We start from the raw sequence: 115,343 nt of genomic DNA, 5'->3' as shown, positions 1-115,343 counted from the left end.
TCCCGCCATCGCCAAGGAGGCCGGCGCAAGCGACTGGGGCCGGGGCGCGCGCTACGTGCAGGAGACGCTTGGCCCCTACTGGCTCTGGCCCGCACTCGCGGTGCTCGTGGTGGCCGCGGTCCATCTGCTGCTGGGCGCGCGGCACGAGCGGCCGGCGGCGGGCGGCTGGACGGCGCCCGGCTGGCGTGCGCGGGCGATGGCCGGGGAACGGGCCGCGGGCGACCGCGGCGCCCGGAACCGTGGCCGGAGGCGGGGGCGGGGGCGGGGACCCGCGGACACGGACAGGGACAGGGACGAGGCCAGGGACGGGATCGAAGACAGGGACAGGGACAGGGACAGGGACAGGGACAGAGACAGAGACGACGAGGACGAGGACGAGAGGGACGCGAACGGGAAGGGGAACGCGAACGGGAACGGGGACGAGGACGGAGACACCGGCGAGTGGCGCGTGCACGCCGCGATCGAGAGCGGGGCCGTACCGGGCCGGCGGGCGTGGGTGGTGGCCGGGCGTGAGGCCGGGGACGGGCCGGGCGCGCGGCCCGGCGGCGTCCGGCGCTCGTGGTTCCCGTGGGGCGGCCGGGCCCCGGAGCACCCGTGGGCCGGAGCCGCCGGCGTCCGCCCCAAGGCGCCGGTGGGTGCCACCCCTCTCGCCGTCTTCCTCACTCCGCCCGTCGCCGCGCTGCTCCTCGCGCTGTACGTGGTGCGGGTGGGCGGCGACTACATGCACGCCCGGATGATCCTGCCCGCGCTGCTGCTCCTGCTGCTGCCGGTGCTGGTGGTGCCCGCCACCCGCGGGACCGCCGCGGCGGGCGGGCTGCTGCTGGTGTGGGCGGCGGCCGCGATGAGCCCGCTGCGGCAGCCGTACGACCTGAACTCGTCCCCGGGGACGTTCAACGTGCGCAGCTCGGACGTGCGCTACACGCACGACCACAACCCCGTGCGCACCGCCACCTGGGTACGGCACTGGCCCCGGCTGCCGCACGCGAACGCGATGCTGGCCGCGGCGGTGCACGGCAAGCCGCCGGCCCTGCTCTACTTCGACGACCGCCGGCAGCTGCACACCGCCCCGATGCGCTCCGACGCGCCGTACCACGTGGTCATGGTGGGCCGTCACCTCGGCGTCACCGGCGCGGCCGTGCCGCTCGACGCGTACGTGAACGATGCCTGGGGCCTGGCCAGCCCGATCGGTGCGCACCTGGCGCTGGAGCGGTGGGCCTGGCCGGGCCACGAGAAGTTCCTCCGCAACGAGTGGATCTTCGCGGACTGGGCGGTGGACTCGCCGCCGGACGCGGACCTGCGGTACGCGGGCGTGGCGCCGGTCCGGCTGGAGGCGGCCCGGAAGGCGCTGGGCTGCGGGCCGCTGGCGGAGCTGGCCGACTCGGTCCGCGCCCCGCTGACGAGACAGCGGTTCTGGCAGAACCTGACCGGCGCCTGGGACCGCACCCGCTTCCGCTTCGCCCGCGCCCCGCAGCAGGCGGCGGCGCACCTGTGCGGAAGGGGGGCCTGACCGGAAGGGGTGCGTGAGCGGAAGGGGTGCGTGAGCGGAAGGGTGCCTGGGCGGAAGGGGTGCCTGAGCCGGCGCGGGACGGGGCACGACTGACTCCCCGCCGGATGCGGGGAACCACGCCGTGAGCCACCCGGAAAATCACCCCTGCGAGTGAATCAAGGCAAAGAAAGTGACGTTATTGGGCAAAGGGGACAAGTGCGTTCCCGTTGCCGCCGGCAGCCGTCGGTCGGCCTACGAAAGGTCGTGCCGTGCAGCCGCGTCTCAGCGTCGTCGTGTCGATCCACAACGCAGCGGAGTACCTGACGGAGTGCCTGGAGTCGATCGCCGGGCAGACCCTGTCGTGCTTCGAGGCGGTGCTCGTCGACGACGGTTCCACCGACGACAGCGCGCGGGTCGCGGAGGAGTTCGCCGCCCGTGACCCGCGCTTCCGCCTGGTGCGCAAGAAGCACACCGGAGTGAGCGCCGCGCGCAACCGCGGCGTGCGCGAGACCCCCCGCACCGTCGACTTCCTGGCCTTCGCCGACGGGAACGACGTCATCCCCCACGACGCCTACGACCGCCTGATCGCCAGCCTGGACACCACCGGCTCGGCCTTCGCGGTCGGCAACGTCTGGCAGCTCGGCAAGCACGGCCGCCGCCAGGAGCCCGGGTACCACTGGCTCACCGAGAGCCGGGCACGTACCCACATCACCCGCACCCCCCGGCTGCTCGCGGACCGCACCGCCCGGAACAAGGTGTTCCGCCGCGCGTTCTGGGACCGGCACGCGCTCTCGTTCCCCGAGGGCAGGCAGTACGCGTCGACCCGGGTGACGATCCCGGCGCACTTCCTCGCCGGGTCCGTCGACCTGCTCCGGGAGCACGTCTCGTACCAGCGGGCGGGGCAGGGCGCGGGCGCCGCGCGGCACGCCGACGCGAAGGCGGTACGGGACCGGATCGCGGCGTGCGAGCACATCAGCCGCTTCCTCGCCGTGCAGCAGCCCGCGCACCGGGAGGCGTACGACGCGTCCTGCCTGCGGGGCGACCTCGTGCCGTTCCTGGAGGCGCTGCCGTCGGCCGGGCGCGCGTACCGGGAGGCGTTCCTCGCGGCGGCGCCGGAGTTCGTGGCCCGCGCGGCGCCCGCGGCGCTCGACAGCCTGCCCGCCGGGCTGCGCGTGAAGTGGTACCTGGTGCGCGAGCGGCGGCTGTCCGAGCTGCTGGAGCTGCTCACGTCGGGCCCCGGCGACGACACCGCGTTCCAGATCCGCGGCCGGCTCCTGCGGCACGCGTCCTTCCCGCTGGCCGGCGCGGGGGGCGGGCGCGCGGCGAGCGGGACGAGCGGGGCGGGGACGGCGTCCGGTTCGGGGCAGGTCCAGGGACAACCGGGCAGCGTGGCCCACGGGTCCGAGGAGGCCGGCGAGACGGTGACCCGGCTGGCACGGGCCGAACTGGACGGGGTCGCGCGGGCCCGCGAGATCACCTGGGACGGCGACGGGCGCATCGTCATCAGGGGCTACGCCTACATCCGCAACCTCGAAGCCGCCAAGCCCAACCGGTCCGTCAGGACGGGCGTCCTCGTCTCGGTACGGGACCAGGGTCTGCCGGGGATCCGGAGCGTGCCGGGCGGGCAGGGGCTGCGGGGCGTGCCGCGGGTCCGGCTGGTGCCCACAAGAACCGTTCCCGACCCGGCCGCCACGGCCGAGTCCGGGCAGCGGCTGCACTGCTACGACCAGGCCGGCTTCGAGATGTCCGTGGACCCGTCGAAGCTCAGGGCCGCGGGCCGCTGGCGGCCCGGCGTCTGGTCGCTGGGCGTGCTGATCGCCGCGCACGGGACCGTGCGCCACGCCCCCGTCCGCCCCGCGGGCGCCGCGGCCGCGCAGTGGATCGTGCGCGATCTGGACGACATCCCCAGCGCCGGGCCGGTCAGCAGGCGCGACGCCGGGCGGCTCCGTCTCGAACTGGGCTGGGACGCGGGCGGCCTGACGCTGAGCATCGTCGCCCACCCGGTCCGCGTCGAGGCCCACCACCGCGAGGGAGATGACGTGGTGTTCGCCGGGCGGGTCTTCGACGATGGCGTCCAGGCGCTCCGGCTGTCCCGCCCCGAGGGCCCGGACGGAACCGGAAGCGGAATGCTGATCGAGGCACCGCTCACCCCTGAGGACGGCCGTTTCCGCCTACGGGTCCCGCTCGCCCAGCTGGCGACCGTGCCGGCGCCGGTGCACCGCGCCCCCAAGGAGGTGCCGCCGCCGTGCGCGGAGGTCTGGCGGGCCGACCTGGTCATGGCGGACGGCGGCCTGGCCGCTCCGGCCGCCGTGCCCGGCCTCCCGCCCGGACGGTACGCCCTGGGCGACGGCCGCGAGCTGGTCGCCACGGCGGACGACCGCGGGCTGCTCCGGATCGAGCTGACCCGCCGCCCGATCGCCGACACGGTCCTCTGGGCGGACGACGGCACGCTGACGATCAGCGGGACGGCGTCGGCGGGGGCCGGCACGGGCGGCGGGCCGGGCGGCGGGCCGGGTGCGGAGGCCGGTCGGGATGCCGCCTCCGCGTCCGGCACCCCGTCCGGGGTCCCGGACGCGGAGCTGGTGCTCCGGCACGCCGTGCTCGACGAGGAGGTGACGGTGCCTCTGGTGAGGGTGCCGCAGGGCGCGGCCCCCGACGTGCTCCCTGGGGCAGTCGATTCGGGGAGCGCCCCCAGGGAGACCGTTCCGGACGGTACGGAGGCCGAGGCGCAATCGGAAACGGAACCAGATCCGGAACCCAAGGCCAGCGCCGATCCCGAACCCCCCACAGCCGGCCCGCCCGCGCCCGGACCGCGCGAACTGCTCACGACCGGAGCACAGGCACCGTCGACCCCGCCCACACCCACACCCCCGGCCCACGGCGAGCGCTTCTCGGCAACGCTGGACCCCGGCGGGGACCTGCTGGGCGAGGGCCACTGGTACGCGTACGTACGCGAGCGGGCGCCGAAGCAGACACCGGCTCCGGGGCCGGAACCGGACCCGGAGTCGGCACCGGAGCAGGCGCCGGAACCGGGCACGGCCCCCGACGCACCCCCGGCCACCGGACCCGCCGAGTACCCCCTGCGCGTCCTCGCCCCGCTGGCCGCGGCACTCCCGGCCCACCGCACCTGCCGGAACCGGCCGTGCGCGGTGTACCGCGCGCAGGGCGACCACCTCGTCGTGGAGGCGGGTCCGGTGCTGCCCGCGGCCGAACGGGGCCCGTACGCCCGGCACCGGCTGCGTACCGCGCACTACCCGCGGCAGCGCGAGGAACCGCTGCGGGAGGCGGTGCTCTACACCGCGGGCCGCGCCGACGACTCGCTGCGCGCGGTGCACGAGGAGCTGGTGCGGCGCGGGACCGATGTCGAGCACCTGTGGGTCACCCGGGACCCGCGGGAGCAGGTGCCGCCCGCGGCGCGCGCCGTGCCGGAGCACGGCTCCGACTGGTACGAGGCGCTGGCGCGGTGCCGCCGGATCATCGCCTCGGAGCACCTGCCGGAGTGGTTCGAGCGCCGGGACGGCCAGACGGTCGTCCAGACCTGGCACGGCGTCCCGCTCAAGCGGATCGGTGCCGACCTCGCGGGCAGCCGGTACGCGGACCACGCGCACATCGAGGCGCTGCCGCGCCTGGCGGCGCAGTGGAGCGTGCTGGTCGCCCCCAACCGGTTCGCGATCAGCCGGCTCTGCGGCGCGCTCGGCTACGACGGCGAGCTGCTCCAGGCGGGTTCACCGCGCAACGACGTCCTCTTCTCGCCGGACCGGGAGAAGACCGCCGAGCGGGTGCGGACGGCGCTGGGCATCGAGCCGGGACGGCGGGTGGTGCTGTACGCGCCGACGTACCGGGACCACTACGGGTGGCTGGACACCGGCGGACCGGACGGTTCCGCCGGCCCCGCGGACAGCGCGTACGCGCAAGACTCGTACAGGCAAGGCCCGTCCACGCAAAGCCCGTCCACGCAAAGCCCCTACACGCAAAGCCCGTACACGCAAGGCCCCTACACGCAAAGCCCGTACACGCAAGGCCCCTACACGAAAGGCGCGTACGCGGAGGGCGTGCACGGCCCGGAGCACGGCGCCCGGACCGGCGGTGAGGCGGTGTTCCGTTACGGCTACGAGCCGGCCTTCGACTTCCACGCCGCGGAGCGCGCGCTCGGCGAGGACCACGTGCTGCTGGTGCGCAGGCACCCGCTGGCGTCGGGCCGGCTGCCCGGGGCGCGCGCCCCGTTCGTCCACGACGTCACCCGCCACCCGCACGCCGGGGAGCTGCTGCTGATCGCGGACGTCCTGGTCACGGACTACTCGTCGCTGATGTTCGACTTCGCGCACACGGGCCGTCCGATGCTGTTCCACACCTACGACCTGGAGCACTACCGGGACACGGTGCGCGGCTTCACGCTGGACTTCGAGACCCGCGCGCCCGGCCCCCTGCTCACCTCCACGGACGAGGTCCTGACGGCACTGCGCGACCTGGACGCCCTCACCGAACGCCACGCCGACGCGTACGCCGCGTTCCGTGACGCCTACTGCGACCTGGACGACGGCCAAGCGGCGGCCCGGGTCGCGGACCGGCTGATGCGCTGAGGGCAGCCACGAGGTGCGACACAGGTGCCCTACGGCTCGACACAGGTGCCCTACGGCTCGGCGGAGGTGTCCTGCGGCTCCAGGACGCGCAGCGGATCCAGGGGAACCTCGCTGAGTACGAGGCGGCTGTTGGCGTCCCGGACGCCTGCCTCCTCCTTCAGCCTGCCCACCACGAACTCCAGCTCGCTGGGATCGACGCAGTCGATGGTGAGCTCGTAGTCGTACTGCCCGGTGGTGTGGAAGGCGGCGACGACCTGGGGAACGGCGGCGAGGCGGGCTTCGAACTCCACGCGCCTGATGTCGTCGCGGAGCTTGACGCTGGTCATCGCGCGCAGGTTCTGGCCGAGCGCGGCAGGCTCGATCTCCAGGGTGTAGGCCCGGATGACACCGCCGCGGCGCAGCCTGCGGACCCGTTCGGCCGTGGCGTTGGCGCTGAGCCGCACCGCCTTGCCCAGCTCCTGGTAGGAGGCACGGCTGTCCTGTGCGAGCAGCCGCAGCAGAGCCCGGTCGATCCGGTCCAGTGCGTCGTATCCAGGGGCGTGTCCGGGGGCGTGGCCCGGTGCGCGTCCGGGAACCGCGCGGCGGGGAGCGGGAGCGCCCTGGGCCTGTCCAGGAACCGTCCGTCGAGAAATCATCGGCATCATTCGCCTTCCACTGCGTTTTCCACCGCCGAATCAGGCATACGAGGCGGAGATCAGTGCCCATCGCAGTGTAATCCGTGCCAATGTCATGGCACGTGGACATAGCCCTCATCACGCTGCGTATCTGTCTCTCTCCCGTACTCGTGCTGCTCATGTCCGCCGTGCAGCGGCACTGGGGACCCGTCGTCGGTGGCCGGCTGGCCGGGCTTCCACTGACGTCCGGCCCCGTCGTCGTACTGCTGCTCGCCGCGCACGGCCCGGTGGTTGCGGCGCAGGCGGCCGCGGGGACGCTCCAAGGACTGCTCTCCAGTTGGGGCCTCTCCCTGGCGTACGCCGTCGCCGCCCGCCACGGCCGCGGGCGGCCGGCCTCGCTCCTCGCCGCCCTCACGGTCTTCGCCGCGTCGACCGTGCTGCTGTGGCTGGCCAGGCCCGCGCTGCCCGTCACCCTCGCCCTGATCGCCGTGGCGCTGACCGGGACGCTGCTGTGGCGGCCACCGGGCACCGCCGTTGCCGCGGCTCCCGGCGCATGGTGGGACCTTCCGCTGCGGATGGCCTGCGCCGGTGCCACCGTGCTCGTCCTGACCAGCGTCTCCGGGGTCCTCGGCCCGCGCCTGTCCGGCCTGCTGACGCCGATTCAGGCGATCGCCCTCATCCTCGCCCTGTTCACCCACCGGGCCCAGGGCGGCCTGGCCGCCGCGCACTTCTTCCTCGGTGTCCTCCAGGGCTTCTTCGCCTGCGCCGCCTTCTTCCTCGTTCTCGCCCTCGCCCTCCCCCGCTGGCCCTCCGCCGCCGCCGTGCTCCTCGCCTGCGGCACCGCCGCCGCCGTCCAGACACTGCTGCCGATGCTGCTGGCACGGCTGCCGCTACGGCACGGCCGGCCGCGTCGCACCCGCGTGGTCGCACGTTCCCGGGAACTCCCCGCGGTGGGCACCGCGGACGGCAGGGGAACGCCGGAGGCCGGTCGGGGAGACCGGAACGCGAGGCCGGGAAACGAGCCCAGGCCCAGGGGGAGGGAATCGGCATGCGGTCGGGCCAAGGACGTGCCAGCCTTCCCGAATGGCCTCGAACGGGACGACTCCCCTGCGTACCGCCGCCCGTAACAACGCCGTCTGGTGCGCCGCGGTCTGCCGCTCCCACGGCATACCGAGCACCTTCGGCGAGACGGCCTGGATGAGTGCGCGCCGGACGCCGGAGTACCACCCCGACGCCGTCACCCTGCGCCCGGACGCCGCGGCCGCGGACGTCCTGTCCGGGATCGACACCGCGTCACCCGGGTGTTCGGTCAAGGACAGTTTCGCCACGCTCGACCTCACCGCGGCCGGCTTCGTCGAACTGTTCACCGCCCAGTGGATCCACCGCCCCGCGGGACCCTCCGCAGGAGCGGCACCGGCCCTGCGCGCCGAGCCGGTCTCCACGGCCGCCGCCCTCCGCGCCTGGGTGGCCGCCTGGCACGGCGGTGCCAGGGCCCCGGACGTCTTCCGGCCGGCCCTGCTCGACGACCCGTCGGTGCTGGTGCTCGCCCTCCGCAAGGACGACGACCTCTACGGGGGTGCCGTCCTGAACAGCGGTGCCGGGGTCGTCGGCGCCTCCAACGTCTTCACGGCCGACGGCTGCGACACGGCCGGCACCTGGTCGTCGGCGATCACCGCCGCGGCCGAACACTTCCCCGGCCTCGCCCTGGTCGGCTACGAGCACGGGGACGGCCTCGCGGATGCACTCGGGGCCGGTTTCGCGGTGCTCGGTCCGCTCCGGATCTGGGTGCACGGGTCCTGACCGCCGTCCGCCCGATTGCCGAGGGACATCGCCCGCTCACCACCGCACGGCCGTGAAGTCGACCGGCCGGGGCCGCAGCAACCGGGTGCGTTCCGTCAGGGCCGCGAGCCGCCGGGACATCTCGTCGGCGGGCAGCCGGTGGCGGTCGCCGTGGCCCGGCAGGATTGGCTTTGTCCACGAGAACGCGTGGACAAAGCCACATTGGTCCACGGCGGGCTCCTTCGGTCGTAGGTGGACTGTTCCCCGGACGCCGGCTCTGACGCGGCGCTAGCGGCAGCCCCTCGGCGTCGCCGTCGTACACGGTGATCCGGAGTGCGACGGGACCCCGGGGGTCGACGACCAGCCGTAAGACGGCACACGGGCTGTTGCGTGCGTGACGGCAGGCGTTCGCCATCAACTCCGAGGTACAGAGAGGGCCGCGTCGTCGGCGAGCGCGGCGAGGCGCCGGGAGGCGAGTACGGCGGTGACACAGTCGCGGGCGGTCTTCGGGGCGGTGGGGGTGAGGGGGGATGTGGGGCAGTGGAGGGCGTAGCGGTACGGGAGAGGGGTTCGCGGGGTGGGTGGTGTGGTTTTGGGCATGGCGAATCAACTCCTGGCAGAGCGGGGTTCGCGGGTACCGGTCGGTGGCGTTGCCCCGGTGGGGTGCTCTTCCAACTGGCGTTTGGCATGACCTGGTTGCCATAGTTGCCGCGACGGTGCGTGCGGCAACCTTCACCGAACGTAGCGGACAAATTTGATACGTAGCAAGCCTGTCCGCCATGCTTCACCCGGACGTGCACGCTCAACAGCCAGACAAGGAAAAGCCGATGCCGCCCAGACCAAACCCCACGGCACGCCAGATGCGCCTCGGCACCGAGCTGCGCAAGATGCGGGAGGCGGCGGGCGCCACCGCCCGCGAGGCGGCACAGATCCTCGGCTCCGGCTCGGCCCAGCTCAGCCACCTGGAAGCGGGCCGCTTCGGCGTCAGCGAGCAGCGGATCCGCCGCTTGGCGGCGCATTATGCGTGCGACGACGCTGCTTACGTGGATGCGTTGGTGGCCATGGCCGCGGAGAGGGGTAAGGGGTGGTGGGAGGAGTATCGGGGGATCATGGCCCCATCAGGGCCGGACCTTGCCGAACTTGAGCATCACGCCCTCAGCATCCGCACCTTCGAGATGGCCCACATCCCGGGACTCCTCCAGACAGAGGATCACATGCGGGCAGCTTTTCGCTTCGTCTCGCCCGGCTGGCCGCCAGAGGAGCTGGACAGCTTCATCGAGTTCCGTCTGGAACGACAGAAGATCATCACAGGAGAGCACGGAAAGCCGTTCGATGCAGTGGTTCACGAGGCCGCCCTGCGGATCCGCGTCGGAGGCTGCAAGGTTGCCCAGGCCCAATTGGCCCGCATTCTCACGCTGTCGGAAGCAGTTCACGTGACGTTGCGCGTCGTTCCTTTCGACAGCGAGGCATTTGCAGGAGCTGGCCACTCCATGCTGTACGCATGCGGACCCGTGCCCCAGTTGGACACCGTGCAGATCGACACTGGACACGGCGCGTTCTTCGTCGATGCAGAGGCGCGCCTCAACCAATATCGACAGCGCTACACGAGGATCGAATCCACGGCTTTGGATCCGCGGGCATCAAGGGACCTGATCATGCGGATCTCCCACGAACCATGAGAGGCGGCAGCCCATGGAAACCACTCCGCAGTGGCAGAAGTCGACGTATTCCGACGGCAACCCAGGGGGCAACTGCCTCGAACTCGCGGCCACCTGGCAGAAGTCATCGTTCTCCGACGGCAACTCAGACGGCGACTGCGTGGAACTCAGTGCACCAACAAACAGCCCTGCCCACATACATCTCCGCGAGAGCGAGATGCCCGGCACGATCCTCACCACCGCCCCCGTGGCCCTAGGGGCACTGATAACCGCCCTCAAGGGCAAAACCCTCGACGCACCGGACCTCAGCCCTGCACCGTAGGCCGGATGACGATCTCCCCGATCTCGACGTCGTCCGGCTGCTCGATCGCGAACGCGATGGTGCGGGCCACCGCCTCCGGGTCGATGCCGAATTCGTCCATCCTGCGGCGGGCCTCCTCCCGGACCTCCGGGTGGTCGATGGAGTCGACGAGTTCCGTGCGGACGAAGCCGGGCGACACCGCCGTGGTCCGCAGCACCCCGTCGGTCGACTCCTGCCGCAATGCTTCCAGGAGGGTGCGGACCGCGTTCTTCGTCGCCGCGTACACCGCCTGCGTGGGGACGATCTTCAGGCCGGACGTGGAGACCGTCGTCACCAGGTGCCCGCGCCCCTGCCGCCGGAACACCGGGAGCGCCGCGGCGATGCCGTTCAGGACGCCGCGGAGGTTGACGTCGATCATCGAGGACCAGCCGTCAACGTCGAGGTCGGCGACCGGCCCGATCCTGCTGATGCCGGCGTTGCCCACGAGCACGTCGAGCCGGCCGAACTCGGAGACGGCAAGCTCGACGAGGCGTTCGAGGTCCGCGGCCCGCGTGACGTCGGCGGCGAGGACGGCCGCACGGCCGCCGCGCTCGCGGATGGCGCCTGCCAGCTTCTCCAGCCGCTCCGCACGCCGGGCGCCCAGGACGACCGCCGCCCCGCGCTCGGCGAGCAGCCGTGCCGTGGCCTCGCCGATGCCGCTGCTCGCTCCGGTGATGGCGACGACCTTGCCGTTGACCCCCGTGACCTCTGCGATTCCTGTGATCTCCGACATGAACAGCTCCGTTCTCGGTGATGCCGCAGTAATCTGGACACGTGTCCGATTAGCTTCCAGACTACCGGACACGTGTCCACTTATCCACTTCGCACCGTCAGAGGAGAGATGAACGCACCCCGCCGCCGTGCCGATGCCGAGGAGAACCGGGCGCGGATCATCGAGGCCGCGCGCGCCGCCGTGGCCGGCTCCGAGGAGTTCAAGCTGAACGCGATCGCCAAGCAGGCGGGCGTCGGACAGGGCACCCTCTACCGCCACTTCCCGACCCGCGAGGACCTGCTCGCCGAGGTCTACCGCCAGGACGTCGAAGAACTCGTCGCGGCGGCGCCGCGGCTGCTGGCCGAGCACGCGCCGCTGGAGGCGCTGCGCCGGTGGTTCGACCGGGTGGCCGGCTACGCGCAGGTGAAGCAGGGGGTGTTCGCGGCGGTCGAGGTGGGGGTGTGGCAGGACCTCACGGCGCGCAGCCTCGGTCCGATCGGCGACGCGGTGACCACGCTCCTGGACGCCGGGAAGGCCGACGGGACCGTTCGCGCGGACGTCGACGCGCGCGATGTCATCCTCCTGCTGAGTTGCCTGTCCCGGCTGGACGCGTGGGACTGGGAGCCCCGCGCACGGCACCTGCTGGACATCATCCTGAACGGCCTGCGCGCGGTGCCCGCAGAGTCACGGCCTGTCTGAGAACCGCCTCGGAACCCGCCTCGCCCCGGTCCCGTGCGGCGACACGCACGGCGGTCACCTGGTCTTCCCGAGCGGAGTCTTCCGGGCGCGTTTCCAGCGGGAGGGTGAGAGGCGGCTCGGTACGGTGCACGCCGACGGCCTCAGCCGTGGCGCCGGCCGCTTCCCCGGCCCGCGCCGTGCAGGATCTCAGGAACGGGCCCCCGGCCACGCCCCATTGCCCCCACGCCCCCGCCACGGCAGCATGCGACCGTGCGCTTCTCGATCAATATTCCGAACTTCGGTGACTTCTCCGACCCCAGGACCGTGGCCCGCGTCGCCGCCGCGGCGGAAGAGGCCGGGTGGGACGGGCTGTTCGTGTGGGACCACGTGCTGCACCGGCGCCACGCGCGGCCCTTCGGCGACCCCTGGATGCTGCTGACCGCGGCGGCGCTGGCCACCTCGCGGATCCGGCTCGGCACCCTCGTCACCCCGGTGGCGCGGCGCCGGCCGCACCAGCTCGCCCGGCAGGTCGCCACCCTCGACCACCTCACCGGCGGCCGGGTCACCCTCGGTACGGGGCTCGGCGGGCCGATCGAGGACGAGTACGAGAGCTTCGGCGACGCCACCGACCCGAAGGTGCTGGCCGAGCGCCTGGACGAGGGCCTGGATCTGTTGCAGAAGTACTGGACGGGCGAGCCGGTGACGCACGAGGGCCGGCACTACGTGGCCAAGGACGTGATCCTGCGCCCCGGCACCGTGCAGCGGCCCCGCCCGCCCATCTGGGTGGCCGGTTTCTGGCCGAGCCGTCCGCCGATGCGGCGCGCCGCCCGCTTCGACGGCGCCGTCCCGCTGTTCGCCTCCGCCCGCCACGGCCACCTGCCGCCCCTCGACGAGGTCCGCGAGCTGGCCGCGTACATCCGGCAGCACCGCGCGGACCCCGGCGCCCCCTTCGAACTGGTCCTCGGCGGCGTCAGCCCCACCGATCCCGCCCGCGCCCGCGACGCGCTCGGCCCGCTGGTCGACGCGGGCGCGACCTGGTGGGACGAGCGCCAGCTCCAGGAGGGCGACGACCTGGACCGCCTCGAACCCGTCCTCCGCCGCATCGAGCAGGGACCGCCCGCCCTGTAGGGGCTGGCAGGGCCCAGAGCCCGGCGGGTCTACCTGCGGGGTCCTGGTGGCACGGCGGAGTCCCGCGGGTGAACCCGCCGGGAAACCGCCAGGAGACCCACGGCCCAGGGCGGCCGTCGGGGCCTACGGCCGCCCGGGACCGCCCCCGCGGCGGGCCACCAGCGCCCAGATGCGGTGCGGGACCGTGAACGGGTCCTCCGGGAAGCGTTCCGCCAGGACACGCGCCAGCTCCGCGTCGTACGCCGCGACCCCGGCGTCGGAGAGGGTCGCCCCGACGCCGTTGCAGCTCCGCATCCGCCCTCGCCACTCCTCGTGCGTGAACGGCACCTCGATGTCGAAGCTGAACGTCTCCAGGTCCCGGAAGCCCGCGGCGGCGACATCGACCGTCCACGCCGCGTGGATCCCGGTCCCCCCGGCCATCCGCCATGCGGGATTGTGCGCGAGCACCAGGTCCTCGCTGGCCTCGGCGACGTTGCCCGGCAGTACCAGGTAGTCGCGGTGGCAGATCACCACCGCGCCGCCCGCCGCCAGCAGCCGGTGGGCCTCCGCGGCGGCCCGGCCTCGGTCGAACCAGTGCCAGCACTGCCCCGCCGAGACGACGTCGAAGGCCCCGCCCGGCAGGCCGGTGTCCTCCGCCGGGGCCAGGCGGTAGTCCACCTCCAGGCCGGCCGCGGCGTCCTGGCGGCGGGCCTGGTCCAGCAGCGCCCGGGAGATGTCGACGCCGGTCACCGCGCATCCCGCGGCGGCCAGGTCACGGGCCAGCACGCCGGTTCCGGTGCCGAGGTCCGCGACCCGCTGCCCGGGCAGGCCCACGCCCATCCCGGCCAGCCGGGCGAACAGCTCCGGCGGGAACGCGGTCCGGTACCGGGCGTAGTCGTGCGATGTCCTTCCGAAGTCCACGGTCATCGCATCAGCATGCAGCAGCGGCGCGGGGCGACGAGGGGCGGGTGGGGATGGTCCAGGTCACGTCCGCCTGTCGCGGGTGTCCGGGGAACCGCTCAGCCGGGCGGCCGGGGCTGCCGGACGGCCGGGCGCGTCTACGGACCCCCGTCCGACTACCGCGTACTACCGCGCCCCACCGCGTCAGCGGTCAGAGCGTCCGCAGCCCCGCCGCCGTGGCCGCCGCCAGCCGCGCGAGGTACCCCTTGGGCTGCTTCGCCCTGACGACCACCGCGCGCCAGTACAGCGGCCCCGAGATGAGGTCGAGGGCCAGGTTCTCGTCCAGGTCGGCGGAGAGCTCGCCGCGGTTCACGGCCGCGCGGACGATGCCGCTGGCCACGCCCTCCTGCCCCTCCCGCAGGGCCTTCTGAAGGGCCTCCGCCATGTCGTCGTTGCGCGCGGCCTCCGCCTGGAGGTCGGGGATGACCTGGGACGCGACGGGGTGCCGCAGCGCGCGCGCCGTCAGCTCGTACAGCAGCCTGAGGTCGCCCTCCAGCGAGCCGGTGTCCGGCGTCGGCAGCCCCTGCACCGCGAGCGCCGAGACCAGGTCGAGCACCAGGTGCAGCTTGGAGCGCCAGCGGCGGTAGACCGCGGTCTTGCCGACCCCCGCGCGGCGTGCGATGCCCTCGATCGACATCCGGGCGTAGCCGACGGCCGCCAGCTCCTCGAAGACGGCGACCCGGATCGCCTCCGTCTTGTCCGCCCGCAGCACGGCCGCGCCCGCCGGTGCCCGCCGCCTCGGGCGGGGTGCGGCGCCCGCAGGTGCCCCGCTCGCCGGCGTCGGTGCCCCGCTCGCCGGTGCGTCGTCCGCCGGTGCGGAGCCGGGCCCTGGGGCCCCCTCGGGGGCCGCGGCGCCCGCCGAGCCGGCCGCGCCCGCCGAGCCGGCCGCGCCCGCCGGAGATCGCGCGGGCTCCACAGGTTCCGCCCGGTCGGCGGGATCCGTGGAGTTGGTCGGCGACGTCGTCATGAGGGACAGCATAGATTCGACGTTACAACGAAACGGTTGCGTTCCGACGGCAACACGCTCTACTCTCGACGCTGCGACGATACGGAACCGTCCCAACGCATATATCAAGACACTGTGAGCGGATCCGCAACATCGTTCACCCCTCCCCGAGCGAAAGCAAACGGATGTGAGCCAGGTACTCCACACGCCGTCCTCACCGGCGGAGCCCTCCCCCGGGGGCTCCGGCGCGGCGAGCGCCACCCAGGCCGCCCTCTCGCCCACCGAGCTCGCCGCCCGGTACGGCCTCACGGTCAGCGGCTCACGGCCGAGCCTGCCCGAATACGTGCGCCGGCTCTGGCAGCGGCGGCACTTCATCACCGCGTTCGCCACCGCCAAGCTGACCTCGCAGTACAGCCAGGCCAAGCTCGGCCAGGTCTGGCAGATCATGACCCCGCTGCTGAACGCCGCGGTCTACTACCTCATCTTCGGCCTGCTGCTCAACTCCAAGCGGGGCGTGCCGGACTACATCCCGTTCCTGGTCACGGGCGTGTTCGTGTACACGTTCACCCAGCAGTCGGTGATGGCGGGCACCCGCGCCATCTCCGGCAGCCTGGGGCTGGTGCGCGCCCTGCACTTCCCCCGGGCGTCGCTGCCGATCTCGTTCTGCCTCCAGCAGCTCCAGCAGCTGCTGTTCTCGATGTGCGCCCTGATCGTGATCTGCGTCTGCTTCGGGGTGCCGCCGGCCTTCTCCTGGCTGCTGGCGATCCCCGCGCTCACCCTCCAGTTCACGTTCAACGCCGGGCTCGCCATGATCATGGCGCGTCTCGGCAGCAACACGCCGGACCTCTCGCAGCTCATGCCGTTCGTGCTGCGCACCTGGATGTACATGTCCGGCGTGATGTGGAGCATCAACAAGCTGCTCGACGGCCGCAGCGTCCCGGGGTTCGTCAAGCTGCTGCTCCAGGCCAACCCGGCCGCCGTCTACATCGACCTGATGCGCTTCTCGCTCATCGACAGCTTCCACGCCGACCAGCTGCCGCCCCACGTCTGGGCGCTGGCCGTGGGCTGGGCGCTGGTCGCCGGAGTCGGCGGGTTCATCTTTTTCTGGCAGGCGGAGGAGACGTACGGCCGTGGCTGACACGATGACCCACACCGGCAGCGAGGGGCAGGGCGGCGCGCCCGGCGACGGCCCCGCCCCCACAGTGATCGTCGACGACGTCGACATCGTCTACCGCGTCAACGGCACCAAGGGCGGCCGGGGCGGCGCCCCCGCCGCGCTCCGCCGGATCCTGCGGCCGGGCTCCACGGCGAAGGCGTCGGGCGTGCGGACCGTGCACGCGGTCAAGAAGGTCTCGTTCACCGCCTACAAGGGCGAGGCGATCGGCCTCATCGGAACCAACGGCTCCGGCAAGTCGACCCTGCTCAAGGCCATCGCCGGGCTGCTGCCCGTGGAGAACGGCCAGATCTTCACCAACGGCCAGCCCTCGCTGCTCGGCGTGAACGCGGCCCTGATGAACGACCTGACGGGCGAGCGGAACGTCTACCTCGGCGGTCTCGCCATGGGCATGTCCCGTGCGCAGATCAAGGAGCGGTACCAGGGGATAGTCGACTTCTCCGGGATCAACGAGAAGGGCGACTTCATCACCCTCCCGATGCGGACCTACTCGTCCGGTATGGCGGCCCGGCTGCGGTTCTCGATCGCCGCGGCCAAGGACCACGACGTCCTCCTCATCGACGAGGCCCTCGCCACCGGCGACCGCTCGTTCCAGCGCCGCTCGGAGGCCCGCATCCGCGAACTGCGCGCCGAGGCCGGCACGGTCTTCCTCGTCAGCCACAACAACAACTCCATCCGCGACACCTGCGAACGGGTGCTGTGGCTGGAGCGCGGCGAGCTGAGGATGGACGGGCCGACGGCGGACGTCATCAAGGAGTACGAGGCGTTCACGAAGAAGTAGGGCCCCGGCGGAGAGCCGAAAAAAGCGCCGGGCGCCGGTCACCCACCGGAGGTGGGCGCCCGGCGCCCGGCCCGGGCACGACAGAGACAGCCCCTTTCGGACGGTGGCGTCCTGACTCGTCTCGTCGTGGTTGCTCGCGCAGTTCCCCGCGCCCCTTGCGGGGCGCGGGGAACTGCGCGAGCACCACCTACGGACTGATGGTCCGGACACGACCGAAACCGCCCCGCCGGAACGGGTACGGGGCGCAGCCCCGACCTGAAAGGGGCGCGGGGAACTGCGCGGGCAAGCCCCACCGGCCGATGGTCCGGACACGGCCGAAACCACCACTTCCGGCCGGTGACGACCTGCAAGGTCGCCTTCCCCGCGCCCCTAACGGAACCGGCCCGACGCCCCCGAAGGGGCGCCGTACGCGTAGTACCGGTCAGTGGTGCGTCCGCAGCAGCGTCCGCATCGTCCGCATCGCCACCGACAGGTTCGCCAGGTCGAACGAGTCCGACCCCTGGATCTCCTCCAGCGTGGCCCGGGCCCGCCCGAGGATCGCCGCGTTCTTCTGCTCCCACGCCTTGAAGCGCTGCTCGGGCGTCGCAAGGCCGTCCCCGACCGCGAGCACATCCGCCGTGAGGGCGGCGTGCGCCGCGTTCAGGTCCTCGCGGATGGAGGCACGCGCCATGGACTGCCAGCGGTCGGTGCGCGGCAGCTCGGTGACGCGGTCCATCAACCGGGCGATGTTCAGCCGGTCCCCGAGGTCGTAGTAGATCTCGGCGACCTCCAGCGGGTCCTTGTGCATCCGGTCGGCGATGGCGACGATGTCCAGCGTCGGGAACGCCGACGAGAACCCGGCCACCCGCTCGGCCAGCTCCCCGGGGACGCCCGCCCCGGCCAGCTCGTCGTTGAGCGACTGGAACCACTCGGCGTCGCTGCCGCGCAGCAGCTTCGGCAGCTCGCCCCAGACGCGGCTGACACCCTCGCCGAAGAACTCGACCGTCTCGGTGAGCTGCAACGGCTGCGGCCTGTTGTTGAGCAGCCAGCGGGTGCCGCGCTCGACGAGGCGCCGCGAGTGCAGCCTGATCCGGGTCTGCACGCCGGCGGCGACCACGTTGTCGAGGTCCTCCACCGCGTCCCAGACGGTGGCCAGGTTGAAGATCTCCCGGGCCGTGAGCTGCGCCCGGATGATCTCCTCCATGCTCGCCCCGGTCTCCTCGCGCAGCCGGTGCAGGAACGAGGTGCCACCGGTGTTCACGGTGTCGTTGATCAGCAGCGTCGTGATGATCTCGCGGCGCAGCGCGTGGGCGTCGATCTGCTCCTCGTACCGTTCGCGCACGGCCTGCGGGAAGTACGCGTGCAGCAGGCGCTGGAGGTGCGGGTCGTCCGGCAGGCTGGTGCCGATGATCTCGTCGGCGGCCGTGATCTTCGTGTAGGCGAGGAGCACGGCCAGCTCGGGCTGGCTCAGGCCGCGGCCGGCGTTCAGCCGCTCCTTGATCTGGCGGTCGCTGGGCAGGAACTCCAGGGCGCGGTCCAGGTGGCCCTCGCGGGCCAGGCGGCGCATGAAGCGCTGCTGGGCGTGGAGGAGCGAGGGCGCCTGGGCGACGGAGTTGGCCAGCGCGATGTTCTGCGCGTAGTTGTTCCGCAGCACCAGGGAGCCGACCTCGTCGGTCATCTCGGCGAGCAGCTTGTTGCGCTGCTTCACGGTCAGGTCGCCGTTGGCCACCACCGCGTTGAGCAGGATCTTGATGTTCACCTCGTGGTCGGAGGTGTCCACGCCGGCGCTGTTGTCGATCGCGTCGGTGTTGACCCGGCCGCCGCGGTCGGCGAACTCGATCCGGCCGAGCTGGGTGAGGCCGAGGTTGCCGCCCTCGCCGACGACCCGGACGCGCAGATCGGCGCCGTCCACCCGGATCGCGTCGTTCGCCTTGTCGCCGACGTCCGCGTGGGACTCGCTGCCGGCCTTGACGTAGGTGCCGATGCCGCCGTTCCACAGGAGGTCGACCGGGGCCTTGAGGATGGTGCGCATCAGGTCGGCCGGGGTCATCTTGACGGCGTTGCCCTCGATGCCGAGCGCCTCGCGGATGTGGGCGTTGAGCTGGATGGACTTGGCGGTGCGCGGGAAGATCCCGCCGCCGGCCGACAGCAGCTCCTTGTCGTAGTCGGCCCAGGAGCTGCGGGGCAGCTCGAAGAGCCGGCGCCGCTCCGCGTACGAGGTGGCCGCGTCGGGGACCGGGTCGATGAAGATGTGCCGGTGGTCGAAGGCCGCGACGAGGCGGACGTGCTCGCTGAGCAGCATGCCGTTGCCGAAGACGTCACCGGACATGTCGCCGACGCCGACGACGGTGAACTCCTCCGTCTGCGTGTCGTGGCCCAGCTCACGGAAGTGCCGCTTCACGGACTCCCAGGCGCCCCGGGCGGTGATGCCCATGCCCTTGTGGTCGTACCCGGCGGAGCCGCCGGAGGCGAACGCGTCGCCCAGCCAGAAGTTGTACTCCTGCGCGACCTCGTTGGCGATGTCGGAGAACGTGGCGGTGCCCTTGTCGGCGGCGACGACCAGGTAGGTGTCGTCCTCGTCGTGCCGGACGACGTCGTCCGGCGGCACCACGTCGCCGGCCACGAGGTTGTCGGTGATGTCGAGCAGCGCGGAGATGAAGGTCCGGTAGCAGGCGATGCCCTCGGCGAGCCAGGCCTCGCGGTCCACCGACGGGTCCGGGAGCTGCTTGGCGACGAAGCCGCCCTTGGCGCCCACCGGCACGATCACGGTGTTCTTCACCATCTGCGCCTTGACCAGGCCGAGGATCTCCGTACGGAAGTCCTCCTTCCGGTCCGACCAGCGCAGGCCGCCGCGCGCGACCTTCCCGAACCTGAGGTGGACTCCCTCGACCCGGGGCGAGTACACCCAGATCTCGTACGCCGGCCGGGGCGCCGGCAGGTCGGGGATGGCCTGCGGGTCGAACTTCATGGAGACGTAGCCGTGCGGCCGGCCCGCGGCTCCGCCTTCCTCGCCGTCCTTCTCACCCCCGCCGTCCGCGCTCTGGAAGAAGTTGGTGCGCAGGGTGGCCTTGATGACGGTGAGGAAGGACCGCAGGATCCGGTCCTCGTCGAGGCTGGCCACCTGGTCGAGGGCGCCCTGCACCTCCTCCAGCAGGCCGTCGATCAGCTCGGTCCCGGCGCGCTGCCGCTCGGGCGCCATCCGCGCCTCGAAGAGGGAGACGAGCAGCCGGGTGGTGTGCACGTTGGTGCGGAGGGTGTCCTCCATGTAGTCCTGGCTGAACGTGGAGCCGGCCTGGCGCAGGTACTTGGCGTAGGCGCGCAGCACCATCGCCTCGCGCCAGTTCAGGCCCGCGCCGAGCACCAGGGCGTTGAAGCCGTCGTTCTCCGCCTGCCCGGTCCACACGGCCGCGAAGGCCTCCTGGAACCGCTCGCGCGCGTCGTCACCCAGGTAGTCGCCCGCGGTGCCGGTCGGCTTGGGCATCCTCAGGCCGAAGTCGTAGATCCACGCGGCCTCGCGGTCGGTGCACCGCAGCTCGTAGGGGCGCTCGTCGGTGACCTCCACGCCCAGCCGGCTGAGCACCGGCAGCACCGAGGAGAGCGAGACCTGGCCGCCGGTCCGGTAGATCTTGAAGCGGCGCTCGTCGGGAGCGGCGCCCACCGGCTCGTAGAGGGAGAGCGCGAAGTCCTGCACGCGCCCACGGCGCTTGCCGCCGGCGCCCTTCTGGCCGTTCAGCTTCTCCAGGTGGACGAGGTCGGCGACCGCCGCGCGGGGAGTGTGGTCGGCCTTGTAGCCCTCGGGGAACGCGCCCTGGTAGCGGCGGAGCAGCTCGGCGGCCCGCTCCTCGCCGCACTCGGCGTTCAGCGCCTCGCTGAACCCGTCGTCCCAGCTCCGCGCGGCCTCCACGAGACGGGCCTCGATGCGGTCCCGGTCGCCGTCGCTGAGCTGCGGCAGCTCGGTGCCGGACGCGACGCGGACGACGAAGTGCAGCCGGGAGAGGATCGACTCGGTGTTCCAGGCGGTGAAGTCGACGCTGTCGCCGCGCAGCTCGTCCTTGAGGATGTCCACGATGCGCAGCCGGACGCCGGTGGTGTACCGGTCGCGGGGCAGGTAGACCAGGGCCGAGTAGTAGCGGCCGTACTCGTCCTTGCGGAGGTAGAGCCGCAGGCGGCGCCGCTCCTGGAGGTAGAGCACGCTGGTGACGATGGCCTGGAGCTCGTCGGCCGGGGTCTGGAAGAGCTCGTCCCTGGGGTACGTCTCCAGGATCTGCAACAGGTCGCGGCCGTCGTGGCTGCTGGGCGAGAACCCGGCGCCGCGCAGCACGGCCTGCACCTTGCGCCGGACCACCGGCACCCGGCGCACGGACTCGGTGTACGCCGCGGAGGAGAACAGGCCGAGGAAGCGCCGCTCCCCGATGACGTTGCCGTCCGAGTCGAACTTCTTGACGCCCACGTAGTCCAGGTACGAGCGGCGGTGCACCGTGGCGCGGCTGTTGGCCTTGGTGAGGATGAGCAGCCTGTGCTCGCGGGCCTTGGCGCGGGCGTCGGCGGGCAGCCGGCTGAAGGACGGGCTGACCGGATGGTCCTCGTCCGTGTCGTGCTGCGGGTCGGAGCGGAGGATTCCGAGGCCCGTGCCGGGGACGGCGGCCAGCGCGTCGTCGCCGCGCAGGTCGTACTCGCGGTAGCCGAGGAACGTGAAGTGGTCCGAGGAGAGCCACCGGAGCAGCTCGCGGGCCTCCTCGATCTCCTCGTCGGGGAGGTCGGTCGGGGTGGGCTCGGTGGCGAGGCCGTCGGCGATCCGCAGCGCCGCGTCGCGCATCTTCTCCCAGTCCTCGACGGCCTCGCGGGCGTCGGAGAGCACGCGCAGCAGATCCTCGGTGATCTGCTTCAGGTCACCGCGGTCGGTCTCGCGATCGATCTCCACATGGATCCAGCTCTCCGTGAGAGCGTCGTGCGGCAGATCGGGCTTGCCCGACGGCTGGGGCTCCTCGGCGGGCAGGACGTCCAGGAGCTTGCCGGTGATGTCGCGGCGCACCACCACCTGGGGGTGGATCACCAGGTGGATACCGCGGCTCTGGCGGGACAGCTCGTTGGTGACGGAATCGACCAGGAAGGGCATGTCGTCCGTGACCACCTCGACCACCGAGTGGCTGCACGTCCAGCCGTTCTCCTCGACGGTCGGCGTGTGAACCCGGACATTTGCCGTACCTTGCGGACGGTTTTCAGCCAATCGGTAGTGGGAGAAGGCGGCACCGAAGACGTCGACCGGATCGCGGTCCGCCAGGTCCTCGGCGGCGGTGTGCAGGTAGTAGCGCTGGAGGAACGCGAGCACAGCGTCCTGGTCCGGAGCGCCCGGTCCACCCGTCGTCCCGGTCCCGGTCGGAAGGTGCCCCCCTGCCGGGCTGTTCTCAGCTACCCGAGCGGCTCGCGCGAGCAACTCGGCTTTTGCTTCGTCCAGCTTGGTCTGCATTGTCCTCTAGCTCCTGTCGCGCACCGTTGCGTGACGTAAAGTGATGAAAGGTAACGCCGCGCCGCGGGGTTTCCGCTCCCATTCGACGTTAGGCGGCGATGAGAGGTGAGCGGGGCTTTTCCTGCGTTTTCCACGGCCGGGCCCCATACGAGTCGACCAGCGAGGGCCCGGCGACGGTGTGTTCCCGTACTCTCCGGGCGCGGAGCAGGGGCGACGCCCCCGCGACATATCGCGCTGATCACAGGACCACGCTACCCCTCTCCGCGGCGAGGGTGTCATCGGCCAGGGCTACACAAAACGGTGGCCGGAACTTGGCACTATGCGCGAGTGCGGTCCCCCTGGCCACTGTGCAATGGATCCAGCAGCACGAGCCGCCCCACCACCCTCACAGGCGGAACGCCCCGGGTTACTCCGTCCAGGGGACCTTAGGTTGGCCGAAATCGATCGCTCAACCCCGAACACGGGGCGTCGGGCGCCGGATGGGCCGCGGGCCCGAAGGGGGCGCGGGCCCAAGTGGGCCGCAGGCCCATAAGGGGGCGCGGGGAACTGCGCGACCAGCCACGGCGAAACCGCCAGACCGCCACACACCCGAGGGGGCCACCCCCATGCCGGCTCGTCCCACCGCGTGCGGCGGGGGCCGCAGGCCCGAAAAGGGCCGCAGGCCCAAAAGGGGCGCGGGGAACTGCGCGACCAGCCACGACGAAACCGCCAGACCGCCACACACCCGAGGGGCACCCTCGACCGCTCCCGGCCACCGGACAGACGACTGCTGACGAGGCCGCCCGGGGGCTGGATGGCCGCAGGCCCAAGGGGGCGCAGGCCCAAGGGGGCGCAGGGGGCACCGACCCCGCCCCCTCCCCGAAAGAGTGATTCCCGCACACGAAAAAGCGGGCCGCCGGAGGCCTACCGCACGAGACCCCCCGCCACCTCCACCGCCTCCGCAAGCGTGTCGACCACAGGCGCACCCCCCGACTCCGCCTCCAGCGCGGCCCGACTGTGCGACCCCCCGGTGTAGAGCACCGCATGCGCCCCCACATGCTGCGCGGCGACCGCGTCGTCAAGGGCGTCCCCGATCACCACGGCACGACCCGGATCGACCCCGGCACCCGCCATCGCGGCAAGGTGCCGGACCATGTGCTCCGCCTTCGTCCCGCCCGAGGGCCCCGTGCGCCCGTCGACGCGTATGAAGTGCGCCTCGATGCCGAAGTCGCGCACCAGCGGCACCAGCTCCTCGTGCATGTACAGGCTCAGGATCGACTGGCTGTGCCCCGCCGACTGCCACTGGGCGAGCAGCGCCTGCGCCCCCTCCGCGAGGCCGCAGCGCACCCGGTGCAGCCGGTAGTGGCGGTGGAAGGCGGCGTCCATGACCAGCCACTCCGCGTCGCTGGGCAGCCGCCCTATCAACCGCTCGTAGAACTTCGGCACGGGCACGCAGTACAGCTCGCGGTAGGTCTCCAGCGTGATGGGCGCGAGCCCGATCTCGGCGAACGCGGCGTTCGTGGCCCCCATCACCGCGTCGATGTCGTGGAACAGCGTGCCGTTCCAGTCCCAGACGATGTGCGCAGCATCCGATCCCATGCCGGAAAAGCTACCCCGCACCACTGACAGTCCCCCGGGACCGCGCTGTCCCGGGGCACCCGACGCCCCGGGCGAGGCCCCACCGCCTTCTCCCGAGGCGAGCCCTCTAGTCCGACTCCACCGCGATCAGATTGGGGATCTCCTGGGTCGCGTACCACAGCAGATCGTGGTCCTCGGCCCCGTCGACGGTGAACTGCGCGTCGTCGTCCCCCAGATCGGCCGCCCCCAGCGCCTCGGCCGCCGCGGTGACGTCGTGCTCGGCCTCGTCGCCGTCCACGTGCACCGCCGCCGCCCGGTCCATCCCCACCGGCTTCGCGATCCGCACCTCGCCCAGCGCCCCGGGGTCGAGCCCGCGGTCGGGATCGGCCACGGCGTCCCCGTCCGGCACGTCCGCGGCCACCACCACACGGCGCCTGGGCGTGCCCGGATGCGTGGCCAGCAGGCGCAGGGAGGCGACGGCAGCACGGTTCAGGGCCGCGTACTCCAGCTCCTCGATGTCGTCGGAGAGGTACCACTCGCGCAGCGCGGGCGTCACCGCGTACGCGGTCAGCGGCCCGGGCCCCAGCTCGCCCGTCCTGTGCGCCGCTGCCAGGCCGGGGAGGGTCAGGGGGACGTAGACACGCATGCTGGCCGCTTTCGTCGTCATCGGTCATCGGTCGTCGCTGCCGAGCCCGCCCACCAGGAGCCCGCCGGCGCTGCAAGGGACCGGCAGGGGCCCGCAGGACCCCGCCTCGGGGCACCTGCAAGAGAACCGGCCGGGGCCTGTCGGAACGGGCCGTGGGACCTGCTGGAGCGGGCCACAGGATACGTGGGCGAGCCGCCGGCCGGTGAGCCGCATCCCGAAGCCCGTGCCGCCCGCGGATGGCGCACCATCCCACCACGCCCCCCGCGGCCCTCACCGCCGTTACCCCCGGATAGGTGAATCTTTCCGGGCCCGACACTCGCCCCCGCTCCGGTTGCGGCACCCGCCCGGCTCCTCGTACAAGATCCCCAAGACAAGCTACTGCCCGGTAGACCCGGGTGGCGGAGCGGGGGAGCGCCCATGGACCCGATGATCAAGGTGATGACACGACTGCCGGCCCACCGCCGCGCCGGAGCCGGCGCCCGTCCCGCCGCCGCGCTCACCGGCCCGGGCCGCCGCGGCAGCACCCGCCCGCCCGGCCGCCACGACACGCGCCGCCCGGGTGGTACGCCCGTCCGCACGACCACCCGGACCGGCCCCCAGACCACTCCAGGATCGCCCGCGCCCGGGGGACCGCCCCCTGCCCCAGCGGGCACCCGCCGGACCACGGACGCGCCCGGTGCCGGGCGCCCCACGGACGTCTTCGCCGACAAGCTGCTCGCCGTCCTGAGCGGCCAGCGCCCCGTGCACTGGATGCTGCGGCACACCGCGGGCCAGGCCTACGACGACCTGGCCTGGCTGGCCGAACGCTCGCCCCTGCGCGCCCGGGGGAGCCGCCCGGTCGTCCTCGACATCGGCTTCTTCGTGCCCCGGGAGGGCGCCGTGGAGGCCTTCGCGCGCATCGGCGCGGGCGAGCGTCTGAGCGCCCTGGCGTTCCGCCTGGAACTCGGCCGCGACCAGCGCTGGCGCTGCACCGCCGTCGAACTGGGCGGCCCCGCCCTACGCCGCCCACCGGAGTCAGTCGGCTAAGGGGGCCACCCAAACGTGTGAATTCCGGCACCAATACGCGGCCCCCCGGCCTCCGGCCGGAACGACCCGACAACCACCGAAGACGACGCAACGGCAGCGCGATGGCTGCCCGCCCAGTTCCCCGCGCCCAAAAGACCCGGCCTCCGGCCGGACCCGAGTCAGCCACCACCGCCACTAATCCAACGGCATCGTCGTGGTTGCTTGCGCAGTTCCCCGCGCCCCTCAAAAACCCGGCCTCCGGCCGGACCGCGCCCCGAAAGGGGCGCGGGGAACCGCGCGAGCAACCCCCACCCACCGCAGCTCAGACAGAACCGAACCACCCGCCCCCAGGGGCGCGGGGAACTGCGCAAAACCATCCACCGGCGGACAGCCGGGCCAACACCGGCGGGAGGCTCCAACCGACCCCGACCAGGGGCGCGGGGAACTGCGCAAAAAAACCACCGACGGTCAGCCGGCCCAGAGACAGAAGCCCACCCCCACCGGCAAAGCCGAAAAGCCAAAGACAAGGGCAAAGGGCCAGAGCCCAAAGAAAAAGGCCGGGCACCCCCAAAACGAGGTACCCGGCCACCCGGCCCGTCAGGGCCTACTTGCGGCGCCGCCGCCCACCCTTCTGCTGCTTACGCCGCTCCGCCCGGGTCAACCCATCCGCCGCGGACCGCACAGGCCCACCGTCCCCGTTCTGGAAGTCGCCCTCGACGACCCCGCCCTCGCCGTCCACCGTCGGCGCGGAGAAGTGCAGGCGGTCGGGCCGCTGGGGAGCGTCGAGGCCCTTGGCGCGGATCTCCGGGCGAGCGCCCGCACCGGCCGGGACCGTGTCCTGGACGGCCTTGCTGAGGTCCACCGGCTCGGCATCCTCCACCGGAACTTCCTCGAACTGCTGCTCGACCTGGACCTCCAGGTTGAACAGGTAGCCGACGGACTCCTCCTTGATGCCGTCCATCATGGCGGTGAACATGTCGAAGCCCTCACGCTGGTACTCCACCAGCGGGTCCTTCTGGGCCATCGCGCGCAGGCCGATGCCCTCCTGGAGGTAGTCCATCTCGTAGAGGTGCTCACGCCACTTGCGGTCCAGCACCGAGAGGACCACGCGCCGCTCCAGCTCGCGCACGATGTCGACGCCGAGCTGGTCCTCGCGCGCCGTGTACTGCTCGTGGATGTCGTCCTTGATCGCCTCGGAGATGAACTCGGCGGTGAGCCCGGCACGGTCGCCCGCCTCGTCCTCCAGCTCCTCGATGGTGATCTTCACGGGGTAGAGCTGCTTGAAGGCGCTCCAGAGCCTGTCGAGGTCCCACTCCTCCGCGAAGCCCTCGGAGGTCTCCGCCTGGATGTAGGCGTCGATGGTGTCGTCCATGAAGTGCTGGATCTGGTCCTTGAGGTCCTCGCCCTCCAGGACGCGCCGGCGCTCGCCGTAGATGACCTCGCGCTGGCGGTTGAGGACCTCGTCGTACTTGAGGACGTTCTTCCGGGTCTCGAAGTTCTGCTGCTCGACCTGGGACTGCGCGGAGGCGATGGCCCGGGTGACCATCTTGTTCTCGATGGGGACGTCGTCGGGGACGTTCGCCATGGACATCACGCGCTCGACCATCTGGGCCTTGAACAGCCGCATCAGGTCGTCACCGAGGGAGAGGTAGAAGCGGGACTCGCCGGGGTCGCCCTGGCGGCCGGAACGACCGCGGAGCTGGTTGTCGATACGGCGCGACTCGTGGCGCTCGGTGCCGAGCACGTAGAGGCCGCCGAGCTCCGTGACCTCCTCGAACTCCGCCTTGACCGCATGCTCGGCGCGCTCCAGGGCGGCGGGCAGCGCGGCGGCCCACTCCTCGACGTGCTCGACCGGGTCGAGGCCCTGCTGGCGCAGCTCCGCCTCGGCGAGGTCGTCGGGGTTGCCGCCGAGCTTGATGTCCGTACCGCGGCCGGCCATGTTGGTGGCGACGGTGACGGCGCCCTTGCGGCCCGCCTGGGCGACGATCGCGGCCTCACGCTCGTGCTGCTTGGCGTTGAGCACCTCGTGCTGGACGCCGCGCTTGGAGAGCTGCTGGGAGAGGTACTCCGACTTCTCCACCGAGGTCGTGCCGACCAGGATCGGCTGGCCCTTCTCGTGCTTCTCGGCGATGTCGTCGACGACGGCGTCGAACTTGGCGACCTCGGTCCGGTAGATCAGGTCCGCGCGGTCCAGCCGGACCATGGGCCGGTTCGTCGGGATCGGGACGACACCCAGCTTGTAGATCTGGTGGAACTCGGCGGCCTCGGTCATGGCCGTACCGGTCATGCCGGAGAGCTTGTCGTAGAGCCGGAAGAAGTTCTGGAGGGTGATCGTGGCGAGAGTCTGGTTCTCGTCCTTGATCTCCACGTTCTCCTTGGCCTCGATGGCCTGGTGCATGCCCTCGTTGTACCGGCGGCCCGCGAGGATTCGGCCCGTGTGCTCGTCGACGATCATGACCTCGCCGTCGATGACGACGTAGTCCTTGTCGCGCTTGAAGAGCTCCTTGGCCTTGATGGCGTTGTTCAGGTAGCCGACCAGCGGGGTGTTCACCGACTCGTAGAGGTTGTCGATGCCCAGCCAGTCCTCGACCTTGGTCACGCCCGGGTCGTGGATGCCCACGGTGCGCTTCTTCTCGTCGACCTCGTAGTCGCCGGTCTCCTCGACGCCCCTCATCGGGTTGCCCGCCTCGCCGCGCTTGAGGCGCGTCACGAGCTTGGCGAAGTCGCCGTACCACTTGGTGGCCTGGTCGGCGGGGCCGGAGATGATCAGCGGGGTACGGGCCTCGTCCACCAGGATGGAGTCGACCTCGTCGACGATCGCGTAATTGTGCCCGCGCTGGACCAGCTCCTCCTTGGACCACGCCATGTTGTCGCGGAGGTAGTCGAAGCCGAACTCGTTGTTCGTGCCGTAGGTGATGTCGCAGCCGTACTGCTCGCGGCGCTGCTCCGGGTTCATGTTGGCGAGGATGCAGCCGACGGTCAGGCCCAGGAACTTGTGGACGCGGCCCATCATCTCGGAGTCGCGCTCGGCCAGGTAGTCATTGACCGTGATCAGGTGGACACCGTCGCCGGTCAGCGCGTTGAGGTACGCGGGCATGGTGCTGACGAGTGTCTTGCCCTCACCGGTCTTCATCTCGGCGACGTAGCCCCAGTGCAGCGCGGCACCGCCCATGACCTGGACGTCGTAGTGCCGCTGGCCGAGCACGCGGCGTGCGGCCTCGCGCACCGTGGCGAACGCCTCCGGCATCAGGTCGTCGAGGCTTTCGCCATCGGCGTAGCGCTGCTTGAATTCGTCCGTAAGGGCGCGCAGCTCGGCGTCGGAGAGGCTTTCGAAGTCCTCTTCGATGGAGTTGACCTGGTCCGCGATGCGGTGCAGCTTGCGCAGGATCTTGCCTTCGCCTGCACGCATGATCTTCTGGAGGACGGACACGGGGCTGGGTCTCCTTGCCGGTCGGGCTGACGCGGTCGGGTCGAGCAACGGCCATGGTATGCGAGGACCCCGCCGCGCCGGGAGGTCTGCCGTAACTGGAGGCACAAACACAACGCCGCGCGGGGCCGGAAAGTGCCCGTGCGACGACAGCGATAAATCATGGCACCCGCAACTGTGTCATGCGCAGAATCGCCCCATGGAACCCGCGACGCTGACCACCGCCCGGCTTCTGCTGCGCACTCCGGGTATCGACGACATCAAGGAAGTCCACGCCGCGTGCCAGGACCCGGCCGTCCAGCGCTGGACCACGATTCCCTCTCCGTATCTGACCGAGCACGCGGAGAGCTTCCTCGGCCAGCAGGTCCCGGACGGCTGGCGCAACGGCACGGCCTTCACGTTCGCCGCCTTCCTGCGCGACGACGGCGCGCCGGGCGGCCACACCGCCCTGGTGGCGATGGTGGGCCTGTCCATGCACAGGATGTGCATCGGGGAGATCGGCTTCTGGGCCGCGCCGGGACACCGGGGCCGCGGCTACGTGACCGAGGCGGCACTCGCGGTGATCCGCTGGGCGTTCACCTCCGCGGGTGTCGAGCGCCTGGAGTGGCGTGCGGAGGTCGGCAACGCCGCCTCGCGCGCGGTGGCCGAGAAGGCGGGCTTCACCATGGAGGGCGTGCTGCGCTCCGCCATCGTCCACCAGGGCACCCGGCGCGACAGCTGGGTGGCCGCCCTGCTCCCGTCGGACCTGGGCCTGCCGACCGCCAACGCCTACATCCCGGCACCGGCCGGCCCCCGGGACTGAGGGACGCGACCGCCCCGCCCGCCGGACCGGAACGGGCACGGGACCCGATTGTCAGTGGGCCCGCCTATCGTTTCGGGCATGACGAGTGACCCGCCGCCCGCCCACGACCTCTCCGCCGAGGAGGCCCGCCGGATAGCGCTGCGCGCGCAGGGTTTGCTGGGCGCGCCGGACCGCAGGGCGGGGGTGCGCGGCGTGCTGCGGCACCTCGGCGCGGTCCAGCTCGACACGATCTCCGTGCTCGCCCGCAGCCATGAGCTGGTGCCGTACGCCCGCCTCGGCGCGGTCGGCCGGCGCGCGGTGGAGGAGGCACTCTGGACGCCCGACCCGGCCCGCGCCCCGCACGCCTTCGAGTACTGGTCGCACGCGGCCTGCGTGCTGCCCATCGAGGAGTGGCCGCACTTCGCCTTCCGCCGCCGGGCATACCTCGCCCGGCCGCACTGGAACCACGACCTGCCCGACGGCGCCTACGACCGGGTGATCAAGCAGTTGCGCGACGAAGGGCCCCTGACGGCCACCGAGTTGGGCGGCGCGAAGAACGGCGGCCCGTGGTGGGACTGGTCGGCCGCCAAGGTCGCCGTCGAGCGGGCGCTGATGTACGGCGAGGTGGTGTGCACCCGGCGGCGCAGCTGGAAGCGGGTGTACGACCTCGCGGAGCGCGCGATCCCCGATGAGCTGCGCCATGACGACCTGGGCGACGAGGAGTGCGTGCGCCGCCTGGTCGCCCAGGCGGGCCGGGCGCTCGGCGTGGGCACCCGCTCGGACATAGCCGACTACCACCGCCTCAAGGCCGAGCAGTTCGACGCGGTGGTCGCGGACTCCGGCCTCGTCCCCGTGCGCGTCGAGGGCTGGGCGAAGCCGGCGGGCGGGCCGGGCGGGGGCCGGCGCGGCGGGCGCGGCGCGCGCGGCACTGTCGATGGATGGGCCGATCCGGCGGCCCTGGAGACCCTCCCGCGCGGCCGGCACCGCACCACCCTGCTCTCCCCCTTCGACTCGCTCGTCTGGGAGCGCCCGCGCACGGAGCGGATCTTCGGCTTCAGCCACCGCCTGGAGGCGTACGTGCCGCGGCAGAAGCGGGTGTACGGCTACTTCGCCATGCCGGTGCTGGCGGGCGGGCGGCTGGTCGGCAGGGTGGACCCGGCGCGTTCGGGCAGCACCCTGGTCGCCAAGCAGGTGAGCATGGCGGCGACCGACCGCAAGGCGCTGCGCGGGGTGGCGGAGGCGCTGGTGGAGGCCGCGGCATGGGTGGGCTGCTCCGACGTCCGCCTGGAGCGCGTGGAGTCCCCGGAGTTGCGCGAGCCGCTGGGCGAGGAGCTGGCCCGGGCGCTGGGGTGAAGGGCGGTACGCCACGGGGGCCGGGCGTCTGGGAGAGGGCGCCGGGGAATGGCGCCGGACAGCCGATGGAGGGGCGCCGGAACGGGGACTGCGCGCCGCCTGGGCGCGGGGAGGACGGTCCGGGCGGGGTCGCGGCGTCCATGCCGTGACTTGGCCGGAAGTGACCGTTCCAGGGTGCCTCGGAGGCGTGGAGAGGGGCGGGAGCGGCCCTCTGGGGTGCCGGGGATGCCGGGAGATTCCGGCGAATGCCGGGGGCCGCGGGAGTCCCGATCACGGCTCGCGGATCTCGCCGACGCACACGGATCTCGCGTATGCGTACGGATCTCGCCGACGCGTACGGAGGGCGGCGGACGGCCGCCGGGGCCGGCTGCGGGAAAGCCGGTGGACCGCGGAAGTTCCGGTGCCGGTACCGGCTACCGGATCTCCAGGATCTTCTCCCGCATCGCGTAGACCACGGCCTCCATGCGGGAGTGGAGCTGGAGCTTCTCCAGGATGTTGCGCACGTGGTTCTTCACGGTGTTCTCGCTGATGTACAGCTCCTTGGCGATGTCGCGGTTGTTCATCCCCGTGGCGACCAGCTTCAGGACCTCCAGCTCGCGGTCGGTGAGCCGGGGAGCGGGCACCAGGCGCCGCTCGTCGGTGCGCTGGATCATGGACTTGAACTCCGTGAGCAGCTTGGACGCCATGGAGGGGCTGATCTGCGACTGGCCGTCGGCCACGGCCCGGATCGCGGTGGCCACCTCGTCCGTGGAGATCTCCTTCAGCAGGTAACCGGTGGCGCCGGCCTTGATGGCGTCGTAGAGGTCGGCCTCCTCGTCGCTGATCGTCAGCATGATGATCTTCGCGCTGGGGGCCACCTCCTTGATGGAGGTGCACGCCTCGATACCGCCGCGCTTCGGCATCCGCACGTCCATGAGGATGATGTCGGGCAGCAGGTCGGCGGCCTTGTCCACGGCCTCCGCGCCGTCGCCCGCCTCCCCCACCACCTGGATGTCCTCCTCGGCGGCGAGCACGATCTCCAGGCCGCGGCGGAAGAGGGCGTGGTCGTCCACCACAAGGACCCTGATGGGTTCCTTGCGCGACCCTGCCGCCTCCGGGCCCATGCCTTCGGCGCCCTCGTCGCTCTCGTCGGCCTCGGCGTTCGCGTCGTCGAATTGGGCGCCGTGCAGTGGTCCGAAGCTCTCCGCCATCGTTCCTCCCCCTGAAGGCCGTGGCCCGTCTGCTCGCTGCCGGGTGGGTCCAGGGCCGACCGGGTCGACAGCACCCCGGCGGGCAGGCGCCCATGATTTCATGCCCGGACGACAGTCCGGCGACGGCAAGCGACTGGATGTGGTCGCACGAGGGTGCCCCCAGGGCGCACACGAGCGCTCTGGGGGCATCCGAGGGACACGGGCATCACGCCCGGCGCATCAACCGGCCAGTGCGCCACCGGCCCCCGGCGAAGGCTCGGCGATCATCGGATCGGTGGTGATGTGGATGACGCCGTAGTCGTAGGCGTGGCGCCGGTAGACGACGCTGGGCTCCTTCGTGTCGGAGTCGACGAACAGGTAGAAGTCGTGTCCGACGAGTTCCATCTCGTACAGCGCCTGATCGAGCGTCATGGGGGCCGCCACGTGGTTCTTCTCGCGGACCACGAGCGGGCCGTCGCCCGTGACCTCCAGAGAGCCGATCTTCTTCGTCGGCACGCCGCCGCCGGTCTGCTCCTGCTCCGTCATGATGGAGCCGTCGCCGGCCAGTTGGGCCGCCTCGGGGACGTGGTCGGCGACCTCGGCCGCGGAGATCCGGCCGCGCCGGCTGCGCCGCTTGTCGTGCTCCCTGCGCAGCCTGGCCTCCAACTTGTCCGTGGCCAGGTCCAGCGCCGCGTACGGGTCGCTGGCGGCGGCCTCCGCGCGGATCACGGGTCCGCGTGAACGGAGTGTGATCTCCACGCGGTCGCAGCGGTGGGACTGCCTGGGGTTGGGCTCCTTGGACACCTCGACGTCGAGGCTGATCACCTTGCCATCGAGCTTCTGGATCTTCTCCAGCTTCAGCTTCTCGGCCACGTGCTTGCGGAACCGCTCCGGCACCTCGGTCTTGCGGCCTTTGACGACGATGTCCACGCAGAACTCCGTTTCCGGATCGCTCCGCCCAGGCGGCGGAGCACCTCCCTTGTGCACCAGGTTCCCGGTTCGTTCCGGGACCTCGGACTAGGTGACGTCCACCTCCTCCTCCCCCACGGGCGGGAACTCGACCCCACCCGTTCCGGGAGATTGCAGAAGCCCGAAGCGGGGCATTCGACTTTTTCTGGTACGGACTCCGCCATTCCTCACCATCGAAAGTATCTCGCCCGTGCCCGTGTCGTCACCCCTGTGCGCCGGCTACCTCCCCTCGGGTCCTCCGACCCTCTCTCCACCTGCGGTGATGCGTCCTTCAAACATTCCCGCTCGTACGGCGCGCCCTCCTGCGAGCGGCGCGGCCCGCGCCGCTCCGCCGGCGTCGAGGGCTCCGAGCGAGTCGGGTGCGGCGGCCACCACCGCCGCACTGGTCCCCCTTTCCACTCCCGCCTCGCTTAATGCACGCGCCGCCTCCGCGAGCGTGAACCCCGTCGTCACGAGGTCGTCCACGAGCACGACGCGGCCGGCGGGACCGCTGCGACCAGCCGTCTCAGCAGCGCGCAGCAGCTCATGCGCGCCGGGGGTGACCTCCAGTGCGCCGGCGAGGTTGGCGCCGCGCCGACGGGCGTCCAGGCCCGACTGGTCGGCGACCGGACGCCGCTGCCGGAGCACGGCGAGCACTCGGGCGGGCCTTCCGGCACGGCGCAGCTCGGCCGCGGCGGCCAGCGCGATCCGGCGCACGGGATCGTGCCCCCGCGCCCGCACCACCCGGCGGGCGGACGGCACCGGCACGAGCACCACCGGGACGGCACCGGCCGCACCGCCACGGGCCCCGCACGCCGCCCGTACCGCGCCGGCGAGAGCGCTGCCCAACGGCCGGGCGAGGACCAGGGCACCGCGCTCCTTGTGGGCCAGCAGGAGCGCGCGGACCGCGTCACCGTACGGGGCGGCCGCATGCACCTCGGGGAGGCCCGGCGGCTCGGGCAGGGGGCGGACGCGGCGCGGCGGCCGGCCGTGCAGCGCGGCGGAGCAGACCGCGCAGAGCACCGTCCGCGACCGGCCGCAGCCGGCGCACTCGGACGGCACCACGAGGTCCATGAGGTCCTGCCACCACGCCCTCATGAGCCCACTGTGCCAACCTCGGTGGCCGTGGACCACCTCTGGGCAGAACTCCCTGTGGACAACTCTGCGCGGTCTGCAACCTCACGCTTCCCGAGCGCCCCAGCGCAGCTCCGGGGCGCGCTTCCGCACGCTCGCGCCGTCGCGTCCTCCGGTGCCCCGGCTGGTCGGGCCGTCCGGCCCGGCAAAGGCCCAGGTGGTGCCCAGCAAAGGCCCAGGTGGCGAGGCCGTTCGGCCTTCAAATGGCCAGGTGTATTCGGCCGGCCGGTCCCGCAAAGGCCCACGTGGTCTGGCCATTCAGCCTTCAAAGACCTGGACGGTCCGGCCGTCCAGCCCCCAAGGGCCCACACCGGTCCGGCCGCCCGACCCCCAAGGGCCCATGCCGCATCCGGCCCTTCGGCCCTCCGCTCCCCTGCTAGCCCGGGTAGACGGGCGACGTCCCGGTCTTGAGAACGGTCTGCCAGGGCGCTCCGGGCGGCATCCGCACGATCCCGTCGTCCGAGTGCGCCAGAAGCGGAAGCCGGTCGTCTTCGGCCGCTGCGATCTCCTTCACGCCGGTCAGGCCGGGCAGGACGCCGCTGGCGGGCGCCGAGCCGTCGCATTGCACGTACCGCACCTGCTGGACCCCGCCGTGCTCGCGGCCCACCACCACGAGGCGGCTGTCACCCGCCCAGGACATGGCGGTGACCTCCTCCATCTGCGGCGCGCCGGGGCGCAGGTCGGCGACGGTCACCTGCGGATGCTCCTCGCCGCCGAGCCGTTGGACCCGCCCGACCTTCAACTGCTCCTTGCCGTCCTGCTCGACGAGCAGTGCGATCCGGACACCGTCGGCGGCGAGCCGCACCGCGTCGATGCGCGCGGGGTCGAGACCCTCGGTGGTGACGGTGACCACGTTGCCCGTCCCGTGCTCCAGCATGAGGAGCCGCGGCTTGTCCGGGTCGCGGTCGGCCACCCACAGGTCGCCGTGCCCGTCCCAACTGGGCGCCGTCAGGCGGTCGCTCTCGGACTTGGCGTCGCTGTGCAGCACCGCGGCGCCGTAGGAGGCACCGGAGAGCATGTCGCCCACGTACAGGTCACGCCCGTTCAGCGTCACGCCGGCGGCGTGCAGTTCGTCCCGGGAGACGGCGATGGTGCCCATCGGCTTGTCGCCCTTGCCGAACGGCCCCGGCACCCGCTGCGCGGGCTCGTGGCTGCCCGTGCCGGTGCCCGGCAGCCTGACCAACCGGTGTTCGCTGTCCAGGAAGTACTGGTAGCCGACGCGGTCGGCGGCGTGCATGGGGGCCGCCTGGTTCTCGTCCATCTCGCACAGCGGTGAGCCGTCGGACCGCTGGAGCTCCACGTCGGTGATGCCCGTGGACGTCAGATCCTGGAGCGTGAAGACGACCTGAGCGGCCATCCGCTGGCACTGCGCCCGCCCGACCCGCTCCGCCTTGGCGTTCAGCGGCACCTTCAGCCGGTTCTGGTCGTCAGGTGACAGCGCTTTGACGCCCGCCTTCAGCTGCGTTCCGGAGGGGAAACTCGTCTGGACCATCGGATTCAGCCATCGTGTCGGCCCGTCCAGCAGGGCCCGCACGGTCTGCGTCACCGGGTCGACCCGCTGGCGCACGTAGACCGGGTCGGCGACGAGCCTGCCGGGGGTGTCGATGCCGATGTCGCCGGTCCCCGGCCCCGAAGCCTCGTAGTAGTACTTGTTGACCGGCCGGTAGATGCGCTGGAAGTCGGAGGCACCGAGCACGATCCCGCTGGGCGGCCGGTCGATGCGCCACTCGCGGTGCCCGCCCTCGTTCACGGGCCGCAGGCGGACGACCTCGCTGTAGGAGGCGTCCGCGGGCTGGTAGGCATGCTGCTCGTCTATGGAGGCGACCTTGTGGCCCCGCAGCGCGAAGAGCCGGCCGTCGTCGCCGTCGTACCCGCCGCGGTCGCTGATCTGCTCGGGGTTCGGGCCCTCGGCGAGCACGGTGGTGGACAGCTCCGGCCGCCAGGCCTTCGCGGCGGGCCCGGTCAGATACCTGCGGGCCATCTCGAACTTGGGGTCGTCGCTGGTCAGCGCCTCCAGGAAGCCCTGCACGACCTGGTCGGGGCCGGCGCCCTCGCGCGGCGGCATGGCGAAGACCCGCACCTGCGAGTCGGGCCGCTGCGAGGCCTCCACGCCCCGCAGGTCACCGCTGTCCGGCATGGAGGCACAGCCCGCGAGCAGCACCACTACGGCGCCCAGCAGCAGTCCGCCACGCCAGATCCGTCCTCGCCCGCCCCGGACCCGCCCCTCAGCCACGCGCGGCCCTTCCTTCCGTGAGGCTCGTTCCGGCGGCGTCCGCGGCCGGCACGTCGCCCGTGCCCGGTGCCGGTGGCACGGCCGCGTCATGCCTACCGGGTGACGCCGCCTCTTCGCGTGCGTGGTGCGGACTGCTCGTGTCCGCGATGGCGCGCCGGCCGCCCGCCGCCTGGGCCGCGGGGGGCCCTGCGGCGGTGAGCCGTCCCGTCGGGGGGCCGTCCGCGCCCTGCCCGGGAACCGGAGCGTTCGCCTTCTGCGCTCGCTCCGCTTCCGCGGCGGGCGCGCCCTCGGGCGAGTGTTTCCCGTTCTCGAGGTTCGGGCTCGTCCCGGTGCGGGGGCCGGTGCCTGCGCGGGGCACGACGCGGGCTCCGCCGTTGCCCGGCAGGGCCGCAGGGCCGGCGGCTGTCGGGGCGCCGGCGCCGGGGGCGGACGGCTGTCCGGGCAGGGTGGGCGGTCCCGGTACGTGGGGCGGTCCGGCCGGTGCGCTCCTGAGGGCCGGGCCGGGTGTCCGGCCGGGGGGCAGTGCGGCACGCGCGTGTGGCAGCCGGGCGTCGCGCAGTGCGCGGTTGCGCCGGGAGTCCTCGGGTTCCAGCGGGATCGGTGAGCCCCTGAGCGGCTCGTCCGCGGTGCGGGGCAGCGTCAGCCGGAACTGCGAGCCGCCGCCCGGCTCGCCCCAGGCCTGTAGCCAGCCGCCGTGCAGCCGCACGTCCTCCAGCGCGATGGACAGCCCCAGACCGGTGCCTCCGGTCGTACGCGCGCGTGCCGGGTCGGCCCGCCAGAAGCGGCTGAAGACACGCGCCGCCTCGCCCGGCTTGAGGCCGACGCCGTAGTCCCGTACCGCGACGGCGACCGCACCGCCCGCCGCGGCGAGACGCACCACGACGTCCCTGCCCTCGCCGTGCTCCACGGCGTTGACCACCAGATTGCGCAGCACCCGCTCCACCCGGCGCGCGTCGGCCTCGGCGACGACGGGAAGGTGGTCGCCGACGATCCGGATCCGGGTGCCCTTGCGGTCGGCCAGCGGCTCGGCGCCGGCGACCACGCGCCGTACGGCCTCCCGCAGGTCGATGGCCTCGGCTTCGAGAGCGGCGGCCCCGGCGTCGAAGCGGCTGATCTCCAGCAGGTCCGCGAGCAGCGACTCGAACCGGTCGAGCTGGGCGGCGAGCAGTTCCGCGGAGCGCGCCGTGGCCGGATCGAAGTCCTCCCGGGCCTCGTGGATGACGTCCGCCGCCATGCGCACCGTCGTCAGCGGGGTGCGCAGCTCGTGGGAGACGTCCGAGACGAAGCGGCGCTGCATCCGGGAGAGGTCCTCCAGCTGCTGGATCTTGAGCTGGAGGTTCTGGGCCATCTTGTTGAATGCCTCACCGAGGCGGGCGATGTCGTCCTCGCCGGTGACCTTCATGCGCTCCTGGAGGCGGCCGGCGGAGAGCCGCTCGGCGATGCCCGCGGCCATCCGCACGGGCGTCACCACCTGCCGTACGACGAGCCAGGCGATGGCCCCGAGCAGCACCACCACGAAGAGCCCGGCCGTCGCGAGCGTGCCCTTGACGAGGCTGAGCGACTTCTCCTCCTGCGAGAGCGGGAAGAAGTAGTAGAGCTCGTAGGAGTTGCCGTTCAGGCCGTTGAGCTGCTTGCCGATCACCAGACCGGGCTGGGGGTCCTGGCCGTCGCTGTAGACGATCCGGGTGTAGCTCTGCGAGGCGCCCGCGGTCCGGGTGATCCTGCTGCGCAGGTCGGGGGGGACGCTCTCGATCGGGTCCACGCCGCCGGAGGCGCGGGGCGCGCGAACGCTGCTGGAGTCGCCGTCGCCGCGGGGCGTCAGCGTCGCCACGTCGAACGCGCTCTGGCCGCCGCTGGAGAGCTGGCCCACGAGGTCGTTCATCCAGGCCGAGGCGTTCTGCTCGGGGCGGCCGTCCGACGTCGTGGGCGCCCCCTGGCCGGTGTCGGTGCTGGCGGCGTCCGCCTTGTCCTTGGCGGCGCGGAAACCGCCGTCCGCCTGGCTCTGCGACGCCTTCACCTTGGCGTCCAGCAGGCCGTTGCGGACCTGGCCGATGACGACGAAACCGAGCAGCAGGACGACGCCCAGCGACATCAGCAGGGTGGTCGCGACCACCCTGAGCTGGATGTTGCGCCGCCACAGCCGCGCCGCGGGCAGCAGGGGACGGCGCACCCAGCGGGCGAAGAGCCGCAGCACGGGGCTGCCCTGCACGCCGCCCTGGAGCAGCAGACCGCCCTCCACCAGCCTGGCGAGCCGTACCAGCCGCCTGACGTGCGGGCTCGCGGCCCCGGGGCCGACCGGCCGTCCCGGGCGTCCTCCCGGCGTGCCGGAGGCGGGAGCGGCGCCGTCGTCCCGGAGCATGTCAGTTCGGTCCGGCCTTGTAACCGACGCCGCGGACCGTCACCACGATCTCGGGCCGCTCGGGGTCCTTCTCGACCTTCGAGCGGAGCCGCTGGACGTGCACGTTGACCAGCCGGGTGTCGGCGGCATGCCGGTATCCCCAGACCTGCTCCAGCAGCACCTCACGGGTGAACACCTGCCACGGCTTGCGGGCCAGCGCCACCAGGAGGTCGAACTCCAGCGGGGTGAGCGCGATCGCCTGACCCTCCCGCTTCACGGAGTGCCCGGCGACGTCGATCAGCAGGTCACCGATGGTGAGCTGCTCCGGCGCGGGCTCCTCGGAGCGGCGCAGCCGGGCCCTGATGCGGGCCACCAGCTCTTTCGGCTTGAACGGCTTCACGATGTAGTCGTCCGCGCCCGACTCCAGGCCCACGACCACGTCGACGGTGTCGCTCTTCGCTGTGAGCATGACGATAGGCACGCCCGACTCGGCCCGGATCAGGCGGCAGACCTCGATGCCGTCCCTGCCGGGCAGCATCAGATCGAGCAGTACCAGATCAGGCTTGGTCTCACGGAAAGCGGCGAGCGCCTTGTCGCCATCGGCGACGAACGACGGCTCAAACCCTTCACCACGCAGCACAATCCCGAGCATCTCGGCCAGTGCGGTGTCGTCGTCGACGACAAGGACTCGTCCCTTCATAACGACATCATCCCATTTTCATTTTCGAACCGTGCACATGCGTGACTCAGCTCACTGACCTGCGGCGACGGCTGCCCTTGTCACTGGATGTCCCGGATGACCGCCTGCGCCCGGCAGCGCGGGCTTCCACGCGCGTCGAACGTGATCGCCGACGCCCGAAGGACCTCCCCCGCTCACCCGCCGTCCGTGCCGTACCTTGCGTGTTCCTGCCGTTTCCTGCCGCTTCCGCGAGTTCTGCTCGGTTCCTGCCGGTCACGCTCCGCTTGCTGCGGGTTCCGGTCGGTTCCCACCGGATCCGGCCTGGTTCCCACCGGATCCGGCCTGGTTCCCACCGGATCCGGCCTGGTTCCCGAGGGTCCCGCTTCGGTTACCGCCGGGCCCTTCCGGCGTCCGGATTCCGCCGGTCCCTTCCAGCGTCCCCCTTGCCGGGGTCGGGACGGATCTTGCTCCCGTGCGGTGTGAAACGACCGTCAGCCGGGCCCACGCGGACGGGCCCGGCAGCGCTGCGAGCATAGTGGCGGCCCGGCGGCGGTCGCGGGTCGTTCAGCAGACCGGACGCTGCCCTGTGACCACGTGGGCAAGCCCCGGAGTACTGCGGTCAGCGCACCGCCGCGCCGGCCGCCTTGGCGCAGAGTTCCGCCAGTGCCGGTGCGGTCACGGGCGACGCGACGCCCTCCTCGGTGACGATGGCCGTCACGAGCTCCGGCGGTGTCACGTCGAACGCCGGGTTGTACGCGGGGGAGCCCGACGGCGCCAGCGGGATCACCGCGCCCGCGCCCTCCCTGGCCGCCCTGGATACTGTGATCTCCGTCACTTCGGTCGGCGAGCGCTGCTCCACGACGATGGCGTCGCCGTCCGGCGTGTCCAGGTCGACGGTCGACACGGGCGCGACCACGACGAACGGCACGTGGTGGTATTTGGCCAGCACGGCCAGGGGATAGCTGCCGACCTTGTTCGCCACGGACCCGTCCGCCGCGATGCGGTCGGCCCCGATCAGTACCGCGTCCACCTCGCCCGCCGCGAACAGCGCGCCCGCCGCGTTGTCCGTGAGCACCCTGTACGGCATGCCGTGCCGGGCGGCTTCGTAGGCGGTGAGCCGGGCGCCCTGGAGCAGCGGCCGGGTCTCGTCCACCCAGAACGTGCCCAGCCGCCCGCTGCGGTGGGCGGCCAGCGCGACCGCGAAGGCGGTGCCCTCGCCGCCCGAGACCAGCGCCCCGGTGTTGCAGTGCGTGAGGACCCGGTGGCTGCCGCCGGGCACCAGCTCGTCCAGCAGCGTCAGGCCGTGCAGGGCCATCCGTGCGCTGCTCTGCGCATCGTGCTCGTGCAGGGCGCGCGCCTCGGCGAGGCATGCCTCGGCCGCCTGTGCCGCGTCACCGCCGGCGGCGACCGCCGCGCGGTACGCCTCCTGGGCGCGCCGGGCACCGCGGGCGAGGTTCACCGCGGTGGGCCGGGCGTCGGCGAGCGCGTCGGCGGCCTTGTCTACGTCGTCTCCGCGGACGGCCGCGAGCGCCACCCCGTAGGCCCCCGCGATGCCGAGCAGCGGGGCGCCGCGCACGGCGAGCGCCTGGATCGCACGTACCAGCGCGGGGACGTCCGTGCAGGCCAGCTCCGCCTCCTCGGACGGCAGCCGCGTCTGGTCCAGCAGGACCACCGCAGGTCTCTCGGAGGCCTCCGCCCACCGGATGACCGGGAGCGGCGGCCTGCCATCCGGGGCGTCGTCCGGCTCGGTGTCCTCGGTGGGTCGCGCGTACTGATCAGCCATCCGCTCAGTCTGCCCTGTATCCGACGGACAATTGCAGGCGGTCCGGCCTTATGCTGCCCGGTCTGCCGATACCGCCCGGCCCCCTGGCGGGCGCACCGTGACACGATGTCCCCCAACCTGCCGCCGCATCCGCGGACGGGCACCGTGAAGGAGCGACGATGAACGACACTCCGGGCTGGGCCTCGCCCGGATCTAGCCCCTCCGAGCGACCTGCCCCCTCCGACGGCGCTCCGGGCCAGGACCCGCGCCAGGAGCCCACCGACGAGCAGCAGAAGGCACCGGCCGGCGGACAGCCACCGCAGCCGCCCGTGCAAGGAACTCCGCAACCGCCCGCGCAGGGCGCTGCGCCTCCCCTGCCGGGGTGGTCCAAGCAACAGCCGCCGCCCGGCCCGTGGTCGACGCCGGGAGGGCAGCCCCCGCCCCCTCCGCCGCCGCCCGGCTCCGGGCCCGGCTGGGGCGCCCCCGGCTCCGGAGGCGGCGCACCGGGCGGACCCGGTGGCGCACCCGGTTGGGGCGGCCAGGGGCCGGGCACTCCGGGCGGACCCGGCTGGGGCGGGCCCGGTGGGCCGGGCTGGGGCGGCTGGCAGGGCCGGCCGGCAGCGGCCAAGCCCGGCATCATCCCGCTGCGCCCGCTGGGCGTGGGCGAGATCCTCGACGGTGCCGTGTCGATGATGCGCACCTACTGGCGGACCGTCCTCGGCATCTCGCTGAGCGTGGCCGTGCTCGTGCAGGTCGCCCTCGTCGTCGTACAGGGCACGGTGCTGAACGACACCGCCGAATCCACCGCCCTCAACGACCGGACGGCCTCGCTCAGCGAGCTCGCCCATGCCATGCGGGGGGTCCTGGTCAGTTCGGGCGTGGTGCTGCTCGTCAGCCTCCTCGGCACGATCATCGCGACGGCCCTGCTGACGACCGTGACCAGCCGGGCCGTGCTGGGCAGGCCGGTGACCATCGCGGAGGCCTGGCGTGACGCCCGGCCCCAGGTGCCCAGGCTGTTCGGTCTCACGTTCCTGCTGCCGCTCATCGTCATGGCGATCGTCGCCGTCGGGATGCTGCCCGGGGTGCTGATCGCGGTGGCGACCGACGCCGACGCGGGCCTGCCGGTCGCCGTGCTCGGCGGGCTGGTCGCGGGGGTCGTGGCGCTGTGGCTGGCGATCCGCTTCGCGCTCGCGTCTCCGGCGCTGATGCTGGAGCGGCAGGGCGTGTTCAAGTCCCTGAGCCGCTCCGCCAAGCTGGTCAAGGGCTCCTGGTGGCGCGTCCTCGGCATCCAGCTGCTTGCCGCGATCATCTCCAATATCGTGTCGTCGATCATCCTGATCCCGTTCACCCTCGTCGCCGAGGCGGTCGGCGGCGGCGGGGACTCCGGGGGACTCCTGGGCGGCACCGCCGGCGCCCACGGCTGGACGTACCTGATCATCAGCGGCGTCGGCTCGATCGTCGGCTCCATGCTCACCTTCCCGATCACCGCGGGCGTCGCCGTCCTGCTCTACATCGATCAGCGCATCCGCCGCGAAGCGCTCGACCTGGAGCTCGGCCGCGCCGCCGGCCTCCAGGGCCCCGGATCCGACGCGCCCGGCCCGGTCCCCGGAGGCTGAGTCCGTGGACACCGCGGGGAGACCACGCGCGGCCGCCGCGCTGCCGTGCCCGGACGACGCGACGGCAGCGGGCCGCCCGCGGACCATGGCAGAGGCCGGAGCCCCGGTGCTCACCGGAGCAACGGTCAGGGGGCCGGCCTCCGCCGGAAGGCCCGCGTCCGCTGGGAGCGCCGCTTTCGCTGGGAGCGCCGCGTCCTTCGGAAGGGGCGCTCCCAGCGGAAGGGTCGCGACCAGCCGAAGCCCCTCGTCCAGCGGAAGCGCCTCATCCGGCCGGAGACCCACATGCGGCTGGAGGCCGGCATCGCGCCGGCGGCCGGCATCCGGTTGGCTGCTGACATCGCGCCGGTGGCTGACGCCCGCTCTCCTGCCGTCAGCCGTACTGCTGCCGCGTGCCTCCGACGACCCCCCGGTGACCATCTCGCGTGACCCCGCCAAGGAGGCGGCCAGGCGGGAGCTGTCGAAGCGGATGTACCACGAGAACGACCCGGGCCTGCTGCACCGCCTGCTGAACCGCTTTCTGAGCTGGGTCCACCACCTCTTCAACGCGGCCTCGGGCGTCACTCCGGGGGGCGGGCTCGGGCTCTTCGTGGTCGTACTCCTCGTGCTGGCCCTTGCCTTGGCGCTCTGGTGGCGCCTGGGCACCCCTCGCCGGGCGCCGGCGTCCGCGGCACCGCTCTTCCACGACCGGCCGCGCAGCGCGGCGGAGCACCGCGCAACCGCCGAGGCACACGCGGCCCAAGGGCACTGGAACCAGGCCGTGCAGGAGCGGATGCGCGCCGTCGTGCGCGCCCTGGAAGAGCGTGCGCTGCTCGAACCGCGGCCCGGACGCACCGCCGACGAGGCGGCGGCGGAGGCAGCCCTGGCCCTCCCCACCCACGAGGACCGGCTGCGCGCCGCCGCACGGGACTTCGACGACGTCGCATACGGCGGCCGCAGCAGTGACGAGCCCGCGTACCGGCGCATGTCCGCGCTCGACGAGGACCTGGCCCGCGCCCGCCCCGCGCTCACCGGCGCCGGCGCGAGCAGCAACACCAGCAGCCACAGCACCACGAACCACTCCAGCACTTCCGCGCGGAGGACGCCCGAATGACCGGCACCTCCCCCGACCCGCAGCGAATGGCTCCGCGGCAGACCTCCGCACCGGAGTCCGCCGCCGCCCCGCAGCACACCTCCAACGGCCCAGGCACCGGCACGCCACCGCATCCGCCGACCGGCACAGCCGCCGCCCCACCCGGGCCCGGGGCACCCGGCACGGCACCTTCCACGAGCCCGCCCGGCCCCGCTCCTTCCCTGCCACCGCGCGGAGACGAGCCTTCCGGGACGACATCCACCGCCCCCACAACCCGGCGCGTCTGGTTCCGCGCACGCGGCATCGTCCTGGCGGCCCTGGTCCTGCTCGCCGCGGCGATCGTGATCGCCCTGGTCCGCTCGGACGCCCAGCACGGCCGGCTCGATCCCCGGTCCGCCGACCCGCTCGGCTCCCACGCCGTCGCCGCGCTCCTCGCCGAACGGGGCGTGTCCACCCGGACCGTCACCACGGTGGCGGAAGCGCGGGAGGCCACGGGCCCCGACACCACCCTGCTGGTGGCCGACCCGGATCTGCTGACGAACCGCCAGCAGCTGCAGCTGCGCACCGCGGTCACGGGCTCCGGCGGGCGTACCGTCCTCATCGCGCCGAGCGCGGCGTCGACCGGCAGGCTCGCCCCGCAGGTCAGCGCGGACCCGGCCCTGAGCATCGACTCGACGCTCACCCCCGGCTGCACCTTCCCGGCCGCCCGGCGCGCGGGCGCGGCCGACACGGGCGGGCTGCGCTACGACACGTCGTCCACGTCGTCCCCCACCGGGGACTCCTGCTACTTCAGCGACGGCCTGCCCACGCTCGTCCGTGTCCCGGACGCGGGCACGACCGGCGACACGGTCGTCCTCGGCGCGCCGGACATCCTCTACAACGACCGGCTCGACGCCCAGGGCAACGCCTCGCTCGCCCTGCAACTCCTCGGCTCCCGCCCCCATCTGGTCTGGTACCTCCCCTCGCTCTCCGACCCGGCCGCCGCCCCCGACACGGGCAGCCGCAGCTTCTACGACCTGATCCCCTCCGGCTGGCTCTGGGGCGCGCTGGAAGCAGCCGTCGCCGTCGCTCTCGCCGCCCTCTGGCGGGCCCGCCGCCTGGGCCCCCTGGTCCGCGAACGGCTCCCCGTCGCCATCCGCGCCTCCGAGGCGGCGGAGGGCCGCGCCCGCCTCTACCGCAAGGCCGACGCGCGCGACCGCGCCGCCGACTCCCTGCGCACCGCCACCCGCAACCGGCTTGCCCCCCTCATCGGCACTCCCCCTGCCCATGCGCACTCCCCCGAGGTACTACTCCCCGCCCTGGCCGCCCGGCTGGCCAGAGCCGAGCGCCCCGCAGGGCCGCCCGCTCCACCGGGCGCCCCGGAACGGGAACGGAACCTGCACGCACTCCTCTTCGGGCCGCCACCCCGCGACGACGCAGCACTCATCGCCCTCGCCGACAACCTCGACGCCCTCGAAGGAGAGGTACGCCATTCATGATGGACCCGACCACTGACAACGCCCCTCGCTTGGCCGACGCGGGCGACTCCCGCGCCCGTCTGGAGGCCCTGCGCACGGAGATCGCGAAAGCCGTGGTCGGCCAGGACCCCGCGGTCACGGGTCTGGTCGTGGCCCTGCTCTGCCGCGGCCACGTCCTCCTGGAAGGCGTCCCCGGCGTGGCGAAGACGCTCCTCGTGCGCACCCTCGCGGCCTCGCTCGCGGTCGACACGAAACGGGTCCAGTTCACCCCGGACCTCATGCCCAGCGACGTCACCGGGTCCCTCGTCTACGACGCGCGCACCGCGGAGTTCTCCTTCCAGCCGGGCCCCGTCTTCACCAACCTGCTGCTCGCCGACGAGATCAACCGCACACCGCCGAAGACCCAGTCGGCCCTGCTGGAGGCCATGGAGGAACACCAGGTCACGGTCGACGGCACGCCCCGCCCGCTGCCCGAGCCGTTCCTCGTCGCTGCCACCCAGATCCCGGTCGAGTACGAGGGCACCTACCCGCTCCCCGAGGCCCAGCTCGACCGTTTCCTCCTGAAGCTCCTCGTCCCGCTGCCCTCCCGCGACGACGAGATCGGGGTGCTGACACGCCATGTGGATGGCTTCGATCCGCACGACCTGCACACAGCCGGCGTGCGCCCCGTCGCCACTCCCGCACACCTCGAAGCGGCCAGGGACGCGGTCAGGCGCACATCCGTCTCGCAGGAGATCACCGGCTACGTGGTCGACCTGTGCCGCGCCACCCGCGAATCCCCGTCCGTCACGCTGGGCGTCTCACCCCGCGGGGCGACGGCCCTGCTCTCCACGGCCCGCGCCTGGGCCTGGCTGACCGGCCGCGACTACGTCATCCCCGACGACGTGAAGGCCCTGGCCCTGCCGACGCTCCGGCACCGCATCCAGTTGCGGCCCGAGGCCGAGATGGAGGGGGTCACGGCCGACTCGGTCATCAACGCGATCCTGTCGCACGTGCCCGTGCCCCGCTGACTCCGTCCCTCCGAACGTTCCCGTTCCCACCCCTACCGAGCCGCCCGCCCCACCGACCACCGCCCGAGGATCCATGGCCCTGACCGGACGCACCGCTCTGCTGGCGGCCCTCGCCGCCCTGCTCGTCGGCGTCTTCGCGCCGAGTTGGACCGGCATCCTCGCCGTGAACGTCCCGATCGTGCTGGCGTGCCTCTGCGACTTCACCCTGGCCGCTCCCGTGCGCCGCCTCGCATTCGTCCGCTCACCTGACACGGCGGTACGCCTCGGAGAATCCGTCGACACGACGCTCACCGTCACCAACCCGTCCGGCCGCCCGCTACGGGCCGTCCTGCGGGACGCCTGGCCCCCGAGCACCGGGGCAGAGGCGTCAGAGGACGGTTCGTCGCGCCACCGGCTGACGGTCGCCTCCGGCGAACGCCGCCGGGTCGTCACCCACTTGCGTCCCACGCGCCGCGGGGATCACCAGGCCGCCCGTGTCACAGTCCGTTCCTACGGTCCTCTGGGACTGCTCTGCCGTCAGGGCGGCCATCAGGTGCCGGGCACGCTGCGGGCCCTGCCGCCGTTCGACAGCCGCAAGCACCTGCCGTCCAAACTGGCCCGCCTGCGGGAGATGGACGGCCGCACGAGTGTCCTGACCCGCGGTGAGGGCACCGAGTTCGACAGCCTGCGCACGTACGTGCCGGGCGACGACACCCGTTCCATCGACTGGCGCGCCACCGCCCGCCAGTCCTCGGTCGCCGTCCGCACGTGGCGGCCTGAGCGGGACCGTCGCATCCTGCTCGTCCTGGACTCCGGCCGCACGTCCGCGGGCCGTGTCGGCGACGCACCGCGCCTCGACGCCGCGATGGACGCGGCGCTACTGCTGGCCACGCTCGCCTCGCGGGCGGGGGACCGGGTGGATCTACTGGCCTACGACCGCAGGGTCCGCGCCCTGGTGCAGGGCAAGACAGCGAACGACGTCCTGCCGGCGATGGTGAACGCGATGGCCGGCGTGGCACCCGAACTTGTGGAGACGGACGCACGCGGCCTCGTCTCCACGGTCCTGCGCACCGCTCCCCGGCATGCTCTCGTCGTGCTGCTGACCAGCCTCGAAGCGGCCCCGGTCGAAGAGGGCCTGCTTCCGGTACTGGGCCAGCTCACCCAACGGCACAACGTCCTCGTGGCCTCCGTAGCGGACCCGCACATCGCCCGCATGGCCGCTGGACGCGGTACCCCTGACGCGGTGTACGACGCGGCTGCGGCCGCGCAGGCCAAGGACGAGCGCAGGCACACCGCGGACCAGCTGAGGCGCCATGGCGTATCCGTGGTCGACGCCCTGCCGGATGCTCTGGCTCCGGAGCTGGCCGATGCCTACCTCGCCTTGAAGGCGTCCGGGAAGTTGTGAGTGCGGGCGGACGGGCGGCCGGCCTGTCCCTTGTCCTCTGGCTTCCCGGCGGGGAGAGGCGATGGCTACGGGGCAGCCGCCGCGCGGGCAATAACCCCGTAACCCCGTAAGCACAGAAGACCCCCGTACCGATCCGGTACGGGGGTCTTCTTCTAATAAGAGTTCGGCGGCGTCCTACTCTCCCACAGGGTCCCCCCTGCAGTACCATCGGCGCTGAAAGGCTTAGCTTCCGGGTTCGGAATGTAACCGGGCGTTTCCCTCACGCTATAACCACCGAAACACACACCACCAACCACCACACCCCCCACCCCATACGGGCAGAAGCATGTGTGTGGTTGTTCGTGGTTTCAGAACCAACACAGTGAACGCGAGCACCTGAGGACAAGCCCTCGGCCTATTAGTACCAGTCACCTCCACCCCTCACAGGGCTTCCAGACCTGGCCTATCAACCCAATCGTCTACTGGGAGCCTTACCCCATCAAGTGGGTGGGAGCCCTCATCTCGAAGCAGGCTTCCCGCTTAGATGCTTTCAGCGGTTATCCCTCCCGAACGTAGCCAACCAGCCATGCCCTTGGCAGAACAACTGGCACACCAGAGGTTCGTCCGTCCCGGTCCTCTCGTACTAGGGACAGCCCTTCTCAAGACTCCTACGCGCACAGCGGATAGGGACCGAACTGTCTCACGACGTTCTAAACCCAGCTCGCGTACCGCTTTAATGGGCGAACAGCCCAACCCTTGGGACCGACTCCAGCCCCAGGATGCGACGAGCCGACATCGAGGTGCCAAACCATCCCGTCGATATGGACTCTTGGGGAAGATCAGCCTGTTATCCCCGGGGTACCTTTTATCCGTTGAGCGACGGCGCTTCCACAAGCCACCGCCGGATCACTAGTCCCGACTTTCGTCCCTGCTCGACCCGTCAGTCTCACAGTCAAGCTCCCTTGTGCACTTACACTCAACACCTGATTACCAACCAGGCTGAGGGAACCTTTGGGCGCCTCCGTTACCCTTTAGGAGGCAACCGCCCCAGTTAAACTACCCATCAGACACTGTCCCTGATCCGGATCACGGACCCAGGTTAGACATCCAGCACGACCAGAGTGGTATTTCAACAACGACTCCACGAACACTGGCGTGCCCGCATCACAGTCTCCCACCTATCCTACACAAGCCGAACCGAACACCAATATCAAACTATAGTAAAGGTCCCGGGGTCTTTCCGTCCTGCTGCGCGAAACGAGCATCTTTACTCGTACTGCAATTTCACCGGGCCTATGGTTGAGACAGTCAAGAAGTCGTTACGCCATTCGTGCAGGTCGGAACTTACCCGACAAGGAATTTCGCTACCTTAGGATGGTTATAGTTACCACCGCCGTTTACTGGCGCTTAAGTTCTCAGCCTCGCCCACCCGAAAGTGAGCTAACCGGTCCCCTTAACGTTCCAGCACCGGGCAGGCGTCAGTCCGTATACATCGCCTTACGGCTTCGCACGGACCTGTGTTTTTAGTAAACAGTCGCTTCTCGCTGGTCTCTGCGGCCACCCCCAGCTCAGACAGCACGTGCCATCACCGGGAATGGCCCCCCTTCTCCCGAAGTTACGGGGGCATTTTGCCGAGTTCCTTAACCATAGTTCACCCGAACGCCTCAGTATTCTCTACCAGACCACCTGAGTCGGTTTAGGGTACGGGCCGCCACAAAACTCGCTAGAGGCTTTTCTCGACAGCATAGGATCATCCACTTCACCACAATCGGCTCGGCATCAGGCCTCACCCACAAGCCAGGCGGATTTACCTACCTGACGGGCTACACCCTTACCCCGGGACAACCACCGCCCGGGATGGACTACCTTCCTGCGTCACCCCATCACTCACCTACTAACCGCTTGGACCGGCGGCTCCACCACTTTCCCCGACGGTAAACCGGCAGGGAACGGCTTCACGGCCTTAGCATCACGATGCTCGATGTTTGACGCTTCATAGCGGGTACCGGAATATCAACCGGTTATCCATCGACTACGCCTGTCGGCCTCGCCTTAGGTCCCGACTTACCCTGGGCAGATCAGCTTGACCCAGGAACCCTTAGTCAATCGGCGCACACGTTTCCCACGTGTGAATCGCTACTCATGCCTGCATTCTCACTCGTGAACCATCCACAACTACCTTCCGGCGCTGCTTCACCCGGCACACGACGCTCCCCTACCCATCACGACCTCCGTTGGGAGTAATATCGCAATGACACGACTTCGGCGGTATGCTTGAGCCCCGCTACATTATCGGCGCGGAATCACTAGACCAGTGAGCTATTACGCACTCTTTCAAGGATGGCTGCTTCTAAGCCAACCTCCTGGTTGTCTCTGCGACTCCACATCCTTTCCCACTTAGCACACGCTTAGGGGCCTTAGTCGATGCTCTGGGCTGTTTCCCTCTCGACCATGGAGCTTATCCCCCACAGTCTCACTGCCGCGCTCTCACTTACCGGCATTCGGAGTTTGGCTAAGGTCAGTAACCCGGTAAGGCCCATCGCCTATCCAGTGCTCTACCTCCGGCAAGAAACACACGACGCTGCACCTAAATGCATTTCGGGGAGAACCAGCTATCACGGAGTTTGATTGGCCTTTCACCCCTAACCACAGGTCATCCCCCAGGTTTTCAACCCTGGTGGGTTCGGTCCTCCACGACCTCTTACAGCCGCTTCAACCTGCCCATGGCTAGATCACTCCGCTTCGGGTCTTGAACACGCTACTCAACGCCCTCTTCGGACTCGCTTTCGCTACGGCTCCCCCACAACAGGTTAACCTCGCAACATGCCGCAAACTCGCAGGCTCATTCTTCAAAAGGCACGCAGTCACGACTAACAGGAACAAATCCCGTCAGCGACGCTCCCACGGCTTGTAGGCACACGGTTTCAGGTACTATTTCACTCCCCTCCCGGGGTACTTTTCACCATTCCCTCACGGTACTATCCGCTATCGGTCACCAGGGAATATTTAGGCTTAGCGGGTGGTCCCGCCAGATTCACACAGGATTTCTCGGGCCCCATGCTACTCGGGAAACTCTCAAACAAGTCGCAGACATTTCAGCTACGGGGGTCTTACCCTCTACGCCGGGCCTTTCGCATGCCCTTCGCCTACATCCACGATTTCTAACTTGCCTCACGACCGGCAGATCATGAAAGAAAGCTCCCACAACCCCCAAGACGCAACCCCTGCCGGGTCTCACACGCCCAAGGTTTAGCCTCATCCAGTTTCGCTCGCCACTACTCCCGGAATCACGGTTGTTTTCTCTTCCTGCGGGTACTGAGATGTTTCACTTCCCCGCGTTCCCTCCACACTGCCTATGAGTTCAGCAGCGGGTGACAGCCCATAACGACTGCCGGGTTACCCCATTCGGACACCCCCGGATCAAAGCTCGGTTGACAGCTCCCCGGGGCCTATCGCGGCCTCCCACGTCCTTCATCGGTTCCTGGTGCCAAGGCATCCACCGTGCGCCCTTAAAAACTTGGCCACAGATGCTCGCGTTCACTGTGCAGTTCTCAAACAACGACCAACCACCCACCACCCCAAGCAACAGCCTGAGTTCACCGGGGCCGGCAACCGAAAACACAACCACCACGTGGCCGTGCCCTCAGACACCCAACAGCGTGCTCAACACCTCAAGCCCTCGTAGTCCACGTTCCACGCCTCACAAGGAAGCAGTACTAGCGGCCCGAGCCGACTCAAGATGCCGAATAGTCAACGTTCCACCCATGAGCGAACCAGCATCGAACACTCGCCGATGTACTGGCCTCTGCGTCGGTCTAAGCCGACGTGGAGTGCTCCTTAGAAAGGAGGTGATCCAGCCGCACCTTCCGGTACGGCTACCTTGTTACGACTTCGTCCCAATCGCCAGTCCCACCTTCGACGACTCCCTCCCACAAGGGGTTGGGCCACCGGCTTCGGGTGTTACCGACTTTCGTGACGTGACGGGCGGTGTGTACAAGGCCCGGGAACGTATTCACCGCAGCAATGCTGATCTGCGATTACTAGCGACTCCGACTTCATGGGGTCGAGTTGCAGACCCCAATCCGAACTGAGACCGGCTTTTTGAGATTCGCTCCACCTCACGGCATCGCAACTCATTGTACCGGCCATTGTAGCACGTGTGCAGCCCAAGACATAAGGGGCATGATGACTTGACGTCGTCCCCACCTTCCTCCGAGTTGACCCCGGCGGTCTCCCGTGAGTCCCCAGCACCACAAGGGCCTGCTGGCAACACGGGACAAGGGTTGCGCTCGTTGCGGGACTTAACCCAACATCTCACGACACGAGCTGACGACAGCCATGCACCACCTGTACACCGACCACAAGGGGGACCGTGTCTCCACGGTTTTCCGGCGTATGTCAAGCCTTGGTAAGGTTCTTCGCGTTGCGTCGAATTAAGCCACATGCTCCGCCGCTTGTGCGGGCCCCCGTCAATTCCTTTGAGTTTTAGCCTTGCGGCCGTACTCCCCAGGCGGGGCACTTAATGCGTTAGCTGCGGCACGGACGACGTGGAATGTCGCCCACACCTAGTGCCCACCGTTTACGGCGTGGACTACCAGGGTATCTAATCCTGTTCGCTCCCCACGCTTTCGCTCCTCAGCGTCAGTATCGGCCCAGAGATCCGCCTTCGCCACCGGTGTTCCTCCTGATATCTGCGCATTTCACCGCTACACCAGGAATTCCGATCTCCCCTACCGAACTCAAGCATGCCCGTATCGACTGCAGACCCGGAGTTAAGCCCCGGGCTTTCACAACCGACGCGACACGCCGCCTACGAGCTCTTTACGCCCAATAATTCCGGACAACGCTTGCGCCCTACGTATTACCGCGGCTGCTGGCACGTAGTTAGCCGGCGCTTCTTCTGCAAGTACCGTCACCCTAAGGCTTCTTCCCTGCTGAAAGAGGTTTACAACCCGAAGGCCGTCATCCCCCACGCGGCGTCGCTGCATCAGGCTTGCGCCCATTGTGCAATATTCCCCACTGCTGCCTCCCGTAGGAGTCTGGGCCGTGTCTCAGTCCCAGTGTGGCCGGTCGCCCTCTCAGGCCGGCTACCCGTCGTCGCCTTGGTAGGCCATCACCCCACCAACAAGCTGATAGGCCGCGGGCCCATCCTTCACCGCCGGAGCTTTCCACACCAGAAGATGCCTCCCAGTGTCCTATCCGGTATTAGACCCCGTTTCCAGGGCTTGTCCCAGAGTGAAGGGCAGATTGCCCACGTGTTACTCACCCGTTCGCCACTAATCCCCGACCGAAGCCGGATCATCGTTCGACTTGCATGTGTTAAGCACGCCGCCAGCGTTCGTCCTGAGCCAGGATCAAACTCTCCGTGAATGTCTTCCCACCAACGGTGGGTCACACATCACGAGAGCGGTGCAGGAAGCGGAATACAACTTCCCGCACACAGCGTCCTCGCTGTGTTCTTGTTACTTCAAAGGAACCACGTCACCACAAAGACCCAATGCAAGCATCTTCGGGTAGACGGGGTATCAACATATCTGGCGTTGACTTTTAGCACGCTGTTGAGTTCTCAAGGAACGGACACTTCCTTCGTACTCACCACGAAAACCTACTTCGCGGCTTTCCTCCGGGCGTTTCCCTTCGGTGTTTCCGACTTTATCAGAAGTTCTGAGTCGGACTTCCCTGCCCTCCCGGGACCTCTGGGTCCCTCGTGGTGAGGGCCCATCAGGCTTCCCGTTGGGGCGGAGTCGAAAACATACTGGAGCGGGGCGCCTCGATGCAAATCGAGGCGCCCCGCTCCCAGTTGGTGGCCGATGGGTACCGGCCAGGGTCAGACCTCCACCACGACGGGGAGGATCATCGGACGGCGGCGGTAGGTGTCGGAGACCCACTTGCCGAGCGTCCGCCGTACCAGCTGCTGGAGCTGATGGGGTTCGACCACGCCGTCCTGGGCCGAGCGCTCCAGGACTTCCTCGATCTTCGGGATGACGGCGCCGAAGGCGGCATCGTCGATGCCCGAGCCGCGGGCCTGGACGTACGGCCCGCCCGTGATCTTGCCGGTGGAGGAGTCCACCACCACGAAGACCGAGATGATGCCCTCGTCTCCGAGGATGCGGCGGTCCTTCAGCGACGTCTCGTTGACGTCGCCCACCGAGAGGCCGTCCACGTAGACGTAGCCCGCCTGGACCTTGCCCGCGATCTTCGCCTTGCCCTCGACGAGGTCGACGACCACGCCGTCCTCGGCGATGACGATGCGGTCGTGGGGTACACCGGTGAGCGCGCCCAGCTCGGCGTTGGCGCGTAGGTGGCGCCACTCCCCGTGTACCGGCATCAGGTTCCGGGGCCGGCAGATGTTGTAGAAGTAGAGCAGTTCGCCGGCCGAGGCATGGCCGGAAACATGCACCTTCGCATTGCCCTTGTGGATGACGTTCGCGCCCCACCGGGTCAGGCCGTTGATCACGCGGTAGACGGCGTTCTCGTTGCCCGGGATGAGGGAGGACGCCAGGATCACCGTGTCGCCCTCGACGATGCGGATCTGGTGGTCGCGGCTGGCCATCCGGGACAGCGCCGCCATGGGCTCGCCCTGGGAGCCGGTGCAGACGAGGACGACCTGTTCGTCCGGCAGGTCGTCGAGCGTCTTGACGTCCACGACCAGCCCCGGGGGCACCCGCAGGTAGCCCAGGTCCCGGGCGATGCCCATGTTGCGGACCATGGAACGGCCGACGAAGGCGACCCGGCGGCCGTACTCGTGGGCCGCGTCCAGGATCTGCTGGATGCGGTGCACATGGCTGGCGAAGCTCGCCACGATGATCCGCTTGCGCGCGTTCGCGAAGACCTGGCGCAGCACCTGGGAGATGTCACGCTCGTGCGGGGTGAACCCGGGCACCTCGGCGTTGGTGGAGTCGGCGAGGAGGAGGTCGATGCCCTCCTCGCTGAGCCGGGCGAAGGCGTGCAGGTCGGTGAGGCGGCTGTCCAGCGGGAGCTGGTCCATCTTGAAGTCGCCGGTGTGCACGACCATGCCCGCCGGGGTGCGGATGGCCACCGCGAGCGCGTCGGGAATCGAGTGGTTGACCGCGACGAACTCGCAGTCGAAGGGTCCGATCCGCTCGCGCTGCCCCTCTGCGACCTCCAGGGTGTACGGGCGGATGCGGTGCTCCTGGAGCTTGGCCTCGATCAGGGCGAGGGTCAGCTTGGAGCCGATCAGCGGGATGTCCTCCTTCTCCCGGAGGAGAAAGGGGACACCGCCGATGTGGTCCTCGTGGCCGTGGGTGAGGACGATGCCCTCGATGTCGTCGAGGCGGTCCCTGAGCGACGAGAAGTCCGGCAGGATCAGATCGATTCCGGGCTGCTCCTCCTCGGGGAAGAGCACTCCGCAGTCGACGATCAGCAGACGGCCGTCGTACTCGAAGACGGTCATGTTGCGGCCGATTTCGCCGAGGCCGCCCAGCGGGGTGACACGCAGGCCACGGGCGGGCAGCTTCGGCGGCGAGCCGAGTTCAGGATGCGGATGACTCAAAAGACTCTCCTCACCATGCGCGCCACGTACCTATGGGGCACGTGGCGCGCATGACGTTCGTGCAGTGGGTCGTCGGTGGAATGCCAGGGTTCTCACCCTGGTGCGATCAGGGCCGGGCCCTGTGCGTGATGTCCGGAGCGTGTGTCCGGTGGTCGTCGGGGTTGTGCGCGTTCATCGGGTTCGTGCGTATTCAGTTGTGAAGTCCTGGTGGGTGGCGGCCCGGCGGAGCCTTGTCTCGGGGCCGGGCCGGCGCGTTCCCTCTTTGCCGTACCCCTTTACAGCTGTACCCCGCCTGCGGCCAGGTCGAGCTTGAGCTGGGCGGTCTCCTCGGCGGACAGCTCGACGAGCGGCAGGCGCAGCGGCCCGGCGGGCAGGCCCTGGAGGCCGAGGGCCGCCTTGGTCGTGATGACGCCCTGGGTGCGGAACATGCCGGTGAAGACGGGCAGCAACTTCTGGTGGATCTCGGTGGCCTTCTGGACGTCACCGGTGGTGAACGCCTCCAGCATGGCGCGCAGCTCGGGGGTGACCACATGGCCGACCACGGAGACGAAGCCGATGGCGCCCACCGAGAGCAGCGGAAGGTTGAGCATGTCGTCGCCGGAGTACCAGGCCAGGCCGGAGCGGGCGATGGCCCAGCTCGCGCGTCCGAGGTCGCCCTTGGCGTCCTTGTTCGCGACGATCCTGGGGTGCTCCGCGAGGCGGACGATCGTCTCCGTGTTGATGGGCACACCGCTGCGGCCCGGGATGTCGTAGAGCATCACCGGCAGGTCGGTGGCGTCAGCGATCGCCGTGAAGTGCTGGTAGAGGCCCTCCTGCGGGGGCTTGTTGTAGTACGGCGTGACCGTCAGCAGGCCGTGGGCTCCGACCTGCTCGGCGCCGTGGGCCAGCTCGATGCTGTGGCGGGTGTCGTTGGTACCGACGCCGGCGACGACGTGGGCGCGGTCGCCGACCGCCGCGACGACCGCCCGCACCAGCTCCGTTTTCTCCGCGTTGGTGGTCGTGGGGGACTCGCCGGTGGTGCCGTTGACGACCAGGCCGTCGTTCCCGGCGTCGACCAGGTGGGTGGCGAGCCGCTGTGCGCCGTCGAGGTCAAGAGCGCCGTCCGCTGTGAACGGCGTGACCATGGCGGTGAGGACCCGCCCGAAGGGGATCTGCGGAGTGGAGGTCGGAGCCATGGGTAATACGCTACTCGCTGCTCAGCGCGCGGTCCCCCCTCGGGGGACGCGCCCGGGCGGACAGGGTGGGCCCGACGCCGCCGGAAGGGCCACGTCAGGGCGGGGAACAAGGGTGGAGCCCGGCACTGCCTGCTCGGGGGTTCAAGCAGTGCCGGACCCGTCAAATCAGGCTAGATGACTATCACTAAATACCGCAATACGGACAGTTCGCCCGGCTGAACCAGCAGGCCGGGCGCCCTGTGCCGGAGCTCCGCATCGCCTAGGGCGCCACCCGGCCATTGGTGTTGAACGCGGCGTGCGTCAGGGGCATCAGGCGGGCCCAGTGCTCCTCCATCCGCTCCCCCACCATCTCGATCTCGCGCTGCGGGAAGGACGGGACCTTGGCCGCCTCGTGCTGGGTGCGCAGGCCGAGGAAGTGCATCAGCGAGCGGGCGTTGCAGGTGGCGTACATCGACGAGAAGAGGCCGACCGGCAGCACCGAGCGGGCCACCTCCCTGGCGACGCCCGCGGCGAGCATCTCCTGGTAGGCCTCGTAGGACTGGCGGTAGGAGTCCTCCATGGCGCCGACGGTCAGCTCGTGCTGCTCCTGGCTGCCGGAGACGAAGACGTACTTCCCCGGGCGGCCCTCCTGCACCAGCTTGCGGGAGGCGCCGGGCACGTAGAAGACCGGTTCGAGGCGGCGGTAGCGGCCCGATTCCTCGTTGTACGACCACCCGACGCGGTGCCGCATGAACTCGCGGAAGACGAAGATCGGGGCGCTGATGAAGAAGGTCATCGAGTTGTGCTCGAAGGGGCTGCCGTGCCGGTCCCGCATCAGGAAGTTGATCAGGCCCTTGGAGCGCTCCGGGTCCTTCTTCAGCTCGTCGAGCGACTGCTCGCCCGCCGTGGAGACACGGGCGGCCCAGAGCACGTCGGAATCGTTCGCGGCGTGCTTCACGAGCTCGACGGTGATGTCGCTGCGGAAGCTCGGTTTGGGGTCGTCGGCGGGTGCGTCGGTCACGGCTTCGGGTCCTTCCGCTCTTGTCTCGGGCGCGGCCCACTCTACGGTTCGGCACTGACAGCGGAGCCTGGCCGCGGGTGGCGTGCACCGCGTCCGCCGGGCGCTTTATACAGGTCCGTACGGCTGTGAACAGCGGCGAAGACGGCGATCCTCTGCGAAGATGGTTGATCACACACGAAAATCTCCGAAACGGGCACCTTCCATCGGTTTCGAGCGTCTACAGGGGTAGCGGCGCTCTGTTCGAGGCGCCCTGGCGTTCCATGCATCCGAGGAGAAGCAGTCCAATGTCCCGCCGGCGCGAGCCCATCCCCTTCGCCTCCATCGTCGAGGCCGACCGGTTCCGCAGCAATGTCGCTCCGCCGCCGCGCGGCCGGGCCAGCGCAGGGCAGATGGCCGGGCGCGTGCTGCTGGGGCTGACCGTGGTCGCCGGGCTCGTCGGCTCCGTGCTCATCGGCCTGCCGGCCCTCTCGTCGCACCAGCCCGCTTCGCACGTGCACCAGTCCGAGGCGCAGACGGGCGCCGGGCAGGGCCGCTGACCCCTCTCCCGCTGTGCCCATGCCGCGGGGGTCTTTCGCCAGGCCCCGCGGTGTGGGCGGCCCCCAGGGTGGTGGCCCGGAGGACCGCTGGATAGCCTCACCGGACAGCCCTGCGTGGATTGAGTGAGGATCAGCCGTGCCCCTGCCCTTCCTGACGGCCGACCGCGCGTTCGACGAGGCGTCCGCTGATGTCGTGCTGCCGGTCGACGACCCTGACCGCTGGCGCCGCCCCTACCGGCCCGGCCCCTGGCGGGTCGGCCTTGCGGCGGTGCTCCTGCTGCTGTCCTCATTTGTGCTGGTGGCAGCCGTGATCATCGCCTTTGCTGGGACGCTCACCGGTGGCACCGCATGCGCCGGCCTCGCCCTGCTGATCATCATTGGCGCCCTCAGGCTGCTCCGGATGGGCACCTGGGTGAGCAGGCACGGGCTGCGCCGCGTCGCCTTCTTCTCGACCCGCACGATGCCGTGGGGGCAGGTGCTCGGCATACGCACCGTTCAGCAGCCGGTGCGCTGGCTGGGCATGCCGCGCACGGTGCAGGGGCAGGCGCTGGTCCTCGTCCGCTCGGGCCGGCAGGATGAGCCGGAGGCGCTGCTCACCTCGCACGACGGGGACTTTCTGCGGCGTCCTGAGGCGTTCGAGCGGGCGTCGGACACGGTGGAGGCTTGGGCCGCGGAGTACGGGGCGCCCTGATGGGCGCGGGCGGCCGGTGCGGGGTTCCCCGGGTTCCTCAGGCACCCGGGCCCGGACTCGCCTGCGGCGGGCCACCCGGAGTGTGCCTCTTGCGGTCTTTCGCTTGGCCAGCGGTCGGGTGTGGTTTTTCGCGCAGTTCCCCGCCAGTGCCTGCGGCGGGCCCGGCCGGTTGGATCCTGCCCCTTGCGGTCCGTCGCTTGGCCAGCGGGCTGTCGTGGCTGATCGCGCAGTTCCCCGCGCCCCTTCCTTGATCGCCTGCGGCGAGCCCCCGTCAGGGGCTGCCCCTTGCGGTGTCTCGCTTGGGCAGCGGTTGGTCCTGGTTGCTCGCGCAGTTCCCCGCGCCCCTTTCATGAACGCCTGCGGCGAGCCCCCATCACGACCTGCCCCCACGGCTCCTCACTCGACCACCGGCCCGCCCTGGCTGCTCGCGCAGTTCCCCGCGCCCCTTTCATGAACGCCTGCGGCGAGCCCCCATCACGACCTGCCCCCACGGCTCCTCACTCGACCACCGGCCCGCCCTGGCTGCTCGCGCAGTTCCCCGCGCCCCTTTCATGAACGCCTGCGGCGAGCCCCCATCACGACCTGCCCCCACGGCTCCTCACTCGACCACCGGCCCGCCCTGGTACCCCCTCGCGAAGCGCCTTCAAGGGGCGCGGGGAACTGCGCGCTCAGCCACCCCACACCTGAGGTGTGCCGCCGGGGTCAGGGCTCAGGAACGGGCGCGAGGCGTCCGGAGAGGGGCGCGGGGAACTGCGCAACCAGCCACAGCAGGCCCCCGCTGTGTCACCGGCCACCACCACCCCGGCCCTCGCGGAGCGCAATCGCTCGCTGTATCGCCCAGCGCGCCCGTGGCGTGTCGCGGGCGTCTCGGTATGCGACCGCCAGGTGGAACCAGCAGCGCCAGTCGTCCGGGGTGCGTTCCGTTTCCGCCTTGCGGAGGCGGAAGACCGCGTCGGCGGTCTCCCGGTCGGGGCGGGGTCGGCAGGGCGCCCGTACCGGCTCGCCCGAAGCCGGGCCGCCCCCCGCGGCCACCTCGGCCGCCAGCCTGTTCGCGCGCCGTACGAAGCGCGTGTTCTGCCACAGGAACCACAGGCCGAGCATCGGCAGGACCAGTACGGCGGCGCCGAAGACGACCGTGAGCGGGGTGCCGTGGCGGAGCAGCAGGACGCCGCGGCTGCCGGCCAGGACCAGGTAGCCGATGAGGGCGGCGGCCGTGATCGCGTAGGTCGCCTTCGCACGCATCGCAGTCACCGTCCGGTATCCGGTGTGAGGGCGGCCGGGGGGCCGGGAAGGTCAGACGTCGAGGTCGAGGAAGTGTTCCAGACCGTAGGTGAGGCCCGGGGTGTCCACCACGCGGCGTGCCGCGAGCAGGATGCCCGGCATGAAGCTGCTGTGGTGCAGCGAGTCGTGCCGGATGGTGAGGGTCTCGCCCTCGCCACCGAGCAGCACCTCCTGGTGGGCTAGGAGGCCGCGCAGCCGTACCGAGTGCACGGGGACGCCGTCGACGCTCGCGCCGCGGGCGCCGTCCAGGGCGGTGACCGTCGCGTCCGGTGCCGGGGCGCTGCCCGCTTCGGCGCGGGCCTTGGCGACGAGCTGCGCGGTGCGGGCGGCGGTGCCGCTGGGGGCGTCGGCCTTCTTGGGGTGGTGCAGCTCGATGACCTCGACGGACTCGAAGTACGGCGCGGCCGCCTCGGCGAACTTCATCGTGAGCACCGCTCCGATGGAGAAGTTCGGCGCCACGAGGACGCCCGTCCCCGGGGAGGCGTCGAGCCAGCCGGTGAGCCGGGCGAGGCGCTCGTCGGTCCACCCCGTGGTGCCGACCACGGCGTGCACGCCGTTCCTGACGCAGAAGTCGAGGTTGTCCATGACCGACGCCGGGCTGGTCAGCTCGATGGCGACCTGGGCGCCGGCCTCGGTGATCGCCTCCAGGGCGTCGTCCTTCTCGACCTCGGCGACCAGGTCCATGTCCTCGGCGGCCTCGACTGCCCGGGCCGCCGCGGAGCCGATCCGGCCCTGGGCGCCGAGCACCGCCACGCGCAGCTTGCTCATTCCTTGATCCTTGTCGGTACGGGCCCCGGGCGCCACCGGTGTGCCTGCTGGACGCGCACGGGGGCCTGCGGATGCGCACGGCGGGCCCGGCGCCCGGCACGAGGTCGTGCCGGGCGCGGGGCGCCGACGGGCGGCGGGCCGGGCCGCCGGGAGGTGGCGGCCCGGGTGCGGCTAGGCGACGGCGTCGTCCAGCCGGGCTGCCTGCTTGTCCTTGAGCGGGCCGATGACGGAGAGCGAGGGGCGGTGGCTGAGCAGGTCACGGGCGACGCCGCGGACGTCGTCGGGGGTGACCGCGGATATCCGGGAGAGCATCTCGTCCACGGACATCTGCTCGCCCCAGCACAGCTCGCTCTTGCCGATCCGGTTCATCAGCGCGCCGGTGTCCTCTAGACCGAGGACGGTGGAGCCGGAGAGCTGGCCGACGGCACGGGCGATCTCGTCGTCGGTCAGTCCGTTCTGCGCGACCTGGTCGAGCTCGTTGCGGCAGATCTTCAGCACGTCGTGCACCTGGCTCGGCCGGCAGCCCGCGTAGACGCCGAACAGGCCGCAGTCCGCGAAGCCGGAGGTGTAGGAGTAGACGCTGTAGGCGAGCCCCCGCTTCTCGCGGACCTCCTGGAAGAGGCGGGAGGACATGCCGCCGCCGAGCGCGGTGTTGAGCACGCCGAGGGCCCAACGGCGGTCGTCGGTGCGGGGCAGGCCCGGCACGCCGAGGACGACGTGCGCCTGCTCGGTCTTGCGGTTCAGCAGCTCCACACGGCCGGAGGTGCGCACGGAACGGCTGCCGTCGCGCGGGGCGAGCGGCTCGGCGTCGGCGCGGGTGAGGGAGCCCGCCGCGTCGAAGGCCGTGCTGACCTGGCGCACCACGTCGTCGTGGTCGATGTTGCCCGCCGCGGCCACCACCAGGTGGGTGGGGTCGTAGTGCCGCTTGTAGAAGCGGCGGATGCGGTCGGCGGTGAGGGCGTTGACCGTGTCGACGGTGCCCAGGACCGGGCGGCCCAGCGGGGTGTCGCCGAGCATGGTGTGCGCGAAGAGGTCGTGCACGCAGTCGCTGGGGTCGTCCTCGGTCATCGCGATCTCTTCGAGGATCACGCCGCGCTCGGCGTCGACGTCCTCCGGGAGGATCAGCGAGCCGGTCAGCATGTCGCAGACGACGTCGATGGCGAGAGGGAGGTCGGTGTCGAGCACGCGCGCGTAGTAGCACGTGTACTCCTTGGCCGTGAAGGCGTTCATCTCGCCGCCGACGGCGTCGATGGCGGCGGAGATGTCCAGCGCGGAGCGCTTGCCGGTGCCCTTGAAGAGCAGGTGCTCCAGGTAGTGGGTGGCGCCGTTCAGGGCGGGGGTCTCGTCGCGGGAGCCGACGTGCGACCAGATGCCGAACGTCGCGGAGCGTACGGAAGGCAGGGTCTCGGTGACCACGCGCAGGCCGCCGGGCAGGATCGTGCGGCGGACCGTGCCGATGCCGTCCTTGCCCTCGAGCAGGGTTTGGGTATGGGCGACGGCCCGCACCTGGGAATCGGTGCGGGCCGTCGCCGTGGAGCTACGGGACGTCACTTGGTGGCATCGTCCTTCTGGTCGTTCCGCTGGGATTCGCCGTCGGCGTCGTCCTCACCCTCGCCCTCGATCACGGGGATCAGGGAGAGCTTGCCGCGGGAGTCGATCTCGGCGATCTCGACCTGGACCTTGTGGCCCACGCCGAGGACGTCGTCCACATTCTCCACCCGCTTGCCGCCGGCGAGCTTGCGGATCTGCGAGATGTGCAGCAGACCGTCCTTGCCGGGCAGCAGGGAGACGAAGGCACCGAAGGTGGTGGTCTTCACGACCGTGCCGAGGTAGCGCTCGCCGACCTCCGGCATGGTCGGGTTGGCGATGCCGTTGATCGTGGTGCGGGCGGCCTCGGCGGAGGGGCCGTCGGCGGCACCGATGTAGATGGTGCCGTCGTCCTCGATCGTGATGTCCGCGCCGGTGTCCTCCTGGATCTGGTTGATCATCTTGCCCTTGGGGCCGATGACCTCACCGATCTTGTCCACCGGGATCTTGACGGTGATGATCCGCGGGGCGTTCGGGGACATCTCGTCGGGACGGTCGATGGCCTCCATCATCACGTCGAGGATGTGCAGCCGGGCGTCGCGGGCCTGCTTGAGTGCGGCGGCCAGCACGGAGGCCGGGATGCCGTCCAGCTTGGTGTCGAGCTGGAGGGCGGTGACGAAGTTCTTCGTGCCGGCGACCTTGAAGTCCATGTCGCCGTACGCGTCCTCGGCGCCGAGGATGTCCGTGAGGGTGACATAGTGCGTCTCGCCCTCGATCTCCTGCGAGATCAGACCCATGGCGATACCGGCGACCGGAGCCTTCAGCGGGACACCGGCGTTCAGCAGGGACATGGTGGAGGCGCAGACGGAGCCCATGGACGTCGAGCCGTTCGACCCGAGGGCCTCGGAGACCTGCCGGATCGCGTAGGGGAACTCCTCGCGGGCGGGCAGCACCGGCACGAGCGCGCGCTCGGCGAGCGCGCCATGGCCGATCTCGCGGCGCTTCGGGGAGCCGACGCGGCCGGTCTCGCCGGTGGAGTAGGGCGGGAAGTTGTAGTTGTGCATGTAGCGCTTGCGGGTCACCGGGGAGAGGGTGTCCAGCTGCTGCTCCATGCGGAGCATGTTCAGCGTGGTGACGCCGAGGATCTGGGTCTCGCCGCGCTCGAAGAGCGCCGAGCCGTGCACCCGCGGGATGGCCTCGACCTCGGCGGCGAGCGTACGGATGTCCGTGATGCCACGGCCGTCGATACGCTTCTTCTCCTTGATCACGCGCTCGCGCACCAGCTGCTTGGTGAGCGCGCGGTAGGCGCCGGAGATCTCCTTCTCGCGGCCCTCGAACTGCGGGAGCAGCTTCTCGGCGGCGAGGCTCTTGACGCGGTCGAGCTCGGCTTCGCGCTCCAGCTTGCCCGCGATGGTGAGCGCGGAGGCCAGCTCGTCGCGCACGGCGGTGGTGAGCGCCTCCAGGACGTCGTCCTGGTAGTCGAGGAAGATCGGGAACTCGCCGGTCGGCTTGGCGGCCTTCACGGCGAGGTCCGCCTGCGCCTTGCAGAGGACCTTGATGAAGGGCTTGGCGGCCTCCAGGCCGGCGGCGACGACCTCCTCGGTCGGCGCCTCGGACCCGCTGTCGACCAGCTTGATCGTCTGCTCGGTGGCCTCCGCCTCGACCATCATGATCGCGACGTCGCCGTCCTCCAGGACGCGGCCGGCGACGACCATGTCGAAGACGGCCTCTTCGAGCTCGGTGTGGGTGGGGAAGGCCACCCACTGGCCCTTGATCAGGGCGACGCGGGTGCCGCCGATCGGGCCCGAGAAGGGCAGGCCGGCGAGCTGCGTGGACGCGGACGCGGCGTTGATCGCGACGACGTCGTAGAGGTGGTCGGGGTTGAGCGCCATGATCGTCTCGACGATCTGGATCTCGTTGCGCAGGCCCTTCCTGAAGGAGGGGCGCAGCGGGCGGTCGATCAGGCGGCAGGTGAGGATGGCGTCCTCGGAGGGACGGCCCTCACGGCGGAAGAAGGATCCGGGGATCTTTCCGGCCGCGTACATGCGCTCCTCGACGTCCACCGTGAGCGGGAAGAAGTCGAGCTGGTCCTTGGGGTTCTTGGACACGGTGGTCGCGGACAGCACCATCGTGTCGTCGTCCAGGTACGCCACGGCGGAGCCGGCGGCCTGCTTGGCCAGGCGGCCCGTCTCGAAGCGGATGGTTCGGGTGCCGAAGGAGCCGTTGTCGATGACGGCCTCGGCGTAGTGGGTCTCGTTCTCCACCAGCACATTCTCCGTTTGTCTCTGCTGTCCCCGCCCGGGTGGCGGGGACCTGCGGAGAAGCGCGCCTTGTGTGCTGGCCGGTCTTCGATCGAAGCACCCGGGGTGCTGCCCCGGGGGCCACTACCGAGGACCGGCGGCGGCTGGGGTGCGCTCCTCCTCGTCGTTTGGCTTGTTCAGTTGTCTTCTGTGGCGCCCGGAGCGTGTCCGGGCGCCGACGTCCTGTGGACCAGACTACAAAGCGGCGCAGACACCGCGCACGTGCCGCGTGAGGACCGGCCGCGCGATGCGCGCGCCGCCGGGCTCCGCCGCGGCTTCGCGGCCCGTCCTTTGCCGTGGCCCTCCCGGGGTCCGGCGCCCTGCGGAGCGCCGGTGTGCCGCCCGGGTACGGCTATGCGAAGGGAGCGGCTCCCGGTGGCGGGAACCGCTCCCTGTGGGGCGTACTACCTCGCGCCCGCGGCGCCGCGGCGGATGCCCAGGCGGTCGACGAGCGCCCGGAAGCGCTGGATGTCCTTCTTGGCCAGGTACTGGAGCAGGCGACGGCGCTGGCCGACCAGGATCAGCAGACCACGGCGGGAGTGGTGGTCGTGCTTGTGCGTCTTGAGGTGCTCGGTGAGGTCCGAGATCCGGCGCGAGAGCAGGGCGACCTGGACCTCGGGGGAGCCGGTGTCACCCTCCTTGGTGGCGAACTCGGTCATGATCTGCTTCTTCGTGGCGGTGTCGAGCGACACGCGTACTCCTTGCTGTCGGTTCGTCGTCAGACGGCCACCGAGTGCCCCTGGTCTTGATCTCAGGGGAGCTTCCGTGACTCGGGAGGCGGGGATCCGCTGGGCGTCGCCTCCAGATCCTTCGGGTACGGGATCCGGCGGCGCGTACACAAACGGCCGGTGACAGGCTACCAGTCGTACGGAGGCGGCCCGTCACCGGCCGTGATCCGACCGCTGCGGCGGGCGCGGCGGGCGGCTCGTGGTGCGGTGGGCTGATCGTGGTGAGGTGGGTGGTGCGGGCGGTCCTTGCGGGCTGTCCCGGCTGTCCTATTAGAGGGATCGTACGGCCGACTGCCAGTGCACCGGCGCGTGCGGGCCGGCCCCCGCGGGCGGTCAGCTCGTCATGGCGCGCGCCGAGGCGTAGACGTCGAAGACGGCGAGCGTCAGCGGCACCAGCGTCAGCAGGACGAAGCCCTCGGCGATCTCCAGGAAGCGGCCCCAGAAGGGGCTGATGCCCTTGTTCGGGATGATCAGGCCGATGGCGGTGGTCAGCGCGGTGACCGCGGCGATCACCGCGGCGAGCCACACCGTGCGGAAGTCCAGCCCGCTGCTGTCGCCCTCCAGGGCGCGCCGGATCAGGGTCAGCGGGGGGTTGAGGCAGAGCCCGAGGCCGAGCAGCAGCAGCGCGCCGAGGCCGGCGGCCAGCGCGGCGGCGACCTGCGCGGTGTAGCGGAACAGCCGGGCGCGCATGATCATGGCGAGGCCGGTGGCGCAGGCGAGGAGCTGGCCCCAGACGCTGTCGGAGAAGCCGAGCACCGCCGCGGCGCCGACGGCGAGGAGCGCGCAGCCGCCGACGAGGCCGACCAGCAGCTCGTGGCCGCGCCGCGCCTGGGCCCCGATGCGGTCGGCGTCGACCGGCTCCTGCGGGCCGGGGTCGGCGGCGCCGCCCGCGGGCGTGGCGTGCGGGGACTCGAAGCCGATGGGCAGCCGCGCGAACCGCATCGAGAGCCCCGGCAGGAACGCCAGCGCGCCGACCGCGACCGGCGCGCAGACGGAAGCGGTCTCGACCGGTGCCAGGTCGGAGAGGGTGGCGATGAAGACGGTGATCACGCCGATGCCGGAGGCGAAGACGAACGCCACGAAGGGGCTGTCGCCGCCGGGCGAGAGGACGGTGAGCACCACGGCGGCGATCAGTACGGCGGCGCACGCCAGCAGGAACTGCAGCCGGCCGATGCCCTCGTGCGTGCCGAGCGGCAGCAGTCCGGAACCGGCGACCGCCAGGTTGGGCAGCGCGCCGAGGCCGAGGGCGACGGCCGAGCCACGGTCGTCGTAGATCCGGGCCCGCACGGCGGCGAGGGTGATCAGGAGGACGCCGGCGACGGTGGCGAGGATCCCGGACAGGCCGTGCATGTCGTGCAGCGGCTGGGAGGTCCACAGGACGAAGGCGAGCAGGGCCGGCAGCACGCCCCCGGCGACCAGGCCGGCGCCGCGGGTGAGCGTCTCGTTCCACAGGGTGCTGTCACGGGAGACCGCGGAGGCGACCGCGTCGGAGACGTCGTCGTAGACCGCCGGCGGCAGCGACTCGGCGAAGGGGCGCATGCTCAGCAGCTCGCCGTCGAGGACGCCCTGCGCGGCGAAGGTGCGGGCGCTGTCGAGGACCGTGCCGTCGCGGCGCACCAGGTGGTAGCCGACGGGCGCGCTCTCGGCGGGGCTCTGCGCGGAGAGCCGCAGCACCTCGGGGTAGAGGTCGGCGACGGGCACGTCGTCGGGCAGCGCGACGTCGACGCGGCTGTCGGGGGCGACGATGGTGACGCGGCAGAAGCCGAGTTCCGATCTGACGCGGGACTGTGCTGCCGGTCCCGGGCCGCCCGTTGCGGCACTTGCCGTCGAGGACACCACGCTCACCTGTTATTCCCCCTCATGGGTCACGGGTCCCTGGGCCTCGCCCGTCGAGGACCGCCTGCCGGGCCTGCGCGGGGCCGGCCGTCCCGGTCCCGTTGCCGCGGCCCCGGGCGGACGGCCGGCAGGGGACCGCGGGCCATCTGCCCGGACCCGGTGGCTCTTTCGCGCCTGCGCGGACGTGCGGGCGACACCCTACCGTCCGCTTCCCCGCTCATATGTCAGTAGGATCGCACGGCGCATCGGCGTCCGTCAGAACACGTCTCGGGGGACGCGGACCTAAGAAATCCGCAGAAATGGACGAGCAGTGAGCCAGATCATCGTCAAGCGCCCACCACGGATTCTGCCGTCGGAGGTGCCGACGGAGGACATCGAGCTGCAATCCCCGCCCGAGCTGCCGCGGGGTCAGCAGGAGGGCGCGATGATGCAGTTGCTGCCCATGCTGGGCATGGGCGGCTCCGTCGTCTTCTACTTCATGCCGACCACGCAGCCGTTCATGAAGGTCATGGGCGCGGTGATGGTGGCGTCGACGATCGCGATGTCGATCTCCATGGTGATCCGCTACCGCCGGGGCACGCAGGGCGAGTTGGCGAACATGCGCCGCGACTACCTGCTGTACCTGTCGCAGACCCGGCACACCGTCCGGGACACGGCACAGGCGCAACGGGACGCCCAGTACTACCTGCACCCCTCACCCGAGCAGCTGTGGGCGCTGGTCGCCGAGGGCAGCCGCGTGTGGGAACGCCGCCCCGGCGACGACGACTTCGCGCAGGTGCGCATCGGACTCGGCCCGCAGTCCCTGGCCTCCCCGCTGATCCCCCCGCACATGGCGCCCGTGGAGCAGCTGGAGCCGCTCACCGCGCACGCCATGCAGCGCTTCCTCGCGCTGCACAGCACCCTCGACGCGCTGCCGATGGCGATCTCCCTGCGCGCCTTCTACCACCTGACCATCAGCGGCGACCCGGTGTCCGCGCGGGCCACCGCCCGGGCGCTCGCCGCGTCGCTGGCGTCGCTGCACTCGCCCGAGGACCTGGTGATCGCGGTGGCCGCGGGCCGCGACGCGGGTCCGCACTGGGAGTGGGCCAAGTGGCTGCCGCACTCCCAGGCGCCCGGCCCGGCGGACGGTGCGGGCACCCGCCGCCTGATCACGCGCGACACGATGGAGCTCGAAGAGCTGCTCGCCGCCCGCCTCCAGGGCCGGCCGCGCTTCCACCCGGCGGGCGCCCCGCTGCCGGAGGAGCCGCACATCGTCGTCATCCTGGACGGCACCTCGCTGCTGCCGGTCTCCACGCTCGCCAGCCCGGAGGGGCTCCAGGGCGTGACGGTCGTGGAGGTGGTGAGCGGCGAGCTGTCCGGGGCGCGCGGCGGCCTGTCGGTCGTCGTGCACCCGCGCACGGTCCACCTGGAGTCCGAGGACGGCCTGGTCTACGAGGGCACGCCCGACCTGATGTCGTACGAGGCCGCGGAGGCGCTGGCCCGCCAGCTGGCGCCGCTGCGGGTGGCGTCGGGCGGCGAGGACGACGAACCGCTGCTGGCCAACCTGGAGTTCACGGACCTGCTGGGCCTGGGCGACGCCGCCTCGGTGGACACCAAGCGGACCTGGCGGCCGCGGGCCCTCGCTGAGCGGCTGCGCGTGCCCATCGGCCTCGGCGAGGACGGCCGCCCCGTGATGCTGGACCTGAAGGAGGCCGCGCAGGAGGGCATGGGCCCGCACGGCCTGTGCGTGGGCGCCACCGGTTCCGGCAAGTCGGAGCTGCTGCGCACCCTGGTGCTGGGCCTCGCGGTGACCCACTCGTCGGAGACGCTGAACTTCGTCCTCGCCGACTTCAAGGGCGGTGCGACGTTCGCGGGCATGGCGCAGATGCCGCACGTCGCCGCGGTGATCACCAACCTCGCCGACGACCTCACGCTGGTGGACCGGATGGGCGACTCCATCCGCGGCGAGCTCAACCGCCGCCAGGAGATGCTGCGGGACGCCGGCAACTACGCCAACATCCACGACTACGAGAAGGCCCGCGCCGCGGGCGCGCCGCTCCAGCCGATCCCCTCGCTGGTCCTGGTCATCGACGAGTTCAGCGAGCTGCTGACCGCCAAGCCCGATTTCATCGAGATGTTCGTCCAGATCGGCCGCATCGGCCGCTCGCTCGGCGTCCACCTGCTGCTGGCCTCGCAGCGCCTGGAGGAGGGGCGGCTGCGCGGCCTGGAGACCTACCTGTCCTACCGTGTGGGTCTGCGGACGTTCTCCGCCGCGGAGTCCCGCGCCGCGCTGGGCGTCCCCGACGCCTACCACCTGCCGAACGTGCCCGGTTCCGGTTACCTGAAGTTCGGTACGGACGAGATGGTGCGGTTCAAGGCAGCGTACGTCTCCGGGGTGTACCGCTCCGGCGCCCAGCAGGCCGCCCTGGGCGGTCCGGTGCCGGTGCAGCGGCGGCCGGTGCTGTTCACGGCGGCGCCGGTGCCCGTGCACTACGCCGACCCCGGTGAGCGGGGGCAGGGCGGCGCGGAGTCCGGCAGGGCCGAGGACAGCGTCCTCGCCGACACCGTCCTCGATGTGATCGTGCGCCGTCTGGAGGCGCAGGGCCCGGCGGCGCACCAGGTGTGGCTGCCGCCGCTGGACACCCCGCCGCCGCTGGACGCGCTGCTGCCGGGCCTCGCACCCGTGCAGGGGCGGGGCCTGACCCAGCCGGGCTACGAGGGCGCGGGAAGGCTCGTCGTCCCGCTCGGCCTCGTCGACAAGCCGTACGAGCAGCGGCGCGACCCGCTGTGGTGCGACTTCTCCGGAGCCGCCGGCCACATGCAGCTCATCGGCGGCCCGCAGTCCGGCAAGTCCACGCTGCTGCGCACCCTGGTGGCGTCGTTCGCGCTCACCCACACCCCGCACGAGGTGCAGTTCTACGGTCTCGACTTCGGTGGCGGCGGCATGGTCGCCGTGGCCGGGCTGCCGCACGTCGGCGGGGTCGCCTCCCGGCTCGACCCGGAGAAGGTGCGGCGCACGGTCTCCGAGGTGTACGGGGTGATGAGCCGGCGCGAGGAGTACTTCCGCACGACGGGCATCAGCTCGATCGCGGAGTTCCGCTCGCGGCGCGCGCGGGGCGACATCTCCGTGACGGACCAGCCCTGGGGCGACGTCTTCCTGATCATCGACGGCTGGGGCAGCTTCCGCTCCGACTACGAGGCGCTGGAGGAGTACGTCCTCGACATCGCCGCCCGGGGCCTCGGCTACGGCATCCACCTGGTGCTGGCCGCCTCCCGTTCGATGGAGGTGCGCTCCAACCTCAAGGACCAGCTGATGAACCGGCTGGAGCTGAGGCTGGGCGACCCGATGGACTCGGAGTTCGACCGCAAGGTCGCCGCGAACGTGCCGGCGGGCGTGCCCGGCCGCGGCCAGACCCCGCAGAAGGCCCACTTCATGGCGGCGGTGCCGCGCATCGACGGGCTCCAGTCCGACACGGAGCTCTCCGAGGCCACCACGTCGCTGGCCACCGAGGTCTCGCGGCACTGGACGGTCCCGGGCGCACCCGAGGTGCGGCTGCTGCCGCGCGAGTTCCCCGCGGCCCAGCTGCCGGCCGGGCACGTGCACCCCGAGCGCGGGGTGGCCTTCGCGCTCGACGAGAACAACCTGGAGCCGGTCTTCATCGACTTCGAGCAGGACCCGTTCCTGCTCGTCTACGGCGAGAGCGAGTCGGGCAAGTCGAACCTGCTGCGGCTGCTCATCAAGCAGCTCACGGAGCGGTACTCGGGCGACGCCTGCAAGTTCTTCGTGGTCGACAACCGCCGCGCCCTGCTGGACGTCACGCCCCGCACGCACCTCGCGGAGTACGTGCCGATGTCCAACGCCATGGGGCACCACGTGGAGGCCCTGGCGGACCTGATGCAGCGGCGCACGCCCACCGCGGAGGTCACGGCACAGCAGCTGCGGGAGCGGAGCTGGTGGCGGGGCCCGACGGTCTTCGTGGTCGTCGACGACTACGACCTGGTCTCCACGTCCAGCGGCAACCCGCTGTCCGACCTCACCGAGATGCTGCCGTTCGCCCGGGACGTCGGCGTCCGCTTCATCATCGCCCGCAGCTCGGCGGGCGCGGGGCGGGCCACCTACGAGCCGTTCATCCAGCGGATGACGGAGCTCGGCGCGCAGGGGCTCATGCTCTCCGGCGACCCCAGCGAGGGCGATCTCATGGCGGGCGTCCGCCCGCGCCCGATGCCCACCGGCCGCGGCGTCTTCATCTCCCGGCGGCGGGGCAGGCCGCTGGTCCAGACGGGTCTGATGCCGGACGTCCACTGAGTTCCGGCGGTTTTGCGCCCAGCTCGCTCTGCTCGTTTCCCCTGCTGCCCCACCCGGACCGCCCACCTCTCGTCGGGCCGGGTGGGGCCGGCACCGGGCATCCGGCTCGCACCCACCCCGAACCGGCCACGAAGCCCCCACCAACCCCGCACAACAACCTGCTCCCTGCCCCCATCCTCCACCACCCCCGCGCCTCTCCCATTGGTAGGTTGACGCCTGCCCTCAGTAGTCGGACGCTTGCCCGGTCGCACGGAGAATTCGCGCCAACGGGGCGGGGAACGGGGACACGCGGAGGGCGGCGGGGGAGCCGGTCGGGGCACCGGTCCGCCGAGCGACAGCCGCATAACGGGGAAAGGGTTGCCGGATGGCATGGGACGAGTGGGAGCAGCTCAAAGCAGAGGCTGCGGGGCGGCATTCCGCGCGGATGGAGTTGAACTCGGTTCCGGTGGACGGGGGCAGCTCGACCCCGCCGGGCGGCGATCTCCAGGTCAGCCAGAAGGACCTGGCCGCCGTGGGTGACGCCGCGTACAAGCTGTACAACGACTTCAACAAGTACAGCGACCACGCGCGGCTGTCCTCCATGGGCGCCGCGGGCGGCCTGGAGAAGGAGGGCTTCGCGATCGGCGGCGCCCTCGACCACGTCGCCGAGCGCTGGATCGACCAGTGCCAGAACCTGCTCGACGCCTGCGCGCACATCTCCAACCACATGGACTTCACCAAGAAGGCGCACGCGGACGACGAGGTCTACATCGCCGGGACCCTCAGCAGCATCTCCGAGCTGGACCACGGGTTCGACGAGCGGAAGGGCAGCTGATGGACCTCGACGCGCTCCGCTTCGGCAACTTCTCCAAGCTCGGTGAGGCCATCACCGACTGGGACGAGATGACCAAGAAGCTCGAGACCCTGGCCCGCGACGCCCGGCAGAACCTCAAGGGCAAGGCGGACAAGGCGAACTGGGCCGGTGTGAACTCGCAGGTCTCCCGCGGCTTCATCGACAAGACCGCCGGCGAGTTCGACGACGCGCACACCCAGGCGAGCACCGTCCACAACATCCTCAAGGACACCAACGACGAGCTCACCGGCTACCGCAAGCAGCTCAACGACGCCATCGACCGCGGCCTGAAGAAGAACCTCACCGTGGTGGACACCGGGCACGGCGGCTTCACCGTGGCCATGAACATCCACCCCGACCGGGCCGCGCAGGGCACGAAGGTTCCCGAGCACACCGAGCAGGACGTCGCCGACCTGCGCGACGAGGTCCAGCGGATCCTCAAGAACGCCACCGACAGCGACACCTCCGCCGCCAAGGCCCTGCGGCTCATCGTCGACCAGGCGAAGTACGGGTTCTCCGACGCGAACTACAAGGACCGTGACTCCGCGGCGAACGCCATCAAGGCCGCCGAAGACATGGCCAAGCTGATGAAGAAGGATCCGAAGGACCTGAGCGACGCGGAGCTCAAGACGCTCAACGCCGACCTCACCAAGTACGGCAAGGACCCCCTCTTCTCCGAGACCCTGGCGCTCGACGTCGGCCCGAAGAAGACCCTCCAGTTCTGGGCGGACCTCGCGGACCCGCAGTACCCCACCTACGATCCGGAACGGCAGCAGCTGGCCAAGGAGCTCCAGAAGAGCCTCGGCATCACCCTCGGCACAGCAACGCTCTCCGACAGCCCCGCGATGGAGAAGTGGGAGAAGCAGATGGTCGACCTCGGCCCGCAGGGCATGGGGGACGACAAGGACGGCTACCCCAAGGGCTTCCAGGTGATGAGCGCCCTGATGCGGTTCGGGGACTACGACGACCAGTTCCTGAACGACTACGGCGACAAGCTCGTCGCCTACGACAAGCAGTGGGACGACGAGGACCTGAACCACTGGATCAACAACTTCGACCAGTCGGACCTCAACTTCTACGGCAAGGGCGACCGGGGCCGGGACCCGATGACGGGCTTCCTGGAGGCGCTCGGGCACAACCCGGACGCGTCCACGCAGTTCTTCGCGCAGCCCGAGGGCGTCAAGGGCACGGTCGACCAGGACTCCGAGCTCAACGACCACTTCAAGTACCTGACCGAGGAACGGCACTGGTGGTCGGACGACCCCCAGACGAAGCACGGCTACATGGCCGGCCAGGACGCTCTGGGGCATGCGCTGGAGTCGGCCACGACCGGGTACGCGTACGACGCCAAGCCCCCCGGTCCGGGCGCCTTCGTCGACCACCGCACCGCCGACACGGCGGGGGTCATGGAGCAGGTCGCCTACCTCTACGGCGGCGAGAACGGGCCGAAGACGCTGCACGACCACCCGGAGCTGGCGGACAGCCTGGGCAAGATGGCGTCGGCCTACATCGACGACATCGACTACAGCATGTCCGGCATCGGCGACCACGGCAGGGACGACGACAACTACCCGGCCCGCTACCCCGGCCGCGCGGACTTCGGCAACGCCGGTGCCATCAACTTCCTCAGCGTCCTGGGGCAGAACGAGGAATCCCACAAGATCACATCCGGTGCCCAGCACCTCTACACGCTGAGCCTGCTCCAGCAGAATCCCCCGACGGACCAGGAGCACTACGACCGCGCCAAGGACGCGCTGGGCCTGGAGGCCCAGACCCGCGGCGTGCTGGACCACTCCCGCGTCCAGCAGGCGGCGGCCGACTACGGTGCGGACTCCGACGACGCCAACAAGTCGCTGGGCAGGTCCACGGACTGGATCAAGTGGGGCGTCGGCGTCACGATCGGCGCGGGCGTGGCCGCCATTCCCGGAGCCGAGGGGGCGGGCATGGCCATCATCCCGCTCGCCACGGAGACCGCCGGAAGCGCGGTGGAGGAGTTCATCGGCCAGGGCATCGACAACGCCGCGGACAAGGCCGAGGACGACCCCACCGCGAAGGCGCAGATGACCAGCCAGAAGTTCTTCGAAGCGGGCGCCGACACCATCGGCAACGACTACGACTACTACTTCCGGGGTCACGAGCAGAAGGGCGACTACGACAACGTCGTGGGCGACCTCAATGACAAGTACTACGGCACCGGTCCCAACGAGGACAGGTACCGCGGCCGCCCCCCGTACAAGGACTGAGGACCGTGCGAAACTTCCATCCCTCCGGGGTGCGCCGCCCAAGCCGGCGCGGCGGACTCCTCACCGGAGCGCTGTGGGCCGCCGCGGCGGCGACGGCGCTGGCCGGTGTGACCGCCTGCTCGGACGACGGTTCGGGCAACCAGAGCAAGCCGCCGGAGGCCTCGTCGACGCCCGCGGGGCACGTCTGCGGCGGCGCGTTCGACGGGTCGGCCGCGGCGGCCCTGAAGCGGCTGTCGGGCACCGACGGCTTCCGGGAACTCAGCGGGAGCCACTTCTCGCTGGGCAACGCCGCGGCCCAGCTGAGCGGCTCGGCACAGCACGACGAGTGCAACGTCTACCTGCCCGGCGACAGCAGCGGCGCCCCGCTCCTCCGGCTGGACTTCAAGGCCGCCGACGACCATCCGACCCGCTCCGAGGTGGAGAAGCTGTCGTCCGGCAAGGACCTCACGTTCTACGACCTGGGCGCCTACGCGGCCACCAGCGACGAGAACTCCACCGCCCTGTACTTCGCGTGCACCACGAAGGGCTCGGGCGGCCGGCAGTCGCGTTATGTGGACGCGTCGATGTACACCACGGCGGGCCAGTTGAAGGGCGACTCCACCAGCAAGGACCGGATGACCGTCCTCAACTCCTTCGCCCGCCGGCTCGCCGATCAGCTGGGCTGCGCGGACGAGGCGCATCTGCCGTCCGCGGTACCGGAGGGCGAATCCGCACAGCAGTAGCCCATGAAGGATCGAGCCGTGGCCACCCGGTTCCGGCCGGGCGGCCGCCGGCTTACGGCGCGGTGTCGGCGGCCTCGACGCATACGTGCGCGGTGTCGGCATGTGCTCAAACGATCTCTCGACCGGTGGCGGCGAGGACGACCTCCGGGATCGCCCCCGTACAAGGATTGAAGGGTTCCATGCGTAATTCGCCTTCTGCCGAGACGTCGAGCCATCGGCATCGCCGGCTGTTCCTCGCACGTGCGGTGGCCGTGGCAGCGACGCTCACGGCGATGACCGGCCTGTCGGCATGCTCGGGCAACGAGAATGCCGGCGACAGGCCGGCGCCGTCGAGCACACCAGCCAGCCGGGTCTGCGACGGGGCGTTGGACAAACTGGCGGCTGCGTCGCTCAAACGTCTCGGCAATGACGACAGGTTCAAAGAACTTACCGGAGAGACCGACGCGGGCCGGCCCAACACCTTCTCTCTCAGCAGGGCCGCAGCGCATCTGCACGACAAGACGGAACTGCGCAGCAGGTGCACCCTCTATCTGCGGGGTGATACCAGTGGCGCCCCGCTGATCCAGCTGGACTTCAAGGCGGCAGACAGCCACCCGACCAGAGCGGCCGTGGAGAAGGCGGAACCCGGCAGGGAACTCACCTTCTACCGGCTGGGCGCCTACGCCGCCACCTCCGGTGACGACTCCACCACCCTGTACTTCGCCTGCCCGACGAAAGGCACGGAAGGCACGACGAGTTATGTGGACGCGAGTGCCTTCAGTTCCGGAAACCAGCTGAAGGGACACTCCATCAGCAAGGACAGGATGACCATCCTCAATTCCGTCGCCAGGCACCTGGCGGAGAAACTGGGCTGCGCGGATGAGGCGCGACTGCCGAAGACGGTTCCCGACGGGGAATCCGTGACCCCGTAGCCGCCGGCGGCTTTGACTGGCCGGGTGACCGCCGCGATCGATCCAGGGCGGCCACCGGGCCACGGGGACCCGGATCGACCCCGCAGCGGGTCAGGGAAAGCCACTTGGGATCCTTGATCATCTTGACTCCTGTGTCCCGGGCTCTGGCCTTGACTCGTGTATCCCGGGCTCCGGCGCAGAAGCTGAGCTGCACCGACGAGGTGCAACAGCCGGCGACCGTCCCGCATGGCACACCCGTGGCGCCATAACCACCCCTCCGAACCAGCCGAACGTGATCGGTGGGCCCGGCGGGCACAGTAGGCTGTTCGGACAACACGATCCGTACACGGCGAAAGGTGACCGCTCCATGGCCGACGCTCGGGACGAGGCGCTTCGCGCACACGACACGCAGGAGGCGCAAAGCGCCCAGGACGCGCGTGACGCTGAGACCAAGGCGCGCAAGGAGCGTGAGAAGGAGGAGCTCTACGGGCTCGACATCTCCGGTGTCGAGTGGCACGGCGCGCCGGGCACCGAGGCGCACGAGGAACGCGTCGAGATCGCGTATCTGCCTGACGGCGCGGTGGCCATGCGCTCGTCGCTCGACCCGGACACCGTCCTGCGGTACACGGAGGCCGAGTGGCGGGCGTTCGTGCTCGGCGCCCGGGACGGCGAGTTCGACCTGGAGCCGGCGCCGCACAACGGCGGCCTGCCGGCCGAGTGACTCTGTTCAGGAGAACAACGGGGGTGGGCACCTCCCGCGCGTGCCCACCCCGCTGTCCGTGCTGCGTACTTCCTCTACCGCGTACTTCCTACTGGAAGTAGCTGGCGGCCTTCAGGTCGCCGCCGCGGTAGTCACCGCCGGCGTTGTGCACCAGGCGCGTGATGTTCATCAGCGCCTGGTGGATGACCCTGGCGTCCTTGTCCCACGCCTGCTGCACCTGGGTGTAGGTGCGGTGCGCCTCGCCGTCCCAGCCGGTGGCGGCGCGGGTCACCGCGGCCTTGATGTCCTCCAGGTCGGCCTCCAGGCGCTTGGCCTGGTTGCCGAGCTCGGTGGCCATCGCGTCGAGGCCGCCGTACTTCACTGCGAGTTCGTCGTAATGCGGGTTCGCCATGGTTACGCATCTCCTTGATGAAGTCTGCTGTGTGCGGGCGGGGGCAACGGGCTTCGTCCGCAGCCGCCCTGCGCCAGCGCACCCTGTCAGCGGGACGGCGGGCGGGAACGTGCCCGGAGCGGCCCCGTGGGTGCGTGAGCGCGGGTCAGTAGCTGCTGAGAGCCGACGTGGTGTTGCCCAGACCCGGGTCGATCGCCTTGGCGTCCGCCATGATCTTGTCCTCGGAGTCGTTCTTGATCTTCCGAGTGGCGTTCATGGCGTCGAGGAACTTCGCCAGCGTCTTGCCCATGTGGACGAGGCTGGTGTTGATCTCCGCCTGCTTGCTGCCGAAGGCGTTGGCGCCGAGACCGACCCAGTGCGCCTCGAGCTGGTCGATGGTGCCCTGGAGCCGCTTGACCTGATCCTTGATCGAGTCGTACTTCTCCACGATGTGCTGCTCGAGCTTGACGAGTTCCGGGTCTGATACCTTCTGGCCATCAGCCATGACTGAACTTCCCTTCCTGAAACTGTCTCTGTCGTTACTGCGGTCTTCAGTTGTCGGGGGGACCTCTGTGCCCGTGTCACGGGGCTTTCGAGGCGTACAGTCCGGCGTCGGGGCCAGGAGCCGAATTGTCGGTGCCGTTCACTCGATGGCGTTCTCAGGCGGTGCGCCGTTTCCTGACGAAGGCGAAGACCGCGCCGCCGATCACGACGACCGCGGCCACCACTCCGATGATGGTCCACATCTGACCGTCGCCACCGGAGTCCTCCGAGGACGCGGCCGCGGAACTCTTGTCCCCCGAGGTTCCGGCGCCGTCTGAGGATCCCTTGCCGTCCGAGGATTTGTCGTCCGGATTTTGGGACGCCGATCCGGTTGCGGAGGTTCCGGCGGTTCCCGAGCTGGCAGCAACTCCCGGGGTTTTCGCACCGGTGATGGGGTCGATGTCGGGAGCACCCGGGCTCCCCTCGTGGTGCAGGAGATTGCGGGCCGGCCGGATCAGCCCGTAGCCGAGGTAGGTGCTGGGCTTGTCCTTCGGCCAGTCACGCCCGGCGGTGTCGACGAGTACACGGAGGACCTGATCCGCGGTCCACTTGGGGTGCGCGGACCAGATGAGGGCGGCGGAGGCGGAGGCGATGGCGGAGGCCTGGCTGGTGCCCTCGCTCTTGCAGTAGCTCTTCAGGTTCTTGTCGCACCATGCGGGGACGTGGGCGCCTGGTGAGGCTAGGTCGACGTTGATGCCGTGCTGGGAGAAGCTGGTGACGGTGCCGTTCTCGTCGGCGGCGGAGACGCCGACCACTCCGTCGTAACCGGCGGGGTAATACAGCTTGGTGTCTCCCTCGTTACCCATACCGGCGAAGAGCAACTTGCCTTTCCCAATGGCGTACTCGACCGCGGCCGCTTCATCGGATGTGGGGACATCCCCGCCGAAAGACATGTTGATGATCTGAGCATCGCTATCCGCGGCGGCACGGATGGCCTTGTCGCTGTCACCCCCATGCGACGATGACAGTGATTTCAGGGTCGTTCGAATAGGGTCGATCTTGGCGTCCGGAGCCAGACCTTTGAGCCCCCCGCCCCTTCCTGACCCCGCGATGAGTTCAGCCATGGTCGTCCCATGGCCTTCGTAGTCGCTGTGGGCGCCGCCGGTGGTTCCTGTTACGTCTGTGCCAGGGAGCAACTTTCCCTGAAGGGAGGGCGTGTCGGAAACGCCAGTGTCGATCACCGCGACTGTGATGCCCTTGCCTGTGCTGACCTTCCACAGTTGATCAGCGCTCATGGCGTCCAGGTACCACTGCTGCGACTGGACATCGTCAGCCGCCGCCGCGGGTGCAAGACCCGTCAGGGCAACGCCCCAGACGCCCAGCGTCGCGGCCACCAAGCCCGCGGATCGTCGTCTGCGGGCATGGCTCCGCGCGGTGGAGCTGGCGCGGCGGTCGTTTCCTGGCTTCATGCCTGTGCACGTCCTCGTTGAGAAAGGCCTAGTCGGTCTCAGGTGGTGCGTGGGGCAGGCGGTGCTCCGGCGTGGGCGGATCACCGGCATCGTGATGGTGTGGATGTTCCTGGGGCAGGCGATCGTGCTGATCCGGGTGCTGGTCCCGGTCATCCCGGCGCTGCTCCCGGTCCTCCCGGACCAGGCCGGAGCCACCGGACGTGAAACCGGCCCGCTCGCCCTTGGGACCCTTGGTCCGCTCTTTCGGCGCCCCCACGATGCCCTCAGGTGCGCCGGGGGACCGTCGTGTGGGCCCCTGCTTGCCGCTCTGCTTGTTGGGCGCCCCGATCACGCCGCGCTGCCCGACCTTGCCGGGTGTCCTCTGGTTGCGATCGGGTGTTTCCTTCTGGCCGCCGATGACGTTCCCCTTGGGAACCCGGGACGTGGGACCGCCCGTCTGGCTGGTGGGCCTGCCTCCGACCACACCGCCCTTGCGGACGGCTCCGGCGCTCGACGACTTGGCGTTGCTCGCGGCGCGCGGGGTGCCGCCGCTCACGCCGCCCCTGCCCATCGGCATGCGGCCGGTCGAGCTGGTGCGACCGGACGCGTGCATCTGGTTCATCGCCTGCCGGCTCATGTTGTTGGCCGCGCGTCCCGCGCTCGTGGTGCCCTTTCCAGTAGCGGTGTCCCGGACCGAACCCCGGGCCTGGGGTGTCGTGTTGGTGTTCCCCACGGCCCGCACGGAGCCGTTCTTGATCGGGTTCTGGTTCACGAAACCCTGGGCCGTCGGCAGCGGAGGCTGCTGTGTCGGGCTGGTCGGCGGGGTGTGCGTGGGAGTCTGGACCGTGTCAGTCGGCGGGGTCGGAGGCAGGGTCGCGACGGTGTCGATCTTCATGCCCACGTCGGGACGGTGCTGGTCGGTGATCTCGCCGTGCACACGCAGCTGATGATTGCTGTCATCGGACACGTGCCCGGTCGACCGGTGCACGGAGGCATCAACCTGACCGGAGCTTCCGAGGGGGCCGGTCCGGCCCGTGCTCGGAGGATTTTCAATAGAGCCGGGCGTCGGCTTCGGCACCCCCACATCCGGCATCGGCTCGAACACAGGCGGCTTCTGCTGTGCCAGCGCCCCGCTGGTGACCGTGTAGAACGACGACAGCCGGTTCATCTGGTTGATGGCCTCCTGGCGGTGGCCCTCTACCTTGACTGCCTCGTCGTAGTCGGGGTTCCCCTCGACCCGTGCGGGCGCCGGGATGTCCGCGACCTTCTTCTTGTGCGGCCGGGTGTCCTTCGGCGGCATGGAGCTGCGCACCGAGGAGAGGCCGGAGCCCGCCGCGGTGATCTGCAGTCCCGCGCCGTCGGCGTAGTCCGCGAGGGCCTGGGTGTTCTTCACCAGGTTGAGGCCCCAGGTACGGAAGGCGGTGCCGGAGTCACCGTGCCAGTCGACGTTGTCGATGTGGCCGTTGAGCTCCCCTGCGGCTTCCCTGATGGCGTCGCGGGCGCTGAAGAGGGCCTGACCGGCGTTCTCCAGGTCGCTGGGCTTGGTGTTCTCGACCAGGTCGATCATGGCGTTGAGCTCGTGGCCCTCGAAGTCGCTGCGACCGATGTGGAGATGCCCGCCGCCGAAGAAGCCGGAGAGCATCCGCAGAGCCTGGTTGCTCGCATCCGTGACGCTCACTTCGCTCTGGGCGCGCTGGACGTCCTGCGCGTGCTCCCCGTGGGTGTTGTGCCCTCCGTGGGTCATGAGTACCCCGTTCCGGAATGCTTGTCGTCGCTGTGGCCCTGCGGCTTCTCAGGCTGCTGCGGCGGCTTGTTGTCCTCGTAGATCTGCGCCTGCAGAGTATGGAACCTCCGCCGCAGGTCCTCGTCCAGATTGTCGAAGCCGACGTCCGCGCCGTGCACGGCGATGCCCATGGCCTCGATCTGGTGGCCGAGCGACTTGGAAAGCGTGGTGAGCTGTTCGTGTACGCGGTTGTACTGGTGGAAGAGGTCGTCCGCCTCGCCGAACGCGCCGCTTCCGCTCAAGGACGCCCGCGAGATCCGCTGTTCGCCCACTTTGCCCGAGCTGCCCGCCGAGCCCTCGAATTCGCTGAGCAGCTTGTCCACGCGCCGCTTGAAGATCTTCAACGCCTCTGCGCCGCGCTTCAGGTCGGCGCCACCGCCCGCATCCGCAGGAAGCACTGGACCTTCCCTCCCCGTTGTGTTTCCCCTGTACCGGCCCTGCCGGTCCCCCGGCCTGACTGGCAACACTGCTACTAACCGCGCCTTTATTACTGTAGTCAACAGGTAGAACCGGGCCAACAGAGCTTTGTGCCAGGTCAGTTACGGCTCCACCACATCGGGGCGGACTATCCCCCCATTACCCTCATTTCCCCCGCCCTGCGGACCTCGTCACGCGGGCGCCTCTCAGATCAGCGCGCGGGCAACATTACCCGGACCCTCTGACAACGGCTCACGGACTGTCGAGAAACGTCGAGAAACACCGTCCCCGGCCGCCACAGCGGTTACCCCTGACCCCGGATCCTGCGCCTGCGCCGCCGCGCGTCACGTGTCGCGACGCCGGTACCGGCCAGGGCCGCCACCAGGACCGCCGCGCCGACGGTCACGTACGTGCCCAGGCGGGCGTTGCGCTCGGACTCCGTCTCGCCCAGGTGGAGCGGGGCGGGGGCGGGGGCCTCGGCGCGGGCGAGGCCCTCGTGGGCCACGGGCTCCTCGATCTTGTGGTCGTCCTCGGTGAGCGCCCGCACCGGGTCGACGACGCCCCAGCCGACGAGGCGGTCGCGGCCGCTGAAGGAGCGTTCCGCGGTCTGCTCGATCTGGGCGATGATCTCCTTCGGTGTCCAGTCCCCGTGCTTGGCCTTGATGAGCGCCGCGACGCCCGCCACGTAGGGGGCCGAGAAGCTGGTTCCGTCGTCGGAGCAGTGGCCGCCCTTGGGAACGGTGGAGATCATGTCGACGCCCGGCGCGGCCACGCCCACCTGGTAGTTGGACTGGGAGAACTGGGCCCGTTCGTTGTTGCGGTCCGAGGCCGCCACCGCGAGGACGCCGTCGTAGGACGCGGGGTACGTCTTCTTGACGTTGCCGCCGAGGCCGTCGTTGCCGGCGGACGCCACCACGACGACTCCGGCGGCGATGGCGTTCTTCACCGCCTGCTCCAGATCGGTGCCGCCGGCGATGGCGTTCGTGGTGTCCTGCGAGATGTTGATGACGTCGGCCTTCTTGCTGACCGCGTAGTTGATGGCCGCCGTCAGGCTCTTGGTGTCGCCGTTGCCCTCCGCGTCGTTCTGCTTGATCGGGATGATCGTCGCGTCGGGGGCCAGCCCCACGAAGCCGGTGCCCTTGTAGGGGCGGGCGGCGATGATGCCGGCGACCTTGGTGCCGTGGCCGACGGTGTCCGTGGTGCCCTGGCTGTTGCCGCGGTCGATGGTCTCGCCCTTGTCGTTCTTGGGGGGCAGGTAGTTGTGCCCGTCTCGGGCGTCCACCGCGTGGGCGAGCTGCGGGTTCTTCGTGTCGACGCCGGTGTCGATGACGGCGACCCGGACGCCCTTGCCCCTGGACTGCTGCCACAGCTCGTCCAGGTTCACCCGTTGCAGGGCCCAGGGCTTTCCCGCGTACTCCTTGTTCGGGAAGGAGCACTCGCCGGAGTCCGCGACGGCGGGCGCACCGGTGGCGGTGAGCAGGCCCGTGGCCATGGCGGTGGCCAGCAGGGCGGCCGCCACCGCCCGGATCGGAGCGCTGCGGCCGGGCGCCGGCCGCCGGAAGCGTGCGTGGGTCATGGGTGGCCGCCTCACGAGCCCTGAGGCTGGCAGGCCGCCGACGGCGAGAGCCGCGGGCCCGTCGGCAGGAACTCCGACCAGGCGGCGGGCACCGGCGCCGGGGTGACGTCCCCGTAGCCCAGCCGGGTCTGGGACTCCTTCTCCGGGGGCTGCTGCTGGTCGTTCTTCTTGCCGGACTCGCCGATGCCGCAGTCGGCCGTGGCGCTGTCGCCGTTGCTCTGGAGCGCGTAGCGCAGACCCGTGTCGGTCACCAGGAAGACCGCGCCCGCCTTGGTCTCGGTGTTCTGGAACTGGCGGTAGAGCTGGCCGGAGCCGGGGGTGACGTAGGCGCTGCTGGAGCCGGTGGCGAGGGTGGCGGGGAAGGCGGTGCCCGCCCACGTGCTGAGGGTGGTCCTGCCGCCGTTGCCCGCGACGGAGCGCATCACGTTGCAGACGGTGTTGCGCGCGCCGTTCTCCGTGCTCGGGGTGTTGGCCACGTTCGGCTTGTCCTTCGGCCAGTTCAGGTCGCTGCCGAACTCCGTGTCGCTCGGCGTGAAGGAGCCGCGGTTGACCTTGATCGCCTGACCGGTCGTCATGACCTGGGAGAGATCCGGGTCCTGGAGGAGCAGGTTCGCCATGAAGTCGGAGATGGGCTCCACCTTGCCCGACTCGACGAGGTAGTAGCGGAGCACTCCGCCGTCCAGGGCCCGGAGGATCGTGCCGACCCTGTTGGCCTGGTCGTCGAGGGTGCCGTCGACCCCGGCCGCGCTCCCCACGCCGTTGATGGCGGGGAACTCGATCTTGCTGCCGTTGTGGAGTGTCTTCAGCCAGTCCTCGGAGACCTGCTGGGGCTCGTGTCCGCTGGGCACGACCGCGCCGACCAGGTTGTCGTCCTGGTCGAGCGGGTAGGCCGTGCCGCTCTTGTCGACCACGTACCGGGTCTTGTCCGGTGCGGGCCCCTGCACGTAGAGGAGGTCGCCGCCGGTCAGCCGTCCGGGGCCGTCCACGCGCTTCTCGTCGCGCTTGGCGAACACGAACGCCGCCTTCTGGATCGCGTCGCCGTCCCCGGGGCGCTGGCAGACGGCCCAGCGCTTGGCCGCGCCCGCCTCGGCCGGGTCGGGCAGGCGGTCCGGGGCGTAGGGGATGCCGATGGTGACGCCGTGCGGGACCTTGCCGCTGTCGAGGACGGACTCGTCGACGTTGACGACCTGGCCCTTGTCCTGGTCGAGCAGGAGCTTGGCGGAGGCCATGTTGAGCACGGGGTGCAACTGCGCCTTGTTCTTGGTCTTCAGGACGACGTAACGCGTCGTGGACTTGCTGGCGATGATGACCTTCTCGCCCGGGGTGTCCCAGCCCTGCGGGGCCGTGGGCTTGAGCATGCCCCACGCGCCGAAGCCGGCCATGATCACCACCGCGATGATCACGCCGGGCACCAGGGCCCGCAGCGGGCGGGGCGCGCTCTCCTCGGAACCCGTGGCCGAGGGCTGCACGAAGGCGGCCAGCATGCGGCGCTTCGCGAAGGTGTACGCGTTGAGTTCGTCCCGTCGTGATGCCATGAGTGTCTGCCGCTCCCCCTTGCTCCCGTGCGGCGCCCGTGTTCCCTACGGCGCCGGCGGCACCGTATCCGGAAATCCCGTGTGGCGCCGGGAAGCTGCCGTCCCGTCCCCGCCTCTATTGTCGGACCGGGCCCCTACTATGCCTGGTGAACGACCGCTCGTGTCAGGCGGGTAGGGTGCGGGATTCGAAAGCGGCCTGCATGCAACAGCGTTCGGACGTAAACGGACGGAATTCGGGGGTTTGACGCAGTGACTTCCGCTACGCCGGCTCGACCGCGGTCGAGGAGCCGGTCCGCGGCGCGGGGCTCAGGGCCCGGACGCGGGCCACGGCCCGCCGCGGCGCCCCCGGCCTCCGCGTCCTCCACCCCCGCCGCCTTCCGGCTCACGAACCGCTCGGGGCAGTTCATCTCCTTCCGGTTGCAGCAGATGGTGCTGCTGGAGCTGGCGATGGCCGTGCTGCTGGGCGCGTGGGTGGCGGGCGCCCTCATGTTGGTGCCCGGTGTCGTGATCGCCGCGGTCCTGGTGCTGCTCGCCGTGGCGCGCCGCCGCGGCCGTTCGCTGCCCGAATGGCTCACCACCGCACGCGGGTTGCGCGCTCGAAAGCGCCGGGCGAAGAACACGGCCATACCGCCCGGCACCGAGCCCGGCTTCGCGCCCGCCGTGGAGTGCGACCCCGCGCTGCGGATCTACGCGTACGGCGGCAAGGACCGCCACACGGTCGGCATGGTCGGCGACGGCACGTTCCTGACGGCCGTCCTCCAGGTCGAGTCCGACGCCACGGCGCTGCGCAACGAGCGCGACCGGCGTCCGCTGCCCCTGAAGCTGGTGCGGGAGGCCATGGACGTCGACGACATCCATCTGGAGTCCGCCCAGGTGGTGCTGCACACGCAGCCCGCGCCCGCGCTGCACCTTCCGCAGGAGTCCGTGGCGGTCAGCAACTACGCGCCGCTGCAGGCCCAGACGGGCGCGCCCGCGGTGCGCATCACGTGGATCGCGCTGAAGCTCGACCCGGAGCTCTGCCCGGAGGCGGTGGCGGCGCGCGGCGGCGGGATCACCGGCGCACAGAAGTGCGTGGTGCGCGCGGCGGACCAGCTCGCGAGCCGCCTGACCGGCGCCGGTTTCCGCGCCACGCTCCTCACGGAGGAGGAGCTGGCCGCGGCGATCGCCACCTCCGCGTGCGCCAACCCGATGGTGACGGCCCAGGCAGGCCGGGCGGAGGCCCCGCAGCGCAGGACCGAGGAGACCAGCCGCACCTGGCGCTGCGACAACCGCAGGCACACGACGTACTGGGTGCGGCGCTGGCCGCAGCTGGGCGGCTCGGCCGGGTCGCTGCCGCAGCTCGTCGCGCTGATCACGGCGATACCCGCGCTGGCCACCACGTTCAGCATCACCCTGAGCCGTGGTGAGCACCACGAGATGACGGTCCGTGGCTTTGTGCGCGTGACCGGCCGCGGCGACACCGAGCTCACCGCCGCCCGGCGCCGCCTTCAGCAGGCCGCGCGGCACACCCGGACGGGACTGGTACGGCTCGACCGCGAGCAGCTCCCCGGTGTGCTCGCCACCATGCCGCTGGGAGGCACCCGCTGATGGCCATGACGACTCCGCCCGCGCAGGGCGGCATGGGCGCTCCGGTGACGACCGCCCCGGCGGGCCAGCCGGGGCACTGGGGCGGCGACGCGCCTCTGGGAGCCGCGGCGCAGGGCATGCCCGCCGGGCAGGGGGCCGACTTCCGTGGCCGGCTGCGCGCCGGATTCGGCCTGATAGGCCCGCGGAACGGCCGCCATGCCGTCTCCGCGGAGGACGTGGACACGCTGGCGCTGCCCGTCGGGGACGACGGCGTGGTCATAGGGGTGGACGCGCAGTCCCGCCCCGCGGTGCTCGGGCTGCACCGCCCGACGCCCTACGACATCCTGCTGATCGGCGGCCTGTGGACCGCCCAGGTGCTGGCGCTGCGGGCCGCGGCGACGGGTGCGCGGGTCGCCGTCGAGACCGGCCGCGCCGGCGACTGGACGGCGCTCGCGCACGCCGCGGGCGGTGCGCAGCAGATCATCACCCTGCACGACGTCGGGCGGGTACCGCCGCTCGGCCCGTCGGCGGGCAGCCCGGTGCTGGTGGTGCGGGACTGCGGGATGCAGCCGCCGCGCGGCCGCGTGGTGTCCGGGCCCTGGCAGTCGGTGCTGACGCTGCTGCCCTATCTGAGCCCGGTCGCGCCCCGGTTGATGCGGCAGACGCGGCTGGTGGGCGTCCAGCGGCTGTCGCCGGACGAGTCCAGCAAGCTCGGCCGGCTGCTGACGCTGCCCGTCGCGGACGTCGAGTCGCTGCCGACGCTCGCCGACGGTGTCACCCTTTGGTGTGCGGGCCGGGACCGCCAGTACGTGATGACGCAGGCCACCGACGCCGAGACCGGATTGTTGGGTATGCCCCGCCGGATGGACCGGACGTAGGGATTTCCTCCCTTGCTCGGCGTTTGGGGGCATTTCCCGGGCGCGTTGGGAAGCACCCGGGCGCATTCGGGCGCGGTGCGGTGCGCCGCCCCGGCGACGGGGTGGCCGACGGGCCTGCCGTATGGGCCGCCGTGGTGATTAGGCTGGGTCTTGGGGCACCCTCGGCGCGCCCGCGGGCCGGACGGTCCGTGAGCGAGTGGGTAAGGGTGTTCCAGGGGGAGTGCCGCCCGGACCGCAACGGTCCGGCACGGTGTCGAACGACCGCGGTCGTCAGGGTCGCGGACAGGTGCACACGGCTTCGAGGACGCGGACAGCTGGTGCCGTCGGATACACGGCAGTTGAGGTCGGCGGAGACGGTCGCCCCAGAACGGTACGAGGGTGTTCGACCACACCAGGAGGAATTGTGAGCAGCGATCGGGACGGTATCCGCGGGGGCTGGGAGTCACCCGACGATGACCAGTCCGACGCCGAGTCCGCCTTCGAGGCGACGGGAGAGTTCACCATCGACTACGCCCCGCCCGCCTGGTACACGCAGAACGCGTCGCCGAGCTCGCAGGACGCGTCGTCGGCTCCGGGGTCGTCACCCACACCGCCGGGAGCGACACCGGCTCCACCGGCCGGCTCGGCGCAGCCTCCGGCGCCCGGCGGCGCCCCGGTCGATCCGCAGTGGGGGGCGGGGGGCGGAACCCCCGGCCAGGGCACGGCGGCACCGTCCGGCTACGGCTACCCGGCGCCCGGCTCGGGATACGGGCCGGGGACCACCCCGCCCGGCGGCACGGGATACGACTCCGGTTCCGGCTCCGCGCCCGGGGCGCCCGCGAGCCCCTGGGGCGACTCCGCCGGGCACGGCACCGGGGCACAGCAGAGCGGCGGATACGGTACGGGCCCGGGGAGCGCCTACGGCTCGGGCACGGCGTACGAGAGCCCCGCCGGGGGCACGGCGTACGGGGCGGGTTCCCCCGGTTCCGGTTACGGCACGGGCAGCACCCCGGGCGAGGGCGGCACGGGCGCGGCCGGCGGCCAGGAGGGCTCCTCCTGGGACACCGCGGGCGGTGACGACGTGGAGAGCCACAGCACGATGCGGATCTCCTCGGCGGCGCTCAAGCGTGAGCTGGCCCAACTGGCCACCCAGCACAGCGCCTCCGCCAAGGCCGGCGGCAGCGGCGACGGAGATGCCTCCGGAACGGGCGCGGACGCCACGAGCGAACCGGGCAGCGGCACCGGCACCACGGGCACGCCCGCGGGTGGCACCACCACGTCGGGCGGCCAGGACTCGCCCGGCTCTCCGGGCACCTCGGGCTCCACGCATTCCGCCGGCCCTTCCTCCTCCCAGGGCTCCCCGATCGTCTGGCCGCCCGAGACGGATCCCGACTATCCGCGCACGTCCCTCGGCTCCAGCCAGGGCGTCAACACCCCTGCCACCCCGCCGGGGGGCACCGCACGCTCCGGCGAGCCGTCCTCGTCGGACGGCGACTCCTCCGGGGGCAGCTCGCCCTGGTCCACTGGCCCGGAAGGCGGTGCCGGCGGGACCTCGGACACCGGCGCGCAGTCCGGCACGGACCACGGCAGCACCGGCAGCGGCACGGGCTCCGTCGCGGTCCCGCACGGCGACGGCACGGGCACGGGCGGGGCGCGTCCGGACGCGGACGACGGCACCGGAGGCCAGGACATCTCGAACACCGGGGCGCACTCCGGGGAGGTCGCGACCGGTGCGGCCGGCGCGGAGAGCACCGCGGACGGTGGCACGGACGGTGGTGTCCAGGGCAGCGTCGCGCCCCCGAGCGCCGGACGCGAGCAGGGCACGGCGCCCGGCGGCGCCGCGGGGCCCGGCGCGGACGCCGCCCAGGGCCGGCCCGCTCCCTGGACTCCGCTGCCGGGGCAGCAGGGCGGGCTGCCGCCGCTGCCGCCCTCCTTCGAACTCGCCGCGCCGGCCGCCGCGGACCAGTGGTCCGCGACGCCGCAGGAGCCCGGCCGGCCCGGGGCCCAGACGCCACCCGCCGGGCAGGCACCGGGCGCGCAGCAGCCCGCGCCGCCGGCCTGGCCCAACTCCACGCCCGGCGGACCGCCCACGCCCCCGGAGGGGCAGCAGGGCGGCTACGGCTTCCCGCACCAGGGTGGCCCCACTCCCCCGACGGCTGGTCAGCAAGGCGGCTACGGCTTCCCCCAGCAGACCGGCCCCACACCCCAGACGCCCGGCCAGCAGAGCGGCTACGGCTTCCCCCAACAGGGCGGGCCCACTCCCCCGCCCGCGCAGACCCCGCCCGGCGGCTACGGCTTCCCGCAGCCCGGCGCACCCGAGTCCGGGCAGGCGCCGGGGGCACCGCAGCCGGCCCCGGCACCGGGCGGCTACGGGTTCCCGCAGCAGCCGGGCCCCGCGACCCCGCCGGCCCCCGGCCAGCAGGGTGGTTACGGCTTCCCGCAACAGGGTGGTCCCACGCCCCCGCCGCCCGGCCAGCAGAGCGGCTACGGCTTCCCCCAGCAGGGCGGCCCCACACCCCAGACGCCCGGTCAGCAAGACGGCTACGGCTTCCCGCAGGGGCCCGGGGTGCAGGACCCGAGGAGCCCGGCTCCGGCGCCCCAGCCGGGGGCACCCGGCGGCCAGGGCCCCGTTCCGCCCCAGGGTCCCGGCGCCCCCGTTTACCAGCAGCCGCCCGTGGGCCAGCCCGCCGCGTTCCCGCCCGGAGCGCCGGCCGGACCCGGTGCGCACGGCGGACCCGGAGCGCCCGGTGCCCCGGGGGCTCCCGGCACCCCGTACGCACAAGGCCGGGGCGGCCCGGCCGGCGCCCCGCCCCACCCCGGCCAGCAGCCTCCGGGCCAGCCCGGTGCCCCAGGTGCACCGGGTGCCCCCGGACACCCGGGGATGCCCGGACAGCCCGGCCCCCAGGACCCCGGTGCGGCGTACCCGCAGGCGGTGCAGCACGACCAGCGGCAGCCCACCAACCCGGGCGCCCCGCTCGGCTACACCGCCGCGGTGGAGCTGTCCTCGGACCGGCTGGTCAACGCCAAGCGGCAGAAGGCGAAGAGCGGGCGGCCCGTGGCGGGCGGCTCGCGGTTCAAGCTCGGCGGCAAGAAGGAGGAGGCCGAGCGGGCGCGCAAGCTGGAGCTGATCCGCACCCCGGTGCTGTCGTGCTACCGGATCGCGGTCATCAGCCTCAAGGGCGGTGTCGGCAAGACGACCACCACCACGGCGCTCGGCTCGACGCTGGCCATCGAGCGGCAGGACAAGATCCTCGCCATCGACGCCAACCCGGACGCCGGAACGCTGGGCCGCCGGGTGCGCCGCGAGACCGGGGCCACCATCCGCGACCTGGTGCAGGCGATCCCGTACCTCAACACGTACATGGACATCCGGCGCTTCACGTCGCAGGCCGCCTCCGGCCTGGAGATCATCGCGAACGACGTCGACCCCGCGGTCTCCACGACCTTCAACGACGAGGACTACCGGCGGGCCATCGACGTGCTCGGCCGGCAGTACCCGATCATCCTCACGGACTCCGGCACCGGCCTGCTCTACAGCGCCATGCGGGGCGTGCTGGACCTGGCGGACCAGCTCATCATCATCTCCACGCCGTCCGTGGACGGGGCGAGCAGCGCCTCCACGACCCTCGACTGGCTCTCCGCGCACGGGTATGCCGACCTGGTCTCAAGGTCGCTCACGGTGATCTCCGGCGTCCGCGAGACCGGCAAGATGATCAAGGTCGAGGACATCGTCAGCCACTTCGAGACCCGCTGCCGGGGCGTGATCGTCGTCCCCTTCGACGAGCACCTCTCGGCCGGCGCCGAGGTGGACCTCGACATGATGCGGCCCAAGGTGCGCGAGGCGTACTTCAACCTGGCGGCGCTGGTGGCCGAGGACTTCGTGCGGCACCAGCAGGCCCACGGCCTGTGGACGGCGGACGGGAACCCGCCGCCGCAGGTGGCGCCCCCGATGCCGGGCCAGCAGGCCCCCGGCCAGGGCGACTGGCAGCAACAGGGCCACTGGCAGCAGCCCGGCTACGGCTACACGCAGGGCCCCCCGCAACCGGGCACGCCCCAACCGGGGCCGCCCCACCCCGGCGCTCCGGGCCCCGGCATGCCCCCGCCCCAGGGAGCCGCCCTGCCCCAGCAGCCCGGCGCACCCGGTCCGGGCGTGCCGCAGGGCTGGACCCAGCAGCCTCCGCAGGGAGCCGGCCAGTAGGCGAACCGGGCCCCGCGAGGCCACGGCAAGGCGACACGCGAGGCTGCCGCAAGGGGTTGCGCAGGCCGCCGCAAGGGGCCACGCGAGACCGTCGCGACGGGAGCATCCGGTGCCCCGGTCCGTGCCACCGTGAGCACGGCCGGGGCACCGGCGCGTTCGGATGCACCCGCCCGGCGTACGCGCCGCCCGGGTGACCGCAACCTCCCGGACCGCCCGATTGTCTACACCGCCGTAACACGAAACCGACCCATGGCCCGGACCAGGGGACAGGTCGACCGCCAGGCGCTGGCCAGGTCGTTTTCACCGGTCTTGACCAATGGGTGGCAAATCCCGTCCAACTCGTGATTTCCGCAGGCCACATGGGGTCAACCAAGCGTTGACTCGCGCAGACCCGCGCTGATAAACACACTCATCAACCCAGCTGGCGCACCATGATCAAGAAGGCCATCTCTGCGCGAGCGACAAGGCGAGGTCAGCGACTCATGGACAGACTCGAGAACAACGGCCGGCGCTCGCCCGGTCGGCACTCGGACGGCGGGCGCCCGTTCGGTCCCGTGCCCACCACATCGGCGGCAGCCCTGGCCCGGCGCGGCTTCCGCGCCCGGCACCGGCTGGCGGCCGCGGCCGGCGCCGGCGCCCTGGCACTGACGGCGGCGCTGGCCACACCGCTGAACCCCGCGCCCCAGCAGGCCGCGGCGGCAGACGGCGGCGGCAAGACCCTCACGGTGGCGGTCGCCCAGAGCGTCGACTCGCTGAGCCCCTTCCTCGCGGTGCGCCTGGTCAGCACCAGCATCCTCCGGTTGCAGTACGAGTACCTGACCGACTACGACGCCAAGGACGCGCACGCCATCCCGGGCCTCGCGACCAGCTGGAAGCCGTCCGCGGACAAGCTGACCTGGACGTACACCATCCGCAAGGACGCCAAGTGGTCGGACGGCAAGCCGGTCACCGCCGAGGACGCGGCCTGGACGTACACCAAGATGATGACGGACACCGGCGCCGCCACCGCCAACGGCTCGTACGTCGGCAACTTCAAGTCGGCGACCGCGGCGAGCCCCACCAAGCTCGTCATCACGCTGAAGAAGCCGCAGTCCACGATGGAGGCCATCGACGTCCCGATCGTGCCCAAGCACGTCTGGCAGAACGTCAAGGACTTCACCAAGTTCAACAACGACCAGAAGTTCCCGATCGTCGGCGACGGCCCCTTCACCGTCACCGACTACAAGGCCGACAGCTACGTGAAGCTCAAGGCCAACAAGGACTTCTGGCGGGGCGCGCCCAAGTTCGACAACCTCGTCTTCAAGTACTACAAGGACAACGACGCCGCCGTCGCCGCCCTCCAGAAGGGCGAGGTGTCGTTCGTCCAGAACCTGACGCCCGCCCAGTCGGCCTCCCTCAAGAGCGTCCCGAACGTCAAGGTGAACGACGCCCCCGGCCGCCGCTTCTACGCGCTGGCCACGAACCCGGGCGCCCGGTCGAAGGACGGCAAGAAGTTCGGCAACGGCGACCCGTCGCTGCTGGACGAGCGGGTCCGGCACGCCCTCTTCATGGCCGTCGACCGCAAGACGCTCATCGACAAGGTCTTCCAGGGACACGCCGTGGACGGCGAGGGCTACATCCCGCCGCGCTTCTCGACGTACTACTGGAAGCCGACCACCAGCCAGGAGATGGTCTACGACCCGCAGAAGGCGGGCCAGCTCCTCGACCAGGCAGGGTACAAGAAGAACTCCGCCGGCAACCGGGTCGGCAAGGACGGCAAGCCGCTGAACTACCGCATCCTGTGCCACGCCACGGACCCGCAGGACAAGGCCGTCGGCAAGTACCTCAAGGAGTGGTACGGCAAGCTCGGCATCGGGCTCACCGTCGACTGCCTCGACAACGTGACCGACCCCTGGCTGGCCGGTGACTACGACCTGGCGTTCGACGGCTGGTCGGTCAACCCCGACCCCGACTTCGTCCTGTCGATACACACCTGCGCCGCCCTCCCGGCCACTCCGAAGGACACCGGCGCCACCGACAACTTCATCTGCGACAAGAAGTACGACGACCTGTACGCCAAGCAGCTCGCCGAGTACGACCCGGCCAAGCGGGCCGATCTGGTCAAGCAGATGGAGTCGCGGCTGTACGACACCGGGTACATGAACGTCATGGCGTACCCGAACGCCATGGAGGCCTACCGCACCGACCAGATCAAGTCGATCACCACCATGCCCGCCGGGGCCGGCAACATCTACGGCCAGGACGGCTACTGGAGCTGGTGGTCGGCGACGCCGGCGGACTCCTCGGACTCCTCGGGCGGGTCGGGATCCACCGGTGTGGTCATCGGTGTCGTGGTGGCCGTGGTCGTCGTCGCCGGGGCCGGGGTGTTCTTCTGGATGCGCCGGCGCTCCACCGCCGAGGACCGTGAGTAGCCGGCGGGCCCGCGCGCCACGGCGCGCGTAACGTCATGGACGACGCGACACAGGGGGCCGTCAGACCGGGTCCCGGGAGAAGACCGAATGGCATCTGAGAGCACCCCGGCGCTCGCCGGGGGCACGGCGGACGTGGCGGAAGGCGGTCCGGCCCAGGCCGGGCCGCCGGCCCGCGGCCTGCGTGCACGAGGCACCGCCGGATATCTACGCTATGTCGCGGGCAAGCTGGTCGGCGCCGCCGTCTCGCTGCTCGCCGTCCTGGTGACCGGGTTCTTCCTCTTCCGGCTGATCCCGGGCGACCCCGTCAAGTTCATGACCGGCGGCCGGCAGGTCTCGGCCGAGCAGCTGGCGGCCTACCGCCGGGAGTTCGGTCTCGACCTGCCGCTGTGGCAGCAGTTCACGGACTACTGCGGCAAGGCCCTCACCGGCGACCTGGGCACCTCGTACCAGTTCAACACCCCCGTGATCGACAAGATCTCGGAAGCGCTGCCGAACACGGTGCTGCTCACGGGCACCGCGTTCATCCTGTACTCGCTGATCGGCGTGGCCCTCGGCACCCGGACGGCCTGGCGCAGCGGCGGGGCCGGGGACCGGTTCCACACGGGTCTCGCGCTGACGCTGTTCTCCGTGCCGTCGTTCTGGCTCGGGCTGATGCTGATCATCGTGTTCTCGGTCGGCATGGGCCCGATCCCGGGCCTCTTCCCCACCGGGGGCATGGAGTCGGGCAGCGCGCAGGGCTTCGGGCACGTCATCGACGTCGTGCACCACATGATCCTGCCCGTGATCACCCTGGTGGCGGTGCAGTACGGCGAGACGCTGCTCGTCACCCGGTCGGCGGTGCTCGACGAGATGGGCAGCGACTACCTGACGACGGCCCGCGCCAAGGGCCTGAGGGACGACATGGTGCGCCGCAGGCACGCCGTGCCCAACGCGATGCTGCCGACGATGACGCTGATCTTCGTCAACCTCGGCCGGGTGGTGGCGGGCACCGTCCTCGTCGAGACCGTGTTCTCCTGGCCCGGCCTCGGCGGGCTGTTCTACGAGGCGCTGAGCGTGCCGGACCTGCCGCTGGTGCAGGGCTGCTTCCTGGTGTTCTCGGCGGCCGTGATCCTGATGAACACCCTCGCCGACCTGATCTATCCGCTGCTCGATCCCCGGGTGGGCCGATGACGACCGAGACGACCACCACCGCGCCGCCCGACCCGGCGCCACCCGCGTCCCGGAGCCCCCGGGCGCTGGCGTGGCAGCGGCGGCGGCGCTCCGCGGCCCGCTTCTGGGCGCAGTACCGCACCCATCGCGCGGGCATCGTCGGGCTTGCCGCGCTGGTGGTCTTCGCCGTGGTCGCGCTGACCGCACCGCTGACCATCGGCTCCGACGTGCAGAGCGTCACCGGGGCGCCCGGCAAGCCGATGGAGGGGCCGAGCGGGCAGTTCTGGTTCGGCACCGACCAGTACGGGCGCGACCTGTTCGGACTCGTGCTGTGGGGCTCGCGGGTCTCGCTGCTGGTGGGTCTGCTCGCGGCGGTGCTCTCGGTGGCGATCGGGGCGCTGGTCGGCATCACCGCGGGCCACTTCCGCGGCTGGTACGCCACCGTGATCATGCGGGTCACCGACTGGTTCCTCGTCATGCCGACGCTGGTGCTCGCCATCGCGCTCGCGACCGTGATGTCCCGGTCGCTGAGCACCATCATCCTGGCGATCGGCGTGACGACCTGGCCGACCACCGCGCGCCTGGTGCGCGCCCAGACCCTCGCCGTGGAGTCCCGCCCCTACATCGAGCGGGCCAAGGCGCTGGGCGGCGGGCACTGGCACATCATGTCCCGCCATGTGCTGCCGAACGTGATGCCGCTGGTGCTGGCGCAGACCACCCTCGGCATCTCCACCGCGATCCTCTCCGAGGCCACGCTCGCCTTCCTGGGCCTGGGCGATCCGACCACCACCTCCTGGGGCGGCCTGCTGCAGGACGCGCGCGAGGCCGGGGCCGTCAGCTCCGGCCACTGGTGGTACCTGGTGCCGCCGGGCCTGGGGATCGCCGCCGTCGCGCTGGCGTTCACGCTGTGCGGCCGCGCCGTGGAATCCGTTCTCAACCCCAAGCTGGGGGTGGCCCGATGACCGGCACCAACGCGACCGGCACCGCCGGCGAGCGGCGCGACACGGGGTCCGCCGGCGCGGACGGCACCCTGCTGGACGTGCGGGACCTCCACGTGACGTACCCGGGCGGGGCCGCGGCCGTGCGGGGCGTGAACCTCTCCGTGGCGGCCGGGCACAAGCTCGGCATCGCGGGCGAGTCCGGCTGCGGCAAGTCCACGCTGGCGATGGCGCTGCTGCGGCTGCTGCCCGCGGGCACTCGCGTGACGGGGCAGGTCCTGCTGGACGGCGAGGACGTGCTCGCCATGCGGTGGGGCCGGGTGCGGGCGGTGCGCTGGGCGGGGGCCTCGATGGTCTTCCAGGGCGCCATGCACTCGCTGAACGCGGTCCACCGCATCGGCGACCAGATCGCCGAGCCGATCCTGCTGCACAAGCAGGCCACTCCGACCGCGGCCAAGCGCCGGGCCCGCGAACTGCTGGAACACGTCGGGCTGCCCGCGGCCCGCGCCGACGCCTACCCGCACGAGCTGTCCGGCGGGCAGCGGCAGCGGGTGATGATCGCCATGGCGCTGGCCTGCGACCCCCGGCTGATCATCGCCGACGAACCGACCACCGCGCTCGACGTGATGATCCAGGCTCAGATCCTGCGGCTGATCGAACGGCTCGTCGCGGAGCAGGACATCGGCCTGATCATGATCAGCCACGACCTGGCGGTGCTCGCCGACACCTGCGACCGGCTCGCCGTGATGTACGCCGGCCGGGTGGTCGAGGAGGGCCCGGCCCGGCAGGTCTACGAGGACGCGCGGCACCCGTACGGGCAGGCGCTGTCGTCGGCGTTCCCGCGCATCGGCGACGCCTCGTCGCGGTTCGCCCCGCGCGGGCTGCCCGGCGACCCGCCGGACCCGGCGGCGCTGCCGTCCGGCTGCACGTTCCATCCCCGCTGCCCGGTGGCGCTGGACTCCTGCGCGGTCGACGACCAGCCCCTGCGGGACGCGGGGGCGGGCCGGTCGGCGGCGTGCGTGCATGTGGAGGGCGGAGCGGCCGCGGGTGACGGTGCGCCGGGCGCGGCGGCGGAGGATGACACCGCGTCCGGTGAGACGGCGCCGGAGAGCGGCTCGGAGGCCGATGCGGCGCCTGACGGCGGCGGGTCCCCGGGTGACGCGCAGGAAGAAGCGAGGAGCAGCACACCATGACGACCTCCGGCTCCCCCGGCCCGGCCGACTCCCTGGACGCGGCGGGTGCCTCGACGTCCACCGCGGGCGACGGTCCTGCCGACCTCTCCGGGACCGGGGCGCCCGAGACGGCCGCACCCGAAGCGGGCGCGTCCGGCTCCGGCGGACCCGCGGGCACGGCCGCCGCGCCGCTGCTGGGCGCCGCCGATCTGCACGTCGCCTTCCCCGGCCGGCACGGGGCGGCTCCGGCCCGCGCCGTGGACGGGGTGGACCTCGACATCACGCCCGGCGAGATCGTGGCCCTGGTCGGCGAGTCCGGCTGCGGCAAGACGACGCTGGCCCGCTCGCTGCTCGGCCTTGAGCGGCCCACGTCCGGCCGGGTGACGTTCGCCGGGAAGCCGCTCGACTACACGTCGGCGGCGCTCAAGAGGTACCGCAGGCGTGTCCAGCTTGTCCTCCAGGACCCCACCGGCTCGCTCAACCCCCGGCACACGGTCTACGACGCGGTGGCCGAGGGGCTCAGGATCCACGGCACGACGGGGAGGTTCCCGGACGAGAGCAGCGCGGTCGCGGACGCGCTGGCGCGGGCCGGGCTGCGGCCGCCGGAGCGGTTCTTCCTGCGGTACCCGCACGAGCTGTCCGGCGGGCAGCGGCAGCGGGTGGTGATCGCCGGTGCGCTGGTACTGGAGCCGGAGCTGATCGTCGCCGACGAGCCGGTGGCGTCGCTGGACGCCTCGGTGCGCGGCGAGATCCTCGCACTCCTCCTGAAGCTCCGTGACGAACTGGGGCTCGCCGCGCTCGTGGTCACCCACGACCTCGGCCTCGCCTGGAACATCGCCGACCGGGTGGCCGTGATGTACCTGGGCCGCATCGTGGAGACGGGTCCCGTGGAGCAGGTGCTGACGGCGCCCCAGCACCCGTACACGCAGGCGCTGCTGTCGGTGCTGCCGGAGGCGGACGGCGAGGAGGTCGTACTCACCGGGGAGCCCCCGGACCCCTCGCGGGTGCCGGGTGGGTGCCGGTTCCACGCACGGTGCCAGGTCCTGGCGAGCGGGGCGGCCCTGCGGGCCGGGGTGGCCGACGCGTGCCGCACCGAGGACCTTCCGGTGCTCAACGGTTCCGGGGCGCCCCAGGTGGCGTGCCACTGGGCTGCCGCCCGGACCCGGTCGTAGGGCGCGGCCCCTTCAGGCCGGTGACGATCTGACGTCCCCCACCGCCTGAAGGGCGTGGGAGGTGCCCCCAGTCGTGGCTTGTCGCGCCCACGCGGCGGAGCCGCACATCGACACAGCCCCGCGCCCCTTAGGGAACCGGGGCACGGCCCCACGTACGGTCGCGCCCCGAAGGGGCGCGGGGAACTGCGCGAGCAACCATCCACCCACCGGTGGTCCGGACACGACAGAGACTGCCCCCTCGGGCCGGTGGCAACCTGACGTCCCCCACCGCCTGAAGGGCGTGGGAGGTGCCCCCAGTCGTAGCTGGTCGCGACGTTCCGCGCGCCCCCTTAGGGAACCGGGGTTCCCGAACCCGATGGCCCCCCGCGCCTAGCGGGCGGTGTCGTACGCCTCGACGAGTTCCCGCGACCGCTTCACGTCGTCCCCGATCGCCTCCAGCAGCTCCTCGACGGAGTCGAACCGGGCCTGGCCGCGGACGAAGGACAGGAAGTCGACGGCGACGTGGAGCCCGTAGAGCTCCAGGCCGACGCGGTCGATGGCGTACGCCTCGACCGTGCGTTCCGTGCCGTCGAACTGCGGGTTCGTGCCGACGGAGATCGCCGCGGGCATCGCCTCGCCCTGGGCGAGCAGCCACCCGGCGTACACCCCGTCGGCGGGGATCGCGGTGTGCGGCAGCGTCTCCACGTTGGCGGTGGGGAAGCCGAGTTCCCGGCCGCGCTGAGCGCCGCGCACGACCACGCCCTCCACGCGGTGCGGGCGGCCGAGGATCTCCGCGGCGCCCGCCACGTCGCCGGCGGCGATGAGCCGGCGGACGAGGGTCGACGAGAACGGCTCGCCGCCGCCCGCCTCGCCGTGCACGAAGAGGTCGACGACCTCGACCTCGTAGTCGTAGGTCTTCCCGAGGTCGGCGAGCACGCGGACGTTGCCCGCGGCGCGGTGGCCGAAGCGGAAGTTGGGACCCTCCACGACCGTCTTCGCGTGCAGCTTGTCGACGAGCGCCTTCGCCACGAACTCGGCCGGCGAGAGCTGGGAGAACTCGGTGGTGAAGGGGAGGACAAGGACCGCGTCGACGCCGAGCTCCGCCATCAGCTCGGCGCGCCTGTGGTGGGCGGCGAGCAGCGGCGGGTGGCTGCCGGGGCGGACCACCTCGCTGGGGTGCGGGTCGAAGGTGACGACGACCGAGGGGACGCCGAGCTCGCGGGCCCGCTGCACGGCACGGCCGATGATGAGCTGGTGGCCGCGGTGCACTCCGTCGTAGGAGCCGATGGTGACGACGCTGCGCCCCCAGTCCTGGGGGATGTCCTCCAAGCCACGCCAGCGCTGCACGGTGTCGCTCCTTGGTCGTTTGCTCATCGCTTGCTCGGCGAACCCCGCGCCGCCGGGGGCGGTCAGGAGGCGGACGGCCCGCCCTCGAACCCGCCGGTTCCGCAGGTCCAAGAGTGCCATGCCGGACGCTTCCGGCATGCATCGGCATGGGACGCGGGGCCCGCGCTGTGACGCGTTGCACGTACCGCGTCACGTCCGGCCGTGCGCGGCGCGTCACCCTCGCCGCCGGGGAACACGCGGCGCCTCACCCCTCGCCGCCGGCGAACACCACCAGGCTCTTCGCCCGGCCCTTCAGGTCCTCCACGAGTGCCAGCAGCCGCCCTTCGGGGTCGAAGACGGCGACGGGCCCGGCCTTCTCGTACATCGGGGGGAGGTCGATCCGCACGCCGTTGCGCAGCAGGCCGGCGCGGCGGGCGTCGACGTCCCAGCGGGGGAACGCCTCCGCGGCGGCGTCGGCGATCGGCAGCACGGTCAGGTCCTGCTGGTGCTGGTCGAGCGTGCGGGCCGCCTCGAGACCGTAGGGGCCCACGCGGGTACGGCGCAGGGCGGCGAGGTGGCCTCCGACGCCGAGCGCCGCGCCGAGGTCGCGGGCCAGGGACCTGATGTAGGTGCCGGACGAGCAGACCACGGAGACCAGCAGGTCGAGCACGGGTGCGCCGTCCTCGGTGGTCGTCTCCCTGCGGTCGTGCAGGGCGAAGGAGTAGACGGTGACGGGCCGGGGCGGCAGGTCGAAGTCCTCGCCCTCGCGAGCCCGCTTGTACGACCTCTTGCCGTCCACCTTGATGGCGCTGACGCGCGGCGGGACCTGCATGATGTCGCCGGTCAGCTCGGCGATCCTGTCGTCGATGGCGTCCTGGGGCAGGCCGGTCGGGTCGGTGGCCGCGGTGACCTCGCCCTCCGCGTCGTCCGTGACGGTGTCCTGGCCGAGCCTGATGGTGCCCAGGTACTCCTTCTCGGTGAGGGCGAGGTGGCCGAGGAGCTTGGTCGCCCGCTGCACGCCGAGCACGAGCACACCGGTGGCCATCGGGTCGAGCGTGCCGGCGTGGCCGACGCGGCGGGTGCCGGCGATGCCGCGCATCTTGGCCACCACGTCGTGCGAGGTGAAGCCCGACGGCTTGTCGACGATGACGAGGCCGTCGGGCACGGGGTGCGTACGGCTCATTCCGGGGCGTCGCCCCTCGGCCTGGCGTGGGACGCGGCGGTGCCGTCGCCCGCGGCCTCCGCGCCGCCTTCTTCCTCGTCGTCGGAGGGCTTGCGGTACGGGTCGGACTCGCCCGCGTACCTGGCACCCGCGGAGACCTCGCGCACCCGGGCGTCGGCCGCACGCGCCTTGTCGAGGAGGTCCTCGATGGTGCGGGCGTTGTCCGGGAGCGCGTCGGCGACGAAGGCCAGGGTGGGGGTGAACTTCACGCCCGCGGCCTTGCCGACCTCGGAGCGCAGCACGCCCTTGGCGCTCTCCAGGCCCGCCGCGGCGGCCGCGCGGTCCTCGTCGTCGCCGTAGACGGTGTAGAAGACGGTCGCCTCCCTGAGGTCGCCGGTGACCCGGGTGTCCGTGATGGTGACGTGCGAACCGAGCCGCGGGTCCTTGATCCCGCGCTGCAGCTTCTGGGCCACCACCTCCCGGATGAGGTCCGCCAGCCTTTTCGCTCGCGCGTTGTCGGCCACTGGTCCGTCTCCCTTTTCTCTTTCCTCGTTGTCTGCTGTGCGCGGGGCCCGGCGCCCGCCGTGCGCGGCGGGGCCTTCCGGCCGGTGGTCAGTCCTCGTCGCCGTGGAAGCGCCGTCTGGTGGAGAGCAGCTCCACCTCGGGCCGGGCGGCGACCAGTCGCTCGCAGCGGTCCAGTACGTCCGTGATGTGTCCGGCGTCCCCCGAGACGACCGCAAGGCCGATCACCGCTCTGCGGTGCAGGTCCATGTGGTCGACCTCGGCCACGCTCACCGCGTACTTGCGCTGCAGTTCGGCGATGATCGGGCGGACGACGGAGCGCTTCTCCTTCAGCGACCGCACGTCGCCCAGGAGCAGGTCGAAGGAGAGAGTCCCCACAAACATGTGTATGTCCGGATGTCCCGCCGGTACGGGATCGTCACTCCCGCCAACGGCCTGGCGGGAACATCAGCACCGTACACGGCACGGCCGGGGCCGATCGACGGGAATTCCGCCCGTCGACCGGCCCCGGTGCCGCCGCTGTCAGACGCGCGGCTTCTCGCGCATCTCGTAGGTGGCGATGACGTCGTCGATCTTGATGTCGTTGAAGTTTCCGAGGTTGATACCGCCCTCGAAGCCTTCGCGGATCTCGGTGACGTCGTCCTTGAAGCGGCGCAGACCCTCGATGTTGAGGTTCTCCGCGACGACCTTGCCGTCCCGCAGCACCCGGGCCTTGGTGTTCCGCCGCACCTCGCCCGAGCGGATGAGCACACCGGCGATGTTGCCCAGCTTGGACGAGCGGAAGATCTCGCGGATCTCCGCGGTGCCCAGCTCCGCCTCTTCGTACTCGGGCTTGAGCATGCCCTTCAGGGCCGCCTCGATCTCCTCGATCGCCTGGTAGATGACCGAGTAGTACCGGACGTCCACGCCTTCGCGCTCGGCCATCTGCGTCGCGCGCCCGGCGGCGCGGACGTTGAAGCCGATGACGATGGCGTCGGAGCCCATGGCCAGGTCGATGTCCGACTCGGTGACCGCACCCACACCGCGGTGCAGGACGCGGATGTCGACCTCCTCGCCGACGTCGAGCTGGACCAGCGAGGACTCCAGGGCCTCGACGGAACCGGAGGCGTCGCCCTTGATGATGAGGTTGAGCTGCTGCACCTCGCCTGCCTTGAGCACCTTGTCCAGGTCCTCCAGGGAGACCCTGCGGGTGCGCTTGGCGAACGCGGCGTTCCGCTCGCGGGCGGCGCGCTTCTCGGCGATCTGACGGGCCGTGCGGTCCTCGTCGACGACGATGAAGTTGTCGCCGGCGCCGGGGACGTTGGTCAGGCCGAGGACCTGGACCGGCATGGACGGACCCGCCACCTCGACGTTGTTGCCGAGGTCGTCGAGCATGGCGCGGACCCGGCCGTAGGCGTCGCCCACGACCATGGTCTCGCCGACCCGCAGGGTGCCGCGCTGCACGAGGACGGTCGCGGTGGCGCCGCGGCCCTTGTCCAGGTGCGCCTCGATCGCGATGCCCTGGGCGTCCTGCTCGGGGTTGGCGCGCAGGTCGAGCGCGGCATCGGCGGTGAGGACGACGGCCTCCAGGAGGCTGTCGATGTTCAGGCCCTGCTTGGCGGAGATGTCGACGAACATGGTGTCGCCGCCGTACTCCTCGGCCACCAGGCCGTACTCGGTCAGCTGACCGCGGACCTTGGTGGGGTCGGCGCCCTCGACGTCGATCTTGTTGACCGCGACCACGATCGGCACGTCGGCCGCCTTGGCGTGGTTCAGCGCCTCGATCGTCTGGGGCATCACGCCGTCGTTGGCCGCGACCACCAGGATGGCGATGTCGGTCGACTTGGCACCGCGGGCACGCATGGCGGTGAACGCCTCGTGACCCGGGGTGTCGATGAACGTGATCCGCCGGTCGTCGCCGTTGACCTCGGTGGCGACCTGGTAGGCACCGATGTGCTGGGTGATGCCGCCCGCCTCGCCCGCGATGACGTTCGTCTTGCGGATGGCGTCGAGGAGGCGGGTCTTGCCGTGGTCGACGTGACCCATGACGGTGACCACCGGCGGGCGTGCGACCAGGTTCTCCTCGCCGCCCTCGTCCTCGCCGAACTCCAGGTCGAAGGACTCGAGCAGCTCGCGGTCCTCCTCCTCGGGGCTGACGATCTGGACGGTGTAGTTCATCTCGTCGGCGAGCAGGTGGAGCGTCTCGTCGGTGACCGACTGGGTCGCGGTGACCATCTCGCCGAGGTTCATCATGACCGCGACGAGCGACGCCGGGTTGGCGTTGATCTTCTCCGCGAAGTCGGTGAGCGACGCACCGCGCGACAGGCGAATGGTCTCGCCGCCGCCGCGGGGCAGCATCACACCGCCGACGGACGGGGCCTGCATGGCCTCGTACTCCTGGCGCCTCTGCCGCTTCGACTTGCGGCCGCGACGCGCGGGACCGCCGGGACGGCCGAAGGCGCCCTGCGTGCCACCACGGCCACCGGGACCGCCGGGACGGCCGCCGAAGCCGGGACGGCCACCGCCGCCACCGCCGAAACCGCCGCCACCGCCGCCGCCACCGGGGCGACCTGCGAAGCCGGTACCGGGACGACCGCCGCCGCCACCGCCACCGGGACGGCCTGCGAAGCCGCCGCCACCGGGACGGCCACCGCCGCCACCGCCGGGACGACCGCCGCCGCCACCGCCGGGACCGCGGCCGCCGGGGCCGCCGCCACCGGGACGCTGACCCGCGGCCGGGCGCTGCGGCATCATGCCCGGGTTCGGGCGGTTGCCACCGGGGCCGCCACCGGGACGCGGGGCCTGCGGGCGGGGCATGCCGCCCGGGGTCGGCCGGGGGCCGCCGGGACCGGGACGGGCACCGCCCTGGCCGGCACCCTGCGGGCGCGGGCCGCCGGGCGCACCGGCTCCGCCGGGACGCGGCGCGCCACCGGGCCGGGGCGCCTGCGGGCGCGCCATGCCGGTGGAACCACCGGAGGTGAAGGGGTTGTTGCCCGGGCGCGGGCCGGATCCGCGGCCACCGGGACGCGGGGAGGGGGCGCCGGGACGGGCCTGGCCGCCGCGGCCCTGGCCGGGTGCGGCCGGCCGGCCGCCACCGGGCTTCGGGGCGCCGGGGCGCGCCGCGCCGCCGGACCGCGGACCGCTGGGCGCGGCCGGGGCGGGCCCGGACGCGGCTGCCGGCGGGGCGGTGAACTCCGGTGCCGCGGGGGCCGCGGGCGCCGGCTTCGGGGCCGGCCGGGGACCCGGCGTGGGCCTGGGACCCGGTGCGGGGGCCGCCGCGGGACGCTCCGGTGCCGCGGGGGGCTGCTCCGCCGCGGGACGCGGCGCGGGCTTCGGGGCGGCCGGACGGGCCGCCTGCGGCCGGGCCGGTGCGGGCGCTCCGGGCTTGGGGGCCGCCTTCCTGGGTGCTCCGGGCTTGGCGGAGGAACGACCGGAGCCGTTTCCGTTGCCGCCGCCCTGCTGGAAGGCGTCTGTCAGCTTGCGTACTACGGGCGCCTCGATCGTCGAGGACGCCGAACGGACGAATTCACCGAGTTCCTGGAGCTTGGCCATGACGACCTTGCTCTCTACACCGAACTCCTTGGCGAGTTCGTATACCCGGACCTTAGCCACTTCGCTCCTTTTAGGTCCGGGTTACCGCCGGACCGTCGCTACTTCATGGGCGTACTCATCGCGTACTCATCGAGTGCTCATCGCAATCTCGACCTACTTCCAACTCGCGAGGTACCAGGGCCGCACGGCGGATCCGTACGGCTCCTCTTACGGGTGCTCCTGCTTTCAGGGGCTGTCGTCGACGGCCCGGCGCAGCGCACCGGTGTCGAGCTGCCCCCGGGCACGGAATGCCCGGGTGAACGCCCGACGGCGCTCTGCCAGGTTCAGACAGACCAGGACGGGGTGCACATATGCACCCCGGCCGGGCAGCGTACCGCGAAGATCGGGGACGCACGCGTCCTCCACCCTCACGATCCGCAACAGATCATGCTTGGCCGCCCGCTCCCGGCAGCCCACACAGGTGCGCTCAGGGCATACACGGACATGCGTCCGGCCAGACACCGTTAAGTCTACCTCCCCACGCCGACCTCACCCGATCGGGGCAGCATTCGAACACCAGTCGTCCTGATCACCGCGGAACAATGTCCCGATCCGGACGGTGACCGTCCCACTACCCGACAGTACCCCGCAGGGCACAGGTCAGGCGTGGTCCCGGGGTCCTCTGGGGTCCCGGACACGTGGGGGTGCCCCCAGGGGGCACTCCAGGGGCACTCCAACGCTTTCGAGGCAGTAGGGGCCTTTCAGGCAGCCTCTCGGGGTACCTCCCGGGGGCCTCCCGCGCCCTCAAGGCAGCGGGAACGCCTTCAGGCCGTGCGGGAGGGTCCGCCGGCCGGGCCCGACCGTTCCTGCTCCGCCGGGCCCGTCTGCTCGGTGTCCGGGCGGATGTCGATCCGCCAGCCGGTCAGGCGGGCGGCCAGGCGGGCGTTCTGGCCCTCCTTGCCGATCGCCAGGGACAACTGGTAGTCGGGGACGGTGACTCGGGCCGAGCGGGCCGCGAGGTCGACGACCTCGACCTTGGAGACCCGGGCCGGCGAGAGGGCGTTGGCGACCATCTCCGCCGGGTCCTCGGACCAGTCCACGATGTCGATCTTCTCGCCGTTCAGCTCGCCCATCACGTTGCGGACACGGCCGCCCATGGGCCCGATGCAGGCGCCCTTGGCGTTCAGCCCGGAGCGGACCGAGCGCACCGCGATCTTGGTGCGGTGGCCGGCCTCGCGGGCGATCGCGGCGATCTCGACGGAACCGTCGGCGATCTCCGGGACCTCCAGCGAGAACAGCTTCTTCACCAGGTTGGGGTGGGTGCGCGAGAGCGTCACGGAGGGGCCCCTGACGCCCTTGGCCACCCGGACCACGTACGAGCGCAGCCGCATGCCGTGCGGGTAGGTCTCGCCCGGCACCTGCTCCTGGACCGGCAGGATCGCCTCCAGCCTGCCGATGTCCACGAGGACGTTCTTCGGGTCGCGGCCCTGCTGGACCACGCCCATCACGATGTCGCCCTCGCGGCCCGCGTACTCGCCGAGGGTCGCGTCGTCCTCGGCGTCCCGCAGGCGTTGCAGGATGACCTGCTTGGCGGTGGTCGCGGCGATCCGGCCGAAACCGCTCGGGGTGTCGTCGAACTCGCGCGGCTCCTGGCCCTCCGCCAGGTCCTCGAGGTCCGCGATGTCCTCTGCGGTCTCCTGCGCCCAGACCGTCACATGGCCGCTGTTGCGGTCGAGTTCCACGCGCGCGCGGCGGTGGCTCCCCTCCGTGCGGTGGTAGGCGATGAGGAGGGCCGACTCGATCGCCTCGACCAGCAGGTCGAAGGAGATCTCCTTCTCCCTGACCAAGCCCCGAAGGGCACTCATGTCGATGTCCACGGCTACGCCTCCTCTGCGTTCTTCGTGTCGTCGGCGTCCGTGTCGCCGGTGCCGCCCGGGCCGCTCGGGGAGCCCCCGCTCCGGCGGTTGAACTCGATCTCCACGCGCGCCTTGGCGATGTCCCCGAAGGAGAGCCTGCGGGCGGTGGGCTTGCGGCCCTTCACGCCGGGCACCTCTACGTCGACGCCCTCGTCGTCGACCTTGGTGATCCTCGCGGTCAGCTCCCCCGTGCCGGCGCCGGACGCCGCCTCGGGCGTCAGATGGAACCTGACCAGCCGGTCCAGCGCGCGCACGTAGTGGCGGTGCTCGGTGAGGGGCCGGTCGGTGCCCGGGGACGTCACCTCAAGGACGTACTCGCTCTCGCCCATGGCGTCGGTGGCGTCGAGCTTCCCGGAGATCTCCCTGCTCAGCTCGGCGCAGGTGTCGAGCTCCACGCCGGAGTCGGAGTCCACCACGACACGGAGCACACGCCGCCTGCCGGCCGGGGTCACGGTGATCTCTTCGAGGTCCAGGTCCCTGGAGCCGATCAGCGGCTCCAGCAGTTCCCGCAGCCTCTCGCTCTGGGTGGTGCTCATCCGGGTGACTCCTCGGCCGCGTGTGCTGTTGTGGGAGAACGGTTGATAGGGGACATAGGGGCATGGGGGAATGAGTGGCGTCGAGTCAAAGCGTATCCGGTCCGTAGGGGTGGTGCCGTCCACCGGGTCCGGGGCGGCTTCTGGCCTGGTAAAGGCCCGCTGACGCGCGCGTGGGTGGGCTGGGAGCAGTGGGGGGATCCCGGCCCGGCTGGGGATGCGCCCCGTGGCGCGCCTGGGGGCGGGCGGAGCCGAGCCGATGAGGGGCGGGCGGGCGGTGCGCGGGTACGGTGATCGCATCCGCCCTCGCCTCGCCGCTCGTGCGAGACCCGACCCCCCCCCAGAGGACGTGTGCCGTGTCCCGCACCCCCCTGCCGCCCGCCGTCCTGGGCAGGCCGCACAGACGAACGTTCCTCCTCGGCGCCTCGGGCGCGGCCGCCGGCGCCGTGCTGACCGCCGGGTGCACCGACGACGGGCCGGAGCGCGCGGCCCGGGAGCGTTCGGCCACCGAGAAGGCGCGCGCCCGCGCGGCGCGCGAGAGTTCGGACCTCGTCGGACGGTACGACGCGGTGCTCGCGGCACATCCGTCCCTGAGCTCCCGGCTGACCCCGCTGCGCGCGGAGGCGGTACGGCACGTGGCCGCGTTCGGCGGGAGCCCCGCGCCGGCGCCGGGGTCCCGGGCGGGCCGCGGCGCCCATGCGGCGGCCTCCCCGGGCCCGTCCGGGGCGGCCCCGGGCCCCGGGACGGGCGCGGTGGCCGGTACGGCGCCCGCGGACGCACCGGCGGGCGAGAAGGACGCGCTGACAGGGCTCGCCACCACCGAACGGGCCCTCGCGGACCGGCGGATGGCGGCGCTGGGGGGCCTGCCCGGCGAGTTCGCGCGGCTGCTGGCCTCGGTGGCCGCCGCGGGGGCGGCGCACGCGTATCTGCTGACGGAGGGCGAGGGATGAGCCAGGGACTGCGGGATGCCGTGCGGAACACGGGCGGCGGTGGCGCTCAGGCGCGGGACGAGGGGGCGAAGGACGCCGAGGACCCGCCGGCGCGCTCCGGCGAGGTGGCGGCGGTGCAGGCCGCGCTGGCCGCGGAGCACGCCGCCGTGTACGGCTACGGGGTGGTGGGCGCGCGGATCGCCGCGGACCGCAAGGGCGACGCGCGCGCCGCGTTCGACGCCCACCGGGCGCGCCGTGACGACCTGGCACGGGCGGTGCGCGACCTGGGCGGCACGCCGCACGCCGCGGCGGCCGGGTACGCGCTGCCGTTCCAGGTGACCGACGCGGCGGCCGCCGTCCGGCTCGCCGCCCAGCTGGAGGACCGGGTCGCCGGGGCCTACGCCGACCTGGTGCGCGCCGGCAGCGGGACCCGCCGGCGCACGGCGGCGGACGCGCTCCGGGACGCCGCGGTGCGCGCGGCCAGGTGGCGTGGCTCCAGCGTGCCCTTCCCCGGGCTCGCCGAGCGTGCCGCGGAGGCCGGAGCACCGGCGGCGCAGGGCGCGCCGGCCGCTCGGCGCCCCTAGGGAGCGGCGTACGGAGAGGGACGGCTCGCACATGGCCTTCGAACCGCCGCAGCGACTGGTGCGCGCGCTCGACGAGGCGCGGCGGGACGGGACCGAGCCGGGCGCGGGCGCCCCGGCTGCCGACTGGCTCGCCGTGCTGCCGGACCTCGTCGCGTCCGCGGTGGCCCGGTGGGCACTGGCCGTGGAACGGGTGCACGCCCCCGGAGGCGGCAGCAGCCTGGTCCTCCTGGTGCTCCGCGCGGACGGTGGCCCCGCGGTGCTGAAGCTGGCACCGCCGCATGCGCGCCCGGACCGGGAGCGTGCTGCGCTGGCGCACTGGGCGGGGCGCGGCGCGGTCCGGTTGCTCGACGGCCTGGAAGACGACGGTGCGCTGCTGCTGGAACGGCTGCGGCCGGATGTCCCCGTGCGGTCGCTGCCGGAGGCCAGGTCGATGCTGGAGGCCGCGGGGACGCTGCGGCGGCTCTGGGTCGAGCCGCCCGGCGAGGGCGCGTTCGAGACGGTCGGCGCGCGGACGCGGCGGCAGGCGGAGGCGGTGCGGGAGGGCGCCGAGGCGTCCGGCGATCCCGAGGTGACCGCCCTCGCGGAGGCGGCGCTCAGGGCCCGGGACGAGTTGCTGGCGGCGCCGCCCGAGGCACGGCTGCTGCACGGCGCGTTCCGGCAGAGCAAGGTGCTCGCGGGCGAGCGGATGCCGTGGCTCGCCGTCGGACCCGATCCGGTGGTCGGCGAGTGCGCCTTCGATGTGGCGCGGCTGGTGCGGGACCGGGTGGAGGACGTGATCGCCTCGCCGTCCGGCCCCGCGATCACCCGGCGCCGGGTGAAGCGGCTCGCGGAGTCCCTGGAGGTGGAACGGGAGCGGTTGGGCGCGTGGACGCTCTTTCGCACCGTGGAGTCGGCGGTGCGGGCACTGCGCGTGGGGCGTGTCCAGGACGCGGAGCTGCTCTTCGAGTTCGCGACGTGGTTGTAGGCGGATGTTTGTGGGCGCCCCTTTCGCCTGGGCGGCGAGCCCCCTCGCCTGCGGCGGGCCTCCTCGCTGGGGTGACGGGCCCGTTGTCCGCCTCTCCGAGTCTGGGGCAGCCATCACCTGCGGTGGGATCGGCACCGCCGGTCAGCTTGTGTTTGGTTGCGCGCCGCGGCGGCGGATTTGGAGGGGCGGTACTTTGAGGCGCCCCTCCGCCCCTCTACCTCCGCCGTTCCCTGCGGCCTCGCCGCCACCGTTCCCCGCGGCCGAGCCGTCGTCAGGCAGGCGTCCGCCTCACACCGCCGTGAGCCGGCTGATCGCCTCGGCGACCGGCAGTTCCTCGCGCTCCCCCGTCCTGCGGTCCTTGACCTCGACCACGCCCTCCCCGGCCCGCCGGCCGGCGACCACGATGGTGGGTACGCCGATCAGCTCCGCGTCGGTGAACTTCACGCCGGGTGAGACGCCCGCGCGGTCGTCCACCAGGACGCGGACCCCGGCCTCGCCGAGCTGCTCCGCGAGGGAGAGCGCCAGCTCCGTCTGGAGGGCCTTGCCGGCGGCCACGACGTGCACGTCGGCGGGCGCCACCTCGCGGGGCCAGCACAGGCCCTGCTCGTCGGCCGTCTGCTCGGCCAGTGCCGCCACCGCCCGGGTGATCCCGAGGCCGTAGGAGCCCATGGTGACCCGCACGGGCTTGCCGTTCTGCCCGAGCACGTCGAGCTGGAAGGCGTCCGCGTACTTGCGGCCGAGCTGGAAGACGTGGCCGATCTCGATGGCGCGGTCCAGCTTCAGCCCTGTGCCGCAGGCCGGGCAGGGGTCGCCGGCCTCGACGACGACCACGTCCAGGTAGTCGTCGACCTCGAAGTCACGGCCGCAGACGACGTTCCTGACGTGGGTGTCGGGCTTGTTGGCACCGGTGATCCAGGACGTGCCGCGCGCGACCCGCGGGTCGGCGATGTAGCGGACCTTGTCCAGGCCCTGCGGGCCGACGTAGCCGCGCACCAGGTCGGGCCGGCCCTCGAAGTCCTCGGCGGTGACCAGGTCGACGACGGCGGGCGCCAGGTGCTCGCCGAGCTTGCCGAGGTCGACCTCGCGGTCGCCGGGCACGCCCACGGCGACGATCTCGCCGTCCACCTTGACCAGCAGGTTCTTCAGGGTGGCCGAGGCCGGCACGCCGAGGTGCGCGGCCAGCGTCTCGATGGTGGGGGTGTCGGGGGTGTCCAGGTCCTCCATGGCCGGGTGGCCGGCGGGGTCCGCGGCGGGCTCGGCCGGCTTGAACGTGACGGCCTCGGTGTTCGCCGCGTAGTCGCAGGACGGGCAGTCCACGAAGGTGTCCTCGCCGGCCGCGGCCGGGGCGAGGAACTCCTCGGACGCGGAGCCGCCCATCGCGCCGGAGACCGCGGAGACGATGCGGTAGTCGAAGCCGAGCCGGTCGAAGATCTTGCGGTACGCGGCGCGGTGCAGCGCGTACGACTCGGCGAGGCCCTCGTCGGTGGTGTCGAAGGAGTAGGAGTCCTTCATCAGGAACTCGCGGCCGCGCAGCACGCCGGAGCGGGGCCGGGCCTCGTCCCGGTACTTCGTCTGCACCTGGTAGATCATCACCGGCAGGTCCTTGTAGGACGTGCACTGGTCCTTGACGATCTGGGTGAAGATCTCCTCGTGGGTGGGCCCGAGGAGGTAGTCGCCGCCCCTGCGGTCCTTGAGGCGGAAGAGCAGGTCGCCGTACTCCTCCCAGCGGCCCGTGGCCTCGTAGGGCTCCTTGGGGAGCAGGGCCGGCAGCAGGACCTCCTGGGCGCCGATCGCGTCCATCTCCTCGCGGACGATCCGCGAGATGTTCTCCAGGACCGTCATGCCGAGCGGAAGCCAGGACCAGATGCCCGCCGAGGTGCGGCGGACGTAGCCGGCGCGGACCAGCAGCTTGTGGTTGAGCGTCTCGGCGTCCGCCGGGTCGTCGCGCAGTGTCTTGATCATCAACCGGGACATGCGCTGGACCTGGGCCATGGTGATCTCCTGCTACGAATGGGTGATGGGCGAGAGGTTAGCCGGGCGGCCTGGGGCAGCGGAAATCCATGGCGAAATCGCCCACCAGGGTCCCGGTCGGACGCCCGGCGGGCCTCCGCCGCCACCGGCCACCGCCACGGGCACCCGCCCGGCGCGGTACGCCGCACTCCCCCACCGGGCCCGTTACCGGCACAGCGGCAGGGGCGCGCCCATCACCGCGTACGGCCTCGGGGCACTGGGGAAGTGCACCCGCCGGGCCAGGTCGACGTAGCCGAGCGAGCGGTACAGCCCGCGGGCCGGGCTCTCGGTGTCGATGGCGGAGAGGATCGAGCGTGGCTGCTCGGCGCTGTCCGTGAGGGTGGTGATCAGGGCGCGGCCGATGCCGCGGTTCTGGTAGGCGGGCAGCACGTGCAGCTCGGTGATGACGAAGGAGTTGTCGAGCCAGCCGTCCTGGCCCTCGCTGCGCAGGTAGGGGGCGACGACGGTGGACCACCAGTGCGCGCGGTCGTTCGGCATGCCGTAGACGAAGCCCACCAGGCGGCCGTCGGTGCGGGTGGCGCCGAGGGAGCGGGCGCCGGGGTAGGTGATGTGCCGGAGCACGATCTGCCGGCGGACGCTGATCTCGTCGTCGCTGAGCCCGAAGGCGTGGGCCTGCACGGCGAGCGCGTCGTCGACGTGTGCGGCCAGGTCCAGCGGCGCGATCACCACATCGTCGTCGGGAGCGTGGGGGGAGCGGCCGGGGATGCGCAGCATGCCGGGGAGACTACCCCGCGGGCGGACCGGTCGCGGACGCGCACCCGGCCCCGGGCGCTCCGGTCACCGGCCTGGTGGGGTGCGGTGTGCCGTGCCCGGGAGCGCGGGCGGGCGGGGACTGGTCCACGCGGGTCGTCCGCGCTCCTCGCGGGGTGCCCTCACAGGCCCGGCGCCCGGTCGCATAACCGGTTCTGCTGAGTCAGAACAGCACGCTCATGAACGCGCCGACCTCCTGGAAGCCGACGCGCCGGTACGCGGCGCGCGCCGCGTGGTTGAAGTCGTTGACGTAGAGGCTGGCGACCGGGGCTATGTCCGCGAAGGCGTGCCGCAGCACCGCCGCCATGCCGGGCGCCGCGAGGCCCTGGCCGCGGTACTCGGGGGCGACCCAGACGCCCTGGATCTGGCAGGCCTGGGGGGTGGCGGCGCCGATCTCCGCCTTGAAGACGACCCCGCCGTCCTGGTCGAGGCGGGCGAAGGAGCGCCCGGAGCCGACGAGTTCGGCGACCCGGGCCTGGTAGAGCAGGCCGCCGTCGCCGGCGAGCGGCGAGACGCCGACCTCCTCGGTGAACATCGCCACGCAGGCCGGCATGATCGTCTCCAGCTCGTCCTTGCGGATCCTGCGGACGTAGGGGTCCGGGGCGACGTCGGCGGGCAGCCGGTCGGTGACCATCAGGGGCTGGTGGGGGCGGACCTCGCGGGCCGGGCCCCAGTAGGGTTCGAGCAGCCGCCACAGCTCGGCCGTGGCCCCCGCGGGGCCCACGATGGACGAGCAGCGCCGCCCCGCCCTGCGGGCCCGCTCCGCGAACGCGCGCACGGCGGCGCGGGTGGCGCAGATGGGGACGAGGTTGGCCCCCGCGTAGCAGAGCGACTGGAGCATGCCGTCGGCATACCAGCCCCACATCTCGCCGCCGAGCCGCCACGGGTCGAGCCCGGCGACCTGCACGCGTGCGGTCACGAAGGCGTTGGCGACCGGCTCGCGGCCGAGTACCGCCAGCGCGGCGTCCAGGTCACTCGGTTCGAGGACCCGGGTGGTGGTCTGCGTCAACACGGATGGGCGGCCTCACCGGACGGGCTTCTGGGGTCCTGGCACTGTACCCGCAGGGCTGGAGCGGCGCGGGCCGGGACCGGCTCGCCGGTCCCGGTTCTCATTGTCCTCCGGCCCGGAGGGGTGGGTCCCGCCGTATCCGGTCATCCTGGCCGGTGGGGTTCCCCTCGGGTGCGTGAGGGAGCCCGCCCCTGGGCTCCCCACCTGGCGGTGCGCGGGCCCGTGGTAACCGTCCGCGCAGTTCCCCGCGCCCCCTTTCGAGGCCCCCGGCTCGCGCCCGCGCGGCGGAGCCGCACATCGACACGGCCCCGCGCCCCTTCAGGGCACCGGGGTGCCCCTTGCAGCCAACAGCGCCCGTCAGGGGCGCGCCCCCTTCGAGGCGCGCCCAGAAGAGGGCGCCGGGGAGCGGACCCGGGCCGCCCCGGCCTACCTCTCCTCCCGGACCCGGGTCACCAGCTGGGTCGGATTGACGAAGCGGAGCGCGATCACCAGCAGCACCAGCATCGACGCCGTGTACATCACGGCCATGGCGTCGATGGACTGCTGGGTGCGGATGCCCGCGGAGAAGACCGCGTAGTAGAGCGCCACCACCAGCGTCTGGCTGTCCGGCCCCGCGGTGAGGAAGGTCAGCTCGAACATGCCGACCGTGCGCACGAGCACCAGGACCGACGCGGCGAGGATGCCCGGCACCAGCAGCGGCGCCAGCACCCGTACCAGCACCGACCAGGTGCGCGCCCCGCACATCCGGGCCGCCGCCTCGATGCGCGGGTCGATCTGCTCGATGAACGGGGTCATGGTGAGCACCACGAACGGCACGGACGGCACCAGGTTCGCCAGCACCACCCCGGTGAGCGTGCCCGCCAGGTGGAACTTGTACAGGACGGTCGCCAGCGGGATGCCGTAGGTCAGCGGGGGCACCAGGATCGGCAGCAGGAAGAGCAGCATGACGGCCTTCTTGCCGGGGAAGTCCCGCCGGGCGAGCGCGTACGCGGACGTCACCCCGAGCACCACGGAGACGGCGACCACGAGGACGGCCACCAGGGCGGTCGTCCAGAAGACCTGCCCGAGCGAGAACTCCTGCCAGGCCGACCCGTACCACTTGGTGGTCCAGCCGTCCGGCAGCCAGCTCGTGAACCAGCGGGTGCCGAGCGAGTCGGCGAGCGGGACGCCGATGATCCCGGCGAGGTTGACGAAGAAGAACCCGAAGACCACGATCGCGACCCAGTTCCCCGGGCGCTGGTACCAGCGCTTGCCCGGTTCCGCGGGGGGACCCGCGGCCGGGGCGCCGTCCGGCTTCCGCACGACGTCCGTCATCAGCCCTTTCCTCCTGTCGCACCCCGGTACAGCAGCGAACGCCAGGCGAGCACGACGACCACGACGACGAGCATCACGGCCGCCATGATCATGGCGATCGCGGAGCCCATCGAGTAGTCGAAGCTCTGGAAGGCGGCCTGGTACGCCTCGATGGAGATCACATGGGTGCTGCCGCGCGGGTCGCCGACGAGTTGCGCGGACGGGAAGACCGCGAACGCGAGCACGAACGACAGGCTGAAGGTGATCGCCAGGCCGGGTGCGAGCAGCGGCAGCAGGATGTACCGGAAGCGGTCCCACCGGGCCGCGCCGAGGGTGGCGGCGGCCTGCTCCAGGCTGGGGTCGATCCCGGTGAGGTACGAGAGCGTGAGCAGGTACGAGAAGGGGAAGCCGGTGATCACGAGCGAGGCCAGCACGCCCCAGTAGTTGTGCACCAGGCTCAGCGGCTTGTCGATCAGCCCGATGCCGATCAGGGCCTTGTTGAACCAGCCGTTGGGACCGAGGTAGCCGAGCAGCCCCTCGGCGGTGAGCACCGTGCCGAGGGTGATCGGCATGACCAGCAGGGTGGTGATCAGCCGCCGGCCGCGGAACGGCGCGCGGGTGCGGAAGGCGACCGGTACGGCCGCCAGGCAGTTGACGAGCGCGGCGGGCACGGCGAGCCCGAGCGTGGTCCAGATCGTGCCCCGCAGGTACGGGTCGCTGAAGAAGCGGTGGTAGTTCGCGAGGGCTCCGCCCCCCTTCTGCGGCTGGAAGGAGAGCCCGATGCCGTAGAGGAACGGGTAGCAGAAGAGCAGCACGAGGAAGAGCACGCCGGGCACGACCAGCAGCAGGGTGCGGTCGACGCCGCGCTCGGCGAGGCGGTGGCGCAGCGCCGGGCGCCCCCCGG

General features: G+C 71.4%; 81 protein-coding genes, 3 rRNA genes and 1 pseudogene (2 of these 85 only partly in view). 37 read left to right on the top strand and 48 right to left on the bottom strand.

Annotation, left to right across the window (positions count from 1 at the left end):
* Both Sm713_RS40250 and Sm713_RS40245 read left to right on the top strand, forming a co-directional pair.
* Positions 1-1,507 carry the 3' portion of a hypothetical protein gene (locus Sm713_RS40250; protein ID WP_249416197.1) on the top strand. It extends 1,469 nt beyond the left edge of the window, so only the last 1,507 of its 2,976 coding nucleotides appear in the window; its start codon lies beyond the left edge, outside the window; the stop codon is at positions 1,505-1,507.
* Between the two features lie 248 nt (positions 1,508-1,755).
* Positions 1,756-6,066, top strand: coding sequence for a CDP-glycerol glycerophosphotransferase family protein (locus tag Sm713_RS40245; protein ID WP_249416196.1), 4,311 nt, complete (start codon positions 1,756-1,758; stop codon positions 6,064-6,066).
* A gap of 50 nt (positions 6,067-6,116) precedes the next feature.
* Here the strand turns inward: Sm713_RS40245 and Sm713_RS09830 are convergent, their stop codons facing one another.
* Positions 6,117-6,701 (bottom strand): Lrp/AsnC family transcriptional regulator, encoded by a 585-nt coding sequence (locus Sm713_RS09830; protein ID WP_212909253.1) that lies wholly within the window; start codon positions 6,699-6,701, stop codon positions 6,117-6,119.
* A gap of 89 nt (positions 6,702-6,790) precedes the next feature.
* Here Sm713_RS09830 and Sm713_RS09825 point away from each other — a divergent pair, with 89 nt between their 5' ends.
* Both Sm713_RS09825 and Sm713_RS09820 read left to right on the top strand, forming a co-directional pair.
* The gene (locus tag Sm713_RS09825) at positions 6,791-7,807 is read left to right on the top strand and encodes a hypothetical protein (protein WP_212909252.1); all 1,017 of its coding nucleotides are present in this window, start codon (positions 6,791-6,793) and stop codon (positions 7,805-7,807) included.
* Positions 7,764-8,480: a hypothetical protein gene (locus tag Sm713_RS09820; RefSeq protein ID WP_212909251.1), complete on the top strand. Its 717-nt coding sequence runs from the start codon at positions 7,764-7,766 to the stop codon at positions 8,478-8,480. The genes Sm713_RS09825 and Sm713_RS09820 overlap by 44 nt, the downstream gene beginning before the upstream one ends.
* Positions 8,481-8,516: 36 nt before the next feature.
* Here Sm713_RS09820 and Sm713_RS09815 read toward each other — a convergent pair.
* Positions 8,517-8,645, bottom strand: a pseudogene (locus tag Sm713_RS09815) (MBL fold metallo-hydrolase); the annotation flags it as partial.
* Positions 8,646-9,238: 593 nt separating this feature from the next.
* Between Sm713_RS09815 and Sm713_RS09810 the strand changes: the two are divergent.
* Positions 9,239-10,138: a DUF5753 domain-containing protein gene (locus Sm713_RS09810; protein WP_308293158.1), complete on the top strand. Its 900-nt coding sequence runs from the start codon at positions 9,239-9,241 to the stop codon at positions 10,136-10,138.
* A 13-nt stretch (positions 10,139-10,151) separates the two neighbouring features.
* Entirely contained in the window at positions 10,152-10,439 is a 288-nt protein-coding gene (locus Sm713_RS09805; RefSeq protein ID WP_212909250.1) for a DUF397 domain-containing protein, read from the top strand.
* Here the strand turns inward: Sm713_RS09805 and Sm713_RS09800 are convergent.
* Positions 10,423-11,190, bottom strand: coding sequence for an SDR family oxidoreductase (locus tag Sm713_RS09800; RefSeq protein WP_212909249.1), 768 nt, complete (start codon positions 11,188-11,190; stop codon positions 10,423-10,425). The genes Sm713_RS09805 and Sm713_RS09800 overlap by 17 nt on opposite strands.
* Before the next feature lie 108 nt (positions 11,191-11,298).
* Between Sm713_RS09800 and Sm713_RS09795 the strand changes: the two genes are divergently transcribed.
* Together Sm713_RS09795 and Sm713_RS09790 are read left to right on the top strand one after the other, a co-directional pair.
* A complete protein-coding gene (locus Sm713_RS09795; protein ID WP_212909248.1) occupies positions 11,299-11,868 on the top strand; it encodes a TetR/AcrR family transcriptional regulator in 570 nt (189 codons plus the stop codon).
* Between the two features lie 249 nt (positions 11,869-12,117).
* On the top strand, positions 12,118-12,975 hold the full coding sequence (locus Sm713_RS09790; RefSeq protein ID WP_212909247.1) for an LLM class flavin-dependent oxidoreductase: 858 nt from the start codon (positions 12,118-12,120) through the stop codon (positions 12,973-12,975).
* 123 nt (positions 12,976-13,098) lie between these two features.
* On the opposite strand, the gene Sm713_RS09785 is transcribed toward Sm713_RS09790, so the two are convergent.
* Entirely contained in the window at positions 13,099-13,881 is a 783-nt protein-coding gene (locus Sm713_RS09785) for a class I SAM-dependent methyltransferase (protein WP_212909246.1), read from the bottom strand.
* A gap of 184 nt (positions 13,882-14,065) precedes the next feature.
* Complete coding sequence (locus tag Sm713_RS09780; RefSeq protein ID WP_212911905.1) at positions 14,066-14,830, bottom strand: TetR/AcrR family transcriptional regulator; 765 nt, start codon at positions 14,828-14,830, stop codon at positions 14,066-14,068.
* 217 nt (positions 14,831-15,047) lie between these two features.
* Here Sm713_RS09780 and Sm713_RS09775 point away from each other — a divergent pair, with 217 nt between their 5' ends.
* Together Sm713_RS09775 and Sm713_RS09770 are read left to right on the top strand one after the other, a co-directional pair.
* On the top strand, positions 15,048-15,998 hold the full coding sequence (locus Sm713_RS09775; protein ID WP_212909245.1) for an ABC transporter permease: 951 nt from the start codon (positions 15,048-15,050) through the stop codon (positions 15,996-15,998).
* 4 nt (positions 15,999-16,002) lie between these two features.
* On the top strand, positions 16,003-16,815 hold the full coding sequence (locus tag Sm713_RS09770; protein ID WP_212911904.1) for an ABC transporter ATP-binding protein: 813 nt from the start codon (positions 16,003-16,005) through the stop codon (positions 16,813-16,815).
* 421 nt (positions 16,816-17,236) lie between these two features.
* Here the strand turns inward: Sm713_RS09770 and Sm713_RS09765 are convergent, their stop codons facing one another.
* From Sm713_RS09765 to Sm713_RS09755, 3 genes are all read right to left on the bottom strand, one after another.
* Complete coding sequence (locus Sm713_RS09765; protein ID WP_212909244.1) at positions 17,237-22,261, bottom strand: NAD-glutamate dehydrogenase; 5,025 nt, start codon at positions 22,259-22,261, stop codon at positions 17,237-17,239.
* A gap of 903 nt (positions 22,262-23,164) precedes the next feature.
* Complete coding sequence (locus Sm713_RS09760) at positions 23,165-23,839, bottom strand: HAD family hydrolase (RefSeq protein WP_212909243.1); 675 nt, start codon at positions 23,837-23,839, stop codon at positions 23,165-23,167.
* Positions 23,840-23,945: 106 nt separating this feature from the next.
* Positions 23,946-24,464, bottom strand: coding sequence for a hypothetical protein (locus Sm713_RS09755; protein ID WP_212911903.1), 519 nt, complete (start codon positions 24,462-24,464; stop codon positions 23,946-23,948).
* Between the two features lie 426 nt (positions 24,465-24,890).
* Here Sm713_RS09755 and Sm713_RS09750 point away from each other — a divergent pair, with 426 nt between their 5' ends.
* Complete coding sequence (locus Sm713_RS09750) at positions 24,891-25,490, top strand: Rv3235 family protein (RefSeq protein WP_212911902.1); 600 nt, start codon at positions 24,891-24,893, stop codon at positions 25,488-25,490.
* 583 nt (positions 25,491-26,073) lie between these two features.
* Here the strand turns inward: Sm713_RS09750 and secA are convergent.
* Positions 26,074-28,899: a preprotein translocase subunit SecA gene (secA, locus tag Sm713_RS09745; protein WP_212909242.1), complete on the bottom strand. Its 2,826-nt coding sequence runs from the start codon at positions 28,897-28,899 to the stop codon at positions 26,074-26,076.
* 196 nt (positions 28,900-29,095) lie between these two features.
* Between secA and Sm713_RS09740 the strand changes: the two genes are divergently transcribed.
* Both Sm713_RS09740 and Sm713_RS09735 read left to right on the top strand, forming a co-directional pair.
* The gene (locus tag Sm713_RS09740; RefSeq protein ID WP_212909241.1) at positions 29,096-29,698 is read left to right on the top strand and encodes a GNAT family N-acetyltransferase; all 603 of its coding nucleotides are present in this window, start codon (positions 29,096-29,098) and stop codon (positions 29,696-29,698) included.
* Positions 29,699-29,776: 78 nt separating this feature from the next.
* A complete protein-coding gene (locus Sm713_RS09735; protein WP_212909240.1) occupies positions 29,777-31,030 on the top strand; it encodes a winged helix-turn-helix domain-containing protein in 1,254 nt (417 codons plus the stop codon).
* Positions 31,031-31,443: 413 nt separating this feature from the next.
* Here Sm713_RS09735 and Sm713_RS09730 read toward each other — a convergent pair whose 3' ends face one another.
* The 7 genes from Sm713_RS09730 to mtnA form a co-directional block, all read right to left on the bottom strand.
* On the bottom strand, positions 31,444-32,220 hold the full coding sequence (locus tag Sm713_RS09730) for a response regulator transcription factor (protein WP_212909239.1): 777 nt from the start codon (positions 32,218-32,220) through the stop codon (positions 31,444-31,446).
* A gap of 219 nt (positions 32,221-32,439) precedes the next feature.
* On the bottom strand, positions 32,440-33,129 hold the full coding sequence (hpf, locus tag Sm713_RS09725) for a ribosome hibernation-promoting factor, HPF/YfiA family (protein WP_374195974.1): 690 nt from the start codon (positions 33,127-33,129) through the stop codon (positions 32,440-32,442).
* Between the two features lie 258 nt (positions 33,130-33,387).
* Positions 33,388-34,245, bottom strand: a complete 858-nt coding sequence (locus Sm713_RS09720; protein ID WP_212909237.1) for a ComF family protein — start codon at positions 34,243-34,245, stop codon at positions 33,388-33,390.
* 412 nt (positions 34,246-34,657) lie between these two features.
* Positions 34,658-36,418: an LpqB family beta-propeller domain-containing protein gene (locus tag Sm713_RS09715; protein WP_212911901.1), complete on the bottom strand. Its 1,761-nt coding sequence runs from the start codon at positions 36,416-36,418 to the stop codon at positions 34,658-34,660.
* A gap of 88 nt (positions 36,419-36,506) precedes the next feature.
* Positions 36,507-38,873: an MtrAB system histidine kinase MtrB gene (mtrB, locus tag Sm713_RS09710; protein WP_212909236.1), complete on the bottom strand. Its 2,367-nt coding sequence runs from the start codon at positions 38,871-38,873 to the stop codon at positions 36,507-36,509.
* 1 nt (position 38,874) lies between these two features.
* Complete coding sequence (mtrA, locus tag Sm713_RS09705; RefSeq protein WP_212909235.1) at positions 38,875-39,552, bottom strand: two-component system response regulator MtrA; 678 nt, start codon at positions 39,550-39,552, stop codon at positions 38,875-38,877.
* 598 nt (positions 39,553-40,150) lie between these two features.
* Positions 40,151-41,314 (bottom strand): S-methyl-5-thioribose-1-phosphate isomerase, encoded by a 1,164-nt coding sequence (mtnA, locus tag Sm713_RS09700; protein ID WP_212909234.1) that lies wholly within the window; start codon positions 41,312-41,314, stop codon positions 40,151-40,153.
* 158 nt (positions 41,315-41,472) lie between these two features.
* Here mtnA and Sm713_RS09695 point away from each other — a divergent pair, with 158 nt between their 5' ends.
* The 5 genes from Sm713_RS09695 (at position 41,473) to Sm713_RS09675 (ending at position 47,829) form a co-directional block, all read left to right on the top strand.
* Entirely contained in the window at positions 41,473-42,909 is a 1,437-nt protein-coding gene (locus Sm713_RS09695; RefSeq protein WP_212909233.1) for a glycerophosphoryl diester phosphodiesterase membrane domain-containing protein, read from the top strand.
* A 328-nt stretch (positions 42,910-43,237) separates the two neighbouring features.
* A complete protein-coding gene (locus tag Sm713_RS09690) occupies positions 43,238-43,999 on the top strand; it encodes a DUF4129 domain-containing protein (RefSeq protein WP_374196039.1) in 762 nt (253 codons plus the stop codon).
* A complete protein-coding gene (locus Sm713_RS09685; RefSeq protein WP_249416194.1) occupies positions 43,996-45,456 on the top strand; it encodes a DUF4350 domain-containing protein in 1,461 nt (486 codons plus the stop codon). The genes Sm713_RS09690 and Sm713_RS09685 overlap by 4 nt, the downstream gene beginning before the upstream one ends.
* Positions 45,456-46,445, top strand: a complete 990-nt coding sequence (locus Sm713_RS09680; protein WP_212911898.1) for a MoxR family ATPase — start codon at positions 45,456-45,458, stop codon at positions 46,443-46,445. The genes Sm713_RS09685 and Sm713_RS09680 overlap by 1 nt, the downstream gene beginning before the upstream one ends.
* A gap of 73 nt (positions 46,446-46,518) precedes the next feature.
* Complete coding sequence (locus Sm713_RS09675) at positions 46,519-47,829, top strand: DUF58 domain-containing protein (RefSeq protein ID WP_212909232.1); 1,311 nt, start codon at positions 46,519-46,521, stop codon at positions 47,827-47,829.
* Positions 47,830-47,990: 161 nt separating this feature from the next.
* Here the strand turns inward: Sm713_RS09675 and rrf are convergent.
* The 6 genes from rrf to thyX form a co-directional block, all read right to left on the bottom strand.
* Positions 47,991-48,107 (bottom strand): 5S ribosomal RNA (rrf, locus tag Sm713_RS09670).
* Between the two features lie 99 nt (positions 48,108-48,206).
* A 23S ribosomal RNA gene (locus Sm713_RS09665) occupies positions 48,207-51,331 on the bottom strand.
* A gap of 318 nt (positions 51,332-51,649) precedes the next feature.
* Positions 51,650-53,178 (bottom strand): 16S ribosomal RNA (locus Sm713_RS09660).
* Together the 16S, 23S and 5S rRNA genes form the textbook arrangement of a ribosomal RNA operon.
* A gap of 457 nt (positions 53,179-53,635) precedes the next feature.
* Positions 53,636-55,321, bottom strand: coding sequence for a ribonuclease J (locus tag Sm713_RS09655; RefSeq protein ID WP_212909231.1), 1,686 nt, complete (start codon positions 55,319-55,321; stop codon positions 53,636-53,638).
* 275 nt (positions 55,322-55,596) lie between these two features.
* Complete coding sequence (gene dapA / locus Sm713_RS09650; protein WP_212909230.1) at positions 55,597-56,496, bottom strand: 4-hydroxy-tetrahydrodipicolinate synthase; 900 nt, start codon at positions 56,494-56,496, stop codon at positions 55,597-55,599.
* Positions 56,497-56,755: 259 nt separating this feature from the next.
* Entirely contained in the window at positions 56,756-57,496 is a 741-nt protein-coding gene (thyX, locus tag Sm713_RS09645) for an FAD-dependent thymidylate synthase (RefSeq protein WP_212909229.1), read from the bottom strand.
* A gap of 284 nt (positions 57,497-57,780) precedes the next feature.
* On the opposite strand from thyX, the gene Sm713_RS09640 reads away from it, so the two are divergent.
* Both Sm713_RS09640 and Sm713_RS09635 read left to right on the top strand, forming a co-directional pair.
* Positions 57,781-58,032: a hypothetical protein gene (locus Sm713_RS09640; RefSeq protein ID WP_212909228.1), complete on the top strand. Its 252-nt coding sequence runs from the start codon at positions 57,781-57,783 to the stop codon at positions 58,030-58,032.
* A gap of 136 nt (positions 58,033-58,168) precedes the next feature.
* Complete coding sequence (locus Sm713_RS09635; RefSeq protein ID WP_212909227.1) at positions 58,169-58,723, top strand: PH domain-containing protein; 555 nt, start codon at positions 58,169-58,171, stop codon at positions 58,721-58,723.
* Positions 58,724-59,506: 783 nt separating this feature from the next.
* On the opposite strand, the gene Sm713_RS09630 is transcribed toward Sm713_RS09635, so the two are convergent.
* From Sm713_RS09630 to eccD, 6 genes are all read right to left on the bottom strand, one after another.
* Positions 59,507-59,965, bottom strand: a complete 459-nt coding sequence (locus Sm713_RS09630) for a hypothetical protein (RefSeq protein ID WP_212909226.1) — start codon at positions 59,963-59,965, stop codon at positions 59,507-59,509.
* 51 nt (positions 59,966-60,016) lie between these two features.
* Entirely contained in the window at positions 60,017-60,772 is a 756-nt protein-coding gene (dapB, locus tag Sm713_RS09625; protein WP_212909225.1) for a 4-hydroxy-tetrahydrodipicolinate reductase, read from the bottom strand.
* Positions 60,773-60,943: 171 nt separating this feature from the next.
* Positions 60,944-62,323 (bottom strand): pitrilysin family protein, encoded by a 1,380-nt coding sequence (locus Sm713_RS09620; protein WP_212909224.1) that lies wholly within the window; start codon positions 62,321-62,323, stop codon positions 60,944-60,946.
* Entirely contained in the window at positions 62,320-64,563 is a 2,244-nt protein-coding gene (locus Sm713_RS09615; protein WP_212909223.1) for a polyribonucleotide nucleotidyltransferase, read from the bottom strand. The genes Sm713_RS09620 and Sm713_RS09615 overlap by 4 nt, the downstream gene beginning before the upstream one ends.
* Before the next feature lie 440 nt (positions 64,564-65,003).
* Positions 65,004-65,291 (bottom strand): 30S ribosomal protein S15, encoded by a 288-nt coding sequence (gene rpsO / locus Sm713_RS09610; protein ID WP_212909222.1) that lies wholly within the window; start codon positions 65,289-65,291, stop codon positions 65,004-65,006.
* A 369-nt stretch (positions 65,292-65,660) separates the two neighbouring features.
* Positions 65,661-67,163, bottom strand: coding sequence for a type VII secretion integral membrane protein EccD (gene eccD / locus Sm713_RS09605; protein WP_374196038.1), 1,503 nt, complete (start codon positions 67,161-67,163; stop codon positions 65,661-65,663).
* A gap of 310 nt (positions 67,164-67,473) precedes the next feature.
* On the opposite strand from eccD, the gene eccCa reads away from it, so the two are divergent.
* The 6 genes from eccCa (at position 67,474) to Sm713_RS09575 (ending at position 76,856) form a co-directional block, all read left to right on the top strand.
* Complete coding sequence (gene eccCa, locus Sm713_RS09600; RefSeq protein WP_212909220.1) at positions 67,474-71,448, top strand: type VII secretion protein EccCa; 3,975 nt, start codon at positions 67,474-67,476, stop codon at positions 71,446-71,448.
* 364 nt (positions 71,449-71,812) lie between these two features.
* On the top strand, positions 71,813-72,262 hold the full coding sequence (locus tag Sm713_RS09595) for a hypothetical protein (protein ID WP_212909219.1): 450 nt from the start codon (positions 71,813-71,815) through the stop codon (positions 72,260-72,262).
* Positions 72,262-74,523, top strand: a complete 2,262-nt coding sequence (locus tag Sm713_RS09590) for a DUF6571 family protein (RefSeq protein WP_212909218.1) — start codon at positions 72,262-72,264, stop codon at positions 74,521-74,523. Before Sm713_RS09595 ends, Sm713_RS09590 begins: the two co-directional genes overlap by 1 nt.
* Positions 74,524-74,528: 5 nt before the next feature.
* A complete protein-coding gene (locus Sm713_RS09585) occupies positions 74,529-75,245 on the top strand; it encodes a hypothetical protein (protein WP_212909217.1) in 717 nt (238 codons plus the stop codon).
* Positions 75,246-75,424: 179 nt separating this feature from the next.
* A complete protein-coding gene (locus tag Sm713_RS09580) occupies positions 75,425-76,156 on the top strand; it encodes a hypothetical protein (RefSeq protein WP_212909216.1) in 732 nt (243 codons plus the stop codon).
* 346 nt (positions 76,157-76,502) lie between these two features.
* Positions 76,503-76,856: a DUF397 domain-containing protein gene (locus tag Sm713_RS09575; RefSeq protein ID WP_212909215.1), complete on the top strand. Its 354-nt coding sequence runs from the start codon at positions 76,503-76,505 to the stop codon at positions 76,854-76,856.
* An 88-nt stretch (positions 76,857-76,944) separates the two neighbouring features.
* Here the strand turns inward: Sm713_RS09575 and Sm713_RS09570 are convergent, their stop codons facing one another.
* From Sm713_RS09570 to eccB, 7 genes are all read right to left on the bottom strand, one after another.
* Entirely contained in the window at positions 76,945-77,247 is a 303-nt protein-coding gene (locus Sm713_RS09570) for a WXG100 family type VII secretion target (protein ID WP_212909214.1), read from the bottom strand.
* 145 nt (positions 77,248-77,392) lie between these two features.
* Positions 77,393-77,731 (bottom strand): WXG100 family type VII secretion target, encoded by a 339-nt coding sequence (locus Sm713_RS09565; protein ID WP_212909213.1) that lies wholly within the window; start codon positions 77,729-77,731, stop codon positions 77,393-77,395.
* Between the two features lie 154 nt (positions 77,732-77,885).
* Positions 77,886-79,103, bottom strand: a complete 1,218-nt coding sequence (locus tag Sm713_RS09560; protein WP_249416547.1) for a S8 family serine peptidase — start codon at positions 79,101-79,103, stop codon at positions 77,886-77,888.
* A gap of 103 nt (positions 79,104-79,206) precedes the next feature.
* Positions 79,207-80,901 (bottom strand): WXG100 family type VII secretion target, encoded by a 1,695-nt coding sequence (locus Sm713_RS09555; protein WP_212909211.1) that lies wholly within the window; start codon positions 80,899-80,901, stop codon positions 79,207-79,209.
* Positions 80,898-81,338: a hypothetical protein gene (locus Sm713_RS09550; protein ID WP_212909210.1), complete on the bottom strand. Its 441-nt coding sequence runs from the start codon at positions 81,336-81,338 to the stop codon at positions 80,898-80,900. The genes Sm713_RS09555 and Sm713_RS09550 overlap by 4 nt, the downstream gene beginning before the upstream one ends.
* A 323-nt stretch (positions 81,339-81,661) precedes the next feature.
* The gene (mycP, locus tag Sm713_RS09545) at positions 81,662-82,933 is read right to left on the bottom strand and encodes a type VII secretion-associated serine protease mycosin (RefSeq protein ID WP_212909209.1); all 1,272 of its coding nucleotides are present in this window, start codon (positions 82,931-82,933) and stop codon (positions 81,662-81,664) included.
* Between the two features lie 11 nt (positions 82,934-82,944).
* A complete protein-coding gene (gene eccB / locus Sm713_RS09540) occupies positions 82,945-84,468 on the bottom strand; it encodes a type VII secretion protein EccB (protein ID WP_212909208.1) in 1,524 nt (507 codons plus the stop codon).
* 249 nt (positions 84,469-84,717) lie between these two features.
* Here eccB and eccE point away from each other — a divergent pair, with 249 nt between their 5' ends.
* From eccE to Sm713_RS09500, 8 genes are all read left to right on the top strand, one after another.
* Positions 84,718-86,055 (top strand): type VII secretion protein EccE, encoded by a 1,338-nt coding sequence (gene eccE, locus Sm713_RS09535; protein ID WP_249416193.1) that lies wholly within the window; start codon positions 84,718-84,720, stop codon positions 86,053-86,055.
* Positions 86,055-86,912, top strand: coding sequence for a hypothetical protein (locus Sm713_RS09530; RefSeq protein WP_374195973.1), 858 nt, complete (start codon positions 86,055-86,057; stop codon positions 86,910-86,912). The genes eccE and Sm713_RS09530 overlap by 1 nt, the downstream gene beginning before the upstream one ends.
* Before the next feature lie 403 nt (positions 86,913-87,315).
* On the top strand, positions 87,316-91,089 hold the full coding sequence (locus Sm713_RS09525; protein WP_249416192.1) for an SCO5717 family growth-regulating ATPase: 3,774 nt from the start codon (positions 87,316-87,318) through the stop codon (positions 91,087-91,089).
* Positions 91,090-91,571: 482 nt separating this feature from the next.
* The gene (locus tag Sm713_RS09520) at positions 91,572-93,500 is read left to right on the top strand and encodes an ABC transporter substrate-binding protein (RefSeq protein ID WP_212909207.1); all 1,929 of its coding nucleotides are present in this window, start codon (positions 91,572-91,574) and stop codon (positions 93,498-93,500) included.
* Between the two features lie 87 nt (positions 93,501-93,587).
* Complete coding sequence (locus Sm713_RS09515; RefSeq protein ID WP_212909206.1) at positions 93,588-94,670, top strand: ABC transporter permease; 1,083 nt, start codon at positions 93,588-93,590, stop codon at positions 94,668-94,670.
* Positions 94,667-95,611, top strand: a complete 945-nt coding sequence (locus tag Sm713_RS09510; RefSeq protein WP_212909205.1) for an ABC transporter permease — start codon at positions 94,667-94,669, stop codon at positions 95,609-95,611. Before Sm713_RS09515 ends, Sm713_RS09510 begins: the two co-directional genes overlap by 4 nt.
* Positions 95,608-96,780, top strand: a complete 1,173-nt coding sequence (locus Sm713_RS09505; RefSeq protein WP_212909204.1) for an ABC transporter ATP-binding protein — start codon at positions 95,608-95,610, stop codon at positions 96,778-96,780. Before Sm713_RS09510 ends, Sm713_RS09505 begins: the two co-directional genes overlap by 4 nt.
* Positions 96,777-97,931, top strand: coding sequence for an ABC transporter ATP-binding protein (locus tag Sm713_RS09500; RefSeq protein ID WP_212909203.1), 1,155 nt, complete (start codon positions 96,777-96,779; stop codon positions 97,929-97,931). Before Sm713_RS09505 ends, Sm713_RS09500 begins: the two co-directional genes overlap by 4 nt.
* A 369-nt stretch (positions 97,932-98,300) precedes the next feature.
* Here the strand turns inward: Sm713_RS09500 and Sm713_RS09495 are convergent, their stop codons facing one another.
* From Sm713_RS09495 to rimP, 8 genes are all read right to left on the bottom strand, one after another.
* Positions 98,301-99,257: a bifunctional riboflavin kinase/FAD synthetase gene (locus Sm713_RS09495; protein ID WP_212909202.1), complete on the bottom strand. Its 957-nt coding sequence runs from the start codon at positions 99,255-99,257 to the stop codon at positions 98,301-98,303.
* 244 nt (positions 99,258-99,501) lie between these two features.
* The gene (gene truB / locus Sm713_RS09490) at positions 99,502-100,419 is read right to left on the bottom strand and encodes a tRNA pseudouridine(55) synthase TruB (protein WP_212909201.1); all 918 of its coding nucleotides are present in this window, start codon (positions 100,417-100,419) and stop codon (positions 99,502-99,504) included.
* Positions 100,416-100,922, bottom strand: a complete 507-nt coding sequence (gene rbfA / locus Sm713_RS09485; protein WP_212909200.1) for a 30S ribosome-binding factor RbfA — start codon at positions 100,920-100,922, stop codon at positions 100,416-100,418. Before rbfA ends, truB begins: the two co-directional genes overlap by 4 nt.
* A gap of 88 nt (positions 100,923-101,010) precedes the next feature.
* The gene (locus Sm713_RS09480) at positions 101,011-101,304 is read right to left on the bottom strand and encodes a DUF503 domain-containing protein (RefSeq protein WP_212909199.1); all 294 of its coding nucleotides are present in this window, start codon (positions 101,302-101,304) and stop codon (positions 101,011-101,013) included.
* 138 nt (positions 101,305-101,442) lie between these two features.
* On the bottom strand, positions 101,443-104,511 hold the full coding sequence (gene infB / locus Sm713_RS09475) for a translation initiation factor IF-2 (RefSeq protein ID WP_212909198.1): 3,069 nt from the start codon (positions 104,509-104,511) through the stop codon (positions 101,443-101,445).
* A 165-nt stretch (positions 104,512-104,676) separates the two neighbouring features.
* The gene (locus Sm713_RS09470) at positions 104,677-104,952 is read right to left on the bottom strand and encodes a YlxR family protein (RefSeq protein WP_212909197.1); all 276 of its coding nucleotides are present in this window, start codon (positions 104,950-104,952) and stop codon (positions 104,677-104,679) included.
* A gap of 302 nt (positions 104,953-105,254) precedes the next feature.
* Positions 105,255-106,307: a transcription termination factor NusA gene (gene nusA / locus Sm713_RS09465; protein ID WP_212909196.1), complete on the bottom strand. Its 1,053-nt coding sequence runs from the start codon at positions 106,305-106,307 to the stop codon at positions 105,255-105,257.
* Between the two features lie 2 nt (positions 106,308-106,309).
* The gene (gene rimP / locus Sm713_RS09460; protein WP_212909195.1) at positions 106,310-106,882 is read right to left on the bottom strand and encodes a ribosome maturation factor RimP; all 573 of its coding nucleotides are present in this window, start codon (positions 106,880-106,882) and stop codon (positions 106,310-106,312) included.
* A 353-nt stretch (positions 106,883-107,235) separates the two neighbouring features.
* On the opposite strand from rimP, the gene Sm713_RS09455 reads away from it, so the two are divergent.
* The 3 genes from Sm713_RS09455 to Sm713_RS09445 are packed head-to-tail and all read left to right on the top strand — an operon-like array spanning position 107,236 to position 109,356.
* Positions 107,236-107,829 (top strand): hypothetical protein, encoded by a 594-nt coding sequence (locus tag Sm713_RS09455; RefSeq protein ID WP_249416191.1) that lies wholly within the window; start codon positions 107,236-107,238, stop codon positions 107,827-107,829.
* On the top strand, positions 107,826-108,392 hold the full coding sequence (locus Sm713_RS09450; protein ID WP_212909194.1) for a ferritin-like domain-containing protein: 567 nt from the start codon (positions 107,826-107,828) through the stop codon (positions 108,390-108,392). The genes Sm713_RS09455 and Sm713_RS09450 overlap by 4 nt, the downstream gene beginning before the upstream one ends.
* Positions 108,393-108,423: 31 nt before the next feature.
* Positions 108,424-109,356 carry an aminoglycoside phosphotransferase family protein gene (locus tag Sm713_RS09445; RefSeq protein ID WP_212909193.1) on the top strand — a complete coding sequence of 311 codons (933 nt, stop codon included), beginning with the start codon at positions 108,424-108,426 and terminating at the stop codon, positions 109,354-109,356.
* A 288-nt stretch (positions 109,357-109,644) separates the two neighbouring features.
* Here Sm713_RS09445 and Sm713_RS09440 read toward each other — a convergent pair whose 3' ends face one another.
* From Sm713_RS09440 to Sm713_RS09420, 5 genes are all read right to left on the bottom strand, one after another.
* Entirely contained in the window at positions 109,645-111,348 is a 1,704-nt protein-coding gene (locus tag Sm713_RS09440; RefSeq protein WP_212909192.1) for a proline--tRNA ligase, read from the bottom strand.
* 183 nt (positions 111,349-111,531) lie between these two features.
* Positions 111,532-112,101, bottom strand: coding sequence for a GNAT family N-acetyltransferase (locus tag Sm713_RS09435; protein WP_212909191.1), 570 nt, complete (start codon positions 112,099-112,101; stop codon positions 111,532-111,534).
* A gap of 199 nt (positions 112,102-112,300) precedes the next feature.
* Positions 112,301-113,149 (bottom strand): GNAT family N-acetyltransferase, encoded by an 849-nt coding sequence (locus Sm713_RS09430; RefSeq protein ID WP_212909190.1) that lies wholly within the window; start codon positions 113,147-113,149, stop codon positions 112,301-112,303.
* 423 nt (positions 113,150-113,572) lie between these two features.
* Positions 113,573-114,460 (bottom strand): ABC transporter permease, encoded by an 888-nt coding sequence (locus Sm713_RS09425; RefSeq protein ID WP_212909189.1) that lies wholly within the window; start codon positions 114,458-114,460, stop codon positions 113,573-113,575.
* Positions 114,460-115,343, bottom strand: partial view of an ABC transporter permease gene (locus Sm713_RS09420; RefSeq protein ID WP_249416190.1) — the 3' portion only. 100 nt of this gene lie beyond the right edge of the window; 884 of the gene's 984 nt are visible here — the last part of the coding sequence; its start codon lies off the right edge, out of view; the stop codon is at positions 114,460-114,462. The genes Sm713_RS09425 and Sm713_RS09420 overlap by 1 nt, the downstream gene beginning before the upstream one ends.

Origin of the sequence: Streptomyces sp. TS71-3 (genome assembly GCF_018327685.1) — a bacterium.
Lineage (GTDB): Bacteria > Actinomycetota > Actinomycetes > Streptomycetales > Streptomycetaceae > Streptomyces.
The sequence above is the reverse complement of the archived record's forward strand: the minus strand, read 5'-3'. Positions and strand labels throughout refer to the sequence as shown.

Bases quoted from the DNA above. Each gene is read 5' to 3' on its own strand.
- Sm713_RS09830 (WP_212909253.1), bottom strand. From the start codon at position 6,701: ATGATTTCTCGACGGACGGTTCCTGGACAGGCCCAGGGCGCTCCCGCT.
- Sm713_RS09825 (WP_212909252.1), top strand. From the start codon at position 6,791: ATGTCATGGCACGTGGACATAGCCCTCATCACGCTGCGTATCTGTCTC.
- Sm713_RS09820 (WP_212909251.1), top strand. From the start codon at position 7,764: ATGGCCTCGAACGGGACGACTCCCCTGCGTACCGCCGCCCGTAACAAC.
- Sm713_RS09810 (WP_308293158.1), top strand. From the start codon at position 9,239: ATGCTTCACCCGGACGTGCACGCTCAACAGCCAGACAAGGAAAAGCCG.
- Sm713_RS09805 (WP_212909250.1), top strand. From the start codon at position 10,152: ATGGAAACCACTCCGCAGTGGCAGAAGTCGACGTATTCCGACGGCAAC.
- Sm713_RS09800 (WP_212909249.1), bottom strand. From the start codon at position 11,190: ATGTCGGAGATCACAGGAATCGCAGAGGTCACGGGGGTCAACGGCAAG.
- Sm713_RS09795 (WP_212909248.1), top strand. From the start codon at position 11,299: ATGAACGCACCCCGCCGCCGTGCCGATGCCGAGGAGAACCGGGCGCGG.
- Sm713_RS09785 (WP_212909246.1), bottom strand. From the start codon at position 13,881: ATGACCGTGGACTTCGGAAGGACATCGCACGACTACGCCCGGTACCGG.
- Sm713_RS09770 (WP_212911904.1), top strand. From the start codon at position 16,003: ATGACCCACACCGGCAGCGAGGGGCAGGGCGGCGCGCCCGGCGACGGC.
- Sm713_RS09765 (WP_212909244.1), bottom strand. From the start codon at position 22,261: ATGCAGACCAAGCTGGACGAAGCAAAAGCCGAGTTGCTCGCGCGAGCC.
- Sm713_RS09760 (WP_212909243.1), bottom strand. From the start codon at position 23,839: ATGGGATCGGATGCTGCGCACATCGTCTGGGACTGGAACGGCACGCTG.
- Sm713_RS09755 (WP_212911903.1), bottom strand. From the start codon at position 24,464: ATGCGTGTCTACGTCCCCCTGACCCTCCCCGGCCTGGCAGCGGCGCAC.
- Sm713_RS09750 (WP_212911902.1), top strand. From the start codon at position 24,891: ATGATCAAGGTGATGACACGACTGCCGGCCCACCGCCGCGCCGGAGCC.
- Sm713_RS09740 (WP_212909241.1), top strand. From the start codon at position 29,096: ATGGAACCCGCGACGCTGACCACCGCCCGGCTTCTGCTGCGCACTCCG.
- Sm713_RS09735 (WP_212909240.1), top strand. From the start codon at position 29,777: ATGACGAGTGACCCGCCGCCCGCCCACGACCTCTCCGCCGAGGAGGCC.
- Sm713_RS09730 (WP_212909239.1), bottom strand. From the start codon at position 32,220: ATGGCGGAGAGCTTCGGACCACTGCACGGCGCCCAATTCGACGACGCG.
- Sm713_RS09720 (WP_212909237.1), bottom strand. From the start codon at position 34,245: ATGAGGGCGTGGTGGCAGGACCTCATGGACCTCGTGGTGCCGTCCGAG.
- Sm713_RS09715 (WP_212911901.1), bottom strand. From the start codon at position 36,418: ATGCCGGACAGCGGTGACCTGCGGGGCGTGGAGGCCTCGCAGCGGCCC.
- mtrB (WP_212909236.1), bottom strand. From the start codon at position 38,873: ATGCTCCGGGACGACGGCGCCGCTCCCGCCTCCGGCACGCCGGGAGGA.
- mtrA (WP_212909235.1), bottom strand. From the start codon at position 39,552: ATGAAGGGACGAGTCCTTGTCGTCGACGACGACACCGCACTGGCCGAG.
- mtnA (WP_212909234.1), bottom strand. From the start codon at position 41,314: ATGGCTGATCAGTACGCGCGACCCACCGAGGACACCGAGCCGGACGAC.
- Sm713_RS09695 (WP_212909233.1), top strand. From the start codon at position 41,473: ATGAACGACACTCCGGGCTGGGCCTCGCCCGGATCTAGCCCCTCCGAG.
- Sm713_RS09685 (WP_249416194.1), top strand. From the start codon at position 43,996: ATGACCGGCACCTCCCCCGACCCGCAGCGAATGGCTCCGCGGCAGACC.
- Sm713_RS09680 (WP_212911898.1), top strand. From the start codon at position 45,456: ATGGACCCGACCACTGACAACGCCCCTCGCTTGGCCGACGCGGGCGAC.
- Sm713_RS09675 (WP_212909232.1), top strand. From the start codon at position 46,519: ATGGCCCTGACCGGACGCACCGCTCTGCTGGCGGCCCTCGCCGCCCTG.
- dapA (WP_212909230.1), bottom strand. From the start codon at position 56,496: ATGGCTCCGACCTCCACTCCGCAGATCCCCTTCGGGCGGGTCCTCACC.
- Sm713_RS09640 (WP_212909228.1), top strand. From the start codon at position 57,781: ATGTCCCGCCGGCGCGAGCCCATCCCCTTCGCCTCCATCGTCGAGGCC.
- Sm713_RS09630 (WP_212909226.1), bottom strand. From the start codon at position 59,965: ATGCGTGCGAAGGCGACCTACGCGATCACGGCCGCCGCCCTCATCGGC.
- dapB (WP_212909225.1), bottom strand. From the start codon at position 60,772: ATGAGCAAGCTGCGCGTGGCGGTGCTCGGCGCCCAGGGCCGGATCGGC.
- Sm713_RS09595 (WP_212909219.1), top strand. From the start codon at position 71,813: ATGGCATGGGACGAGTGGGAGCAGCTCAAAGCAGAGGCTGCGGGGCGG.
- Sm713_RS09590 (WP_212909218.1), top strand. From the start codon at position 72,262: ATGGACCTCGACGCGCTCCGCTTCGGCAACTTCTCCAAGCTCGGTGAG.
- Sm713_RS09580 (WP_212909216.1), top strand. From the start codon at position 75,425: ATGCGTAATTCGCCTTCTGCCGAGACGTCGAGCCATCGGCATCGCCGG.
- Sm713_RS09575 (WP_212909215.1), top strand. From the start codon at position 76,503: ATGGCCGACGCTCGGGACGAGGCGCTTCGCGCACACGACACGCAGGAG.
- Sm713_RS09570 (WP_212909214.1), bottom strand. From the start codon at position 77,247: ATGGCGAACCCGCATTACGACGAACTCGCAGTGAAGTACGGCGGCCTC.
- Sm713_RS09565 (WP_212909213.1), bottom strand. From the start codon at position 77,731: ATGGCTGATGGCCAGAAGGTATCAGACCCGGAACTCGTCAAGCTCGAG.
- Sm713_RS09555 (WP_212909211.1), bottom strand. From the start codon at position 80,901: ATGACCCACGGAGGGCACAACACCCACGGGGAGCACGCGCAGGACGTC.
- mycP (WP_212909209.1), bottom strand. From the start codon at position 82,933: ATGACCCACGCACGCTTCCGGCGGCCGGCGCCCGGCCGCAGCGCTCCG.
- eccB (WP_212909208.1), bottom strand. From the start codon at position 84,468: ATGGCATCACGACGGGACGAACTCAACGCGTACACCTTCGCGAAGCGC.
- Sm713_RS09530 (WP_374195973.1), top strand. From the start codon at position 86,055: ATGGCCATGACGACTCCGCCCGCGCAGGGCGGCATGGGCGCTCCGGTG.
- Sm713_RS09520 (WP_212909207.1), top strand. From the start codon at position 91,572: ATGGACAGACTCGAGAACAACGGCCGGCGCTCGCCCGGTCGGCACTCG.
- Sm713_RS09515 (WP_212909206.1), top strand. From the start codon at position 93,588: ATGGCATCTGAGAGCACCCCGGCGCTCGCCGGGGGCACGGCGGACGTG.
- Sm713_RS09510 (WP_212909205.1), top strand. From the start codon at position 94,667: ATGACGACCGAGACGACCACCACCGCGCCGCCCGACCCGGCGCCACCC.
- Sm713_RS09505 (WP_212909204.1), top strand. From the start codon at position 95,608: ATGACCGGCACCAACGCGACCGGCACCGCCGGCGAGCGGCGCGACACG.
- Sm713_RS09500 (WP_212909203.1), top strand. From the start codon at position 96,777: ATGACGACCTCCGGCTCCCCCGGCCCGGCCGACTCCCTGGACGCGGCG.
- truB (WP_212909201.1), bottom strand. From the start codon at position 100,419: ATGAGCCGTACGCACCCCGTGCCCGACGGCCTCGTCATCGTCGACAAG.
- Sm713_RS09480 (WP_212909199.1), bottom strand. From the start codon at position 101,304: ATGTTTGTGGGGACTCTCTCCTTCGACCTGCTCCTGGGCGACGTGCGG.
- rimP (WP_212909195.1), bottom strand. From the start codon at position 106,882: ATGAGCACCACCCAGAGCGAGAGGCTGCGGGAACTGCTGGAGCCGCTG.
- Sm713_RS09450 (WP_212909194.1), top strand. From the start codon at position 107,826: ATGAGCCAGGGACTGCGGGATGCCGTGCGGAACACGGGCGGCGGTGGC.
- Sm713_RS09445 (WP_212909193.1), top strand. From the start codon at position 108,424: ATGGCCTTCGAACCGCCGCAGCGACTGGTGCGCGCGCTCGACGAGGCG.
- Sm713_RS09440 (WP_212909192.1), bottom strand. From the start codon at position 111,348: ATGGCCCAGGTCCAGCGCATGTCCCGGTTGATGATCAAGACACTGCGC.
- Sm713_RS09435 (WP_212909191.1), bottom strand. From the start codon at position 112,101: ATGCTGCGCATCCCCGGCCGCTCCCCCCACGCTCCCGACGACGATGTG.
- Sm713_RS09425 (WP_212909189.1), bottom strand. From the start codon at position 114,460: ATGACGGACGTCGTGCGGAAGCCGGACGGCGCCCCGGCCGCGGGTCCC.